Source organism: Elusimicrobiota bacterium (assembly GCA_041660185.1).
In the GTDB taxonomy this organism is placed as follows: domain Bacteria; phylum Elusimicrobiota; class Elusimicrobia; order 2-01-FULL-59-12; family 2-01-FULL-59-12; genus JBAZWU01.
In genome coordinates, this window is the sequence record JBAZWU010000005.1 from 1 (window position 1) to 115,343 (window position 115,343).

General features: G+C 55.7%; 116 protein-coding genes, 1 tRNA gene and 1 other RNA gene (1 of these 118 running past the window's edge). 95 read left to right on the plus strand and 23 right to left on the minus strand.

Annotation, left to right across the window (positions count from 1 at the left end; all coding sequences use genetic code 11):
- On the plus strand, nt 1-498 hold a 498-nt coding region (gene acnA / locus WC859_05140; GenBank protein ID MFA5975535.1), incomplete at its 5' end, for an aconitate hydratase.
- Nucleotides 499-617: 119 nt separating this feature from the next.
- On the opposite strand, the gene WC859_05145 is transcribed toward acnA, so the two are convergent.
- From WC859_05145 to WC859_05180, 8 genes are all read right to left on the minus strand, one after another.
- Nucleotides 618-1,868, minus strand: coding sequence for a hypothetical protein (locus WC859_05145; GenBank protein ID MFA5975536.1), 1,251 nt, complete (start codon nt 1,866-1,868; stop codon nt 618-620).
- Nucleotide 1,869: 1 nt separating this feature from the next.
- Nucleotides 1,870-2,328, minus strand: a complete 459-nt coding sequence (locus WC859_05150; GenBank protein ID MFA5975537.1) for a hypothetical protein — start codon at nt 2,326-2,328, stop codon at nt 1,870-1,872.
- A 4-nt stretch (nt 2,329-2,332) separates the two neighbouring features.
- Nucleotides 2,333-2,689: an aspartate 1-decarboxylase gene (gene panD, locus WC859_05155; protein MFA5975538.1), complete on the minus strand. Its 357-nt coding sequence runs from the start codon at nt 2,687-2,689 to the stop codon at nt 2,333-2,335.
- A gap of 78 nt (nt 2,690-2,767) precedes the next feature.
- Nucleotides 2,768-3,091, minus strand: a complete 324-nt coding sequence (locus WC859_05160; protein MFA5975539.1) for a 4Fe-4S binding protein — start codon at nt 3,089-3,091, stop codon at nt 2,768-2,770.
- Nucleotides 3,092-3,166: 75 nt separating this feature from the next.
- A complete protein-coding gene (locus WC859_05165; protein MFA5975540.1) occupies nt 3,167-3,910 on the minus strand; it encodes a succinate dehydrogenase/fumarate reductase iron-sulfur subunit in 744 nt (247 codons plus the stop codon).
- On the minus strand, nt 3,907-5,820 hold the full coding sequence (locus WC859_05170; GenBank protein ID MFA5975541.1) for a fumarate reductase/succinate dehydrogenase flavoprotein subunit: 1,914 nt from the start codon (nt 5,818-5,820) through the stop codon (nt 3,907-3,909). Before WC859_05170 ends, WC859_05165 begins: the two co-directional genes overlap by 4 nt.
- Entirely contained in the window at nt 5,817-6,485 is a 669-nt protein-coding gene (locus WC859_05175; GenBank protein ID MFA5975542.1) for a succinate dehydrogenase cytochrome b subunit, read from the minus strand. The genes WC859_05170 and WC859_05175 overlap by 4 nt, the downstream gene beginning before the upstream one ends.
- A gap of 20 nt (nt 6,486-6,505) precedes the next feature.
- Entirely contained in the window at nt 6,506-6,781 is a 276-nt protein-coding gene (locus WC859_05180) for a GIY-YIG nuclease family protein (protein MFA5975543.1), read from the minus strand.
- A 44-nt stretch (nt 6,782-6,825) separates the two neighbouring features.
- On the opposite strand from WC859_05180, the gene amrA reads away from it, so the two are divergent.
- Nucleotides 6,826-7,383 carry an AmmeMemoRadiSam system protein A gene (amrA, locus tag WC859_05185; protein ID MFA5975544.1) on the plus strand — a complete coding sequence of 186 codons (558 nt, stop codon included), beginning with the start codon at nt 6,826-6,828 and terminating at the stop codon, nt 7,381-7,383.
- An 880-nt stretch (nt 7,384-8,263) separates the two neighbouring features.
- On the opposite strand, the gene WC859_05190 is transcribed toward amrA, so the two are convergent.
- Nucleotides 8,264-10,117, minus strand: coding sequence for a T9SS type A sorting domain-containing protein (locus tag WC859_05190; GenBank protein MFA5975545.1), 1,854 nt, complete (start codon nt 10,115-10,117; stop codon nt 8,264-8,266).
- 87 nt (nt 10,118-10,204) lie between these two features.
- Between WC859_05190 and WC859_05195 the strand changes: the two genes are divergently transcribed.
- The 12 genes from WC859_05195 (at nt 10,205) to WC859_05250 (ending at nt 22,557) form a co-directional block, all read left to right on the plus strand.
- Nucleotides 10,205-11,578 (plus strand): NAD(P)/FAD-dependent oxidoreductase, encoded by a 1,374-nt coding sequence (locus WC859_05195; GenBank protein ID MFA5975546.1) that lies wholly within the window; start codon nt 10,205-10,207, stop codon nt 11,576-11,578.
- On the plus strand, nt 11,575-12,456 hold the full coding sequence (gene lipA / locus WC859_05200; GenBank protein MFA5975547.1) for a lipoyl synthase: 882 nt from the start codon (nt 11,575-11,577) through the stop codon (nt 12,454-12,456). Before WC859_05195 ends, lipA begins: the two co-directional genes overlap by 4 nt.
- Nucleotides 12,453-13,550, plus strand: coding sequence for a glycine cleavage system aminomethyltransferase GcvT (gcvT, locus tag WC859_05205; GenBank protein ID MFA5975548.1), 1,098 nt, complete (start codon nt 12,453-12,455; stop codon nt 13,548-13,550). Before lipA ends, gcvT begins: the two co-directional genes overlap by 4 nt.
- Before the next feature lie 20 nt (nt 13,551-13,570).
- Complete coding sequence (gcvH, locus tag WC859_05210) at nt 13,571-13,966, plus strand: glycine cleavage system protein GcvH (GenBank protein MFA5975549.1); 396 nt, start codon at nt 13,571-13,573, stop codon at nt 13,964-13,966.
- A gap of 115 nt (nt 13,967-14,081) precedes the next feature.
- On the plus strand, nt 14,082-15,416 hold the full coding sequence (gene gcvPA, locus WC859_05215; GenBank protein MFA5975550.1) for an aminomethyl-transferring glycine dehydrogenase subunit GcvPA: 1,335 nt from the start codon (nt 14,082-14,084) through the stop codon (nt 15,414-15,416).
- Nucleotides 15,416-16,018, plus strand: a complete 603-nt coding sequence (locus tag WC859_05220) for a zeta toxin family protein (protein MFA5975551.1) — start codon at nt 15,416-15,418, stop codon at nt 16,016-16,018. Before gcvPA ends, WC859_05220 begins: the two co-directional genes overlap by 1 nt.
- Complete coding sequence (locus tag WC859_05225; protein ID MFA5975552.1) at nt 16,015-16,173, plus strand: hypothetical protein; 159 nt, start codon at nt 16,015-16,017, stop codon at nt 16,171-16,173. Before WC859_05220 ends, WC859_05225 begins: the two co-directional genes overlap by 4 nt.
- A gap of 3 nt (nt 16,174-16,176) precedes the next feature.
- A complete protein-coding gene (gene gcvPB / locus WC859_05230) occupies nt 16,177-17,661 on the plus strand; it encodes an aminomethyl-transferring glycine dehydrogenase subunit GcvPB (protein ID MFA5975553.1) in 1,485 nt (494 codons plus the stop codon).
- 176 nt (nt 17,662-17,837) lie between these two features.
- Nucleotides 17,838-18,395, plus strand: a complete 558-nt coding sequence (locus WC859_05235) for a hypothetical protein (GenBank protein MFA5975554.1) — start codon at nt 17,838-17,840, stop codon at nt 18,393-18,395.
- The gene (locus tag WC859_05240) at nt 18,392-19,810 is read left to right on the plus strand and encodes a tetratricopeptide repeat protein (protein ID MFA5975555.1); all 1,419 of its coding nucleotides are present in this window, start codon (nt 18,392-18,394) and stop codon (nt 19,808-19,810) included. Before WC859_05235 ends, WC859_05240 begins: the two co-directional genes overlap by 4 nt.
- A 79-nt stretch (nt 19,811-19,889) precedes the next feature.
- Nucleotides 19,890-20,084 carry a hypothetical protein gene (locus WC859_05245; protein MFA5975556.1) on the plus strand — a complete coding sequence of 65 codons (195 nt, stop codon included), beginning with the start codon at nt 19,890-19,892 and terminating at the stop codon, nt 20,082-20,084.
- Nucleotides 20,071-22,557, plus strand: coding sequence for an alpha-amylase family glycosyl hydrolase (locus WC859_05250; GenBank protein ID MFA5975557.1), 2,487 nt, complete (start codon nt 20,071-20,073; stop codon nt 22,555-22,557). Before WC859_05245 ends, WC859_05250 begins: the two co-directional genes overlap by 14 nt.
- Here the strand turns inward: WC859_05250 and queG are convergent.
- The 5 genes from queG to WC859_05275 form a co-directional block, all read right to left on the minus strand.
- Nucleotides 22,502-23,623 carry a tRNA epoxyqueuosine(34) reductase QueG gene (queG, locus tag WC859_05255; protein MFA5975558.1) on the minus strand — a complete coding sequence of 374 codons (1,122 nt, stop codon included), beginning with the start codon at nt 23,621-23,623 and terminating at the stop codon, nt 22,502-22,504. The two genes, WC859_05250 and queG, sit on opposite strands and share 56 nt — an antisense overlap.
- Nucleotides 23,624-23,746: 123 nt before the next feature.
- Nucleotides 23,747-24,343 carry an MBL fold metallo-hydrolase gene (locus WC859_05260; protein ID MFA5975559.1) on the minus strand — a complete coding sequence of 199 codons (597 nt, stop codon included), beginning with the start codon at nt 24,341-24,343 and terminating at the stop codon, nt 23,747-23,749.
- A 120-nt stretch (nt 24,344-24,463) separates the two neighbouring features.
- A complete protein-coding gene (locus tag WC859_05265; protein ID MFA5975560.1) occupies nt 24,464-25,687 on the minus strand; it encodes a DUF1343 domain-containing protein in 1,224 nt (407 codons plus the stop codon).
- 213 nt (nt 25,688-25,900) lie between these two features.
- A complete protein-coding gene (locus WC859_05270; GenBank protein ID MFA5975561.1) occupies nt 25,901-26,692 on the minus strand; it encodes a hypothetical protein in 792 nt (263 codons plus the stop codon).
- A complete protein-coding gene (locus tag WC859_05275; protein ID MFA5975562.1) occupies nt 26,689-28,215 on the minus strand; it encodes a HEAT repeat domain-containing protein in 1,527 nt (508 codons plus the stop codon). The genes WC859_05270 and WC859_05275 overlap by 4 nt, the downstream gene beginning before the upstream one ends.
- A 34-nt stretch (nt 28,216-28,249) precedes the next feature.
- Between WC859_05275 and WC859_05280 the strand changes: the two genes are divergently transcribed.
- Genes WC859_05280 through WC859_05290 form a run of 3 tightly spaced genes read left to right on the plus strand, consistent with a single transcriptional unit; the run spans nt 28,250 to nt 31,380 of the window.
- A complete protein-coding gene (locus WC859_05280; protein MFA5975563.1) occupies nt 28,250-29,017 on the plus strand; it encodes a L,D-transpeptidase in 768 nt (255 codons plus the stop codon).
- Nucleotides 29,017-29,859 carry a hypothetical protein gene (locus WC859_05285; GenBank protein ID MFA5975564.1) on the plus strand — a complete coding sequence of 281 codons (843 nt, stop codon included), beginning with the start codon at nt 29,017-29,019 and terminating at the stop codon, nt 29,857-29,859. The genes WC859_05280 and WC859_05285 overlap by 1 nt, the downstream gene beginning before the upstream one ends.
- 18 nt (nt 29,860-29,877) lie before the next feature.
- The gene (locus WC859_05290; GenBank protein MFA5975565.1) at nt 29,878-31,380 is read left to right on the plus strand and encodes a sodium/solute symporter; all 1,503 of its coding nucleotides are present in this window, start codon (nt 29,878-29,880) and stop codon (nt 31,378-31,380) included.
- Here WC859_05290 and WC859_05295 read toward each other — a convergent pair.
- Nucleotides 31,358-31,819: a cyclic nucleotide-binding domain-containing protein gene (locus WC859_05295; protein ID MFA5975566.1), complete on the minus strand. Its 462-nt coding sequence runs from the start codon at nt 31,817-31,819 to the stop codon at nt 31,358-31,360. The two genes, WC859_05290 and WC859_05295, sit on opposite strands and share 23 nt — an antisense overlap.
- Nucleotides 31,809-32,723, minus strand: coding sequence for an N-acetylmuramic acid 6-phosphate etherase (gene murQ / locus WC859_05300; GenBank protein MFA5975567.1), 915 nt, complete (start codon nt 32,721-32,723; stop codon nt 31,809-31,811). Before murQ ends, WC859_05295 begins: the two co-directional genes overlap by 11 nt.
- 116 nt (nt 32,724-32,839) lie before the next feature.
- Between murQ and WC859_05305 the strand changes: the two genes are divergently transcribed.
- Nucleotides 32,840-33,340 (plus strand): transposase, encoded by a 501-nt coding sequence (locus WC859_05305; GenBank protein MFA5975568.1) that lies wholly within the window; start codon nt 32,840-32,842, stop codon nt 33,338-33,340.
- Nucleotides 33,341-33,522: 182 nt separating this feature from the next.
- Here the strand turns inward: WC859_05305 and WC859_05310 are convergent, their stop codons facing one another.
- Nucleotides 33,523-34,467, minus strand: coding sequence for an IS30 family transposase (locus WC859_05310; GenBank protein MFA5975569.1), 945 nt, complete (start codon nt 34,465-34,467; stop codon nt 33,523-33,525).
- A 142-nt stretch (nt 34,468-34,609) separates the two neighbouring features.
- Here WC859_05310 and WC859_05315 point away from each other — a divergent pair.
- The 13 genes from WC859_05315 to murG all read left to right on the plus strand — a co-directional run bounded on the left by WC859_05315 (nt 34,610) and on the right by murG (nt 47,511).
- Nucleotides 34,610-34,684: transfer RNA gene (locus WC859_05315), tRNA-Val, on the plus strand.
- Between the two features lie 7 nt (nt 34,685-34,691).
- Nucleotides 34,692-35,441: a C4-type zinc ribbon domain-containing protein gene (locus WC859_05320; protein ID MFA5975570.1), complete on the plus strand. Its 750-nt coding sequence runs from the start codon at nt 34,692-34,694 to the stop codon at nt 35,439-35,441.
- 186 nt (nt 35,442-35,627) lie between these two features.
- Nucleotides 35,628-36,167, plus strand: an RNA gene (rnpB, locus tag WC859_05325) — RNase P RNA component class A.
- A gap of 148 nt (nt 36,168-36,315) precedes the next feature.
- Nucleotides 36,316-36,750 carry a division/cell wall cluster transcriptional repressor MraZ gene (mraZ, locus tag WC859_05330; GenBank protein ID MFA5975571.1) on the plus strand — a complete coding sequence of 145 codons (435 nt, stop codon included), beginning with the start codon at nt 36,316-36,318 and terminating at the stop codon, nt 36,748-36,750.
- Between the two features lie 11 nt (nt 36,751-36,761).
- Nucleotides 36,762-37,721, plus strand: coding sequence for a 16S rRNA (cytosine(1402)-N(4))-methyltransferase RsmH (gene rsmH / locus WC859_05335; GenBank protein MFA5975572.1), 960 nt, complete (start codon nt 36,762-36,764; stop codon nt 37,719-37,721).
- A complete protein-coding gene (locus tag WC859_05340) occupies nt 37,718-38,005 on the plus strand; it encodes a hypothetical protein (GenBank protein ID MFA5975573.1) in 288 nt (95 codons plus the stop codon). Before rsmH ends, WC859_05340 begins: the two co-directional genes overlap by 4 nt.
- Entirely contained in the window at nt 38,002-39,732 is a 1,731-nt protein-coding gene (locus tag WC859_05345; GenBank protein ID MFA5975574.1) for a penicillin-binding protein 2, read from the plus strand. The genes WC859_05340 and WC859_05345 overlap by 4 nt, the downstream gene beginning before the upstream one ends.
- A gap of 1 nt (nt 39,733) precedes the next feature.
- Nucleotides 39,734-41,221 (plus strand): UDP-N-acetylmuramoyl-L-alanyl-D-glutamate--2,6-diaminopimelate ligase, encoded by a 1,488-nt coding sequence (locus WC859_05350; GenBank protein MFA5975575.1) that lies wholly within the window; start codon nt 39,734-39,736, stop codon nt 41,219-41,221.
- Nucleotides 41,218-42,648 (plus strand): UDP-N-acetylmuramoyl-tripeptide--D-alanyl-D-alanine ligase, encoded by a 1,431-nt coding sequence (gene murF, locus WC859_05355; protein ID MFA5975576.1) that lies wholly within the window; start codon nt 41,218-41,220, stop codon nt 42,646-42,648. The genes WC859_05350 and murF overlap by 4 nt, the downstream gene beginning before the upstream one ends.
- 60 nt (nt 42,649-42,708) lie before the next feature.
- Nucleotides 42,709-43,788, plus strand: a complete 1,080-nt coding sequence (gene mraY, locus WC859_05360) for a phospho-N-acetylmuramoyl-pentapeptide-transferase (protein MFA5975577.1) — start codon at nt 42,709-42,711, stop codon at nt 43,786-43,788.
- Nucleotides 43,789-43,794: 6 nt separating this feature from the next.
- Nucleotides 43,795-45,144 carry a UDP-N-acetylmuramoyl-L-alanine--D-glutamate ligase gene (gene murD, locus WC859_05365; protein MFA5975578.1) on the plus strand — a complete coding sequence of 450 codons (1,350 nt, stop codon included), beginning with the start codon at nt 43,795-43,797 and terminating at the stop codon, nt 45,142-45,144.
- Nucleotides 45,145-45,247: 103 nt separating this feature from the next.
- Nucleotides 45,248-46,384 (plus strand): putative lipid II flippase FtsW, encoded by a 1,137-nt coding sequence (gene ftsW / locus WC859_05370; GenBank protein MFA5975579.1) that lies wholly within the window; start codon nt 45,248-45,250, stop codon nt 46,382-46,384.
- Complete coding sequence (gene murG / locus WC859_05375; protein MFA5975580.1) at nt 46,381-47,511, plus strand: undecaprenyldiphospho-muramoylpentapeptide beta-N-acetylglucosaminyltransferase; 1,131 nt, start codon at nt 46,381-46,383, stop codon at nt 47,509-47,511. The genes ftsW and murG overlap by 4 nt, the downstream gene beginning before the upstream one ends.
- Here murG and WC859_05380 read toward each other — a convergent pair.
- Together WC859_05380 and WC859_05385 are read right to left on the minus strand one after the other, a co-directional pair.
- A complete protein-coding gene (locus WC859_05380; protein ID MFA5975581.1) occupies nt 47,500-49,266 on the minus strand; it encodes an ATP-binding protein in 1,767 nt (588 codons plus the stop codon). The two genes, murG and WC859_05380, sit on opposite strands and share 12 nt — an antisense overlap.
- Nucleotides 49,267-49,270: 4 nt before the next feature.
- On the minus strand, nt 49,271-49,501 hold the full coding sequence (locus WC859_05385) for a hypothetical protein (protein ID MFA5975582.1): 231 nt from the start codon (nt 49,499-49,501) through the stop codon (nt 49,271-49,273).
- Between the two features lie 165 nt (nt 49,502-49,666).
- Between WC859_05385 and WC859_05390 the strand changes: the two genes are divergently transcribed.
- The 6 genes from WC859_05390 (at nt 49,667) to WC859_05415 (ending at nt 55,628) form a co-directional block, all read left to right on the plus strand.
- Nucleotides 49,667-50,062 carry a response regulator gene (locus WC859_05390; protein ID MFA5975583.1) on the plus strand — a complete coding sequence of 132 codons (396 nt, stop codon included), beginning with the start codon at nt 49,667-49,669 and terminating at the stop codon, nt 50,060-50,062.
- A complete protein-coding gene (gene uvrB, locus WC859_05395; protein ID MFA5975584.1) occupies nt 50,049-52,052 on the plus strand; it encodes an excinuclease ABC subunit UvrB in 2,004 nt (667 codons plus the stop codon). Before WC859_05390 ends, uvrB begins: the two co-directional genes overlap by 14 nt.
- Nucleotides 52,053-52,180: 128 nt before the next feature.
- Entirely contained in the window at nt 52,181-53,629 is a 1,449-nt protein-coding gene (locus WC859_05400; protein ID MFA5975585.1) for an ATP-binding protein, read from the plus strand.
- A 9-nt stretch (nt 53,630-53,638) separates the two neighbouring features.
- Complete coding sequence (locus WC859_05405; GenBank protein ID MFA5975586.1) at nt 53,639-54,826, plus strand: FIST N-terminal domain-containing protein; 1,188 nt, start codon at nt 53,639-53,641, stop codon at nt 54,824-54,826.
- Nucleotides 54,827-54,828: 2 nt separating this feature from the next.
- The gene (locus WC859_05410) at nt 54,829-55,245 is read left to right on the plus strand and encodes a response regulator (GenBank protein ID MFA5975587.1); all 417 of its coding nucleotides are present in this window, start codon (nt 54,829-54,831) and stop codon (nt 55,243-55,245) included.
- Complete coding sequence (locus WC859_05415) at nt 55,245-55,628, plus strand: response regulator (GenBank protein MFA5975588.1); 384 nt, start codon at nt 55,245-55,247, stop codon at nt 55,626-55,628. Before WC859_05410 ends, WC859_05415 begins: the two co-directional genes overlap by 1 nt.
- Here the strand turns inward: WC859_05415 and WC859_05420 are convergent.
- Entirely contained in the window at nt 55,625-56,374 is a 750-nt protein-coding gene (locus WC859_05420; protein ID MFA5975589.1) for a response regulator transcription factor, read from the minus strand. The two genes, WC859_05415 and WC859_05420, sit on opposite strands and share 4 nt — an antisense overlap.
- A 232-nt stretch (nt 56,375-56,606) precedes the next feature.
- Here WC859_05420 and WC859_05425 point away from each other — a divergent pair, with 232 nt between their 5' ends.
- The 39 genes from WC859_05425 (at nt 56,607) to WC859_05615 (ending at nt 93,008) form a co-directional block, all read left to right on the plus strand.
- Complete coding sequence (locus WC859_05425) at nt 56,607-56,882, plus strand: hypothetical protein (GenBank protein ID MFA5975590.1); 276 nt, start codon at nt 56,607-56,609, stop codon at nt 56,880-56,882.
- A gap of 98 nt (nt 56,883-56,980) precedes the next feature.
- Entirely contained in the window at nt 56,981-57,853 is an 873-nt protein-coding gene (gene nadC / locus WC859_05430) for a carboxylating nicotinate-nucleotide diphosphorylase (GenBank protein MFA5975591.1), read from the plus strand.
- On the plus strand, nt 57,837-58,784 hold the full coding sequence (locus WC859_05435) for a biotin--[acetyl-CoA-carboxylase] ligase (GenBank protein ID MFA5975592.1): 948 nt from the start codon (nt 57,837-57,839) through the stop codon (nt 58,782-58,784). The genes nadC and WC859_05435 overlap by 17 nt, the downstream gene beginning before the upstream one ends.
- A gap of 190 nt (nt 58,785-58,974) precedes the next feature.
- Nucleotides 58,975-59,157 carry a hypothetical protein gene (locus tag WC859_05440; protein ID MFA5975593.1) on the plus strand — a complete coding sequence of 61 codons (183 nt, stop codon included), beginning with the start codon at nt 58,975-58,977 and terminating at the stop codon, nt 59,155-59,157.
- Nucleotides 59,117-59,878 (plus strand): ubiquinone/menaquinone biosynthesis methyltransferase, encoded by a 762-nt coding sequence (locus WC859_05445; GenBank protein MFA5975594.1) that lies wholly within the window; start codon nt 59,117-59,119, stop codon nt 59,876-59,878. The genes WC859_05440 and WC859_05445 overlap by 41 nt, the downstream gene beginning before the upstream one ends.
- Nucleotides 59,878-60,240: an NADH-quinone oxidoreductase subunit A gene (gene ndhC / locus WC859_05450; GenBank protein ID MFA5975595.1), complete on the plus strand. Its 363-nt coding sequence runs from the start codon at nt 59,878-59,880 to the stop codon at nt 60,238-60,240. The genes WC859_05445 and ndhC overlap by 1 nt, the downstream gene beginning before the upstream one ends.
- A gap of 66 nt (nt 60,241-60,306) precedes the next feature.
- Nucleotides 60,307-60,780: an NADH-quinone oxidoreductase subunit B family protein gene (locus WC859_05455; protein MFA5975596.1), complete on the plus strand. Its 474-nt coding sequence runs from the start codon at nt 60,307-60,309 to the stop codon at nt 60,778-60,780.
- Nucleotides 60,777-61,250: an NADH-quinone oxidoreductase subunit C gene (locus tag WC859_05460; GenBank protein MFA5975597.1), complete on the plus strand. Its 474-nt coding sequence runs from the start codon at nt 60,777-60,779 to the stop codon at nt 61,248-61,250. Before WC859_05455 ends, WC859_05460 begins: the two co-directional genes overlap by 4 nt.
- Before the next feature lie 6 nt (nt 61,251-61,256).
- On the plus strand, nt 61,257-62,405 hold the full coding sequence (locus WC859_05465; protein MFA5975598.1) for an NADH-quinone oxidoreductase subunit D: 1,149 nt from the start codon (nt 61,257-61,259) through the stop codon (nt 62,403-62,405).
- Nucleotides 62,405-63,481: an NADH-quinone oxidoreductase subunit NuoH gene (gene nuoH / locus WC859_05470; GenBank protein ID MFA5975599.1), complete on the plus strand. Its 1,077-nt coding sequence runs from the start codon at nt 62,405-62,407 to the stop codon at nt 63,479-63,481. The genes WC859_05465 and nuoH overlap by 1 nt, the downstream gene beginning before the upstream one ends.
- A gap of 9 nt (nt 63,482-63,490) precedes the next feature.
- Nucleotides 63,491-64,003, plus strand: a complete 513-nt coding sequence (locus tag WC859_05475) for an NADH-quinone oxidoreductase subunit J (protein MFA5975600.1) — start codon at nt 63,491-63,493, stop codon at nt 64,001-64,003.
- Entirely contained in the window at nt 64,000-64,305 is a 306-nt protein-coding gene (gene nuoK / locus WC859_05480; protein MFA5975601.1) for an NADH-quinone oxidoreductase subunit NuoK, read from the plus strand. Before WC859_05475 ends, nuoK begins: the two co-directional genes overlap by 4 nt.
- The gene (nuoL, locus tag WC859_05485; protein MFA5975602.1) at nt 64,298-66,226 is read left to right on the plus strand and encodes an NADH-quinone oxidoreductase subunit L; all 1,929 of its coding nucleotides are present in this window, start codon (nt 64,298-64,300) and stop codon (nt 66,224-66,226) included. Before nuoK ends, nuoL begins: the two co-directional genes overlap by 8 nt.
- A gap of 24 nt (nt 66,227-66,250) precedes the next feature.
- Nucleotides 66,251-67,723: an NADH-quinone oxidoreductase subunit M gene (locus tag WC859_05490; GenBank protein ID MFA5975603.1), complete on the plus strand. Its 1,473-nt coding sequence runs from the start codon at nt 66,251-66,253 to the stop codon at nt 67,721-67,723.
- Nucleotides 67,723-69,192, plus strand: a complete 1,470-nt coding sequence (locus WC859_05495; protein MFA5975604.1) for an NADH-quinone oxidoreductase subunit N — start codon at nt 67,723-67,725, stop codon at nt 69,190-69,192. Before WC859_05490 ends, WC859_05495 begins: the two co-directional genes overlap by 1 nt.
- The gene (locus tag WC859_05500) at nt 69,189-70,193 is read left to right on the plus strand and encodes a polyprenyl synthetase family protein (GenBank protein ID MFA5975605.1); all 1,005 of its coding nucleotides are present in this window, start codon (nt 69,189-69,191) and stop codon (nt 70,191-70,193) included. The genes WC859_05495 and WC859_05500 overlap by 4 nt, the downstream gene beginning before the upstream one ends.
- Before the next feature lie 95 nt (nt 70,194-70,288).
- Nucleotides 70,289-71,113, plus strand: a complete 825-nt coding sequence (gene rpsB / locus WC859_05505; GenBank protein MFA5975606.1) for a 30S ribosomal protein S2 — start codon at nt 70,289-70,291, stop codon at nt 71,111-71,113.
- 2 nt (nt 71,114-71,115) lie between these two features.
- On the plus strand, nt 71,116-71,736 hold the full coding sequence (tsf, locus tag WC859_05510; protein ID MFA5975607.1) for a translation elongation factor Ts: 621 nt from the start codon (nt 71,116-71,118) through the stop codon (nt 71,734-71,736).
- Entirely contained in the window at nt 71,733-72,449 is a 717-nt protein-coding gene (pyrH, locus tag WC859_05515) for a UMP kinase (protein MFA5975608.1), read from the plus strand. The genes tsf and pyrH overlap by 4 nt, the downstream gene beginning before the upstream one ends.
- A 9-nt stretch (nt 72,450-72,458) precedes the next feature.
- Complete coding sequence (gene frr, locus WC859_05520) at nt 72,459-73,019, plus strand: ribosome recycling factor (protein MFA5975609.1); 561 nt, start codon at nt 72,459-72,461, stop codon at nt 73,017-73,019.
- Between the two features lie 4 nt (nt 73,020-73,023).
- Nucleotides 73,024-73,797, plus strand: coding sequence for an isoprenyl transferase (locus WC859_05525; protein ID MFA5975610.1), 774 nt, complete (start codon nt 73,024-73,026; stop codon nt 73,795-73,797).
- Nucleotides 73,798-74,625, plus strand: coding sequence for a phosphatidate cytidylyltransferase (locus WC859_05530; protein MFA5975611.1), 828 nt, complete (start codon nt 73,798-73,800; stop codon nt 74,623-74,625).
- 11 nt (nt 74,626-74,636) lie between these two features.
- Nucleotides 74,637-75,845: a 1-deoxy-D-xylulose-5-phosphate reductoisomerase gene (locus WC859_05535; protein MFA5975612.1), complete on the plus strand. Its 1,209-nt coding sequence runs from the start codon at nt 74,637-74,639 to the stop codon at nt 75,843-75,845.
- On the plus strand, nt 75,842-76,912 hold the full coding sequence (locus WC859_05540) for a M50 family metallopeptidase (GenBank protein ID MFA5975613.1): 1,071 nt from the start codon (nt 75,842-75,844) through the stop codon (nt 76,910-76,912). Before WC859_05535 ends, WC859_05540 begins: the two co-directional genes overlap by 4 nt.
- A 5-nt stretch (nt 76,913-76,917) precedes the next feature.
- Nucleotides 76,918-78,636: a proline--tRNA ligase gene (locus tag WC859_05545; protein MFA5975614.1), complete on the plus strand. Its 1,719-nt coding sequence runs from the start codon at nt 76,918-76,920 to the stop codon at nt 78,634-78,636.
- A gap of 79 nt (nt 78,637-78,715) precedes the next feature.
- A complete protein-coding gene (rimP, locus tag WC859_05550; protein ID MFA5975615.1) occupies nt 78,716-79,192 on the plus strand; it encodes a ribosome maturation factor RimP in 477 nt (158 codons plus the stop codon).
- Between the two features lie 18 nt (nt 79,193-79,210).
- A complete protein-coding gene (gene nusA, locus WC859_05555; protein ID MFA5975616.1) occupies nt 79,211-80,560 on the plus strand; it encodes a transcription termination factor NusA in 1,350 nt (449 codons plus the stop codon).
- A gap of 100 nt (nt 80,561-80,660) precedes the next feature.
- Nucleotides 80,661-82,928 carry a translation initiation factor IF-2 gene (infB, locus tag WC859_05560; GenBank protein ID MFA5975617.1) on the plus strand — a complete coding sequence of 756 codons (2,268 nt, stop codon included), beginning with the start codon at nt 80,661-80,663 and terminating at the stop codon, nt 82,926-82,928.
- A 43-nt stretch (nt 82,929-82,971) separates the two neighbouring features.
- Nucleotides 82,972-83,349: a 30S ribosome-binding factor RbfA gene (gene rbfA, locus WC859_05565; protein ID MFA5975618.1), complete on the plus strand. Its 378-nt coding sequence runs from the start codon at nt 82,972-82,974 to the stop codon at nt 83,347-83,349.
- A 35-nt stretch (nt 83,350-83,384) separates the two neighbouring features.
- Nucleotides 83,385-84,107: a tRNA pseudouridine(55) synthase TruB gene (gene truB, locus WC859_05570; protein MFA5975619.1), complete on the plus strand. Its 723-nt coding sequence runs from the start codon at nt 83,385-83,387 to the stop codon at nt 84,105-84,107.
- Nucleotides 84,070-85,008 carry a riboflavin biosynthesis protein RibF gene (gene ribF, locus WC859_05575; GenBank protein ID MFA5975620.1) on the plus strand — a complete coding sequence of 313 codons (939 nt, stop codon included), beginning with the start codon at nt 84,070-84,072 and terminating at the stop codon, nt 85,006-85,008. Before truB ends, ribF begins: the two co-directional genes overlap by 38 nt.
- A gap of 41 nt (nt 85,009-85,049) precedes the next feature.
- Nucleotides 85,050-85,319: a 30S ribosomal protein S15 gene (gene rpsO, locus WC859_05580; protein ID MFA5975621.1), complete on the plus strand. Its 270-nt coding sequence runs from the start codon at nt 85,050-85,052 to the stop codon at nt 85,317-85,319.
- A gap of 125 nt (nt 85,320-85,444) precedes the next feature.
- A complete protein-coding gene (pnp, locus tag WC859_05585) occupies nt 85,445-87,649 on the plus strand; it encodes a polyribonucleotide nucleotidyltransferase (protein ID MFA5975622.1) in 2,205 nt (734 codons plus the stop codon).
- Entirely contained in the window at nt 87,649-88,167 is a 519-nt protein-coding gene (locus WC859_05590; GenBank protein MFA5975623.1) for an acetyl-CoA carboxylase biotin carboxyl carrier protein subunit, read from the plus strand. Before pnp ends, WC859_05590 begins: the two co-directional genes overlap by 1 nt.
- Entirely contained in the window at nt 88,167-90,416 is a 2,250-nt protein-coding gene (locus WC859_05595) for a DNA translocase FtsK 4TM domain-containing protein (GenBank protein ID MFA5975624.1), read from the plus strand. The genes WC859_05590 and WC859_05595 overlap by 1 nt, the downstream gene beginning before the upstream one ends.
- 30 nt (nt 90,417-90,446) lie before the next feature.
- The gene (locus WC859_05600) at nt 90,447-91,124 is read left to right on the plus strand and encodes an outer-membrane lipoprotein carrier protein LolA (GenBank protein ID MFA5975625.1); all 678 of its coding nucleotides are present in this window, start codon (nt 90,447-90,449) and stop codon (nt 91,122-91,124) included.
- The gene (locus WC859_05605) at nt 91,121-91,876 is read left to right on the plus strand and encodes a RodZ domain-containing protein (protein MFA5975626.1); all 756 of its coding nucleotides are present in this window, start codon (nt 91,121-91,123) and stop codon (nt 91,874-91,876) included. Before WC859_05600 ends, WC859_05605 begins: the two co-directional genes overlap by 4 nt.
- Nucleotides 91,873-92,505 (plus strand): CDP-diacylglycerol--glycerol-3-phosphate 3-phosphatidyltransferase, encoded by a 633-nt coding sequence (pgsA, locus tag WC859_05610; protein ID MFA5975627.1) that lies wholly within the window; start codon nt 91,873-91,875, stop codon nt 92,503-92,505. Before WC859_05605 ends, pgsA begins: the two co-directional genes overlap by 4 nt.
- Complete coding sequence (locus WC859_05615; GenBank protein MFA5975628.1) at nt 92,502-93,008, plus strand: phosphatidylglycerophosphatase A; 507 nt, start codon at nt 92,502-92,504, stop codon at nt 93,006-93,008. The genes pgsA and WC859_05615 overlap by 4 nt, the downstream gene beginning before the upstream one ends.
- 121 nt (nt 93,009-93,129) lie before the next feature.
- Here the strand turns inward: WC859_05615 and WC859_05620 are convergent, their stop codons facing one another.
- A complete protein-coding gene (locus tag WC859_05620) occupies nt 93,130-94,419 on the minus strand; it encodes a M23 family metallopeptidase (GenBank protein ID MFA5975629.1) in 1,290 nt (429 codons plus the stop codon).
- Nucleotides 94,420-94,578: 159 nt separating this feature from the next.
- Here WC859_05620 and WC859_05625 point away from each other — a divergent pair, with 159 nt between their 5' ends.
- The 9 genes from WC859_05625 to WC859_05665 all read left to right on the plus strand — a co-directional run bounded on the left by WC859_05625 (nt 94,579) and on the right by WC859_05665 (nt 102,693).
- Entirely contained in the window at nt 94,579-95,010 is a 432-nt protein-coding gene (locus tag WC859_05625) for a hypothetical protein (protein ID MFA5975630.1), read from the plus strand.
- A complete protein-coding gene (locus tag WC859_05630) occupies nt 95,007-96,149 on the plus strand; it encodes a hypothetical protein (protein MFA5975631.1) in 1,143 nt (380 codons plus the stop codon). Before WC859_05625 ends, WC859_05630 begins: the two co-directional genes overlap by 4 nt.
- Nucleotides 96,149-96,769, plus strand: a complete 621-nt coding sequence (locus WC859_05635) for a GNA1162 family protein (GenBank protein ID MFA5975632.1) — start codon at nt 96,149-96,151, stop codon at nt 96,767-96,769. The genes WC859_05630 and WC859_05635 overlap by 1 nt, the downstream gene beginning before the upstream one ends.
- A gap of 10 nt (nt 96,770-96,779) precedes the next feature.
- The gene (locus WC859_05640; protein MFA5975633.1) at nt 96,780-97,691 is read left to right on the plus strand and encodes a CsgG/HfaB family protein; all 912 of its coding nucleotides are present in this window, start codon (nt 96,780-96,782) and stop codon (nt 97,689-97,691) included.
- A gap of 73 nt (nt 97,692-97,764) precedes the next feature.
- Nucleotides 97,765-98,820 (plus strand): recombinase RecA, encoded by a 1,056-nt coding sequence (gene recA, locus WC859_05645; GenBank protein MFA5975634.1) that lies wholly within the window; start codon nt 97,765-97,767, stop codon nt 98,818-98,820.
- A gap of 13 nt (nt 98,821-98,833) precedes the next feature.
- Nucleotides 98,834-99,733, plus strand: a complete 900-nt coding sequence (gene xerD / locus WC859_05650; protein MFA5975635.1) for a site-specific tyrosine recombinase XerD — start codon at nt 98,834-98,836, stop codon at nt 99,731-99,733.
- A 2-nt stretch (nt 99,734-99,735) separates the two neighbouring features.
- Nucleotides 99,736-101,424, plus strand: coding sequence for a glycerol-3-phosphate dehydrogenase/oxidase (locus WC859_05655; GenBank protein MFA5975636.1), 1,689 nt, complete (start codon nt 99,736-99,738; stop codon nt 101,422-101,424).
- A gap of 12 nt (nt 101,425-101,436) precedes the next feature.
- Complete coding sequence (locus WC859_05660) at nt 101,437-102,237, plus strand: NAD-dependent deacylase (protein MFA5975637.1); 801 nt, start codon at nt 101,437-101,439, stop codon at nt 102,235-102,237.
- Between the two features lie 105 nt (nt 102,238-102,342).
- Nucleotides 102,343-102,693 (plus strand): four helix bundle protein, encoded by a 351-nt coding sequence (locus WC859_05665; protein ID MFA5975638.1) that lies wholly within the window; start codon nt 102,343-102,345, stop codon nt 102,691-102,693.
- A 73-nt stretch (nt 102,694-102,766) separates the two neighbouring features.
- Here WC859_05665 and WC859_05670 read toward each other — a convergent pair whose 3' ends face one another.
- Nucleotides 102,767-104,119, minus strand: a complete 1,353-nt coding sequence (locus WC859_05670; protein MFA5975639.1) for a thiolase family protein — start codon at nt 104,117-104,119, stop codon at nt 102,767-102,769.
- Nucleotides 104,120-104,396: 277 nt separating this feature from the next.
- Here WC859_05670 and WC859_05675 point away from each other — a divergent pair, with 277 nt between their 5' ends.
- From WC859_05675 to WC859_05710, 8 genes are all read left to right on the plus strand, one after another.
- Nucleotides 104,397-105,134: an RNA methyltransferase gene (locus tag WC859_05675; protein ID MFA5975640.1), complete on the plus strand. Its 738-nt coding sequence runs from the start codon at nt 104,397-104,399 to the stop codon at nt 105,132-105,134.
- Nucleotides 105,131-105,727, plus strand: coding sequence for a hypothetical protein (locus WC859_05680; GenBank protein MFA5975641.1), 597 nt, complete (start codon nt 105,131-105,133; stop codon nt 105,725-105,727). The genes WC859_05675 and WC859_05680 overlap by 4 nt, the downstream gene beginning before the upstream one ends.
- 14 nt (nt 105,728-105,741) lie before the next feature.
- Nucleotides 105,742-106,350 (plus strand): ribosome biogenesis GTP-binding protein YihA/YsxC, encoded by a 609-nt coding sequence (gene yihA / locus WC859_05685; protein MFA5975642.1) that lies wholly within the window; start codon nt 105,742-105,744, stop codon nt 106,348-106,350.
- Between the two features lie 66 nt (nt 106,351-106,416).
- Nucleotides 106,417-106,611 carry a hypothetical protein gene (locus WC859_05690; GenBank protein MFA5975643.1) on the plus strand — a complete coding sequence of 65 codons (195 nt, stop codon included), beginning with the start codon at nt 106,417-106,419 and terminating at the stop codon, nt 106,609-106,611.
- A gap of 100 nt (nt 106,612-106,711) precedes the next feature.
- On the plus strand, nt 106,712-107,305 hold the full coding sequence (locus WC859_05695) for a lysophospholipid acyltransferase family protein (protein ID MFA5975644.1): 594 nt from the start codon (nt 106,712-106,714) through the stop codon (nt 107,303-107,305).
- Complete coding sequence (locus tag WC859_05700) at nt 107,295-108,893, plus strand: SRPBCC family protein (protein MFA5975645.1); 1,599 nt, start codon at nt 107,295-107,297, stop codon at nt 108,891-108,893. Before WC859_05695 ends, WC859_05700 begins: the two co-directional genes overlap by 11 nt.
- Nucleotides 108,856-110,373, plus strand: a complete 1,518-nt coding sequence (locus WC859_05705; GenBank protein MFA5975646.1) for a radical SAM protein — start codon at nt 108,856-108,858, stop codon at nt 110,371-110,373. The genes WC859_05700 and WC859_05705 overlap by 38 nt, the downstream gene beginning before the upstream one ends.
- Nucleotides 110,374-110,450: 77 nt before the next feature.
- Nucleotides 110,451-111,080 (plus strand): lysophospholipid acyltransferase family protein, encoded by a 630-nt coding sequence (locus WC859_05710; protein MFA5975647.1) that lies wholly within the window; start codon nt 110,451-110,453, stop codon nt 111,078-111,080.
- Between the two features lie 12 nt (nt 111,081-111,092).
- Here the strand turns inward: WC859_05710 and WC859_05715 are convergent, their stop codons facing one another.
- On the minus strand, nt 111,093-111,752 hold the full coding sequence (locus WC859_05715; protein MFA5975648.1) for a LexA family transcriptional regulator: 660 nt from the start codon (nt 111,750-111,752) through the stop codon (nt 111,093-111,095).
- A 246-nt stretch (nt 111,753-111,998) separates the two neighbouring features.
- On the opposite strand from WC859_05715, the gene WC859_05720 reads away from it, so the two are divergent.
- Both WC859_05720 and WC859_05725 read left to right on the plus strand, forming a co-directional pair.
- Complete coding sequence (locus WC859_05720; protein ID MFA5975649.1) at nt 111,999-113,846, plus strand: DUF2723 domain-containing protein; 1,848 nt, start codon at nt 111,999-112,001, stop codon at nt 113,844-113,846.
- On the plus strand, nt 113,833-115,343 hold the 5' portion of the coding sequence (locus tag WC859_05725; GenBank protein MFA5975650.1) for a tetratricopeptide repeat protein. Its footprint extends 757 nt past the window's final position; the window shows 1,511 of its 2,268 coding nt (coding positions 1-1,511); its start codon is at nt 113,833-113,835; the stop codon falls past the right edge of the window. The genes WC859_05720 and WC859_05725 overlap by 14 nt, the downstream gene beginning before the upstream one ends.

Consider the following 115,343-nt stretch of genomic DNA (forward strand, 5'->3'; position numbering starts at 1 on the left):
CTCGCTCCGGGGACCGAAGACGGCGTGACCCTGCATCTTCCGGACAAAAGACCGATGTCGATCTACGATGCCTCTTCGCTGTATCGACAAGAAGGCATGCCCTTAATCGTGCTGGCTGGCAAAGACTATGGCTCCGGATCGTCCCGCGACTGGGCCGCGAAAGGACCCGCGCTTTTGGGCGTACGCGCCGTGCTGGCGGAAAGCTATGAGCGCATCCACCGCAGCAATCTGGTCGGCATGGGCGTTTTGCCGCTGCAGTTCAAACCGGGAGACAACCGGACCACGCTGGGATTAAGCGGCGAAGAGATCTACTCGGTGGAAGGAATAGCCGACGACCTGAAACCGAAAAAGGAAGTCCGGGTTACCGCGCGGGATGCCTCGGGCCATGGGAAGACGTTCCAGGTGATCGTCCGCATCGACACCCCCGACGAAATCGAATACTACCGCCACGGCGGCATTCTCCCTTACGTCCTAAGACAATTGTTGCAATCCCATTAGATTCAAATCAGACATCAGAAAACAGAGAGCAGAAATGTGGTAACCAGCCCTTTTTAAGAGCGGCCGAGTTTTCGAGGCCAACCGCATCTCTGTTTTCTGTTATCTGCTCTCTGATTTGCTTAAGGCATTTGGGTGCTGGTAGGTTCGGGCTTGGGGGAAACCGCCTCGATCGCTTCAACCGAACGGATAGAGCGCAGCGGAAATCCGACCGTATTTAAAAGTCCTTTTCCGGAAGGCGAGTAGAACCACGCTTTTTCATTGTCAGAGTCATAACTCTCCAACTTCCCGACAAAAACCCTGGTTTTCCGAAGTGTGACGCGCAGCGCCGCGCCCTTTTTCTGAGATTCAAAAAACCGGATCCGTTCGGATGATTTCATTTCTTTCCGGCTGGCTTGGACTTTTCCAAGAACAATCGTCATCCCATACCCTTCGATGCTCGATTGAAACACCACCGGCAGGGTGGACGGTTCTTTCACATAGATGAGCCCGTCAGCGGTCTGGCCGGGGGCAAAACTCGCCGGCCAGAGCGATTCCGCGGCCAGGTAATCGGCATTGGCTTCCAGATAGGCCGCATTCGAACTGGAGAGCCGGCCGGTTGTCCTGCCGGCCGGACAAGGTTCCTCTCTATATTCCCGTTTCCCCGGAATCTGCGCGTCAACGGATTGGTTCCGCTGCCGTTTCAAAAACAGGGAATGAGCGCCTTTATCCCCGTAGAAGTCACACATGACCTGCTGGGGAGAAAGAATCGGAAGAGGCGTAGTCCCTCCATCTTTGGCCGAAAAGAGTTCCGGCCCGATGACGATCGGATGGTCGGAGTTATTCGTTACCCGGACCCGGGCGAAAACAATCCCTTTGTCGATAATCCCCGAAGCGGTCACGGCAAAGGGTCCGTCAAAAACGGTTAAGGACTCGTTCCCCGCGGCGGTAATCCCCATTTTTCGAAAACCGGTCAAATCGCAAACCGCTCCCAGCCGCGGCCGCGTGGCGTTTAAACGAACCGCCACAGGCTGGGGGGTTCCACTGCTGGTGAGAATCTCAAGATTCAAATCGGCCGGAGAGCTGCCAATAAGATCGCTGACCGCGGAGGCATCGGCAGGGATCACCCCGTTGACGGCGTGGAGGCGCGTACCAACGGTTAAACCCGCCCGCTCCGCCGGCGAGCCTTTCAGCACACTCACCAGACGGCACTCCTTCGGAATCGTGACGGTTTCGGGTCTCGCGGGATTTAAACGACGGACCTGGTTTTGGCTGGAGGCGCAGCCGGCCAAACTAAACCCGAACACGCTTAGAAGCAGCCAACTTTCCCAACTCGTCATCCCCCGCGGTCTCTGGCGGGGGATCACGACATAGGAGGATAGAACGTTTCTCATATTAGTCAATCATGTAGTCTTCGAAGGGGATTTTCCTGGCCCGCAACTCCGCTTTCCAACGTTCTTTGGCGACCGGCATCTTCTCCCGCGCCATTTTCACCCATCGGGACTCCGGCGGCGAAAAAAGATCAGCGGTGGTCTGATACCAGATGTAAGCGTATTTGATGCTGGATTCTTTGAGGGCCTGATCATGATCGAATTGGGCGATCTCCAGCCGGTGTCCCACTTCGTCCGGGCTCAGCTTTCCGCGGCTCCGATCGTTTTCCAGGACGGCTTTTTCACGGGTCAATTGGGTATCGAGGAATTGCTGACGTTCTTCCGGATGGTCGGCCCAACGCCAATACTTTTCCCCTTCCAGGAAGGATTCCTTCGCGCGCCAGACCACATCAACATAGACCATGCCGTAAACCATCGCGACCAGAGCGATGATCCACAAGAAGCGTTCTTGCCAGCGTTTCACGTGTTTACCCTTTTGGGACCGGCCGATTTTTCTCGTTAACGAAAACCACCGTAGGGGTGAAGGAGGAAATTTTAGGCTCTTCCAAAAAAGCAGTACTTACGATGATCACTTTATCGCCAGCCATGCCCAGGCGCGCCGCCGCTCCATTGAGACAAATATCGCCTTTCCCCTTGGCTCCGGGAATCGCGTAGGTCTCAAAACGCTGGCCATTGTTCAGATTGTAGACCTGAACCATCTCGTAGGGAACGATATTGGCCAATTTGAGAAGGTCTGAATCCACGGTAATACTGCCTTCGTAACCCAGGTTGGCCTCGGTGACGGTGGCCCGGTGAATTTTTGATTTGCACATCCATCGCATCATCATAGTTTAAAGAAGAAACGCAGAAAATGAGACAAACGTGTCATTTCCTGCGTTTCGATAGAAATGGTTCGGCGAGACTTACGGTTGAGTGATTTTGATCGCAAGAGTCGGACACACGCTTTCGCACGCCGTGCAGAAAATACAATCCTTTTCGCGCGCCGGATCCGCTTTTTTGGCAGCCACCGCATTTCCCGGGGTGTCGAACCACTCAAACACATTGACCGGGCAGGCATCGATGCACGCGCCATCAGCGGTACACAAGTCAAAATCAACCGCCACCGCAGTCCCGTGAATACCGAGCTTGGCCGGCGCTTGAACCGGTCCCCAAACTTCGTGATCGGCATGTTTTTCCGCTGTTTTTATGCGGTTTTTTGTGAAATCTGGATCAATTCCTGTAGCCATCAAACATCCTCCTCTAAATAGCTTCTTATGATTAAAAGGTATCAAAAATCCAGACGAAGTGTCAAAAACAGGAGGTTACCTGGCCGCCTTTAAGTATTCCCGGTTCATCTGGGCGATGAAATCCACGGAAATCTCTTTAGGACAGACCGCCTGGCATTCATACATATTGGTGCAGTTGCCAAAACCTTCCGCATCCATCTGCCCGACCATATTAAGGACGCGCTCCCTAGCCTCGATCTGCCCCTGAGGAAGCGTGGCCAAGTGCGACACTTTGGCGGCCACAAAGAGCATGGCCGAGGCGTTCTTGCAGGCCGCCACGCAGGCGCCGCAACCGATACACTGGGCCGCGTCCATCGCCCGTTCCGCATCCTGCTTGCGGACAGGAATCGCGTTGGCATCCGGGCAGCCTCCCGTATTCACGGAAACAAATCCCCCCGCCGCGATCACGCGGTCAAAGGCGCTGCGGTCGCAGACCAGATCCTTGACCACCGGAAAGGCTTTGGCGCGCCAGGGCTCGAGCGTGAGCACGTCGCCATCTTTGAAATGGCGCATCGGCAACTGGCAGACCGCGCTCCCCGGCTGGTACTGCGCGCCGTGCGGCACCCCGTTGAGCACGAACGAGCACATCCCGCAGATCCCTTCCCGGCAGTCGGAATCAAAAGCAATCGGTTCGATGCCCTGCTGGGTCAGGGTTTCGTTCAATAAATCAATCATCTCCAGAAAGGACATCTCCGGCGAAACCTCTTTCGCTTCGAAGGTTTCAAAGCGGCCCTTCACCTGACCGTTCTTTTGCCGCCAGACTTTGAGAATCAAATTCATTTGTAGCTCCGCGCGGCTAACTGGACAGCATCAAACGTCAGGGGTTCCTTGTGAAGCACCGCCGGTTTCCCGTCACCGGCGTGTTCCCATGCCGCCACGTAGGAAAAGTTGGCGTCATCCCGTTTGGCCTCTCCCTCATCGGTCTGGCTTTCCTCGCGGAAATGACCGCCGCAGGATTCGCTCCGGTGAAGCGCGTCCTGGACCAGCAACTCCCCGAACTCCAGGAAATCCGCCACGCGTCCGGCTTTTTCCAGCGTCTGATTCAACTCCTCTTTTTCCCCCAGCACGTTGACGTTCCGCCAGAACTCCGCCCGGATCTCGGGAATACGGGCCAGAGCTTTCCGCAGCCCCGCCGCGTTGCGCGACATGCCGCAATTTTCCCACAGCAGCGTTCCCAACTCGCGATGAAAGGACTTGACCGTACGTTTTCCTTTGATCGAGAGGAATTTCTGAAGGCGATTCTGCACGTCTTTTTCCGCTTTCTTGAATTCGGGATGGTCCGTGGTGATTTTTGTCTGCCCGGCGCGCGCCAAAGCGTCGCTAAGGGTATAAGGAAGAATGAAATACCCGTCGGCAAGCCCCTGCATAAGAGCGCTGGCGCCCAGACGGTTGGCGCCGTGATCGGAAAAATTGGCTTCGCCGATGACGTAGAGCCCGGGGAGATTGCTCATCAGGTTGTAATCGACCCAGAGGCCGCCCATGGTGTAGTGCATCGCGGGGTAAATGCGCATCGGGAACTGGTAGGGGTCCTCGCCCGTAATGCGCTGGTACATGTCGAAAAGATTCCCGTAGCGTTCGCACACGCCGCTCTTACCCAACCGCTCGATGGCCTCGGTGAAATCCAGATAAACGCCCCGCCCGCCAGGACCGACACCGCGCCCCTCATCGCAGACCTGTTTGGCCGCGCGCGAAGCGATATCCCGCGGCGCCAGGTTGCCGTAGGTCGGGTATTTCCGTTCCAGGTAATAGTCGCGGTCGGCTTCCGGAATTTGATCAGGAGAACGCGGGTCGCCTTTGCGTTTCGGGACCCAGACGCGGCCGTCGTTGCGCAAGGACTCCGACATGAGCGTCAGCTTGGACTGGTGGTCCCCGGAGACGGGAATGCACGTCGGGTGGATCTGCGTGTAGCAGGGGTTAGCGAAGAAGGCTCCTTTTTTATAGGCACGGAAAATAGCGGTGGCGTTGCAGCCGATGGCGTTGGTCGAGAGGTAAAACGCGTTCCCGTAACCGCCGGTCGCCAGGACCACCGCATCGGCCGCGTGCGACTCGACGCGTCCGGTCAAAAGATTCCGGGTAACGATCCCACGAGTTTGCCCGTCCACCATAACCAGATCCAGCATTTCCGTTCGTGGAAACATCTGAACGGTCTTGAGACCGATCTGCCGCTCCAGCGCCTGATACGCGCCCAGGAGGAGCTGCTGCCCGGTTTGACCGCGTGCGTAAAAGGTTCGGGAGACGAGCGCCCCGCCGAAGGAACGGTTCTCGAGAAGGCCGCCGTACTCCCGGGCAAAGGGAACCCCCTGCGCTGCGCATTGATCGATGATCTGGTTGCTGATCTGGGCCAGGCGATAGACATTGGCTTCGCGGGAACGGAAATCGCCGCCTTTGATCGTGTCGTAAAATAGCCGCTGGATGCTGTCGCCGTCATTGGGATAGTTCTTGGCTGCGTTGATGCCGCCCTGTGCCGCGATCGAATGCGCTCGCCGCGGGCTGTCCTGAAAACAGAAACATTTCACCCCATACCCGAGTTCCGCCAGGGTGGCGGCCGCCGACGCTCCCGCAAGGCCTGAACCCACCACGATCATGCTGAAGCGGCGCTTGTTCGCGGGGTTCACGAGCTTCAGATCAAACTTGTGTTTGTCCCACTTCTCCGCCAGCGGCCCGGAAGGGATGTTCGCATTTAAGCTCATGGGAGAGGAACCCCCGGAGGCAGTTTCACGATTCCGGCCATCACCGCGATCGGGATCGACGCATAACCCGCGAAAATAAGCCAGGCGACCCGGCCGCCCCAGACCGACAACATCTCATGGAGTTTGGTGTCGTTCCAACCCATCGTCTGAAACAGACTCTGGATGGCATGGCTCAGGTGGAAGCACAGCAGGAACAGCCCAACGATATAAACGAGGAAGATCCCCGGCTGTTGGAAACTTAACACGACCATGGAATAGACATCCCGCTGGCCTTTCGCGTCCACGAGATGCGCGTACTGCGGATGAACTTTGAGAAAAGTGAAGTGCAGGAGATGGTAGACCAAAAAGGCCAGCACTACCCCGCCGGACCAGATCATGGTCCGGGAGGCCAGAGTGGCTTTGATGTAGTCCTTCCGGGCATAGCCGACCGGGCGGGAGAGCTGGTTTTCGACCGTCAGCCCGACCGACATCCAGAGGTGAAGGATCGCCATGCTGATTAACCCGAGGCGCGCCACCCATAACAGATCCCCCAGGCTTCGCAAAAAAACCGCGTAGTGGTTGAGCGCTTCCTGCCCGAGGAATATCTGCAGATTCCCGGCGAGATGCCCGACGATAAAACCCAACAGGATCATCCCGGAAAAAGCCATTAAAATCTTTTTCAACATAACGCGATTGTACTCCAAACTTACAATTTTTCGATTAATTTTTCCTTTTTTGCCCGTGGATACCGTTTGATCCGGGCTTCGCGGATGAGCGCTTCCGAGCGGGTAAACAACGCCTCGTGAAACACCAATTCAACCGGCCGGTGTGTCCGAGTATAGGCCGCCCCTTTGCCGGCATTGTGAGAACGGATGCGCGCCTCTACATCCTTGGCGATGCCGGTGTAAAGCGACCCATCCCCGCAACGCAGGATATAGACAGACCAATCCTTTTCGCCGGTGTTCTTGATTTTCCGAATCATCTGAAGATACTTAGGCTTCATTCCGATAGTACAATGGCGATTATATGCTTTCTTCTTCCTCCCGCCGACTCTTGTTGACTCTGGCCCGCCAGGGATTAAAAGATTATTTTGCCAAAGGCCGCCTGATTCTTCCTGATTGGAAAAGCCTTCCGGAAGAAATCCATCGGGAAGCCGGGGTTTTCGTCACGCTGAGACAACACGGGAAACTGCGAGGCTGCGTGGGAACCATCGAGTCCTGCACGACCCTGGCGCACGAGGTCATCTACACCGCCGTTTCATCCGCCACGCAGGACCATCGTTTTCCCCCGCTGGCTCCGGACGAGCTGGGCACCGTTGATCTTGAGATTTCAATTCTGACTCCCTTCCAGCGCGTTCAGAGCATTCAGGAAATCGTCCCAAAACGTCACGGTGTTCTGGTTAAGAAAGGAAAGCAGCGAGGCCTCTATCTACCTCAAGTGTGGGTGGAGTCGGGCTGGGACCGCGATACGTTTTTGCGGGAGCTCTGCCGCACCAAAGCCGGTCTTCCACCCGATGCCGTCCACGACCCTCAAACCGAGTGGTACATCTTCGAAGTCGAATCCTTCAGCGAAACATCCGCTTAATCCTCTTCAGCGCTGAACCTCCAAAGCCCACTCGCGCTTGAAAGCCTTGGGGGCCTAGCACCTCTGCGGCGCTGAATCCCCAAAGTCCACTCGCTCCTGCGCGGTTTCTTAACGCTCCTCGGACAGGTAGTCCCGCCTCCATCACGGACTGTCGGACGGGGCAAGTCAATCTGTCCTCCTCGCTAAAACCGCAAGTCGCTCGGTTGGCCTTTGGGGATCCATCGCCAATGCGCCAATCGGAGCTGGGGGCCGGTGCTCCGACGGACGACTTGCGGATTGAGCGACACGAGCGAACCGTTTTGGCGATGCCGACGGGGTGTGATGGAGGCTCGCCTGGTTCGGGAGTGGAGCGACGGTCGCCAGAAAGGTGGCGACCGGCAATCTGCGCCGGAGTCCGGAGGGGCATCGGCCCCCAGCTCCACGAAATTAAATATGGAAAGCCCATGACGCGCCGGGCGCCACGGGCATTTGATGTTGGAGAGAAAGGCGTTTAGGCGGCTTTTTTAGCCTTTGCGTTTTTCTTTTGTCGCTTCAGCCGCCGCTTCCGCCGCTGGCGAATCTGAAAACGTCGCTTCGCTTGTCCACTTTTTGCCATGCGCGTATTATAAACAATTTCCTTAAACAATTTCCTTGTCCGGTCACGCCGTTACACCTTGGTGTCAGTCACCGAAAACATTGGTCTAATTCAATGTGTTGGGTGTGTCGTTTATGTTGAGTTGCACATTTCTGCCCCGATTTGTGCAATCCATCCGGTACACTCTCTCTATTAGAATTTACAAAAACCGGGTCCATCTCGAATAATTCGAGCGAAACCTCTCTGCAGACAAGCTGAAATCATTGCCCTTGTGTGGTGACTGTCACCAAGGTGTCCGATAGTTATTTACTTGATAATCACCAGTTTGCCCTTGGTTTTCTGTCCCTGGTTGTTGGTGATCACGTAAAGGTAGATCCCACTGGCGACTTTGTCCCCGGAGTCGTTCTTCAGGTCCCAGGGCACCGAACCCGACGGCGCCTCGAGCGAACGAATGTGGTGGCCGCTCACCGTAAAGATCTTCACGATGCTGTTGAGTGTCATTTGGTCAAACGTGATGCCTGCGGCGGTGCGGTCGCTCCGCCAGGGATTGGGATAGACCCGCGCACTACTCAAGTTCACCCCCACGGGTGGAGGCGGAGGCTGAAGGCTGGAGGCGTTGCAGATTTCCGCGGGACAAGGATTCCCCAGAAATTCCCATATGTAGCTGGTTAAAGTGATGGGACCGCCGTAAAGTCCACTGCCATCCGCGCAAAAACCTCTTTTCCCGTCTACACCGTGAAGATTGTAACTGCTCATCAGTTCTTTGATCTTCTCTTCGTTAGGGAATGGCCACAGATCTTCATCCGTAAGGGTATTCCATCCTGGTTCTCCGTAAAGCGTGCCGGACACACCGATTTTCTTGAGAATAGTGGCCCCGCGATCAACACCGCCACTTCCCGTTCCATTTAAATTAGAGTTTTGCTCAACTCTTAAAAGATATTTCAATGCAGGAATGCCATTGCCGGGATTGCCATCGATGGGATCAATCGCATTATTGTTTTCGGAACAATGATTTTGCGATCCATTGACCGCACCACCGTCAAAATTAATGAGATTCCCAAACAGCGAATTATAATCGCTGCTGGTTACCTCACGAAGTCCTGCAGCGGCACAGTTATAAACAATCGAATTAGTGACAGTGCTGTTGTGCCAACCAACGCCATAGCCATAGGCCCCCCCATCGGAAGGAATATCCCCGATCGTGGTTCGATCAATCGTCAGCAAGTCACCGGGTTGGTCTTCTGACTGAACTCCCATTTTTAAATTCTTCCATACAACACAATTCCTCATGAGCCCGGTACTGCCGGCATCCCTTTTTTCCCATAAGCTTCCCTGGAAACCATTTTGAATGGCGATACAACCGTCATATGTAACGTCGTAGTATCCGTTCGCGCAGCCAAAGGCATACGAATAACTGTGCCAGCGCAACCCATCGACAACAATACAGTTTTGTGCCACAGAATTGTGGCTGGTGTAAAAGCTGATGCCGGCCTGGGGCCATTCGGTGCCGTGATAATCGTATCGGACCACGCATCTTCTTAACACGGTGTGCGGCGCAGACACCTCAAATTTATATCTCCCCCTGCCCCAGGCAAAACAATCTTCAAGCAGAACATAATCACAACTTGATGTATCGGAAGAAAAGCACATGGCATTCCCATCGGCCGCCTCATAGGAGGCGCAACGAATGAATTTTACGTGATCATAGTGATAAAGAAATACGTTCACTTCACTGCCATTTCTAAATATTAATCCAACAAATTGGGCATACGATTTTTGGGCGGAATTTGTACCGATCAGCCAAGGCGTTCTGGCCCCTTCGCCGTCAATGATTACACCGAAATCATGTTCTGCTCGAATCGTGGTGTAGTGCCCCGCAGAACCATTTGGTATGCCGGAATAATAGTAAAGGCAATTATTATCTCCGGTATATACCCCGTCTTTAATGATGAGTGTGTCGCCTCCCGACATTAAAGCAATGCCGGATTTAATGTATTTCTTGGGATTTGACTGGGACCCATTGCCTGAATCATTTGGTCCTGAGCCATCAACGTAGTAGGTCGCCGCAGAACCGTTCAAAATGGGGATTAAACTGACGGAAGAAATTAAAAGAAGTGTTTTGATTTTCGTAAAACGTCGGCGGGCGACCGGCTGATCCATACAATCCATGGGACCATTTTACTGCTTTTTCAATACCAGTGGTCATTTGGGCCGAGCATAGGCTGTTGTATAATCGACACAATCCCGGTGAATCCAAAATCCCTTATCGTTATCGGCGGCGGACCCGGCGGCATGGCCGCCGCGCTCGAAGCGGTCCGGCAGCAGATCCAGGTCACGCTGATCGAAAAACAGGAGATTGGCGGGACCTGTCTGAATCGCGGCTGTATCCCTTCCAAATTTTTCTTATCCAAAGCCAAGCGTTACGCCGAAACCGCCGCGCTCCCGACAAAGACCGACCGGATATCATTCGCCCCCTCCATGGTCGTGCTGCAACAGCGAAAAAACAGCATTCTCACCACCCTGCGGCAGCGCATGGAACAGTCGTTTCGCGGTCCTCTGGCCAAACGGATCATCGGCCGGGCGCAGTTGACTTCCCCGAACAGCGTCGACGTGGAACTTGCCGACGGGAAAAAGGAAACGCTGACGGCGGATGTTCTTCTGCTGGCCACAGGGACCATCCCTTTTAAACCAGCCATTTTTCCGAATCATCCGGCGATCTTCGACAGCACGAGCCTTCTTGAACTGGATCACATCCCCAGCCACCTGGTGGTCATCGGCGCCGGATATATCGGATGCGAACTGGCCTGCGCGTTTCAGGGCCTCGGCTCTAAAGTGACCCTGATCGAGAAAGAAAACCGATTGCTGCCCACCCAGGATGAAATGGCTCTGGCAGCCCCTGTCCTACAGGTGTCCATGGAAAAAAGAGGAATGACGGTCTGGCTGGAAACACAGGTTGAAGCCGTTCAGTCGCTGGATGATTGTCGGGTGAAGCTCCGGTGTTCCAACGGCCAGACGATCGAGACGGATGCAACGCTGCTCGCCATGGGTCGGCGGCCCGATTCCGCGGAACTCTTTCTGGACAGGGCGGGCGTTTCCCTCCAGAACGGCCGACTGCAGGTGAATGAACGAATGCAGACCGCTGTTCCAACCCTTTATGCGGTAGGGGATCTCGTCAGCCCTCTCCCGCTGGCCCACGTGGCCGCACGCGAAGCGGAAGTGGCTGTCGCCTCCATGTGCGGAGAGCCCAGGGCCATCGACTACACCCAGATCCCCCGCTGTGTTTACACCTGGCCGGAGGTTGCCGCGGTCGGGCTCACCGAGGCGCAAGCCGGCGCGGCGGGCTTTACCCCTCGCGTGGACCGGTATCATTTCGCGGCCAGCGCCAAAGCCATGATCGAGGAAGAAGCGGAGGGATTCTGGCTGCTGATTTCGGACCGTCCGACGCGCAAGATTCTCGGTGGGCAGATCGTCGGGCCCCATGCGACGGAACTGATCCATTTGCTATCGTTAAGTTTGAAGGCTGGATTCCGCATCGATGACGTTCTTGAAAGCGTTTTAGCCCACCCGTCTTTAAGTGAAGGCTTCCAGGAAGTCGCGCGCCGCGCCAGCATTACGAAATGATCACCGAAACGCATCCACTTCCCGCCGAGTATCGGCGACGTATTCCTGCAGGACCGGTTTTCAACCGGTTCCAGCAAGCCGCCCAAATCGAAAATCTGAATACCATCTGTGTCAGCGGGAAATGCCCCAATCGAGGCGAGTGTTTCTCCCGAGGGAGCCTGGCTTTTATGATTATGGGGAACACGTGCACGCGTCATTGCGGGTTCTGCGCCGTAAAAACGGGAGATCCCGACGGAATCGTGGACTGGAAAGAGCCGGAGCGCGTGGCACGGGCCGCGGCCACGCTAAAGCTGCGCCATGTCGTGGTGACCTCGGTCACCCGGGATGACCTGGCCGATGGCGGCGCGTCGGTTTTTGCCGAATGCATCCGGCAGATTCGTGAGCAGTCGCCGTCCTCGATCATCGAAGTATTGACACCGGACCTCAACGGTGATCCGGCGGCGATTGACGTTGTCCTGGCGGCCCGGCCCGATATTTTCAACCACAACGTGGAAACGGTTGAACGATTAACCCCGCTGACACGCTCCAAGGCTACCTACCCGCGCTCGCTCGAGGTTCTGCGCTACGCCAAGGCGCGGCGTCCGGCCCCCTCGATGAAGATCAAGTCCGGCCTGATGCTGGGGCTGGGCGAAACACACGACGAGGTGGACCAAGTCTTGCGAGACCTGCGCGAAGCGGGATGTCAGTATTTGACCCTGGGGCAGTATCTCCAACCGTCCCCCAAGCATTTAGGGATTCAGTCCTTTATCCCCCTGTCAGAATTCAACGACTGGAAGGAGCGCGCCCTCTATCTGGGTTTTGAACGTGTTGCATCAGGACCTTTGGTACGCAGTTCCTATTTTGCGGATGAACTGCATCAAGGGAAGGAAACATCATGACCCTCACGCTCCAACGCTCCCCGCTCCATGACCTGCACGTGGCCGCGGGCGCGCGGCTGATCGACTTCTACGGCTGGCATCTGCCGGTGCAGTACACCAGTATTATCGATGAGCATCAGACCGTCCGGCAGGCCGCCGGGCTTTTTGATATCTCCCATATGGGACAGCTCCTGGTCAGCGGCTCGAAAGCATTTGATTTTCTCCAGTCGCTGACCACGAGCGATATGCGCCGCACATGGGACAAAGGGATCGGCGTCTACGCCCACCTCTGCCGGCCGGAGGGCGGCGTTATCGACGACATCTTTGTCTACGGCCGAAAGTCCGCGCAGGAGTTTTTCGTAGTCGTCAACGGCGCCACCCATCAGAAAGACGTGGAGTGGTTCCGGCAGCACGCGACCGACGACGTCACGATCATCGATCTGGAAAACCGCGGCGGCCTGGCCATTCAGGGACCCAAAGCGCTCGACATCATCCGGCAGACGATCGCCGGCATCGCGGAACTGCCCCGCTTTGCCTTTCAGCGGATCAGCGGAGCAGGCCCCCAGGACTCCTTCTGGGGCTGCCGGACCGGGTACACCGGCGAGGAGGGCGCGGAGTTCTTCGGACCCGCAAGCACCATTTTCACGCTCTGGAAACAACTGATGGAAAATGGGGCCGATTCAGGGCTTAAGCCCTGCGGCCTGGGCGCCCGCGATACGCTGCGTCTGGAAATGGGCTATCCGCTTTATGGCCACGAGCTCAATGAGCAGCGCACCTCTCTCGAATCATCCATGGAGTGGGCCGTCAAATGGCCCAAGGGTGATTTTATCGGCCGTGCCGCTCTGGAAAAGCAGAAGCGCGACGGCCTGCGCGAGCAGTTGATCGCTTATGAACTTCTGGAGCGCGGTGTCCCGCGGCACGGCGCAAAAGTTTTTCGGGAGGGAACGCTGGGCGGCGAAACCACCAGCGGGACATTCTCCCCTTCGTTGCAAAAAGGCATCGGGCTTGTTTTTGCTCCGATCAGCTGGAATAATCCAGGCACCCGCCTGGAGGTTGAGATTCACCAGAAGCGAGTTCCGGCCCAGGTCGTGACGCTGCCGTTCTTTAAACGCTAATCATCGAAAAGGAGTTACTTGTGAGCACTACCACCCGTCGTTACACCAAGACCCATGAATGGATTCGCCCGGAAGGCAAACTGGCGTACGTCGGCATCTCTGATCACGCCCAGAAGGAAGTGACGGATGTCGTCTATGTGGAGATGGCCAAAACCGGAAAAACCTTAAAAGCCGGAGACGAAGCCACAACCCTGGAGTCGGTCAAAGCGGCTTTCAGCATTTACGCACCCGTATCCGGAACACTCGCGAAAGCCAACCCCTTGCTCGAAAAAGATCCCGGATTGATCAACCGCTCGCCTTTTGAGGAAGGCTGGATCTTCGCCATTGAGATGAGCAACCCGTCGGAATGTGACGCGCTCATGACCGAGGCGCAGTATCAGGCATTCTTAAAGAGCGCTGAAGTCGCACATCATTAAGCCCAGCAAGGTGTCATTCCCCGCGGCCACTGGCGGGGAATCCAGACATACCGTCGCACGCTAGGATAGATCCCCGGCCAGCAACCGCCGGGGATGACGAAAAAGAGGAGCTATCATGGACTTTATCCCCCATACGGAAGCAGAGCGCAAAGAAATGCTGGCGGCCATCGGCGTGGACAAGCTCGACGATTTGTACGCTCAGCTGCCTCTCTATAAAGGAGATCTGCAGATTCCTCCCGGACTTTCCGAAGGAGAAGTGCTGCGCCATTCGCATGAATTGGCCTCCAAAAACCAGGCCGCCGGAAAACTCCTATGCTTCCTGGGAGCGGGAGCCTATGAACACTTTTCCCCCTCCGCGATCTCGGCCCTCATGAGCCGCGGCGAATTTCTGACCGCTTACACGCCCTACCAGCCGGAAGTCAGCCAGGGCACGCTGCAAACGCTCTATGAGTTCCAGAGCGTGATCTGTGAAATCATGGCGATGGACGTCTGCAACGCGGGGCTCTACGAAGGAGCCAGCGCGCTGGCCGAAGCGGTCCTTCTGGCGCTGCGGGAAACCGGACGGCATGAGGTCCTGATCCCGCGCAATCTGCATCCGGACTATAAGGCGGTCGTCGCGACCTATACATCCGAAAGCAACGTCAAGCTGATCGAGATCCCCCATATCGACGGACGGCTGGACATGGCTTTTGTGCGCAAGCACCTCACGAGCCAGACCGCTGCTGTCGTTGTTCAGAATCCGAATTTTTTGGGCCTCTTGGAGCCTGCTCAGGAAATCGGTCCCTTGGCGGAAGCCGCGGGAGCGCTCTATATCGCCAGCGTTAATCCGCTCTCGCTGGGGCTTCTCACGCCTCCCGGCCACTACGGGGCCGATATCGCTGTGGCGGAAGGCCAGTCCCTCGGAATACCGGCCGGATACGGCGGACCGTTTTTAGGACTCTTCACCTGCAAGAACAAATGGCTGCGAAAGATGCCTGGACGGCTGGTGGGGCAGACCGTTGACGTCGACGGCAAGCGTGCCTTCGTGCTCACGCTTCAAGCGCGCGAGCAACACATCCGCCGCGAGAAAGCGACATCCAACGTCTGTACCACATCCGCCCTCGTCGGCTTTTGTGCCACGGTTTATCTCACGCTTCTCGGCAAACAGGGGTTCCGCGATGTGGCTTATCAAAATCTGACCAAATCCCATTACGCTTACCAACAACTGACGCAGATCCCTGGCGTGCGAGCAAGCTTCACCGCTCCGTTCTTCAATGAATTCGTCCTGCAGACCAAGATCCCGGCGGAGACGCTCCAGCAGGCGCTCCTGGCCCGTGGGATTGTCGGCGGGCTGCCGCTCAAGAAGTGGTATCCGGAGCTGGAGTTTTCTTCCCTCTGGTGCGTGACGGAAACCAAAACAAAAGACGACATCGACCAGCTGGCCAAAACGTTAAAGGAAGTGCTGGCCTGATGCCAATAAAATTGAACAAACATTTCCATCCGAACCTCTATGTCATCGCCGGGCCTAATGGGGCGGGCAAAACAACTTTTGCTAACCAATTCTTGCCCCACTACGCTCACTGCCCAGAGTTTGTGAACGCTGATATGATCGCAAAGGGTCTTTCCCCTTACTCGCCAACTGCCGCCGCCATGGAGGCGGGTCGACTGATGTTGGCGAGGATCAAAGACCTGTCGAGCCAGCGCAAGGATTTTGGATTTGAAACGACTCTCTCAGGGAAGACGTACCTGTCTCTTTTTAAAAGGCTGCGCACCCAGGGGTACCACATTCACTTGTTTTACCTATGGCTCCCCAATGTCGACACCGCCCTCCAACGAATTCGTTACCGGGTACAACAGGGAGGTCATCCCGTACCGGAATCGGATGTTCGGAGGCGCTTCAAGCGCAGCCTGGTAAATTTGTTTGGCTTCTATCACTCCTTGCTGGATAGCTGGTTTTTGCTCGATAATTCTGACGAAAAGCCCCATCTTATTGCTTTTGAAAAAGATGGCACAAAGAACGTATTAAAGAACGATGTATTTATTCGAATTCAGGAGGGCTTAAAAACATCATGAAAAAGATTCCTCTTCTCGCCCAAAAAGCTGAAAAAGCCTTGAAAACAGCGGTCGCGAAAGTTCTCAAGGAACACAAAAGAAACGGTGTGCCCATCGCGGTATGGAGGAACGGCAAGGTTGTCACGATCCCAGCCAGTCGGATTCGAGCGCGCTGAGTTATGGAACCAATCATTTTTGAGAAAACCACACCCGGCCGGCATGGATACACTTTCCCGGCGCTGGATGTTCCGTCCATTAACCCGTCGGATGTTCTTCCGAAGGAAGCGATCCGTCAAGCATCCGCACAACTCCCGGAAGTGAGCGAACTGGATGTGGTCCGTCACTACACGCGGCTTTCTCAACTGAACTTCAGCATTGATACGCAGTTCTACCCACTAGGCTCCTGCACGATGAAGTATAACCCCAAAGTCTGCGAACAGGTGGCGAATTTTACCGGATTTAAAGCCTTACACCCGCTTCAGCCGACCTCGACGGTGCAGGGCTTCCTGCAGGTGTATTACGAACTGGAACGGATGCTCTCCGAGATCTGCGGCATGGCGGAGTTTACGCTTCAGCCCTCCGCCGGAGCGCACGGCGAGCTCACCGGCCTGCTCGTGGCCAGGGCGTATCACAAATACAAAGGCAACGCACGAAAGACGGTCATTGTTCCCGACTCCGCTCACGGCACCAACCCCGCCTCCGCCATGATCGCCGGCTACCAGGTGGTCAACATCAAGTCAGGCCCCAAAGGCCGCGTCGATCTGGCCGCCCTGAAAGCCGCGCTGAATCAGGACACCGCGGTCTTTATGCTGACCAATCCCAACACGCTGGGGCTGGTGGAAACGCAGATTAAGGAAATCGCCCAGATGGTTCATAACGCCGGTGCGCTGCTCTATATGGATGGCGCCAACATGAACGCCCTCGCCGGGCTCACGCGGCCGGGTGATCTGGGTTTCGATATCATGCATCTCAACCTGCACAAGACGTTCTCCACGCCTCATGGAGGCGGCGGCCCGGGTTCAGGGCCGATCGGCGTCAGTCAGACGCTGACCCCGTTTCTTCCGGTCCCCCGCGTACGAAAAACAGGCCAAGGCTATACCATTGAAGAAATCTCGCCCTTATCCATCGGAAAGATGCGCGCGTTCCAGGGAAACTCGCTCGTGCTTCTGCGCGCGTATATTTATATCCGCTGTCTGGGCCGCGACGGGATCCGGGAGATGAGCAAAGGCGCGATCCTGAACGCCAATTACCTCCTGGCCAAACTCCGGAAGCGTTATCAGGCGGCGGTGGCGGAGGAGTCGTGCATGCATGAATGCCTTTTGACGCCGGCCAAGCAGCGGCCGCATGGCATCAAAACACTCGATATCGCTAAACGCCTGCTGGATTACGGCTTTCACGCCCCGACGATCTACTTCCCACTGATCGTCGATGAAGCCATCATGATCGAACCGACCGAAACCGAGTCCAAACAAACGCTCGACCTCTTTGTCGACGCGATGAACAAGATCGCGGATGAAGCGGAGCGCGAACCCGAAAAACTGAAAAATGCTCCCTTCACGACCCCGGTGCGGCGGCTGGACGAAGTGAAGGCCGCGCGCGAACCGAATCTGCGATGGAGGCCGTCTCCGGATCTGACGCCAACATTACCCATGCGGGTCAAATGATGCCGGTCCCGCCTTTTCAAACGTCATCCCCCGCGGTTACAGGCGGGGGATCCATCATCGCCCTCAAAGACAATGATGGACCCCGGCCTACGGATTGCCGGGGTGACAAATTTAGAAAGCGCTCGCCCCCCTTATGGCGCATTCTCACCACTCCCCCCATGCAGGGCCGTGACACCATGGCTTACGACGAACAAACTCTCGAACAGCTTCAGCAAGGGGCCGCACCGGCGGTTCGTTTCTATCAATGGTTGTCCCCGACCATCAGCTTCGGACGTCTTCAAAAACAAGAACACATTCGTGACCTGATCCCGCAGGGTTGGAAGGCGGTCCAACGGCCAACAGGCGGTGGAATCGTTTTTCACGACCAGGATCTCTGCGTCTCCCTCTGCTGGCGGGAGGGCGATGCGCCGCTTCCAACACGGCTCAAGGAGGTTTATCCCTGGATCCACGGCATCATTCGCGAGGCGCTGGCCCCGTTCAGCGACCTCCAAATGGCCCGATGCGACGATTGCCAAACCGCAGAAACTCCTTTTCAGTCACGTCAATGTTTTACGGAACCCGTCGTCTTTGATCTCCTGAGAAAAGGAAAGAAAGTTGTCGGCGGCGCGTTGTGCCGGCGCGGCGACGCTTTTTTGTACCAGGGATCCATCCAGGGCTATCCGGTCCATTCGATTTTGCCTGCGCTGACATCCGCCTTTACCCGATGTCTCGCTTCCCCCGGATCCCGTCCATGATGAGCTGGCGCTATCGGTTGGTCATCGTGGTTCTGGCCCTGACCGCGTTTTGGCCGGTTCTTCATCTGGGATTTCTCTGGGATGACCATGTGATGATCGAAACCAATCCATCGATGACGCACTGGTCGCTTTCGGTCCTACGCGAAGACTTTACAACCGACGCGTTCCGCGGCCAGGGCGACGCCTACTACCGTCCAGCTCAGATCCTGACGAACCGCGTGGATTATACGCTCTGGGGTTTACGTCCCTTCGGCTATCACCTGACAAACCTTCTGACCCACGCGCTAAACGCGCTGTTGGCCGCTGAACTCGTTGCCGCGTTTGGATTTTCCGCTCTGGTGGCGCTCTCAACGGGCTGCCTGCTCGCTGTCCATCCCATCGTTGTGGAACAGTTGATGATCGTGGCCGGCCGGGCTGAGTTGTTCGGTTTATGCTTCACGCTTCTGACGCTGCTCGTCCTGTTTAGAAAAGGCGTCCCTTCAGCGACGACAGCCTCTTTCCTCTTCTTTATGGGTCTCTTATATAAGGAAAGCGTCCTGGTTCTTCCCCTTCTGGCTGTCCTGTGCTTTGCGCTGCGCCGGGAGCGGGCGGAACGATACCTTCGGATTCTCTGGCTTTTGCCGGTTATTCCTGTTTATCTGTGGCTCAGGCACCATGCCGTTGGCCCTGTCGCCTTAGCCATCGATCCCCACTTGGCGTCGATTTTCTTTTTTAAAGCTTTCCCGCAGGTTCTTCTACGCTATCTGACGCTGCTTGGCTTTCCTTGGAATCTGCACTCGCACCGCATGATGCCTTCTCTAACCCACTGGTGGCCCGCGCTCTTCGTACTGCTCATCGGCTTGGCCGCCGGACTGATTTGGAAGCGGCGAAAAACCGGCCTTTTTTGTCTGGCCTGGTTTATCGTCTGTCTGTTGCCCAAGACACCGATCATGATGACTGGTAATTTCACGCTGGATCACTGGGTGTATCCCGGAGCCATCGGTGTCTTTCTACCTTTGTCGATTTTCTTCGCCGCTCAGTGGGACCGGCGGGACCAGCGGATTCACCGATGGATGGGTCTGCTGTTCTTCCCTCTTCTGATCGCGTGGGCGCTGATGTCCCGGTTGAACATTGAGCTGCGCGGAACCGATGAGAAGATGTACCGATGGGCGCTTCATTTCACGACCTCTCACCCGATCCAGCAAAACCTGGGCATTACCCTCCTTCAGCAGGGCCGCGCGCTGGAGGCCATCCCCTTTCTTGAAAATGTGCGCGCGGTCTACCCGGAAGACGCGCGCAATACCTTTATCCTGGCCAGGGCCTATTCCGAGGCCGGCTACCCGCAGGCGGCTTATTCGCTGCTCAAAATTCTCGCTCACCGCCAACCGCCGTACGAGCCCGCGCTTCGCATTTTATCGACGATCAAACAACCCTGATATTTTTTTGTTGACAGGTATAATATATTCCAATACAATCTCACCTGATGGAATCAGAAAGGGTCAATTAGATTCACTTATGTCCCATTTAAACATTTACGTATCACGCGACCGCGAAAAGTGGCTGCGGGAACAGCTGGAAGAAATCGCCAGGACGGAAAACCGCTCGTTGTCCTACATCGTAGAGGAAGCGCTCGTGCATTTTGTGCGGGATAGCGGAAGAAAGATCCCTCTGGATAAAAGAAAGGACCACCGAAGCCGTGTTACCCAATAAACGCGCTACAGGGTATCGTCTTTTAGCGGTTTCCTTTTTCTGGATTGTCCCCCTCCTTGTGCAAGCCGCCCCGGAACCGTTCGGACGTCAGGATTTCAGCCGCATTACGTTTTCGGGCCATTGCCATCAACAGCAGTGGTCGAGAACTCCGGATAATACTCTGAGTCTGGCGCTGTCGGCCACGCCGGACGGACCCTGTTCGGTCGAACTGTTTTTTAATGATGTATTGGATGTCACGAAGCGCTCCGCCCTGACGTTTGAAACGCGCGCTACGGTGGATCAGCAGCCGATCGCCGTCGGCATATCCGAGAACGAAGAAGACGCCGCCCGCATAAGCCAATACCTGGCCCCCCGCGATTGGCAATCCGACGGGTTGAGACTGGCGCACATCCAGGATGGGTGGTCCCCCACCAAGCTGGCCCGTTTGTCATTCAGCGTTTTTCCTCCCGCTCAAGGGAACAAGCCAGCGATCCTTTTCGTGCGGAATATCCGTTTTGTTCCCGGACCTTTTGCGTCACGCGGTGAAGCCGTTTCTTCAAAACCTGCTGCACCCCCCTCGCCCGCCTCCGAAGAACCGATCATCGTCCAGATGGACGAACCGGCGGTCGTCCGTGTGACCCCTGTCCCGACGGACAATCACCGGCTTTCCAGGCTCGTCACCCGTTTTTATCCCATTCACATAACCCGATCGGCCGCCATGGCCCTTTCCGCAGGCGCGGTCTGGGTGACTGGAGCTTTTTGGATTCTGTCGCGCCGGCGGCGGCTCCCGCTCCCCCACTTATCACCTCTCTATGAAATGAACTGCCGCACGTGGAAAAGCCAACGGGACACCGAGGGGGTTCTCCATATCGGAGGGTTTAACAAAATTACGCTGGCCGACTTAAAAGCGATCAAAACCGACGGATTCAGCAGCATCTGGTTCATGGGCATCTGGGAAATTGGCGCCAAAGTTCGTCACATTTCACGCCGCTATGGAAACGATTACGCCGGCTCCCCCTTCGCCATCAGCGACTACCGGGTCTCGGAGGAGTTGGGAACGGAGGAGGATTTCCTTCAGTTGATCGACCGGGCGCATGCCGCGGGACTGAAAGTCATTCTCGATTTTGTCCCGAATCACATGGGACTCGACAGCGTGTGGCTCAATGACCATCCCGAGTATTTTATTCACCAGACCTTGAGCACAGAGGAAGCCCAACTGCCGGACTCGGATCTGGAATGCCGCTATCCCGGTTACTTCGTCTACCGGACGCCTTTCTATCCGCAAGGGAACACCCGGGCCCCCCGAACGATTATGGTCGCCTATGGGAAAGATCCCTACTTTTACCCCTGGATTGATACCGCTCAACTGGATTACGCACAACCCAGCCTGCGCCGCCGGATGATCGATGTCCTCTCGCAATGGGCGAAAGTCGCCGACGGGGTCCGCTGCGACATGGCGATGCTGGTCCTGCGCGAGCAAATCAAGGTCCACCGGCACCCGGAGATGAACTGGGACACCTTCAACCGCCTGATGCCGGAAGAGTTCTGGACCGAGGCCATTCGCCGGGTCAAGCGGATTAACCCGTCCTTTGTCTTTATCGCTGAAACGTATTGGTCCATGGAAGGCCATCTGCAACATCTGGGCTTTGACTACACCTACAACAAACCGCTCTACGAAGCCATGTGTCATACGTTCCACTCCGGTCACGCCGAAGGCCTGTTGAATTTCTTGCGGGTCCTGGGAACTGACTTCCTGAAGAAAGGCGTGCATTTTCTCGAAAATCACGATGAAGAGCGGGCGATGAACATACTCGGCGAAGATCGCCAACGCGCGGCCGCCACCATGCTGAGCACGCTTCCCGGGATCGCACTCATTCATCAGGGACAGATGGAAGGCAAACGGGAACGCCTGCCGGTTCAACGCGTCGTTCCACTCCACCAGGAAGCCGTGAACACCAAACTTCAAAGTTTTTACTCGCGTCTTCTGGAAGTCACGTCCCTGCCGGTTTTCCGCAACGGGCGCCTGCACGTGCTCTACAGCAACAACCCGGCCTTCGTGACCTACACCCGGACCAATGATGAGATGCAGGCACTGGTCGTCATCAATTCATCGAACCGGTACCAGAAAGGAAGCGTGTTTCTGAATCCGGGGCTTAAGTTGAAAACCGGCGCTCCTTACAAGCTCTACGATCTTTTTTATGAATTAAAAACCTTGGACGTCCGCCGCCATCCCTCCATACAACCCAGCTACTGTTACCCGGCCGCCGCCCTGATCAATCAAGGACTTTACGTGGAACTGAATGCGCATGACGCGCACATTTTTCTCTTCGAACCCCGCACGTCCTACAAAGCCAAGGAAAAGTTCCATCAACTCCTGCGGGGTCTTAACCAGGAATGGCCGCTGCCGCGCGTCGCCAGACGTCTGCTGGGCCCGGCGCTCATCCGCTCGACGGATCAAGCCCTTCACGAGGCGACCTCTCCGGAGAACCGATAGCGCCAGATCGAACCCGCTTTGCCCGCCAACCCTGCGCCCCGCTTTCATCGGCGGGGCCTGCCTTTTTGAGCGCCCAGGCCGCGGTTTCGCGAATTACGGGGTGAGGATCCTTCGTGAGGTTCTGCAATTGCGGGATGAGGTCCGACCGCCGGAGATGAACAGCCGCCACACAAGCGTTTCTCAAAAGCCCATGCCGCCGGGCTCTCTTCAGGGACGTGCTCCCGAAGCGTTTTTCAAAGGCCTCATCATCCCGAATGTCCAGCAGGTCTTTTAAAGTCACCCTTTCAACACCACCAGTCTGAGAAAAATGCGTTTGTGTCGCTGCTTTTCGGCGGTTCTGCGGGCAAACCTCCTGACAGATATCACAACCGAAAATCCAGCCCTGCATCCGGGCCCGAAGCGCGGGCTCCAGAGATTCCTTCAATTCGATGGTCAGATAGGCGATACAGCGGCGGGCATCCAACACATGCGGTGAGGTAATCGCTTCGGTTGGACACGCGTCGATGCAACGCCTGCAGTTACCACACGATCGCGTATCCGGCGCATCCACGGGAAGATCTACGGTGGTCAGGACCACCGCCAGGAACACCCAGGATCCAAGACCTCGCGTAATGAGCGACGTATTTTTGCCGATAAAACCCAGCCCCGCCCGCTGAGCCAGCGCACGCTCCAGCAGCGGTCCGGTATCCACGCTGGTGCGGCACTCCGCCCCGGGGACCATCGCGCACACGTAACGCGCCAAACTGTCCAAGCGTTTCTGCATAATGGGGTGATAGTCCTTTCCCCACGCGTAACGGGAGATCTTTCCCTCCCGTGAGATGTCATTGCCCGAATAATAATCCATCGCCAGAACAATAACGCTTTTGGCCCCGGGTAAATGGTCTGACGGACGAGCCCGTCGGCGCGGATTACGCTCCAGATAGCGCATGGTTCCCGCCTTGCCCTCCGAGATCCAGCGTTCCAGATACGCGCCGGCATTCTCGAGAGATGCCGCGGAGGTCACTCCCATCCGGTCAAATCCAAGAGACCGGGCATAGGCCATGAGTTGGTCTTTAAGAGAAGACATGAACCTGAATCCCTCCTGAAAACATACCGTTCGTCATTCCCCGCGATCACTGGCGGGGAATCTATGGAGCTGTTTCAGCGATGATAGACCCCCGACAGAGACACTCGGGGGTGACGACCTCAATTAATGCCGGACCATCGTCAGGAAGTCATCGAGAGTTCGCGCCCGTAGAAAAGGGTTTTTGTTCTTTTCCTCACCGAGTGTCCGGCTGGGTACGGCACCGTAGTCATGGCCGGGATAAAGGAGGGTCGCCTCATCCATTTTTTTCAGCCGGGTGAGGCTTTCATACATATCGCGTGGATTTGAATCAGGAAGATCGCAACGCCCGATGGTCCCCACAAACAGCGTATCACCGGTCAAGAGAATCGGCTCATTTCCGTGGCGACGATCGATCCACCAGCACCGCGAATCCTTTGTGTGCCCCGGAGTCGGGATCGCTTGAATACGAATTTTCCCAACGATCACCTCCCGGGTGGTGTTCGCGACAACCGTGGCATGGGTCTGCACGACAAGTTCGTCCACCCCGTTCACGTGATCAAAATGCCCGTGTGTCAACAAGATGTAGGTAATCCGATAACCGTCCTGTTTGGCCTGCTGCAGAATAGCCGGAACATCCCATGCCGGATCCACGACAGCGGCTTCGTGCGTCTCCGGATCGCCGGCCAGGTAAACGAAATTTTCCATCGGTCCCAACAGGAGTTGTTTCAGGTAGAGAGACATAATCACCCTTCTGACAAGCCGTACCTTGTCGTCATTCCCCGCGGTCTCTGGCGGGGAATCTATCATTCAAACGAGATGATTGGATCCCCGGCCAGTGACTGCCGGGGATGACATACGGGTTTAATACAGCAAAAACGCTTTTCGGTCGGACAGAAATTGCTCGGCACTTTTATGGAAGACCTCCAGGATCTCCGCCGCCGGCCTGTTCTGCTGGTAGAGATGCTCGAAATCCTGTGATCCGGTCACCCGGGCGACTTCCAGCCATCGCAACTGAAAGTCTTTGGGAGACAATTCCCGCAGGAGGCACGCGATCTGGGCAAACAGGTCGACGGGCCGCACCTGCTGCGGATCGATCACGACGATGCGCACCCCGGAACACAAGCGACTTTCATAGAGATCCTTCTCTGGTGAGAAAATCGTCGGGAGAAATGTCACCCCCGGCAGCTTCAATTGATTCAGGCGCTCGGCCAGGAGTTTGCCGTTCATCCAGGGCGCCCCGATATGCTCAAAAGGCGTGTCCGTCCCGCGACCAACTGAAACGTTCGTCGCTTCAAACATGCCGATCCCGCTGTAGAGGAGCGCGGCAACGGGATTTTGAATATTGGGCGATGGAGGAATGAATGTCAACCCGGTTTCAGACCATGGTTCTTCCCGTTTCCAACCCGTGACCGGAATCACTTGAAGGTTGGCATTCAAATTAGCTGTTTTGTTATACCACCCGGCCAGCTCCCCCGCGGTAAAGCCATGGCGCACGGGAATACTGTAGTAAGCGGTGAAATGGCGGATGCGCGGATCCAGGACTTGTCCTTCGACGATGGCGCCTCCCAACGGGTTCGGGCGGTCCAGCACCATAAAGGTTATCCCGCGTTTGGCCACGGCCTCCATCGCCATTCCCATCGTGGCGAGATACGTGTAATAGCGAACCCCCACATCCTGCATATCGAAAATCAGAACATCCATCGCATTGAGCATCTCCGGAAGCGGACGCTGGGTCGCCCCATAAAGGCTGTAGACGGGAAGATGGATTTTCGGGTCAACGGTATCCCCGATCGGCTGGCCATGTTCGCTCGTGCCGCGAATCCCATGCTCAGGAGAGAACAGCGCAATCAATTTCACGCCGGGCACTTTGGCTAACAGGTCGGCGGTGCTTGGCCCCCGGGACGACACACCGGTCTGGTTGGTAATGAGCCCCACCTGCTTCCCCTTCAAAGGAGCAAATTGTTGATTTTTCAGATTATCGATACCGAAAAGGACGGGGGTTTTTTCAACCGGCGCCGCGGCAGCAGGAGAGGAACCCATCAGGAAGGTCAGAGAAGCGATAGTGATGACAACGATCGTGCGCACGAGTCTATTATAACCCGAAGCTTCGGTTCGTCCGAATTCTTCGAATGGATTTATCTCTGCCGTCATCCCCCGCGGACTCTGGCGGGGGATCCAGACATGGACGTAACGGCTGCTTGGACCCCCGACAGAGACACTCGGGGGTGACGATCACAAAGGCGCTCGGGGTGACGACGTAAGGTGACCTCGGGGGTGACGTCAACAAAATGTTTCCGGTTAGGTCGGCAGGCTTCGGAGCGTGAGCAGCCAGCGAAGCTCATGGTCCAGATCGGATAAGGATCGATAGCTCATCTCAGCCAGCGAACGGTTGGCCAACAAAATGTCCGCGCCTCGATTGCGCCAGGCGTCCGAAGCGCTTTGGGAGATGACCTGGAGAAGCTGCCTGAAATTCCCCATCGCGTGGTACTGTTTCCGATCGCCCAGGATGGAATAATCCAATTGCCGCCCATCCAGGCGATAGCGAGCGTCGGGCAAACGGGTTATCAAATCCAGATAGACATGCGTTTCCGAATGATGCTGCTTCGTCTCAACGGTTTGTTTTTTGGGACCGATGGATAGGGGAAGGCCTGTGGCCAGAAAAACTCCGGCGCTGGCCACGCGCTGCCCGATGCTGGGCCCCTCCTGGCGGGTCACGGTGGTTGTGGAATCCTCCTCGAACACGCACGCCCCGAGCAGCCAGAGGTCTTTCATCGGAATATCCAAGGCGTGGCCCCCGGCCGGCGTTACGGTGAGATGGTCTTTGGAAAGGACCAGCTGTGAAACAGAAACAGCAGACGGCGGCGAGACCACTTGAGAGGGATTGACCATCCGAACAACCACTCCCAGCGTAGTAAATTGATTTTCCCACTCAACAGCCACACCCTCATCGACAGCCTCTATGATGAGACCCCACTGCGTGCGGGCCTGTTGAGCCGCATCGGCCAACGGGATCCGGCGGATTTTTGAGAGGGCTTGAGCAACCTTGGAGAAATCGAGAGCGTGCGGGTCGGCCAGTAAGATGGCCTTCATGAAGCCTGCGGCCGGGAACGTCGATGAATCTTTTGAATCAGCTCCTTCGCCCGTTTGGACATGACAGGATCCGTTCCTTCCGCCAGCGGCTGAAGCGCGGGGAGCGCCTCCGGCCCGATGGTGAGGATGGCCTTGGCCGCTTCTTCGCTCAAAACGGTGTAAGGATCATTCAGCTCCTGAACCAGTCCGGGAAGGCCGGGTAATCCCAGTTCCCCCAGAGCTTGAATCGCCTTCTGCCGAAGCGCGGGGTTGGGATCCTTCAAAACAACGGCTAATTCCGCGGCCGCCGCACCCGGCGCTTCACGCATGGCGCCCAGGCTTTTGATCGCTGCCGCACGAATGTCCGGCTGCGGATCGCCTAAAGCCACCTTCAAGATGGCCAGTCCGGCATCCGACGACTTGGAAAGAAGGCCGGCGGCCTCGACCACCCGAAGACGGACAGCGGGGCTGGTATCTCGGATTGAATTCTCAAGGACCGGCATCGCTTCCTGGATGGGGATATCCGACTGACCCAAAAGAGCGATGATGTCCTGCCGTACGTTTTCATCCGTTTCATGCAGGGCCCGGATAAATCCGGGCATCGATTCCGGGCTGCCCTTTCCGATTTGAGCCAGGGCCCGGTCCGCTTTCGCCCGAACGACCGCTTCTTTATCGTTGCGTTCGATCATGACGAGCGGACCCAAAGCGGCTTTGGCTCCGGACGCGAGCTGCCCGAGCGCATCGATCGCCGCCGATCGCACCCCTTCATCCAGATCATCCAGAGCCGCCAGAAGAGCTGGGATCACAGTCGCCGGGAGCGGTTGGATTTGGCTGAGAGCCGTGGCCGCATCTGCCCGCAAAAACACGCTCTCGTCGCGCTTCAACTCCAGGAGAAGCGGGGAAACCGCCTCCGGCCCGCACTTTCCTAACGTGACAATCAGAATTTTTCGATGCGCTTCCGGTTCCCGGCGAAGCGCCTCCGAAAGGGCCGGCACCGCGTCAGCGCCCAGCTGGATTAACGTAATTTCCGCTGCCGTGCGGACGTCCGGCTGGGCATCTTTCAGCAAATCCACCAGAGTGGGGGCCGCTCGCTTGGCGTTTGGCCCCAAACGCCCCAGGATTTCAGCGGACCGCTGACGCACGAAGAAGTTCGAATCCCCCAACGCTTTCTGGAGCGGTTTGACCGCGCCAGGCCCTATCTTGATAAGGGCTTCGGAAACCATGGGATAAACAGCGGGGTCGTCATAGCGCAGGGCTTCGACGAGATCAAAAACCACGCCTTCCGCTGCCGGCCCCAGGCGGGAAAGCACCCCCGCGGCCTGGCGCGCGGAAACCGCATCCTTATTCAACGGCTGGGCCAAAGCCAGCGCCAGCTGTTTCCTTTCATCCAAAGACAACCGCTCGATCTCGCTCAGCGCCTGGTTTTCAGTATCGGAATTACCCGACAGCAACCGCTCACGCCATCCCGCCGCATTAAAGGAAGCCGCCAGAACGGACCCGCAAAAACCAATCAAAAATAAAGTTTGAACATGAAATCTTCTCATGGATTGCTATCATACAATTTCAGTGAGAGACCTCATGCGACTGGACTCCTCCAAAATCTGGACCCTTCTGGCCATTCTCTGGCTTCTGGCTTTCGGTTATGAAACCGTTCTCATCGCCCGGCAGATCGCGGCCTGGTGGAGCACGCACGAACGCGTTGAAAGGGTGACCCGGCTTCTCCAGGAGAATGCCGGCGAAGTCATCCGTCTGACCCGCGGCATTCGGGATCAATCCGATGAAATCACGTTTCTCCAGAAACTGATCGATGTCATCCCTCAGGAAAAAGGGTTCGTCCGCACGCAGCGGGCCATCGCCGATGAAGTCAACACCCTGCGCGTCAAAATCGGAAGGCGAATTCATGACGATCTTCATATCCTGGTCGACACCCGCGCCAACAAACTCTATGTCAAAAAGGGACTTGGACTGCTCTGGCAAGCGGACTGTTCCGTGGGTCGCGGCGGGTTTTTGAAGGATAAGGTCACCGGCCGGCGGTGGGAGTTTGTCACCCCGCGCGGACAGTTTGAGATCCTGGGTAAAATCGAAAAACCGATCTGGACCAAACCGGACTGGGCGTTTGTCGAAAACGGTGAAATCATCCCCCCTCCTGATGACCTCAAACGACAGGTCGAAGGGGAATTGGGCGCTTACGTTTTGAATCTGGGCGACGGGTATCTCATCCACGGAACGAAGAACGAGGCGTTACTCGGCCGATCCGTCTCTCACGGCTGCGTCCGCCTGGGAGCGGAAGACTTAAAACGGCTTTACGAAACCGTGCCGCGCGGCGTACGCGTTTACATCTACTAATGAATTTCAACCGCTTCTTTTATCGGCTCCAGGAACCCACCCGGTTTTGGCCTATTTTGCTTGTCGCTCTCCTGATTCTGGGAGGGTTGTCCGGCTTTCGTCAATGGTTGGACCGGCAGGTGGCGGCTGAACGGATGGCATTCGATGAACTCTCCCGCCAGGTGGAACCGCTCGCCCAAACGCTGGACAGGGACCGGTCGCTGTGGGAGCTGAAAATCCGGGACGTGGCGCAGCTGAAGGCCGGTTTTTCAGATCAGGCGCTCAACCGGAAAACGCTTTTTGAAACAGGGCTTTCTCTGCAGGAAGAACGCCGGCTTCTGGAGAAGCAATTGGAGATCATCACCACCTACCTGACCGTCGATCCGGCGCTGCAGCGCGTATTTCTGATGCAGGGAGAACAACCCCTGGAAAGCTATCCGATTGATTACCTCCCGCCGCGGGCTTTCCCTGTTGAAAACACGCTCGTTGCTCCGGCCACCGGCCAAACGGTTGCGGTCTCCAGCACCAGCGTCGTGTTACCGGCTTTTGTGCGGATTATTTCCAAAGAACGCTTCGCCAACCCCGAACGCGGGCATTCAGAGCAGGTCAACGGCCAACTTCAGTACAATCCGCCCCAGGTCGGAACGTCTATCCGGAGCAACGCGCTCGGACAGTACGTCATTTTTACCAACAGCAAACTGATTCTTCACGGTCCACCGCTCAATGAGCAGGACCACGAGAAATTTCCCCACATCTGCCTGGGCTTGAACCTGGATGCCGCACGCCGGCTCTACCAGCACAGTTTTATCGGCACAAAAATTCTTCTCAAATCCGCTATCGCGGCGAATACCCCACCCCATTAACATGCTACCGGACGGCCGATGGAACTGACGAATTGGTTTCTCGGACGGACGAATCTGACCTGGCCGGACGGGATCGTCCTCTTGGGCCTTCTGATTCTGTTGGTGGGCCTCAGTTATTGGGTCGGCGGAGGTCAGACGAATACCCAGGATTTCTTCCTGGCCCGCCGAAAAATCCCGGGGTGGGCCGCCTGCCTTTCCTTCGTCGCGACCGAAGTCAGCGCCGTCACAATCATTTCCGTTCCGGCAACAGCCTATATGGAAAACTGGGAATACGCCCAGTTCTTCATCGGCTCCTTTGCCGCACGCGCGGCTATCGCGTATTACTTTATCCCCGCCTTTTACCAGTTTAACTGTGTCACGATTTACGAATTTCTCAAGCATCGCTTCGGGCCGGCCACCCAATACACCGCCACCCTTTTCTTTTTTGTGACGCGGTTGCTCGGCTCCGGCGTCCGCCTGATGGCGGCCTCTCTGGCGGTCTCGGTGCTCCTGGGCTGGAAAATTATGCCGGCCATTCTACTTTTTACGCTGATCAGCGTGGTCTATATCATTTACGGAGGAATCCGATCCGTGGTCTGGACAGGGGTCCTGCAGGCGGGTGTTTTCATTCTGGCCGGCATCGCCGCGATTGTTTACTTATTGCTGCACATTTCCGGTGGATGGCACGGGGTCATGGCCATCGCCGGGGCGGCCGGCCATCTGCAGATCTTCAATTGGGGACCTTCTCCGGCTGACCCGCATTTCTGGAGCAAATTAATTTCTGATCCGAACATCATCTGGATCGCTGTCTTGAACGGATTCTTCGGCTCCATGGCGGCCTTCGGGACCGACCAGGAACTGATGCAGCGGCTCCTCACCGTTGAGACACGGCGGGAAAGCCAGAAGACCCTGATTCTGACTCCCTTCGTGTCATTCTTTGTGCTGTCCATTTACCTCGTTGTCGGCGCATGTCTCTATACGTTTTACGCGCAGAATCCGTCACTTCCACTTCCAGATAAATTGGATGCCATCCTGCCTCATTTTGTCGGCCATTCGATGCCGGCGGTCCTGCGCGGTCTGCTGCTCTCTGCGATCGTCATGGCCAGCATTGACTCCCCCCTGACCTCCTTGACCGCTTCTTTTGTGACCGACATCTACCGGCCGCTGGTTCATGCGTCAGCCGATGAGAGACACTACCTGCGGGTATCGCGAATCAGCGTGGCGCTCTTTGCGGTGCTTCTGGCCCTGATTGCCTACGCGTTTAGTTTTTTCCAGAAAATTCTCTGGCTGGCGTTCAAGATCGGCGGGATCACGTTTGGTTCACTGCTGGGGGTCTTTTTATTGGGTCTTCTCACCACACGACGGAGCAACCGGGCCAACGTCGTTGGCATGACTCTGATGGCGGTGATCAATATGGGACTGCTGACACTCTCAGAGAAAGGGATTTTTCCGCTCGGCTGGACATGGCTGGTTCTGATCGGAACCGCCGGAACCTTCCTGATCGGTTATATCCTGGGCCCTACGATGGAGAAGGAGACGTAGGCGGGGCGCCGCGCAGGGCGCGAACGATCTCCATGTTTTTTTGAACCTGAGTGGCCATGTCGGCGAATTGTTTGGCGACTTCGCTGAAATGGCTGCGATCGAGCAGGTACGTGGAGCAATCCGTTTCCGCCTTGATCATCGCCGATGCCGGCGACTCTTCAAACATGGAACGTTCTCCGAAAACAGTCGGAGCTTCCAGAAGGACCAACCGCTTCTTTTCATTCTGAATACGCTTCCAAACCCCGACGCTGCCTTTGGCCAGGATGTACAGCGTCTTATTAATCTCCTGGTCCATCATAATGACTTTTCCTTTAAGGAACTCCCGTGCGTCGAGTTTGGCGGCCAGCGACTGCAGAGATTCCAATGAACAACCCGCGAATAACGTCAGGTTCTTAAGAACCTCGATAGCGCGCAGCTGCTGTTCAGGCTTAAGACTCACTCAGGGCCTTTCCTAAAAATCCTTTTGTTTTGGCTAACCGCTGCAGCGCCTGAGGACGAGTTAAATGACCACGCGACATCAGGATGCCGACTTTGACCTGGCCGCGGGCCTCTTGAAAGAGTCGTTTGGCGCGCGCGTCAGAAACTCTCCCCAGAAGCTTCAAAAAACGAATGCCCCGCGCCACCAGCTTCTTCGATTTTGGCTGAAGATCCACCATGTAGTTCCGATAGACCTTTCCCAAACGAACCATGCAGGCGGTCGTCAAAATATTGAGCGTCATTTTACAGGCGGAACCGGCTTTCAACCGGGTGGAACCGGTCAACACTTCGGGGCCTGTATTCAGAAGGATGCGGATATCCGCTGCAGCATTCACCGAGTGTTTATTGCAGGTGACGAGAATGGTCCGCGCTTTCCTCTGCCGGGCGGTCTGCAGGGCGGAACGGACGAACGGGGTTACGCCGCTGGCCGCAATACCGACCACAACATCGCCTTTACGGACAGCTCGCCGGACAGCCGCTGCAGCAGCCGATTCCGAGTCTTCCGCGCCCTCTTTGGACCGGAACACAGCGGACCGACCACCCGCCATGATGGCCTGCACCAGATTTGGGGATGTATTAAACGTCGGAGGACACTCCGCGGCTTCGATCACACCCAGGCGGCCGCTCGTTCCGGCCCCAACCAAAAAAAGCCGGCCGCCGAAGCCGAGGCTTCGCACGATCAGATTCACGGCGCTCGCGATGTTTAGCCTGGCTTGCGACACCGCCTGAAGCACCTGCCGGTCTTCCCGGTTCATTAGTTCTACAATTCCAAGCGCGGAAAGCGCGTCTAGCTTTTTAGAACGCGGATTCACCGTCTCCGTCGAAATTTTGGCGTAATCAATTCGTTTGTTCACGGTTTTCAGCATACCAATTTCGCCAACGTCTGTCATCGGAAAGGCAGGCAATGAATATTTTGCATACCAAATCCATCCAACATGTAGGGGCGGGGCACCGACCCCGCCCGTCATTGGAGGAAAACAATATGTCAAACGTGTTCGTCCCCAACCGCCAATCCATCCGATTGCCGGGATACGATTACACGTCACAAGGCATTCATTACGTCACGATGTGCACACGGGATCATTTAAACCTGTTTGGAATCGTCAAGAACGAGGAGATGCAATTATCACCCGTGGGCGAAATGATCAATCTAGCCTGGCGCGGAATCACCATGTATGCCCCGCGTATCTCCCTGGATGAATTTGTTGTGATGCCCGATCATCTGCATGCGATTATCGTCATTGGACCGGATCTTGATGGCGGGTTAAATCATGATTTCGGGCAGGGACGGTGCCCTGCCCCTACCGCCGCGATTTCGTTGCCCTCGATTGTTCGACGATTCAAATCATGGACAACACATCAATATCGAAAAAACATATGGCAACGCAATTATTACGAACACATCGTCAGCGATGAGAACGATTTAAACCGCATTCGAGAATACATCAAGGACAACCCGAAGAATTGGGAAAAGGAAAAATAGAATTTTCTCCACGGCGACAAATAACTCACCTTCCCGCGCGGCCTGGCCCCAACCAAATTCACTCTGCCCCAACAAACCGCTTAATTTCCTCCGTTGTGACAGTCACCTTTCGGGCAAAAAGCGGCAGGGGGCGGAGGACGTCTCGGAAAGTGTCAAACCCCGGACTCCGGCGAATTCCACCATTAAGTGCAACAGAGGGCATTGAAGGCCTCCCCTGAGGTTCGGAATTTAAGACATTTTCTGGGACGATCATTGAGCCAATGTTCGATCTGTTGAAAACGCTCAGGCGTGATGGAATCGAGTTTTGTCCGTTTCGGGACAAACCGACGAATCAAGCCATTGGTGTTTTCGACGGTTCCCTTTTCCCAGCTGTGGTAAGGCTGACAGAAATACGAAGACATGGCGAAGTCATCATTGAGCACGGCGTGTTCAAAGTTTTCCAGGCCATTGTCGTAGGTAATGCTGAGCCGGAGGTGAGCGGGAACGCTCGTGAAAAGACCAGTGAGTGCGGCGCGAGAAGCTGGGGCGGTTCTATTGGGGATGACTCGCAGTTTGCTGTAGCGGGTTTGACGTTCGACCAGGACTTGGAGCGCGGGTTGCCCTGGACCCACGATCAGATCGGTCTCCCAATGACCGGCTTCGGAGCGGGTATTGGCGGCCTCCGGACGCTCGAGAAGGGGCACGCGTCCAGGGATGCTGCTATAGCGACGATAGGGACGGTAGCGCCTGGGCCAGCGTTTGGGATGGGCCCGGACGAGGCATCCGATGAGGTCGGGACGTTCGCTGTAGATCCACTGATAAATGGCTTCGTATCCGATGGAGGCCAGATCCTTGCGATGCTTGGTGATGCGACCGGCAATCAGTTCGGGAGACCAGCCTTTGTTGAGCATCTGCTCGACCTCATGGCGTAAGACATGGCTTTTCAGGCGCATGCGCTTGTGGCCGGTCCGCAGGCGAACTTGCGATTGATCGTGGGCATGCCCAGCGAAGTAACCTCTTATCGACCGGTTACGCTTGAGTTCGCGGGACAAGGTCCCGATGGAGCGGTTCAGACGACTGGCGATCTGTCGCAGAGTCAGGCCACGACTTCGATAGACAGCCAGATGATCTCGTTCTTTATCAGACATATGTGTGTAGGTCATACCTGCCCATTGTAGGCCAGGCCTTCATACCGTCACTGTGTTGCACTAGCATATGGAACTTCGGGGTAATTGAAACCTTGTCTGACGGAGGGCTCAGTTTGCTATTATATACGCGCTGAATATTTATGGGCTGTTAACTCAGCGGTAGAGTGCCATCCTCACACGATGGAAGCCGTGGGTTCGAATCCCTCACAGCCCACCATTTAATTATGAATGACTCTATTAAGCATCTCTTAGCGCTTCAACAACAGGATTTGGAACTGGACCGGCTGCGCGCCGAAGCCGCGGCGATTCCGGCAAAAGTTCTGGCCCTTCAAGCCGAGATCCAGTCCAACAAGACGGTTCTGGAAAACGCTAAGAAAGAAGTGATACAGCTCCAGTTGTCTCGCAAACAAAAGGAGTTGGATCTGGAGGCGCAGGAAAGCGCGATCCGAAAGCACTCCACGGATTTGAACGCCGTCAAGACCAATGACGCCTACCGGGCGCTTTTAGGGGAAATTGAGAAAGCGAAAACTGATAAATCCGCTCTCGAGGATTTGATTCTTCAGATTATGGATCAGACCGACCAGGCCCATCGGGCGTGGAAGGAAAAGGAAATTTCCGCGAAGACTGTTGAGACGGATTTGCAGCGCCAGATCAGCGAACTGGAAGCCAGACAAAAACAGCTTGCCGAACACGTTTCCGCTCAACAGACGGAGCGGGAGCAGGCGGGTGCGGCTCTGGCTAAGAAACTCGTGGAACCATATGAACGTCTGCGCAAAAACCGGGCGGGTGCAGCGGTTGTGCCGATTCTCAAGGAACAATGCTCGGGTTGTCATATGAAGGTTTCTCAAAATTTGATCAACGAAGTCCGTCGCGGCCAAAAGCTCATGAGCTGCGAACACTGTTCCCGCATCGTCTTTCTCGAAGAAGCCCCTGCGCCGACAGACAGCGAGCAGCAAGCCGCCAACAGCAAGTAAGGAACATCCAAATAGATTTTGTCGTTGCGCAAGCTTGCCGTTTACCGCTGGCGGCTCGCTCAGCATGGTTCTTTGAAAGTCGCATTTGGAGCGCCGCCCTGTTGGGGCAGATCAGAGAGCAGAGATCAGGAGGCAGAGAGAAAAGGAATCGGTTTTATTAATACAGGCTTCCTTGTTCTTTCTGCTATCTGTTTTCTGATTTCTGCTCTGCCCCTAACGGGGAGGAAAGTCCGAACTCCAATGGGCAGGGTGCCGGTCGGTGCTCTAACGAGCGAAGGCCGGACGTCTAAGACAGTTCGAATGCATGGGACTGTACTGGATGATGGAAAGTGCCACAGAAAATAAACCGCCTGGAGGGCAATTCCTTGGGGTTGTAGGGGCGGACCGCTGTCCGCCCATCCTTTGAATGTCATGAAATTCAATGGATCATGGGCGCACATCGGTGCGCCCCTACATATCCAACGGATTGTCCTTCAGGTAAGGGTGAAACGGTGAGGTAAGAGCTTACCGGTTGCCAGGTGACTGGCAACGCACGGCAAACCCCACTCGGAGCAAGATCGTCCGCCACATAACTGGGCGGACGCCCGCCCGATGTGTGGCGGGCGAACCGAGGGAGAGGCGGCCCGCCTCGATAAACCTCAGGAGCATCGCCAAGAGGAATGGCGCTCACCCTATCATCCTTTGGGTGGTGGGGGACAGAATTCGGTGTATAGAATGCGGCTTTCAGGAAGAGACCCTCTCCGGTTTTCCGGAGGGGGTTTTCTTTTATGAAAAATGTCTATTTACCGTCGATAAATAATAATTTTATTCTCTTGACAGGTTTTGACGAGAGGGGTATACTGGTGCACGGTGGAGCAAAGTGGAGGAAAGTAGAATGTCGCTTTTTCTGGGCCAGTACGAACACGGCGTGGATGACAAGAACCGGCTTTTTCTGCCGGCGCGTTTTCGCGGCAAAAATGCCGCTTCGACGTTTATCATGACGCAAGGACTGGAACGCTGCCTGTTTCTGTTTCCGCCGTCCGCCTGGGAGCGTCTGGCCGCCAAACTGGATCACCTGCCGCTGGCCAACAAAGTGGAAGAACGGGCCTTTAAGCGCACCCTCCTTTCCGCGGCTTGCGAAGCGAACGTGGACTCGCAGGGACGGATTCTGCTCCCGCAACTCTTGAAAGACTATGCCGGGATCAAACGCGACGCCGTCGTGATCGGGGTGCTGCATCACGTGGAGATCTGGGCGAAGGAGCGCTGGCAGTCGTATCGTCAGAAAGCCCGCCGGAGTTTTGAGAAGGCCGCACCCCATTTGGAGTTATGATAATAGCCACGATGACTGATTCGCCTGTTTCATCCACCCACCGGCGCTGGGGACATGTGCCGGTGTTAGCCGCCGAGGTCGTGAAGGCGTTTGATTTCGGGCGCCCGGCCCTTGTGATTGACGGGACGCTGGGCGCCGGCGGTCACACGGAAGCCTTACTCGAACGCTATCCCGACATGCGGATTGTCGGGATGGATTGGGACACACTGGCGCTTTCGACCGCAGAGGAACGGCTCAGCCGTTTCGGGGAACGTTTCCAGTCGATTCAATCCAATTTCGCCGACCTGCCGGCGCGGCTGCCGGTCCTTTCTCCGTCGGGAATCGACGGCCTTTTACTCGATCTGGGGCTTTCGTCGCTTCAGCTCGAGGATGCTCAGCGCGGATTCAGTTTCCTGCGGCCCGGCCCTTTAGATATGCGGATGTCCCGTGAGCTGACCCAAACCGCCTGGGATGTCTTGCGCCAGTCTTCCGAGGAAGAACTGGCCCGGCTCTTCCGGACCTATGGGGAGGAAAAGCAGTCGCGCCGGATCGCATCCCTCCTCAAAGCAGCGCTGTCCAAAGGCGCGTTGGAAAACGATGCCTGGAAAGTGGCCGAGTTTATCCGATCGAACGCCCCTGCGCGGGGCGGACGAATTGATCCTTCGACGCGCTGTTTTCAGGCCCTGCGAATCGCCGTGAACCATGAACTGGAAAATCTGAAGGACCTGTTAGGACAGATGGAAAATGTTCTGGTTCCGGGCGGCCGGGTGGCCGTTATTTCGTTTCATTCCCTCGAGGACCGGCTGGTGAAACGCGCTTTTCAACAAGCGGCCAAGGGATGCATTTGCCCGCCGCAGGTTCCGCAGTGCGTTTGCGGCAAAAAACCGTGGGCCAGGCTTATCCCCCGCAAGGCCATTCAATCGACCGCCGACGAAATCGCCGGGAATCCGCGCGCGCGGAGTGCCCGGCTGCGTCTTTTAGAAAAACGATGAGATCCAAACAAGCCAATCGCGAAATGATCTTTTGGATCAAGATCGGCTGCGCCATTTTTGTCGCGATGTTTTTGACCGTCTGGGAACATGTGGAAGCCAATGTCCTGGCGCGAAAAACCGTACTCCTGCACAATGAAGTGGACCGCATCACCTACGAGAATGGCAAATTGCAGAACCAGATCTTCCAATGGATGTCTCCGACCCATCTGGAGGCCCTGGCCCGCCAGAAATTTGGCATGATCCCGCTGGAAAGTAAACACGTCATTGGAATTCAAAAGCCATGAGGATCCGCCGGTTGTGGGTCGCAAGCGTTTTGTCACTGGCCGCCTTCGTCCTGATTGTGACCCGTTTGGGCTATTTGCAGCTGTACTGCCATGCCGCCCTTCTTCAAAGGGCGAATCGGGAACACGCGCGTCAGCACGTGGACGATCGTTTGCCGCGCGGCGCCATTCTGGATCGATCCGGCGTGGTGCTGGCGATGAGCATCCAGGGAGGCGCTTGTTACGCGGACCCCCGGCGGGTGATGCGGGCGGATGAAACCGCGCGTCTCCTCTCTCCCATACTCCACATCCCGTCCAATGTTCTCCTGGGAAAATTGACTCAGAAGCGCCGTTTCGTCTGGCTGGCGCGCCGGCTGGATCCGGAAACGGTTCAGCACCTGCAGAACCTGCATCGTCCGGGAATATCGGTGGCTCCCGAACAGAAACGCTTTTATCCCGAAGACACTCTGGCTTCGCAGACCATCGGAGTGGTAGGCGATGAGCAAGAAGGACTCTCGGGTGTGGAATTGGTGGTCAACGGCTGGCTCAGCGGCCGGTCCACACCCTTTTTGTTCAAGCAATGGACCCTCGCCAAGCGTCCGGCGCATCCGCTCGCCGATCCCAGCGACCTGACGCCGCGCTCGATCGTGCTGACGCTGGATCGCCAGCTGCAGACGATCGTCGAGCAGGAACTGGCGGTTCAAATGCAGCTCTCCCGTCCGAAGAGCGGGACGGTGATCATCGAAGACCCGCAAACCGGTGAGATTTTGGCCATGGCCACAGCGCCTTCCTTTAATCCAAACCAATGGGGCGTACCGGGGAGCGCACAGCAGGAGAGTCCGGAACTGTTGTCCAATCCTGCCGTTGAGAAAATTATTGAGCCGGGCTCCACCTTCAAAATCGTGACCGCGGCGGCCGCGCTCGAGGAGAGGAAAGTCGCTTTGCACGACAACTTCTTTTGCGAAAACGGTTCCTGGCAGATTCCAGGCCGCCTCATTCATGACCACGAAAAAGAGGGCTGGCTGACCTTTACAGAAGTCATCAGCCACTCCTCCAATATCGGCACAGCCAAGGTCGCGATGCGTCTCGGCCAGACGGATCTGTACCGGTACGCACGCGCTTTCGGCTTCGGGATGCCCAGCGGCTGCGGTTTGCCTGGAGATGGCGTCGGTATTTTGAGACAACCCTCCCAGTGGCGGCCCTCGAGCCTGGGAACCATTTCATTCGGCCAAGAGGTTGGCGTGACGCCGCTGCAGATGGTCAATGCCTACTGCGTCATCGCCAATGGCGGCACCCTGCTTGAGCCGCGTCTCTATAAAGGATTCGTCGACGATGATGGAACGTATCAGGAGTGGCAGGCGAATCAACCGGTCCGCCGGGTGATTTCAACCAAGACGGCCCAAACGATGCGCCAGATTCTCCAGGAAGTTGTCGCCAACGGCACCGGAAAAGCGGCCCAGGTGGCCGGTCTGCCCGTTGCTGGAAAGACCGGCACCGCTCAGAAAATCGATCCCCTGACCCGTCAGTATTCCTCCAGCCGGTATCTGGCTTCGTTCTGTGGTTTTGCTCCGGCCGAGCATCCCCGGATTGTGATTGGTGTTTTCCTCGATGAACCACAGAACGGTTACTGGGGGGGGTCGGAAGCGGCACCTCTCTTCTCCCGCATCATGAGGAATGCGGCCTCCACCCTCCATTTTCCGAACACTCACTCCGGTCCCCTCCTGATCTCTCGAACGATTATCCGGATGTAAGATGTCAAAAACCCTCTCCTCCATCATTGACCATTTGCCTGCCCGCGTGAGCGGGAAAACCGATATCCTGATCGACGACATTGTTTTTGATTCCCGCCAGGTGAAGCCGGGGTCTCTCTTTGTGGCCATCCGAGGGGCGCATGAAGACGGTAACCGTTTTATCCCGGCGGCGATCGCCGCCGGTGCCCGTGCCATTGTCAGCGATCAGGAACCCCTTTCCGCCGCCGTCCCATGGATCCGGGTGCCGGATGCGCTGGCCGCGCTGAGTCCCCTCTCGATTCGTTTCTGGGATGATCCCTCTCGCCGGCTGAAAATGGTCGGCATCACCGGGACCAACGGCAAAACCACGATCACGTATCTTTTGGAATCCGTCTTTCAGGCCGCCGGATGGAAAACCGGAGTCATGGGGACCATCAATTACCGCTTTGGAAAAGACCTGATCCCGGCGCCGAACACGACCCCGTTTGCCAGTGAGGTTCAGCGCTTCCTGGCTCGCATCGCCGAGGCCGGCGCGCAGGCGTGCGTCATGGAAGTTTCGTCGCATGCGCTTTCCATGGGCCGAGTTGAAGGGGTTGATTTTGACGTAGCTGTCTTCACAAACCTCACCCAGGATCATCTCGATTACCATCGAACCATGGAGGAGTATGGGTCAGCCAAAACCAGGCTGTTTGCCTCCCTGAATCCGCAATCGCCCAAATCGACACCCAAGCGCGCGGTCATCAATTTTGATGATCCTCAGGCCAGCCGCATGGCGGAGGCGTCCCGCGTTCCAATCTTGCGCTACCGCCTCAACGGGCCGGCGGATATTTTTGCCCAGCGCCTTTCATCCGACGCAAACGGGAGCCGCTTTGAGGTCCACAGTCCGAAGGGAACGTTTCAGGTGAAACTTCCGTTATTGGGAGAGTACAACGTCATGAATGCGCTGGCGACGGTGGGCGCGGCTTGTGCGCTCGATCTTCCGGCCCCGGCGATCCAGACGGGTCTTCAAAACGTGCCTGGTGTTCCGGGCCGGGTGGAGCGAATCCTGGCCGGACAACCGTTTACGGTTGTCGTGGATTATGCGCATACCGAAGATGCCCTGCGAAAAGTGATGGCCACCCTCAAACGCTTGAATCCCAAACGACTGATTACTGTTTTTGGCTGCGGGGGAGACCGTGACCGCACCAAGCGGCCTCTGATGGGGGAAGCGGCGGCCGAACTCAGCGATGAAGTGATCGTGACGTCGGATAATCCGCGCAGCGAAGACCCGGGTCGCATCGCGCTCGATGTGGAGGTGGGACTGCGCCGAAAGCCTTCGGCCCGGTATCAGATTATCCTTGACCGCGAAGAGGCGATTGCCCAGGCCATCCGTCTGGCACGGCCCGGAGACATCCTGCTGATCGCCGGAAAAGGCCATGAACATTATCAGATTATCGGAACACGCTCCATTCCGTTTGACGATCGCGAGGTCGTCCGACGAATCCTTTCGGGCGCTTCCCAGTCATCGTGACGCTCACCCTCCGTCAATTTCTCTCGGCCACAAGCGGGTCCCTGATCTCCGGAACGCCGGATCAGCCGGTAGGACCGGTTTCGATTGACAGCCGCACCCTACGCTCCGGCCAGACGTTTATTGCGCTGCAAGGTCCTCACTTTGACGGGCACGACTATCTGCGCACGGCCGCGGACCGGGGGGCTTCGCTTCTGGTCATTCAGACGCTGGATGCGCGGGCCGATTTCCGGCCGATGCATATTCCGGATCTGATTCAAGTCCCGGATACGCTCAAGGCACTCCAGCAGTGGGGACGTTTTGTCCGGCAACAAACACCGGCAACCGTCATCGGGGTGACCGGCAGCAACGGCAAAACCACGACCAAAGAGATGCTGGCCGCCATTCTCCGGCGCTCCGGCAAAACGCTGGCCACGCGCGGCAATCTCAACAACCATATCGGCCTGCCCCTCATGTTGACGGAGTTGGAGCCGGACCATCGTTTTGCGGTCATTGAAATGGGAACCTCAAGAAAGGGCGACATGGCGGTGCTGGTGGAGGCGGCTCTTCCGCGCGTCGGGCTGATCACCAATGTCGGCAAAGATCATCTGGCCTTTTTGGGGTCGCCGGAGGGCGTTCTGGCCGAGAATCGACTGCTCTATGACCGGCTGCCGGCAGACGGGATCCGTATTGTGAATTTGGATGACCCTCTCTTAAAACCCCTGGCCACGCAACTCCCTGGGAGAGTCATCACCTACGGCAAGGATTTGAACGCGCAGGTGCGCGCCGAAGCGGTCGTTCCGGGCACCCCGCTTCGCTTAACACTCGTGCTGGAAGGAGAACCTTACCCGGTCACGCTGCAGACCTCCGCAACGATTCAGGTTCTCAATGCGCTGGCCGCCGCGGCCACCGCGCATGCGTTGGGCATTCCTCCGGCGGATATCCTGACCGGATTGGCGTCGTTCAAAGCCGCTGCTATGCGCTTGCAGGTCCATGAACAACCCAACGGTAGCCTGTTGGTGAATGATGCTTACAACGCTAATCCTTCGTCGATGCGGGCGTCGATCGCCAGCTTTTGCGAAACCTATTCGGACCGCAAACGCTGGGTCGTGCTGGGCGACATGCGGGAACTCGGCGTCCTGGCCCGGCAGGAACATGAAGAGCTGGGACACTGGCTCGCGCTGCAGCCGCTGGAGCGGGTCTGGCTCTACGGGCGCGACACGCGGTTTATTGAATCCGCCTTACGATCCGCAGGAACGCGAATGGCGGTTGATCGCTTCCGGAAAAAACGTTATCTTATCGAAGCGCTTCAACGGTCGCTGGAACATGAGCGGCCGGCTGTTTTGTTCAAGGCTTCCCGTAGCATGCAACTGGAAAAGGTGATCGAGCCTTTATTATCCGATTCGGTGAAGCCATCACCCCCGAGTGTCTCTGTCGGGGGTCCATCATGATGTTAACGACTCATTAGATCCCCCGCCAGTGACTGCGGGGGATGACGACAAGGGGTCCTAATGCTTTATTACGTTTATCTTTTCAAATCATCCTTCTCGCCGCTCAACGTCTTCCAGTACATCACCTTCCGTTCAGCCGGAGCGTTTCTCACCGCGCTGGTCATTAATTTTCTGGTGGCCCCGGCGATTATCCGCTGGCTGCGCGCCCAACGGGGGCATCAGGTCCGTGCCGAGGTCCCGGCCCAGCATAAGGTGAAAACCGGTACCCCGGCCATGGGCGGAATCATCATTTATCTGTCGATGATCGGTTCCTGTTTGTTATGGGCCCGGCTGGATGACCGGTTTGTCCTGCTGCAGTTTGTCTGTTGCACCGTGCTCTTTTTGATCGGCTATACGGACGACTACCTGAAAAAGCTGGAAGGGCGCAAGGACGGCCTGAACCCGAGCGTCAAAATGTCCGCCCAGTTGCTCCTCGGGCTTTTTATAGCCGGTTATCTCTACATGAATCCGCCCAACCTCTCATTCCCCTCGCACTTGAGCGTGCCTTACTCGAAAGAATGGGTGATCAACCTGGGGATTCTGTATATCCCGTTGTGCATGATGGTCCTGGTCGGATCCTCCAATGCGGTGAACCTGGCCGATGGTCTGGACGGTCTGGCCTGCGGCACGCTTATTTTTTCCGCGCTCACCTATCTGGTTTTCGCTTATCTGGCCGGCAACGCGCGTTTTTCCGAGTACCTTCGGATCATGGCGGTTCCTGGCGCTGGCGAGTTGGCCGTTGTACTGGCGGCGATGGTCGGTGCCTGTTTGGGATTTCTCTGGTACAACGCTTACCCTGCCGAGATTTTTATGGGTGATACCGGGTCCTTATTTCTGGGCGGATCGATCGGTCTGACCGCGCTCTGCGTCAAACAGGAGCTGCTATTGGTCATTGTGGGCGGCATCTTTGTGGCCGAGGCTCTTTCCGTGTTAGCCCAGGTCTATTCCTTTCGCGTGCATAAACGCCGTATCTTCAAGATGGCTCCGTTGCATCACCACTTTGAACTGATCGGCTGGCCCGAAACAAAAGTCACGATCCGTTTCTGGATCATCGCCATCGTCCTCGGACTTGTGGCGCTATCCTCACTCAAACTACGGTAATCCGGTATGTCCACTGACTTCAAGAACCGCCGTGTCGGTGTGCTCGGCGCCGGCAAGTCAGGACTGGCGGCTGCGGCTCTCCTGAAACGCCTGGGGGCGGACGTGCTTCTCAGTGATCAGGGGAAGATAGCGGGCGAGATTCCCAACGGGATTGCCGTCGAAGAAGGGGGACACTCATCCCGCTTGCTCGAGACCGATCTCCTGATCCGAAGCCCCGGCGTCCCCGGTCATTTGCCCCTTCTTGAAAAAGCGTCTCAGCAGGGAATCCCCGTCTGGAGCGAGATGGAACTGGGTTACCGGCAGATCCTGCCTGCCGGCAGGCAGGCCCGATACCGTGAGCTGATCGCCATTACCGGCACCAACGGCAAGACTACCACCACCACACTCGTCGGAGAATTCTTCAAGGCCGCGCGGCGCCACACGCTTGTCGGTGGAAATATCGGAACACCCCTCTCCTCGCTTGCGCTGCGTTCGACCACTCAATCCGTCCTGGTCCTGGAAATTTCCAGTTACCAGTTGGAAAACATTGAGACGTTCCACCCGACGATCTCCGCCATTTTAAACATTACGCCAGATCATCTGGAACATCATGGAACCATGCGGGCATACGCCGCAGCCAAAGGAAGGATTTTTGAGAACCAGACTTCCGAGGATGTGTGCATTCTGAATGCCGATGATGCCTGGTGTCGGCGTTTGGCCCGGCGTTGCCGCGCCCGCGTGTTCCTCTTTAGCCGCCAACGGACCTTATCTCAAGGGATCTATTTGGATCAGGGCGCTCTGGTGCTTCGGTGGAAAGGCCGCTGCACGCGTTGGGAGTTTAAAACCCTTCTGCCAGGTCCCCACAATATTGAGAATATTCTGGCGGCGGTTGCGATGGCGGTTGCCGGTAACGTTCCCTTGTCTGTGATTCAACGGGTGCTGGCCCGGTTCCGGGGGGTTGAGCATCGCCTTGAACGGGTTAGGCACCTGGACGGGGTTCGCTACATTAACGACTCCAAGGGAACCAATGTGGATTCCACGCGCGTGGCGCTCGCCTCTTTTTCCGAACCGCTGGTGGTGATCATGGGGGGGCGAGGGAAAGGGTCCCCTTATACACCGTTAAAACCCTTATTGAAGAAACGGGCCAAAAGGATTCTTTTGATCGGCGAAGAGTCGACACGCATTCGTCGGGAGTTGGGACGAACCGTTCCCTGTGAAGCGTGTGGCGCCTTACCCCGGGCGGTCCGCCGGGCGCGCGTCCTCGCGGCGCCCGGGGATGTGGTTCTGCTCTCCCCGGCCTGCGCGTCCTTTGATCAGTACCGGAACTATGAAGAACGTGGGAAACACTTTAAGGCGCTTGTACGAAAACTGACGTGAGATCCCGGGCTGTCATCGCGAGGACGTCAGATTCCTGGCGACCGTGGCGATCTGTCAGCTGTTTGACAGATTGCTTCGCTCCGCTCGCAATGACATCTTTTTTATGAACCGCCGAAAAGCGAAAACGTTGCGCATTGATCGTCCGCTGCTTCTGGCCACGCTCCTTCTTCTGGGGGTCGGTCTGGTGATGGTTTTTTCGGCCAGTGCCAACATGTCGGAAACACGTTTCGGCTCGGCCTATCTCTTTGTCCGGAAACAACTCCTGTGGGACGCGCTGGGGGCCGGTGCGATGTTCCTCTGCATGCGGATCGATTACCACCGCTGGCAAAAATGGTGCTGGCCTCTTTTAGGAATCGCCATTCTGTCGCTGGGAGCGGTGCTGGCCGTCGGTCCGGTTGTGAAAGGCGCTCAACGGTGGATTCACATGGGTCCTGTGACCTTTCAACCGTCGGAAATAGCCAAGCTCGCGCTTCTGCTTTGGCTGGCCGACTATCTGGATCGACACAAAAGCCATCTGAAGAATTTCCGCAGGGGATTTTTACCGCCGATGATGGTCGTGGGAGCTGTCCTTGGACTGATTCTGAAAGAACCGGACCTGGGCACGCCGATCCTGTTGGGGGGGGTCTGTTTGATGATGCTCTTTCTGGCTGGCGCCCGGCTGACGCATCTCGGGGGCACGATCCTTGCCGGTACCGGGCCGCTGATCTATGAGTTGTTTTGCGTCGGGTACCGCTACCGCCGGCTTAAAGTGTTTACAAATCCCTGGGCCGATGCGAGCGGCGCTGGCTATCAGCTGACTCAATCGTTGATGGCCTTTGGTTCGGGAGGGCTTTTTGGCAAGGGGCTTGGTGCCTCCACACTGAAACTGCTCTACCTGCCGGATCCCCATACAGACTTTATTTTTCCCGTGATCGGTGAAGAACTGGGTTTTATCGGCGCGCTCACGCTGGTCCTTCTGTTTGTTTTCTGGGGCATTCGGGGATGGCAGGTCGCTCGACGGGCGCCGGATCTTTTTGGCCAGCTCTTTGCAGCCGGGGTCACCGGCTGGGTTCTTTTACAGGCCGTCATTAATATGAGCGTCTCCTGTGGGCTGATGCCGACCAAAGGACTGCCGCTCCCTTTTGTTTCATTCGGCGGTTCATCCCTTGTCATTACGATGATGGCGGTCGGAATCATGCTGAACATTTCTTCTCAAGGACATATGGAACGCCGTTCAGAAACGCGGAGGTCCCACCAATGAGCGAACCATCCTCCAATCGGCCGCTGGCGTTGTTTGTAGCGGGGGGCACCGGCGGGCATCTCTACCCGGGCATCGCCGTGGCGCGCGCTTTTCGCGAGGCTGCGCCGTCCTGGGACGTCCTTTTTGTCATTCGCCGGGGGGACCTGGGACGAGAAGCGCTGGAACGGGAAGGATTGGCTGTCAGGGAAATAACCGGTCAGGGGATGCCGCGTGCGGTGACGTGGCGTGCGCTCCTGTTTCCATTTCGTTTTTTTACCGGAGCCTGGGAAGCCTGGCGTTTGGTTCGAAAGCACAAGCCCCGCGCCGTTATCGGGATGGGCGGTTACCTTTCCTTCCCCGTCTTGCTCGCCGCGCACCTGCAGCATATCCCGACCTTTATCCACGAACAAAACGTTTTACCCGGTCTGGCGAACCGGATCCTGGCGCGATGGGTCAATGCGGCGGCGGTCAGCTTCCCTGACAGCCAGTCCCGGTTGACGTCCAAACAGGTTTGGGTAACCGGTTTGCCGGTGCGTCAGGAGATCGGGAAGGTCTCTTCATTGGACGGGAAAAAAGCCTTCGGCCTCGACCCGGAGAAGATCACGTTTCTGATTTTTGGCGGGAGTCAGGGAGCGCAACACCTGAACGAGATTTTGCTCGACGTCTGGGGGAAACTGTCGCCGGAAACGGACCGGTTTCAAGTGCTTCATATCACGGGCCCGAGCCATCAGGCCGCCATGGAAACCGCGTACCGTTCCCTTCCGGTTCAATCGGTTGTTCTGGGGTATTGCCACGATATGCCGTCGGCATATGCCGCCGCTGATCTTGTGATTTGCCGGGCCGGTGCCTCAACGATCGCGGAGCTCCTGGCTGCCGAGCGGCCTTCGATTCTAGTTCCGTTTCCTTTTGCGTCCAAAAACCATCAGCTCTTGAATGCCCGGGTCCTGGAAAAAGAGGGTTTGGCCGAGGTGATTGAAGAGAGAAAGCTGGATCCGGAAGTCCTCGCCAGCCATTTGCGTAAATTAACGGCCCATCCCGAAATCCTCCAAGCCTGGCAAACCCGTTTCACCTCCAGCCAACTGCCGGAGATGCCTAAAGAAGCAGCCCTCCGGTTTGTAACAAATATCAAAAAGACATTAGACGTGTGACTCAGAAACGGCCCGGATAGGGAATTTCACACAGAATTCGGTGTGTCCCGGAACGCTTTGCACCTCGATCGTGCCGGAATGTTTTTCGACAATCTCATGGATGAGGCTCAGCCCCAGACCGGTTCCCTGACCGACCGGTTTGGTCGTAAAGAACGGATCAAAGATCTTCGAAAGGATCTCCGGTGGGATTCCCCCGCCGGTATCGGTGACTTTCAGGCAGACCCAAGACAGGGGATTTTCTTGCAACAATTCGGTCTTGATGCTCAAGACGCCTCCCGTCGGCATGGCATCCAGGGCATTCGTCGCCAAATTGATAATGACTTGCTGGATTTGATTCGGATTCCCCAGGATATGCGGTAGTTCCGGCTGCAGGCTCTTTTGAATATCCGCATTGATGAGACGGGCTTTGGCCTGGATCAGGTGGATGGCGGCTTCAAGCATCTGGTTCAAATCCATCGGTTCCAGTTCCGTCTTGGAAACGCGTGAAAAGACCAGTAGGTCCCGGACCAGATTCCTGCAACGAACGGCTTCCCGTACAATAGATTTGACGGCAGTCTCCAACGGGTTTCCCGGCGGGATGCGGACCAACGCGCCCTCGGCGAATCCGAGAATAACCCCCAGCGGATTGTTGATTTCGTGGGCCACCCCCGCGGCCAACTGTCCGACGGCTGACATTTTTTCCGATTGCCGGACCATGGCCTCCATATATTTGCGCTCGCTCACGTCTTTTAAGAGCAGCACAAAAGCCGCGGGTTGCCGGTTTTTGTCCAGCACGACAGAGGCGGACACGTTCAGAAAATGATCTTGAAAACCAAATTCATGGTCGCGGAAATTGCCGAGAGGAATGATCGACTCCATTTGTTCCAGGGAAAAAAGGCCGTGGCTGGCCTGGACCAGCGGAAGTCCCGTCAGGGAACCGGGTGTTTGATTGAAAAGGGTTTCCGCGGAAGCATTGGCCACACGGATCACACCTTCCCGGTCGACGACGAGCAGCGCTTCAACCATGGTGCTGATAATCTGCTCAACAGCAAAGGAGGGCGTGACATCGACCAATCGATACCGGAGGATCGTATAAAAACACGTGATAAGGAAAATGAGTGGCGGCAGCCATCCGAGGGGATAAACCGGCACTCCAAAACCGGGCAGGAAGTCATAGGATCCGACGTAGGAGATTATAAACGCAATGAAGAGAATATGGAGGCGTCTTTTCTTCTTCTCTTGGATGGCCCGGTGTTGTTCCCTCCATAAAATCCCCAGACACAATGTGATGAGAAGACCAAAGTAGCTGACATAAATCCGCATCCATGGCCCGAATTTCGCGTAGTAACCCCAGGAATAATGGTTGGTACCCAAGACCAGCCAGGGCGTGCAAACCATGATCCAGGCGAGTGGGAGCGAAACCAGGCTGATCGTCACAATCCAGGGGCGGAAGTGATAATACTGTTGAGTGACAACGACCATGAACAGAAAGATGACAACCGGGATAAAGTTGACGAAGAACAGACACAGGAGCATCCAAAAGAGCGCAGATCCTGGATTGTTTGAAACGAGCATCCAGCTCGTGCCGAGTTGCCAGCCGCCAAAAACGATCGTAAGAAGGAAAAAACTTAAAGCAATGGGCGATAGACCTTCCCAGAACAGGGCAAAGAGACCCAACCCGACAATCAGACATCCCACCAGGAAATAGGGAACAGCCAGGTAGGAGAAGGTGTAGTTCGCCGAATCCGCGATAGCCGAAAGAAGTGGAATACCCATTGGCCTACGGTTCTCTCACGTTGGGAGTTTGGACCGGGGATTTCATGCAGAATTCGGTGTGCCCCGGAATACTCTGCACGTCGATGGTTCCCGAGTGGCTTTGGACGATCTTCTGAACCAGGCTGAGTCCTCTAATCAACGCATAAATATCCACATACAGAATGAAGCTTCCAACGATGACATTGGGAACAGCGTAGTAGCAGAAGGAATAATTGCCCATATCCCAAACGTGCATAAACCCCTTGATACAAACCTAGATGGAATTCGCTTCGTCGACAAGGAAATTCTTTGCATCCGGGGCTTCCCTGCTGCCATCGCCAGGTCGCCAGACGTCTGGCGGGTCGCTCGCAATGACATCTTTAGGAATCGCTCAAAAAAATTTCTTGTTATACTGTCATTTATGAATGCCACGATCTTAATTGCAGATGATGATCCCATCATCGTGAGCCTCCTGAAGGAATATCTGACAGGAGGAAAGTATCGAGTCCTTGAATCGTATGACGGGGCAACAGCATTGACTCTGGCACGAGAGCAGAAACCTCATCTGATCATCATGGATTTGAACATGCCGCTGCTCAATGGCCTGCAGGCCTTGGAGGCGATGCGGGCGCAACCGGAAACAAAAGAGATCCCGATTGTTTTCCTTTCCGGTAACAGTTCCCGTCAATTGTCCGCGACCCTGCGAAACGAGCAGGGGGTCGCTCTTCTGGAAAAACCCATTGATTTAAACCAGCTGGAGTTCCTCTTGAGCAAACTACTGGGGCCGTCATCTCCCGGCGCCCATGGCCGAGTTTAAACTCGCATCTCCTTTCCAGCCGTCGGGCGACCAACCGGCCGCCATCCAGGAACTGGTTGAAGGTCTGCGCGCCAGGACCCGGCACCAGGTGCTTTTGGGCGTGACCGGCAGCGGCAAGACGTTTACCGCGGCCAACGTGATCGCTCAAATTCAGAAACCCACTCTGGTTTTGTCGCCCAACAAGATCCTGGCGGCCCAGCTGTACGCCGAGTTTAAACAGTTTTTCCCCGAGAATGCCGTCGAGTATTTTGTTTCGTACTACGACTATTACCAGCCGGAAGCCTATGTCCCGTCCTCGGATACCTTTATTGAGAAGGATTCGGCCGTCAACGAACACATCGACCGGCTTCGTTTGAAGGCCACCAGCTCCCTGCTGGAACGTCCCGATGTGATCGTCGTGGCATCGGTGTCCTGCATTTACGGTCTAGGATCCCCTGAAAACTACAAATCCATGTGCGTGAGTCTCGAAAAGGGGCAACGCGTGAGCCGTGAGGCGCTCCTGCAGAGTCTGGTCGACATCCATTACGAGCGACATTCACTCGAATTTGCCCGCGGGAAATTCCGAGTCAAAGGGGACACAATCGAAATCTTTCCGGCTTATCTGGAAACCGCGGTGCGCGTTGACTTATGGGGGGATGAGATCGAGAAACTATCTGAAATTCATCCCTTGACCGGTAAAATCATCCGGCCCAAGGCGCGTACCTACATTTACCCGGCCCGTCACTTTGTGACCACGCGACCCGAACTGGAGGCCGCTGTCAAGGACATCGAGGCTGAGCTGGCGGAACAACTGGCGTTGTTTCGCGCGAAGGGGAAACTCCTGGAGGCCCAGCGTCTGGAACAGCGGACGCGCTTTGATATCGAAATGATGCTCGAGATGGGTTTCTGCAACGGGATCGAAAATTATTCCAGGCCCTTGTCCGGGCGCAAGGTTGGGGAGCGCCCGGCGTGCCTGATTGATTATTTTCCAAAAGACTTCCTGCTTATCGTCGACGAATCCCATGTCGCCATTCCCCAGATCAACGGCATGTATGAAGGAGACCGCTCCCGGAAGCAGACCCTGGTGGATTACGGTTTTCGCCTCCCGTGCGCGCTCGACAACCGCCCGCTGATGTTCACCGAGTTTGAAGCCTTGATCCCGCAGACGATTTATGTCTCTGCAACACCGGGGTCCTACGAATTGGTCAAAACCAGGGGCGCCATCGTGGAACAGGTGATCCGTCCGACCGGTTTGGTCGATCCGGCGGTTGACATCCGGCCTACAGAAGGCCAGATGGATGACCTCATCCGGGAGCTGGAGCAAGTCGCGGCCCGGAAGGAACGCGCACTCGTGACCACCCTCACCAAACGCATGGCCGAAGATCTGGCGGATTATTTGACGAGAAAACAGCTGAAGGTCCGCTACCTTCACTCGGAAATAGACGCCCTGCAGCGCATCGATATTCTCAACGATTTGCGCAAAGGCGCTTTTGACGCGCTCATCGGGATTAACCTCCTCCGAGAAGGGCTGGATCTTCCGGAAGTAACACTGGTCGCGGTCCTTGACGCTGACAAAGAGGGGTTTTTGCGCAGCCAGACCACGCTCATCCAGGTGTGCGGCCGGGCCGCACGCAACGTGAACGGGCGGGTGATTCTATACGCTTCACAAACAACCGGGTCGATGGCCCGAGCTATTGAAGAAATGGAACGTCGACGACAAAAACAGCTTGTCTACAACCGTGACCATCACATTACACCCAGAACCATAGTGAAATCGATCCAGGAACTGGAGGAATTTCAGAATTCCGCACGGGAAGCTCATATCACGAAGATTTTTGTCGATGAAGAAGACGCCATTCGTCATCCCGAGCGCCTGCCGGACCTCGTAAAAGAATTGGAGGCTCGCATGTTGGAGGCGGCAGACCAGCTTCAATTTGAATTAGCCGCCACTTTGCGTGACAAGTTGTTTGAAATACGTCAGATGGCTCTCAAATCAGGCCCCTCCAGGTAAATGGTCGATTCGTATTGATATAACAACCAGAAGTGAATTTCACTATTATTGCACATTTCTATTGAAATGACCCGTATTTGAGGATAAACTCTTATCAAATGGGTCGTAAAAATAAACAAAAATCAGCTATGCGTAAGCAACGGCACAAAGCCGACCCCTTAAAAACCGCTCATAAAGAAATTGATCGAACCGCGCGAACACTCCTGCGCACTGATCTTCAATTGCACCGGGCCAACGCCCGTTTTGATCAACAGATTTCGCAGCTCAACGCCCTCCGCTCCATCGGCTCCAGCCTTAACTCCACATTCGATCTGGAAATCATCTTGAATACGGTTTGTGAATCCATGATCAAGGACCTTGATTTTGAAAAGAGCGGTATCGTTTTTGTTGATAAAAACAGCAGCAAACCCAAACAGAGCGCCTATGCCGGATTTTCGGCCGCGGAATTTCGCATTTTGCTGGATCAATTTTACGGATTGCTGATGCCGGCCCTTCAACAGGAAGATATTTGTTTGGTAACGATCGATCAAACACCCTCTGACTGGACTCCGGTGATGACGAAACTGGGCGTTTCGTCGCTGGTGTTCATGCCGATGTGGATCAAATCCCGTCTGATCGGTTTTATTGTCGGCGCCCGGACGCATCTGACGGTGCGTCTGAGTGAATCCGAACGCCGGTTCTATGCGATGTATGCGACGCAAGCATCGATTGCGATGGAGCATGCCCGGCTCTACAAGGCCCTGGAACAGGCGAATCTGACCCTGGAAGAACGGGTGGTGGAGCGCACGAAGAATCTGATGGATGCCAATGAGCGTCTGAAGGAGCTGGACCAGGTCAAATCCAACTTTATCTCCCTGATTTCGCATGAGTTAAGGACGCCGCTCACCGCCATCAAAGGGTTTGTCGGAACGATGTATCAGTACGATCATGAGATTTCCGACGAGAAACGTCATGTGTATCTGCGTGTCCTGAATGAGGAAACCGACCGTCTGACCCGGCTCATTTGTGAAATGCTCGACATCTCGCGGATCGAATCCGGGCAGATCGAAACCCAGTGGAAGCTGGTTTTGGTCCCGGAGGTTGTTAAAGATATTTTCTATACGTTACGCATTAAAGCCGGCCCTGTGAAAATGGTCATGGATTTCCCGGAACCCTTCCCAGCCATCAAAGCAGACCTGGACAAACTCGAGCAGATCTTGCTGAACCTCCTGGATAACGCCATACGTTTTTCGCCGCGGGACGGAACCGTCACGGTGTCCGGTCATCCGACCGACACGGGAATCGTTATCGAAATACAGGACGCGGGTCCGGGGATCGCTTTTTCGGAACAGGAAAAGATCTTCGACAAATTCTTCCGTCTGGATAACGAAGTGAATCGAAAGTATCCCGGAACGGGACTGGGGCTGTCCATCTGCCGGGCGCTCGTCAATCTTCACGGTGGAAAGATCTGGGCCGAAAGCGAAGAAAACCTGGGCTGCCGTATCCTGTTTACCCTCCCGATCAATATGGACAAGAAAACGGCCCCGGCATTTTTATTGCCGAGTACCGCCATCCCGAACCAGAAATTCACCCCTTAATCCACTCCCATGTCTATTGAATTCGGCGTCGGCATCAGCTCTCTCGCAGAGGTTTTTGCGGCCGGACAGGAAGCCGCCAACCAGATGGTTTCACAACTGGGGACTCAGCTTCCGGATCTCATCCTCGTTTTCTCCTCGATCCGTTTTGCAAATCCCCGTCTGCTCAAAGGGATTCGCTCGGTCGCCGGCCACGCGCCGCTCATTGGGTGCACCGACGCAGGCGGTATTTCTGCCGGAGGGGTTCAGCGGCACGGTGTCACGGTCATCGGACTGGCGGCCAAAGGGGCTCAATTTTTCACCGGAGTTGGACGCAATCTTTCCCGTGACCCGGTGGCTGCCGGGGAACACCTGGCGCGTGATCTCTTCAAGCAGACGCTCGAAAAACCGGTTGCGCTGCTGACCTTCCCGGATGGCCTTGCCCCGGACGGTGCGGCTATCCTCATGGGTTTCCAGAAAGTTTTTGGACCGGATCTCCCGGTAGTCGGCGGAAATGCGGCCGATGACTTTTATTTTCAGAAGACGTTCCAGTATTTTGATAACGAAGTCCTTACAGACAGCGCACCTGCCGCCTTGTTCTGCGGGGATATTTTGGTGGGGGTCGGGGTTCGACACGGCTGGGCCCCTCTGGGGCGGCCTCGGCGGGTGACGCGCTCGGCCGGTCATGTCATCTATCAGTTGGACAAACGCCCTGCGGTGTCTATCTACGAGGATTACCTGGGCTTGAAACGCGAGTCCCTCGAAGAACCTTTAGCTCATACGGCCATTATTTACCCATTGGGAACCGCTGTGGCGGGCCGGGAGGAGTATCTCCTGCGCGAGGCGGTTCGCGTGGGCCATGACGGTTCACTGATCTGCACTGGGTCCCTCCCTGTGGGGTGCCAGGTACGATTGATGATTGGGGGATATGCGTCGGTCTTGGAGGCGGCCCAGCAGGCGACTCTGTCCGCGGTCGAAACGATTGGCCGCGAGCGACTCAAGGGCGCACTGACGTTTTGCAACGTGGCTCGGCAAAAGATGCTGGGAAGCGAATGCCAGGATGAAATCAGTATCATTCAAGACGCGATGGGCGGTGAGTGCGCCCGCCTGGGGGGATTTTATACCTATGGCGAGCTCGCCCCGTTGCCGTTGCATCGTGGCCGGCATAAATTTCAGAATACGTTTCACAACGAATCGGTTGTGGTCATGGCGCTGGGGTGAGGATGGAGGTAAAAGACAAAAGCCTTCCGGATTTGAACAACCCTGTCCTCTGGGTGGTCGAAGATGACATCTCAACCCAGCGGATGATCGCTGCGCATCTGAAACAACACGGATTCCGGCCGATCCTTTTTGATTCGGCAGAAAAAGCCTACGCGGCGTTGCGATCACAGACGTTGCCAGCGCTCATTATTTTGGATATGCTCTTACCCGGAATGAGCGGGGTCGATCTGATCCGGCTGATCAAGAAAGATAAGGCGTGGCAGCAAATCCCGGTGGTGGTCGTAACGGTGTTATCCCGTAACGACGCCCCGAGCGGTGCCGAAGAATCCAATTCGACCTATTGGGTCAATAAGCCGTTTGACGCAAACAATTTGATTCAGACGATCCAGAAGATTCTGGCTTCAGTGGGGTCCTCGTAATGGCACATAAGATTCTGGTGGTTGATGACGAAGTCAATATCCTGACGATCCTGAAGGACAGCCTGGAATTCAGCGGTTTCTTCGTCGTAACCGCACAGGACGGGATGGAAGCGCTCGACATGGTCGAGAAGGAAAATCCGGAACTGCTGGTGCTGGATGTTGGAATGCCGAAGCTCGATGGATGGGAAGTTTGCCGGCGACTGAAAGGCGATCCGAAAACGAAAGACATCCCGATCATTATTTTAACAGCGTATGCACAGTCGTCTGATCAGCGGAAAGGCCTGCAACTCGGGGCGGACAGCTTTATTGCCAAACCTTGCGATTTTACCTACCTCGTCGAGCAGATCAATGCCCTGCTCGCCAACAGAAAAGCAAAACCTTAAGCAGCGGAAGCGGTATCCGCCGGCGGTGGTGCGGCAGGCGGAGGGGGAATCGTTTCCTGCGAGAAAAGTCCCGGCACAAACTTATAGCCTTGACCCGGAACGGTCAAGATTTGTTCACAAGCCTTGGTTCCCAGTTTCTGCCGGAGATGCAAAATGTGAACATCCAGGGCGCGCGAATCCTGGCGTCCCCACAGCCTCTGCAGCAGATAGGTGCGCTTCACAACCTTCGGGCTGCGGCGTAAAAGGATGAACAAAAGCTCCATTTCCTTATAGGTCAAGTTGTCCATTGCCTGGCCGTTAATAATGACGCGATGATGGGCCAAATCAACCGTTGTGCTGCCGGCTGAAGCCACCATCCGCTCCGATCGGCTGACATGACGGCGGCGCAGGAGCGCTTTAATACGCGCCACGAGCTCGGGAAGCTGAAACGGTTTGACTAAATAGTCATCCGCACCGGTTTCAAAACCCTTCACAATATCATCCAGGCTGTCGAGAGCGGTGAGCATCAGAATCGAAACCGACTGAAAACGGGGATCCGCTCGCAGCTTCTTACAGCATTCCAGACCGTGAATATCCGGAAGCATCAGATCCAGCGTGATAACATCCGGCATCAAGGTGTCCAGCATCTGCAGCGCCTGTTTGCCGTTTTCCGCGCTGTGAACTTTAAATTTTTCCTTGGCCAGCGTGTATTCGACGAGGCTGCGAACTTCCGGGTCGTCTTCTACTATTAAAACTGTTGGATTCATTTCAACACTCCTCTCAACGCTATCGTCATTATTGAAATCCGGGCTGAGTATAACATGCGTTTTTTTGACGTGCAATAACTATTATTAACGCGAAAAAATAACAATATGCAGGGGTTTACAGAAATTCATTGCAGAATTTAATATGTCCCTACAATACAATGTGAATTTGTATATGCTATTTATCCATTGACAGCATATCTTTCGGGGTGTAAACATGCGTCAGAGGTAACGTATGGGACAACTTCATTCAAGCCCGAAAAATTCTAGCGGAATCAGGCGCTTCGGCAACGGATACGAATTTGATCCAGCCGCGACGGAAGTCTCTATTATTGATCGTTGCGGACGCTCCGTCTGGAAAAAGAGCAAAGGTGAAGCGCCGACACCTATCCGCTGGCAAGGCATGAACTCGGCAGGACAGGCGATCGCAACGGGTGACTACATCTGCAAGATCGTTTACCCGAACGAAAAAATCGCTTATCTGCCATTTGTTTTCATGAAGCGCGGATAAAAATCGCTTTTGTTTCGTCTATTTTGAACTCAGCTGCTGGGGGGAACCCCCGCTTCTGAGTTCTTTTTTTGAGCTTATTTTTGTTATTCTTGGTAAGCATGAATTGGAAAAACCGTGAAATTCTTAAACTCATTCAGCTGGGTCTGCATGAAGATGACGCCCGGAATGATGTTACGACCAACACCCTGATTGCGCCGGCCCGGAAGGTTCGAGCGGAAATCTGTGCGAAACAACACGGTGTTGTCGCGGGGTTGCCTCTGGCGCAGTTGTTTTTCCAGTCTCTTGATCCGAGCATCCGATTTTCAACCTCCCTTTCCGATGGCGCAACGATTCATCCCGGCAGCGTCATGGCGGTTGTTCAGGGCAACGCGCGCACCGTGCTTTCCGCGGAGCGTCCCGCGCTGAACGCGCTTCAGCATTTGTCAGGCATTGCGACGTTTACGGCTCAGCAAGTTAAACGCCTCGGGGCTTCCTCTAAAACAAAACTGTTTGATACGCGCAAAACGCTCCCGGGCTGGCGCCTTCTGGAAAAATATGCGGTTCGCTGCGGCGGGGGCATGAATCACCGGATGTCTCTGGGCGATGCCGTTCTGGTGAAAGACAACCATTTAAAGATTTGCCGGCTCTCCGGAGATGACGGAGGCAGCCGCTTGCTGGAGCTTCGCCAACAACGGCCCGACCTGCATATTCAAGTCGAGATCCAGACGACCCAGGACCTTCAGGAAGCCCTCGTGTTGAAACCTCACAAAGTGCTCCTGGATAACCTTTCAATCCCAAAACTGAAGACCATGATCCGTCGTTTGAGAGCGGCTATCCCGAATGTTGAGATTGAACTTTCCGGCGGGATCAAGCCCCGGCAGCTTCCAGCTCTGGCGAAACTCGGAGTTGAACGTATCTCCATGGGCTGTCTCACACATTCCGCGCCTTCCTTTAACTGCAGCCTCGACATTACGCATGTCTACCCGCGATAAGCTGCTCGCCGCTATCGCCAAACCGGTTGGAACACGATTATCCGGTGAAAAACTCGCTGCCCATCTTGGAATCAGCCGGACGATGGTCTGGAAACACATTCAAATCCTGCGGGAGGGAGGGCTCCCTATTAAAGGAAGCGCACGTTCGGACTATCGCATTAACGGTCCGATCGATCCCACACTGGCGCAGTTTGCGAAAACATCGCGGATTCAACCTCACTACTTCTTTTCGACCGCATCGACACAAACACTCGCCAAAGGCGGGGCGGCCGCTGGTCTGCCGGAAGGGAACATCTGGATCGCTGAAAGCCAAACGTCTGGACGAGGACGATTCAACCGGCTCTGGTCTTCCGGATACGGTGGTCTTTGGATTTCGTTGCTGCTCCGTCCTCCGGTCACACCGGTGCAAGTGCCCTCTTTAACCCAAATCGCCGCCATCACCCTCGCTCAAGTCATTCGCCGCCTCACCCGAATTGACGCCCGGTTAAAATGGCCCAATGATGTAGTCTGTCAAACACCGCAAGGATGGCGAAAACTGGCAGGGTTCCTGACCGAGATGTCTGCTGAAATGGACCGAACGCACTGGGTCATCATCGGGATGGGACTGAATGTGAACAATAGTCTGCCTGAAGAATTAAAGAAGATCGGGACCTCTCTCCATGGATTGACCGGCCGAGCGTTCCAGCGGGGGGCTATCCTGCGGGCCTTCCTTTCTCGTTTTCTGAATGCCTACCCCCGGTGGATGAAGGAGGGTTTTGAGCCTTTCCGGAAGGATTATTGGAAACTGTATCGGGATCCCGACGAAAGAGTCCGTCTTCAAACATCCGAAGGCCTGGTGCAGGGATTGGTCCGCGGCATTGACGCCTCTGGAGCCTTACTTCTACAATCCAAGAAAGGAATCAAACGCTATTTTGAAGGAGAACTGGCCTAACGTACTCTATGTCGTCATCCCCGAGCGCTTCTGTCGGGGATCCATCAGTCGTTGTCCTTTTGACGATAGATTCCCCGCCAGAAACCGCGGGGAATGACGGCAAAATGAAGCGGTTTGCTTGACAAGGAGTTAAGGGTAGGATAACATTCAACGTCATCAATTTAGCTAATCCAAGTGGAGGGAATACAACATGGCTGAGACAATGGTTGTTGTGAGCAAAGTGAAAAAAGTCGTGAAAGAAGCGGGTTTTCGGACCGGCGGAGATTACGTTGAAGCTCTCTCGAAAAGGGTCAGCGACATGGTTCAAGCCTCGATTGAGAAGGTGAAGGCTGATGGCACTAAAAAGACCCTTGGAGTTGAGGACCTTATCTAAAGCGAACCGCTCCTCCGCCCCTCTTGGCGGTTTTCCCCAGACCGTTCGTTCCATCGACACAATCCGAACAGTGTTTGACCGCATTGCTCCGGATTATGATCGATTCAATTCCTGGGCCAGTCTGGGACTTCATCATCAATGGCGTCGTGCTTTGGTGCGACGTATTCCACAGGGCGTCCGGGTTCTGGATGAGGCGACCGGAACGGGGGATCTAGCGCTGCTTGCCAGCGCGGCGGGTCATGAAGTGTTTGGCCTGGATATTTCCGAGGCGATGCTCACCAGGGCCCGTCAAAAGGATGAGGAACGCCGGATTCGATGGGTTTTAGGATCAGCGGATCGGTTGCCTTTCTCTGACCGTTCGTTTGGCTGTGTCACATCCGCTTTTGCTTTGCGGAACCTGCGAACGCAGCTGGACGCTGTCTTGCGCGAAAACGGTCGAGTACTCAAACCCGGAGGCAAGGTGCTCCATCTCGATTTTGGACGCCCCAAATCGCCTTGGTCACGATGGGGACACCGGTTGCACTTACGTTTCGGCATTCCGATGATCGGATGGTGGATCTGCCAGGATCGCTGGCCGAAAGAGTATCTGGAAACAACGATTCGTGAATTTTACGATCCGACGGAGATGGTCGACCAACTCAGCCGGGCGGGGTTTGTAGACGTGCGGTATACCCCCATCATGGGCGGGATTGTGCAGCTTTACGAAGGGATGAAACGTTGATGCTGTTTCAATACGGGTACGTGCTTCTTTTTGTCCTTTTCGGAGTGGGCTTCGGTATTCTCAGTCTGCTGGTCTTGAGCCCTCTGTTCCGATTCCGGAGCCACGATGAACGGCAGAAAATCGTCTACGAATGCGGCATGGAACCTATCGGGACACCGTATGTCCCGATGGATATCCGGTTTTATCTCTTTGCGCTTTTGTTTGTCATCTTTGACGTGGAATCCCTGTTCCTCTTCCCCTGGGCCGTGGTTTTCCGGGAAACTGGACTGATTGGCTTCATCGATATGGGTGTTTTTATTGCGGTTCTCTTTTTAGGCTTAGTCTATACATGGAAACGCGGCGCGTTGCGCTGGGGAGCCTGATCCTTGGGAATCTTGCTGGATAAAGGACCTCTTTATGTCGAACACCTTCCCGGGGGTTCGTTGTTGATGACCACCGCGGATACCTTTATCAATTGGGCCCGGAAATCCAGTCTCTGGCCGCTGACGTTCGGATTAGCCTGCTGTGCCATCGAAATGATGTCGTCGTACGCCAGCAAATACGATTTTGACCGCTTCGGAGTCATCCCGAGGCCCACCCCCCGTCAGGCGGACCTCCTCATTATCGCCGGCACCGTGACGAAGAAGATGGCGCCCCGCATTGAACTTCTCTACCATCAGATGCCAGAACCACGTTTTGTCATCTCCATGGGCTCCTGTTCAAACTCCGGCGGACCTTACTACGACGCTTACTCCGTCTGCAAAGGCGTCGACAAAATCATTCCAGTGGATGTGTATGTCCCCGGATGCCCGCCCCGGCCTGAAGCGCTCCAGCAGGCTGTTTTAATTCTTCAGAAGAAAATTCAAAGCTACAGCATGCTGGCGGCCGCTCATCAGAAGAAAAACACCGGGTCTGCGGCATGACCCCGGCAGAGATCCTCTCGGCACTTCAGGCCACGTTTCCGGACCTCCAGGAAATTCCAAAAACAAAAGATCGGGTTCGCGGGGATGAGCTTCAGCTCACGATCCCCTCCGGTCAACTCCTCGATATCTGCCGGATGGCCCGATTTGATCCGCCTCTTTCTTTCGATTTTCTTTCCTTTGTGACGTCCATCGATTGGAAAACGCACTTTGAAGTCGTGTATTACCTCGTTTCAACGATTCATCAACATAAACTGGTCCTGAGAGTTACCGTTAACGATCGAAACCATCCGGAAGTGCCGTCTGTATCCACTCTCTGGCCCACCGCGGATTGGCAGGAGCGTGAAGTTTTCGATTTGATGGGGATTCGTTTTTCCGGGCATTACAACCTGCGCAGGATTCTGCTTCCTGAAGAGTGGGAAGGGCATCCGTTACGGAAAGACTATGTCTCGAAACCGGACCGCTACGATTAATCTCCCATGACCAACGTTTCCTTACCGAAAATCGCCGCCGAAGTCTTTCCCCAGCAGCCGCCTGAGAAAGGGATGTTTATCAGCTTAGGCCCCCAACACCCGTCGACCCATGGGGTGCTGCGCGTCGCCATTACCGCCGATGGCGAAGTGATCACCAGCGCCCAGCCGGATATCGGGTACCTGCACCGCGCCACGGAAAAACTGGCGGAAAAGCGAACCTACCAGCAGATTATCGTTTTGACAGACCGCCTGGATTACCTGGCGGCGATGACCAATAACTGGGCGTATTGCCTGGCGGTTGAGAAGATGCTGAGCGCCCAGGTCCCGGAACGGGCCGAGTATCTCCGGATCATCGTTGGGGAACTTCAACGGATTGCGTCGCACTGCGTTTTCCTTGGGACTTATGCGATTGACCTCGGTGCCGTCACCCCTTTTCTGATCGCCTTTGGCCGCGAGCGCGAAAAAATTCTCGATCTTTTTGAAGAAATCTCCGGGGCACGGCTGACCTACAACTATATCCGAATCGGCGGGCTGATGGCGGATGCTCCTGACGGCTGGCTGGACAAGGTGCGTGCGTTTGCCCGGGAAATGCCCGGCCATATCGATGAATACGACACGCTTTTGACGAACAACCCGATCTTTGTTGATCGCACCAGGAATATCGGCAGCATGACGCCCGAAACAGCCATTGCCTGGGGTTTGACAGGACCTAATTTGAGAGCAACCGGTTGTAAAGCGGATGTGCGAAAAGACGATCCCTACGGCCTGTATTCAAAAATCAATTTTAATATTCCGGTCGGCAAACAAGGCGACTGCTTGGACCGTTACTGGGTCCGTATTCAGGAGATGCGCGAGAGTGTGAAAATCATCCTGCAGGCGCTTGACCAGATTCAACCGGGCGAGACAATGGCCAAGATCCCCAAGAATTTTCGCGTGCCATTGGGCGAAGGCTACGGGCACCTGGAAGCCCCGCGCGGCGATCTCGGATTCTATATTGTCAGCGATGGCACACCCAGCCCTTACCGGATGTTCATTCGATCCCCGTCGTTCAACAACTTACAGGCTCTCCAGCAGCTTTTGAAAGGTTGGAAGGTGGCGGATGTCATCTCGATCCTTGGCAGCGTGGATATTGTTTTGGGCGAGGTCGATCGCTGATGTTTGAAATCGGACCGGCTCTCAGCCGTTTCTGGCAAATCGCACAACAGGCCGGGACATCCCATGGGCTTGCGCCGATCGCCTCCCTGGTGCTGGTGATGGCGATTCAGGTCGGCCTCGCGATCCTGGGTGTTTTGCTCGTCCCGATTGTCCTGGTCTATGCGGAACGGAAAGTGTCCGCTTTTATGCAGGCCCGCCTGGGTCCCATGGAAGTGGGCCCCTTCGGTATCTTTCAGACCATCGCCGACGGCATCAAACTCTTTTTTAAGGAAGACATTATCCCCACTGGGGCTGATCGGTGGGTTCATATCTGGGCCCCGATCATCGCCTGTGCCCCGGCCTTTATCTGCTATGCGCCTGTGCCTTTCGGAAAGAATTTGCTCCTGGTGGATCTGGATATCGGGGTTCTCTTCATTTTTGCCATCTCCGGCGTTTCCGTGATCGGTATCCTGATGGGCGGGTGGGGATCCGGGAACAAATTTTCCATGCTGGGCGGAATCCGCGCCGCGGCCCAGGTGGTTTCTTATGAAGTCCCGCGCGTGCTGTCGGTTGTCCCAGTCCTGATGTTTTACAGTTCGCAGAGTTTGCGGCAGATCGCTCTGGCACAGCAGGACCGGTGGCTTTATGTCGTGCCGAAATGGTTTATCCTTTATCCCGTGATCGGCCAGGTGGCCTTTCTCATCTTTCTGATCTGTTCGGTGGCGGAAACCAACCGAACGCCGTTCGATATCGCGGAAGCGGAGTCCGAACTGGTGGCCGGATTCCACACCGAATTTTCAGGACTGAAGTTTGCGCTCTTCTTTCTCGCGGAATATGCCTACGTTTTTCTGGCCTCGGCCATGGCCACCGCCTTATTCCTGGGTGGGGGAGACGGATTCCTTTCGTCCAGCGGTTGGATCCCCTCCTGGTTCTGGTTCCTGGGCAAAACGTTTGCTATCGTCTTTGTCTTCCTCTGGTTCCGGTGGACGTATCCCCGGATGCGGGTGGACCAGCTGATGTCTTTTTGCTGGAAATTCTTACTGCCGTTGTCTTTTATCAATATTCTGTTGACAGGCTTATGGATCCTCTGGCGATAGGCATTTAGCATGAACTCTATTCCGGATGTCGTATTTTTTGTGTTTGCCGCTCTGGCGATCGGCTCAGCGCTGGTGGTTGTCATCGCGCGCAATGTGTTTCATAGCGCGCTGGCGCTGACGCTTTCCCTGGCAACGGTCGGTGGTTTTTTTGCACTCCTCGGAGCCGACTTCCTGGCCGCCGCCCAGATCCTGATCTACGTCGGCGGCATTATGATCATCATGTTGTTCGTGGTCATGCTGTCGCAGCGGCCGGCAGCTACGCTCGAGCGACAGACCAACCGGCAGGGATTCTGGGGAGCGGTGCTGGCGCTGGCCATGGCCAGCGCTCTCATCATCCATTTCGGTCTCGCTTACAAAACCGTTGTCCGCGCCTCGATCCTGACGCCCACCTCCCAGGCCATCGGCCGATTGCTGATGGGAGACATGGTGATTCCTTTTGAAGTGGTGTCGCTGGTCCTTCTGGCCGCGCTGGTCGGCGCCGTTTGCTTTGCGTCCGAACTCCCGGAGGGGTCCAAGCGATGACGCTTTATCATTTTTTAGTCGTCTCAGCGATCCTTTTCAGCATCGGCCTTTACGGCGTCCTGACGCGGCGAAACATCCTGGGCATCTTCATGTCGATTGAACTGATGTTCAATGCCGCCAATCTGAATCTGATCGCCTTCAACCATTATCTTTATCCTGGAAATGTCTGGGGCCAGGGCTTCGTGCTCTTCATTATCACGCTGGCGGCCGCCGAAGCGGTGGTCGGGTTGTCTCTCGTCCTGGCCATTTACCGGAACATCAAGAGTGTTTATACGGAAAACATGACGATCCTCCATGGTTGATTACGCCTATCTGATTCCGCTGCTGCCGCTGGCGGCGGCCATCCTGATTTTCTTTTTTGGCCGGTGGCTTCCTTTAAAAGGGGCCTGGCTGGGCATCGTCGCGGTGAGCGCGAGTCTCGTGCTTTCCATCGATCTCTTCATGCGCCTGCTGGAGGGTTCCCTGCGCGTACCGGTCGAAATGAGCCTGACGTGGTTTGACGCGAATTTCTACCACTTCGAGTGGGGCCTTCTGCTCGACGGGCCATCGCTGGTCATGCTGCTGGTGGTCACGATTGTCAGCCTGATGGTCCAGATTTATTCGCTCGGGTATATGCACGGCGCTCCTTACTTTAAACGGTTCTATGCGTACCTGTCCCTCTTCACCTTTTCCATGCTCGGGCTGGTACTCGCCAACAACTACCTTCAATTTTTCATCGGGTGGGAAATTATGGGAGCCTGTTCCTATTTCCTGATCGGTTTCGAATTCGAGCGGGAAGCCGCCGCCGCCGCAGGCAACAAGGCTTTTCTGACGACCCGTCTGGGAGACCTCGGCTTTTATGCCGGCTTATTAACAATTTTCTTCGTGTTGGGGACGTTCAACTTCGGACAGATCCAGAACCATCTGAACGACGGCAATGTCAGCCCGCATATGGCGTACATCATCGCGCTGCTCCTGTTCTGCGGGGCGGTCGGCAAGTCCGCGCAACTGCCGCTTCACGTATGGCTGCCGGATGCGATGGAAGGCCCCACCCCGGTATCGGCGCTGATTCATGCGGCCACCATGGTGGCCGCCGGGGTGTATCTGGTCGCGCGCGGCTACGGATTTTTCATGGTGGCACCGGAGGCGCTGACCGTTGTCGCCTGGGTGGGGGGACTCACCGCTGTTTTTGCAGCGACCATCGCGCTGACCGCTACGGACATCAAGAAAGTTCTGGCGTATTCGACGATCTCTCAACTGGGCTATATGATGATGGGGCTTGGCGTTGCCGGTTACGCCGCGGGACTTTTTCATTTGACGACGCACGCCGCATTCAAAGCGCTTCTCTTCCTGGGGGCCGGCTCCGTTATTCACGCGGTTCATACCAATGACCTGTGGAAGATGGGCAGTCTTTCCAAGCAGATGGCCACAACGTTTTTGACCTTTTCCATCGCGACCGCTGCGCTGGCCGGGATCCCTCCGTTTGCCGGATTCTTTTCGAAAGAGATGATCCTGACCATGGCCTATACGACCCATCATTATGCGCTCTTCTGGATCGCGTGTTTTACGGCCTTCTTAACCGCGCTCTATATGACCCGGTGCGTGGCTTTAACCTTTCTGGGAGAACCCAGGGAACGGGACCGTTTCGCGCATGCGCATGAGTCGCCCTGGAGCATGACGATCCCGCTGATCGCACTCGGGTTGCTGTCCTGTATGACCGGCTGGCTTCTGTACCGTCACGAGCTGATTTATCATCTGTTTGAATGGCCCCATGTGCCGGTTGTTGAAGCGTCTCATTTGGTCACCGCACTCGCACTGGGTTCCACTGGGCTGGGGATATTTCTGGGCATCCTTCTTTATCTGCGGGACTTGGAAGCACCCAAAACACTGGCTCGTGTTTTTCGCCCGGTTTATGAGTTGTTCGTCAATAAATGGTACGTGGATGAGCTGTATGGGGTGCTGTTGGTCCGGCCGGTCAATGCCCTGGCGAAGGCGCTGGACTGGTTTGACCTGGCTATCCTTGACCGCCTATTTGTCGACGGATTCGCTTGGATGACTCAGCTACTGTCCCGGCTTCAGGGCCGGTTCGACGATCAGGTGGTGGACGGCCTGGTGGATGGAACGGGCTGGTCGGTCAGCGCCATCGGCGCCACCGCACGGCTTCTCCAGAACGGGTTTGTTCAACAGTATCTATTTATTATTACGGTCGGATTTATTGCGTTAGTGCTGTTTTTTGTGAAGTAGAAAAACTTCGGGAGGATGCCAACGATGCACGTGCTTTCATGGATCACCTTTTTGCCTCTGCTGGGGGCCATCCTGGTGTTGTTCGCGCCACGGAACAACAAACTGGCGGTCCGTGTCCTGTCGAGTGTTTTTGCCGGGGCTTCCTTTATTGTTTCCGTATGGCTCTGGATCAATTTCAACGGCGGGACATCGGATCTGCAGTTCGTCGAGAAATGCCCATGGATCCCGACGTTTGGAATTCAATACTTTCTGGCGATCGACGGGCTGTCCCTGCCGCTGATCGTATTGACCACCTTCCTTTCGCTTTTAGCGATCATCGGCTCCTTCCATATCGAAGAGCGCATCAAAGATTATTTTTTCTTCCTGCTTCTGCTGGAAACCGCGATGCTCGGCGTCTTTGTCGCGCTCGATCTCTTCCTCTTCTATGTTTTCTGGGAATTGACGCTGGTCCCGATGTACTTCCTGATCGGCATCTGGGGAGGCCCGAAGAAAGAATACGCGGCGATTAAGTTTTTCCTGTTCACGCTCTTCGGCAGCGTTTTTATGCTGATCGCCTTTCTCGCGCTGTATTTCTGCACCCAGCCGCACACCTTTGACTTTACCCAGCTGCTGGCGCAAAACAGCACCCTATTGAAAAAGACCCAACTGTGGATATTCCTCGGGCTTTGGCTCGGGTTTGCCGTAAAAATCCCGATCTTTCCGTTTCATACCTGGCTGCCTCTGGCGCATGTGGAAGCTCCGACCGCTGTCTCCGTTCTACTGGCCGGCGTTCTTCTAAAGATGGGGACCTACGGCCTAATGCGGTTTTCATTCCCGCTGCTTCCGGTCGCCACCCAGTCGCTGGCCTACTGGATCGCGGTCATCGCGGCAGTCAACATCGTTTACGGCGCTCTGTGTTCGCTGGCCCAAACGGATATCAAGCGCATGATCGCCTATTCCTCCATTAATCACATGGGCTATGCGCTATTGGGAATGGCCGCCTTGAACCCGATCGGGTTCAGCGGCGCAACTTTTCAGATGGTCAGCCATGGCCTCATCACCGGCTGTCTGTTCTTTCTCGTCGGCGTGATTTACGACCGCACGCATACGCGCGACATCGATTCCTTCGGCGGGTTGGGCGCGAAGGTTCCTGTCTACACCGGTCTCATGACGTTTGCCTGTTTCGCGTCGCTGGGATTACCGCTGCTGGCCGGATTCGTGGGTGAGTTTCTCTGTTTTCTGGGATCCTTTCAGGTTCCGCAGTACCGCTACATCACGCTAATTTCCCTGAGCGGAGTTTTAGTGACCGCGGCTTTCTTCCTGATGATGATCAAAAAAGTCTTCTTGGGGCCCTTGAATCCCAAGTGGGACAAGTTGACCGACATGAATTCACGCGAGCTCCTGGCCACGGTGCCGCTGATTGTAATGATGACCGTCCTGGGCGTTTTGCCATCCCTGTTGTTGAATCCGATCGGCCCGACCCTGGCCCATCTGGTTGAGTTGCTGAAGCTGCCCTGATGATGAACACCCTTCACCTTCTGGCTCCAGTCCTCAGTCTCTGCAGCTTCAGTTTTCTGCTGCTGGCGGTCGATGCCGTCGCATCCGACCACTCGCCACGGATCCGCACCGTCGGATTCTGGCTCGCGATTCTGGGCCTTGGAGTCACCGCCTGGCTGCTGCCGTCCCCCGGAGCGGCTCCTCTTGTGTTTGGCCGCCAGATGCTGGTGTGGGACGGGCTGTCGTACTTCCTGAGCTGGATCGGAATTTTGACGGTCTTTTTTGTCGTGTTGCTCAGCCAGAGGTACAGGGATTTTGAAGACTCCCGAATGAACGCTTATTACAGCTTGCTTTTTCTGACCGTGGCGGGCCTCTACTTTATTTCGACATCCAATGACTTTTTGATGATCTTTATATCAATAGAACTCATCAGCGTGCCGTCCTTTATTCTCGCTGGGTATCTGCGCCATAAAGCGCGATCCAGCGAGGCGGCTATCAAATATTTCCTGATCGGGGCCTTCTCCTCCGCCATGATGGCGTACGGTATTTCCATCCTTTATGGACTCCTGGGCAGTACGTCCCTTCCCTTTCTGAGGGATCATCTTTCTCTCCTGCAAGATCGTCCCGCTCTCGCGTTGATTGCGGTCTTTCTGATTCTGATCAGCTTTGGCTTCAAAATCGCCCTGGTCCCTTTTCATATGTGGGTTCCGGATGTTTTTGAAGGAGCCCCGACGCCGATCGCGGCTTTTCTGTCGGTCGCTCCTAAAATCGCCGGAATCGCCATCGCGCTTCGTGTTTTCGGTCTGGAGATGGCGCACGCCAATCTGGGCGTTTCCAATGTGCTGGCGGTCCTGGCCGCGCTGACGATGACCGTGGCCAACGTGATCGGGCTTCGCCAGACCAACGTGGTGCGTCTGTTGGCGTATTCCTCTATTGCTCACATGGGTTACCTCCTGATGGGTCTGGTGGCTGGAAGTCCGCTGGGAATCAGCGGGGTCTTCCTGTACGGATGGATTTACCTGTTTATGAACCTGGGAGCCTTTGGGGTCGTAATCTGCCTGTCCAACGCGACCGGCTCCGACGAATTATCGTCCTATGCCGGTCTGGCGAAACGGTCGCCTGTGCTGGGTGCACTGATGGCTTTCTTCCTGATCAGCCTGGCCGGCATCCCGCCGACCGCCGGGTTTGTGGCCAAGTTTTATGTCTTCTGGGCGGCGTTTCAAGCCCGATGGTTCTGGCTGGTGGTGGTCGCAGGAGTCAACAGTGTGATCTCCGTCGGCTACTACTTTAAGATCCTGCATGCGATGTATTTCCAGGCGCCCGAAAACAAAGCCCCTGTTTCACTGGACCTGCCCATCCGTTTGACGCTGGCCGCCACGTCCTTCTTTACGCTTCTTCTGGGCCTGGCGCCGGAGTACTTCATGGTCAAAGCCCAGTGGCTCACGACCACCACCGTCAAAACCACGCCAGCGGAATCCATGAAACCGTGAGCAAACCTTCTCTGAATCGCCGGCAGGAACAGGCGCGGCTGGAGGACCTCTACCAGGGGATTTATCCCTATCTTCTTCAAACAGAGCGCGTGCTGCAGGACGTGGCCAGCCGGGGGCAGGGGATGATTCCCGAAATCATCCGCTACGTTGTTCAGGCGGGAGGAAAACGGCTCCGGCCCGCCCTGGTGGTGCTGAGCGCCCAGATGGGCGGGACCCAGAGCGAGGATGTGATCACCGTAGGAGCCGCCTGTGAATTGATCCATCTCTCCACGTTGGTCCATGATGACATGGTGGATCACGCGGTGCTTCGCCACGGAAAGCCAACCGCAGCGGTCCAATTTGGCGATGAGGTCGCGATTCTCTTGGGCGACTATCTGTATGTCGAAGGGTTCACCCTTCTCGCCTCCATCAACGATCCGGTCCTGCTCGATTTGTTCGCCCGCTCAACGCGCTCCATCTGTCACGGCGAAATCAATCAGGTGCGGCGGCGTTTTCAGCTCGATCTCTCTCTGTCCGAGTATCTGTCCTTTATCGATCACAAGACCGCGACGCTCATGAACGCCGCCATGAGAGGGGGGGCCCGCTTGGCGCGTCTGTCAACGGACCAGACAACGGCCCTGGGCCACTATGGCTGGAATATCGGTATGGCCTTTCAGATTATTGACGATACCCTGGATTTGATCGGGGAAGAGGAAGTGACCGGGAAGACCCTTCGCACGGACCTGACGAACGGCAAGCTGACCCTGCCGCTGATCTATTTGCGCGACCGTCTTTCCCCGGCCGATCGGGAGCAGTTCCTGAGTTACTTTAAGAATCCGGACACGGAGGCGGTGTCGCGGCTGATCGGCTGGCTGAAAGACTCCGGCGCGATTCGTGAAGGATTGCGGCAAGCCTCCGGTTTTGCCCACCAGGCTAAAAGTGCTTTGCAGAGTTTCCCGAATTCCTCTCCGAAAACCACGCTGCAGTCGATCGCCGATTATATCGTAACGCGAATCCGTTGACCCGTTTCTGAAAACCAAAACTTTTTGTGCGCGGCGGGGGTCGGTTTGATATAATCTCCGCACGTCAGCAATCAAGAAAGGAAAACGTAGGATTTATGGCCACAATTTCGATGAAAGCTCTTCTGGAAGCCGGTGTCCACTTCGGACACCAGACACGACGATGGAATCCCAAGATGGCCAAGTACATCTTTGGATCCCGCAGCAATATTCACATTATTGATCTGCAGAAAACCGCTAAAGAACTCAAGAAAGCCTACAAGTTTATCCGGGATCTTGCGGTCAATGGTCAACCGGTTTTGTTTGTCGGGACCAAGAAACAGGCCCAGGAGGCCATCTTGACCGAAGCGCAGCGCTGCGGCGCCTTTTTTGTCAGCGAGCGCTGGCTGGGCGGAACATTAACCAACTTCGACACCATTAAGAAATCCATTGGTCGTCTGACCGAGCTGGACAAGATGAAGACCGAAGGGATTTTCCGCGTCATGTCGAAAAAAGAAGTGTCCCGGCTGGAGAAAGAACGGGTCCGGCTGACGAAGACGCTGCAGGGCATCAAAGAGATGCACGAGATGCCCGGCTGTCTTTTCGTGATTGACCCAGTCCAGGAAAACACCGCCATTCTCGAAGCGCGCCGCATGGAAGTCCCGGTGGTCGCTGTCTGCGACACCAATTGCGATCCAGACCTGATTGACTACCCGATCCCCGGAAATGACGATGCGATCCGATCTGTCAAACTCTTCTGCACCCTGATTGCGGACGCCATTCTGGAAGGCAAAGCGGAAGCTGAAAAATCCGCCTCAGCCAGCACCGCCAGCGACGCGGGGCCCGAGCAGCCCGTCACGGAAGCGCCGATCACTCTCTCCGAACAGATCACTCCGGCGGCAGCGCCTGTCGACAAAGAGCCGATCTCGCCTAACTCGAACTAAGCATGTCTGGAACGAACGGAACTCCGATCGCGGCCTCTCAAATACAGGACCTGCGGGAACAAACCGGCGCCGGAATTATGGAATGCAAGAAAGCGCTGCAGGAAGCCAACGGCAATCTTGAAAAAGCCAAAGCCTGGTTGCGGGACCGCGGCGTCGCCCTGGCCGCCAAAAAAGCCGGACGCACCGCCCAGAAGGGGCTGATTGCCTCCTACATTCACGGCGGCGGATCCGTCGGCGTGCTGGTGGAATTGAGCTGTGAGACGGATTTTGTCGCCCGGACCGAAGACTTCCAGAACCTTTCAAGGGAAATCGCCATGCAGATCGCCGCCATGCGGCCGCGCTGGGTCTCCCGCGATCAGGTTCAAGCCGAAGCGGTGGCGGAAAAGCGAAAAGAATTTGAGCACGATGCATTGAAGGAGAACAAGCCGGCGGCTGTGGCGGCGAAAATCGCCGAGGGCAAACTGGACAAGTATCTGGCTGATTTTTGCCTGCTGGAACAGGGCTACATCCGGGAGCCTTCCGGAAAAGTTAAAGTAAAAGACCTCCTGACGGAAGCGGTCGCCAAACTGGGAGAAAATATCGTGATCCGACGCTTCGTCCGTTACGAAATTGGCGGAGAATGACCCGAAAATACAAACGTGTCCTTTTGAAAATATCCGGTGAGGCGTTTCGCGGCGCGGACCGCTACGGCATTGATGTGGATGCTGTTCGGACGATCGCTCGGGAAGTGGCCTCGGCTCTGAAAGGGCGCATCCAGATGGCGATTGTGGTCGGCGGTGGCAATATCTGGCGCGGCACCTCGGACCGAGCCCGTGGTATCGATCGCGTGACCGCCGATTATATGGGGATGATGGCGACCCTCATCAATGCCATGGCGCTTCAGGATGCGCTTGAAAAGATCAATATCCCGACCCGCGTGCAGAGCGCCATTGAAGTGGCAAAACTGTCGGAACCCTATATCCGCCGCCGCGCCATCCGTCACCTGGAAAAAGGCCGTGTGGTCATCTTCGCCGGAGGAACGGGCAATCCCTATTTTTCAACAGACACCACCGCGGCGTTGCGGGCGGTGGAGATTGATGCCAATGTGCTGCTCAAGGGCACGCAAGTCGACGGGGTCTATTCGGACGACCCTCGAACCAACCCCAAAGCCAAACTCCTGACCGAACTGACCGCCATGGAGGCCATCCGGAAACGGTTGCGGGTCATGGATACAACCGCTTTTTCGCTCTGTATGGAAAACCATCTACCGGTCACGGTCTTCAATGTTTACAAACCCGGCAATATCAGGCGCGTCGTCAACGGCGAAGCCGTTGGGACCCGAATCAACAGCCAATAGAACGACCTTATGCTCCCGCGATCGATTCTTCAGCCCGTGGAAAGTCAAATGCAAAAGACCATCGACAAGATGAAGTCGGATTTTTCCACGCTGCGCACCGGACGCGCCAGCACCGCGCTCCTGGAAAACATACGCGTCGAGTACTATGGGAGCCTGGTCCCATTGAACCAGGTCGGTGGAATCGGAACACCGGAGCCTCGCACACTGGAAATTCGTCCCTGGGACAAGACGGCGCTGCAGGCGATCGAGAAAGCGATCCAGAAATCCGACCTGGGGTTAACCCCTAATAACGACGGATCGATTATCCGTCTGCAGATTCCGGCCCTCACGGAAGAGCGGCGTAAGGACCTGATCAAAGTCGTTCGAAAGATGTCGGAAGAATACCGCATCGCCATTCGCAATGAACGGCGTGATGCCGTGGAACGGCTGAAGAAATCCGAGAAGGCGAAAGAAATCGCCGAAGATGACCGGGAAACCGGTGAACATGAAATTCAACGAATGACCGACTCTTTTATCAAAAAAGTGGATGACCAGTTGGCCGCCAAAGAAAACGACATTATGGAAGTGTAGCTTCATGTCCAATCTCCTTTCGGCACATTCCAAATGCGGTGCCGCCCATCTTCCCGAGACCAAACAGAGCGAAAAAGTGATAGCTCCAATCGATCAAACACGCTTGCCGCGCCATATCGCCATCATCATGGACGGCAACGGACGCTGGGCCCGTCAACGACACCTGCCCCGTATTTTCGGGCATCGCGCCGGTATTGCATCGGTCAGGGACATTGTCCGGGCCTGCGGCGAACTCGGTGTTGGCTTTTTAACGCTTTACGCGTTCTCTTCGGAAAACTGGACCCGCCCCAACACGGAAATATCCGCCCTGATGCGACTACTGGAGGAGTATCTGGAAAAAGAGCTGCCGGAACTCCAGAAGAACAATGTGTGTCTCCGGGCCATCGGCCGCCTGGAGGCCCTGCCGCAGGGCGCACAAAAACGTCTCGGCCACGTCATCCAAGCGACGTCTCGAAACACCGGACTGGTCTTGATGCTTGCGTTGAATTATGGCGGGCGACAGGAAATCGTCGACGCCGCCAATCGCGCGATCAGAGACCAGGTTAAAAGGCTCGACGAGAAAATTCTTTCCCACTACCTGTACGCGCCGGATTGCCCGGATCCGGACCTTCTCATCCGGACTTCCGGCGAAATGAGAATCTCAAATTTTCTCCTGTGGCAGTTGGCTTATGCCGAACTGTATATGACGAATACCCCCTGGCCGGAATTCCGCCGTCACCATCTCTTTCAGGCGATCACCGATTACCAGCAGCGTGAACGCCGTTTTGGCGGCCTCTAAATGCTTCTCCCCCGGTTCTTGACCGCTGTCATTGGAGTGCCGCTTCTGTTGGGATCGATCTATTTTGGCAGTCTGCCGTTTTTCTTTGTTGTACTGTGCATCGTTCTATTGGGGCTTCATGAGTTTTACTACCTGGCCCAGGAAACCGGTTATCCCTGTTATGAATGGGTGGGTCTTCTGTTCGGAGCTCTGTTGCTGGTATCGATCTATTTGAATGCGGTGGGGTTCGGCCAGGTCACGGAAAACCAGGGAACCGCTGCGCTCATCAGCTTGGCCCTGCTGGTTTTTGTCCTGCGAAGCCTGGCCCGCGGTCCGGCCGACACAACGCTTTCTGAATGGGGCATCACGTTTTTCGGACTTTTTTATGTCGCCTGGTCGTTCTCCCATCTCGTCCTTCTGCGCGACCTTCGCCCGAATGGCCAGGTTTTGACATTCTTTTTGTTTGTCCTCATCTGGGTGGAGGATATCGTGGCTTATGCGGTGGGCCTGCGGTGGGGGAAACACCCGATTGCGACCGCCATCAGTCCAAAGAAAACGTGGGAAGGCACTGTGGCTGGACTACTGGGAGCATTGGTGGTCGGAACCCTCTTTCAGCAACTCACGGATATCAAACAGGTGATCCACCTTCCCGGCATGCTACTCGTCTCCCTGATCACCGGCCTTCTGGCCTTTTTCTCAGACCTGGGGGAATCCATGATTAAACGCGGAGCGGGGGTAAAAGATTCTTCAACACTCTTACCCGGTCACGGGGGAATTCTCGATCGCTTTGATGCCTTCATTCTCGCGGCACCTGTTTTTTACTATTACTGGGCCTTCTTTAAACGCTGATGACTCTGTCCATGACTGAACGTCCCGCCAACCTCAGCCGAACGACCCGCCAGCGCTTGCCCGTCGAGCGACGCGTGGTTATTTTAGGATCGACCGGTTCGATTGGCGTCAATGCGCTGGGTGTCACGGAGCTCCTGAACGATCGTTGCCGCGTCGTCGGTCTGACTGCCCACAGCAACACGGAGCGCTTGCTGGAGCAAGTCAAGCGTTACCATCCGGAAGTGGTCGCGGTCTGGGAAGAATCCGCAGCCCGGGACATTCGCGCCAAAGGGATCCGCGTGAACGGGAAACCTCTGGCGGTGCTCAGCGGGTTGGATGGCCTGGTGCAGGTCGCGACGTGGCCTTCCGCCAATTTTGTGTTGTCTTCCGTTGTCGGAGCCATCGGGCTGCGTCCGCTTTTGGCGGCTTTGCGAATGGGCCGGACCGTGGCCCTCTCCAACAAAGAGGCTCTGGTCATGGCCGGTCCCCTGGTCATGGCGGAAGCTAAACGATGGAAAGCAACGCTGTTGCCCGTGGACAGCGAACACTCCGCTATCTTTCAGTGCCTGCAGGGTTCGCCGCACGGCGGCGTTAAACAACTCCTTCTGACGGCTTCCGGGGGGCCCTTCTACCGTTCGAAGAAATCTCTGGCCCGCATGTCCGTCGAGCAGGCGTTAGCCCATCCCACTTGGAAAATGGGGCGCAAGATCACGATTGACAGCGCCACACTCATGAATAAGGGGTTGGAAATGTTGGAAGCCAGCATCCTGTTTGATCTGCCGATTGATCAGGTGAATGTCGTGATTCATCCACAATCGATCGTTCATTCGCTGGTGGAATTTGTCGACGGCGCCATGCTGGCCCAGCTGTCCTGGCCCGATATGTGCCTGCCGATCCAGTATGCCATGACCTATCCCGAACGCCTGCCCGGCCGGCTGAAACCGCTGGATTTGGTGAAAGTCCGGAATCTGGAGTTTCTGCAACCGGATTTCCACCGGTTTCCCTGCCTGACGATTGCCCGGGACGCCGCACGCCAGGGCGGCACCTGGCCGACGGTGCTCAATGCCGCCGATGAAGTCGCTGTTTACGCCTTTCTCAACGGCCAGATCCATTTTGGGGCTATCCCGCGAATCGTTGAAAAGACATTGGCCAAACATCAAGGTTCTTCGCGTTTATCGCTGGAGACCGTCCTGGAGGCTGATCGCTGGGCCCGTCATGTTGCGAAGGAGTTTATTCGATGATTGAAACAATCGGCCGTATCGTGCTCGCCATACTATCCCTTGGGATTGTCGTCATCATCCACGAATGGGGGCATCTGATTGTCGCCCGTTTGATGGGGGTGCGCGTGGAGCGCTTTACGGTCGGTTTTGGCCCGGAACTATTTGGCTGGACCTCCAGGGGGATCCGATATTCGGTCTGCGCCATCCCTCTGGGCGGCATGGTTAAAATGGCTGGAGAGTCTTTGGATGAACAGACCCAAAACCCGGATGAATTTTTTGCGCAGCCCTGGTATCGCCGTATCGCGATCGCTCTGGCCGGACCATTGATGAATTATGTTCTGGCGTTTGCGCTTTTTGCTGTTATCGCCGGAGCCTGGGGAACCTTTCGTCCTTCCGATCAGCCCATTGTCGGAGACGTGGTGCCGGGCCTGCCGGCGGCGGAGTCCAAGCTGCAACGGGGAGATCGCATCCGGCAAATCGACGGGGAACCCATTGTATCCTGGGAACAAATGGCCCGTTTGATTCACAACAAACCGGACCAGGCGCTGAAACTGCGAATTGAACGTGCCACAAATTCTGCCCCCATTCAACTGTTAGAGATGACCCTTACGCCCAAGCGCGATCCCCAACACGGCCAGGGCCTGATCGGCATCATGCCGCAGATCGACAAGGTCAAACCGGGACTCCGTGGAAGTCTTTCCAGCGGCGCAAGGGATGTGACGCTCTGGACGATCCAGCCGATGAAATACATCGGACAAAAACTGGCGCGATGGGAAGGGCCCCGCGAGCTTTCCGGTCCGTTGGGTATTTTCCAGATGGTTTCCAGGACCACCCGCGAAGGATTATCGGATGTCCTTTACTTGATTGCGATCATTTCCACAGGTCTGGGGCTGTTCAATTTATTCCCGATTCCGATGCTGGATGGCGGCCATATCTTTCTTTACCTTATTGAGGGCATCGTGCGGCGTCCGTTGAGCCGGCGTTTCATGCAGATCGCGAACACCGTCGGACTCTCCGTGATTATTACGATTTTTCTCTACGCGTCTTATCAGGACGTGCTGCGCTGGCAGAGCGGATTCTGGAAATAAAACCCATGCGATTCAGCCGAGCTTTCATCCAGACCCTTCGGGAGACGCCGAGTGAGGCGGAAATCGTCTCGCACCAACTCATGCTGCGGGCCGGTCTCATCCGGAAACTGGCGGCCGGCATTTACGAATGGCTTCCGATGGGGCTTCGGATCCTCAAAAAGGTTGAACAGATTGTCCGTCAGGAGATGAATGCGGTGGGGGGGCTGGAGGTCTGGCTCCCTCAGCTGCAGCCCAGAGAGCTCTGGGAAGAAACCGGCCGCTGGGGGGTGTATGGCAAGGAGTTGATGCGGCTCAAGGACCGCAAAGATTCTGATTTCTGCCTGGCGCCCACCGCCGAAGAAGTGATTACGGATCTGGTCCGCCGGGAAGTGCGGTCCTACCGTGCCTTGCCGGTCATGCTGTATCAGTTCGGCGTGAAATACCGCGATGAGATCCGCCCGCGTTTTGGCGTCATGCGCGCCCGCGAGTTTCTCATGAAGGATGCTTACTCTTTTCACGCGGACGAGGCTGACGTCAACCGGTTCTATCTGGAGGTCGTCGAGGCCTATAAGAAGATTTTTACCCGATGCGGTCTGCGCTTCCGTCCGGTTGAAGCGGAATCCGGTGCGATCGGGGGGAGTTTCTCCCACGAATTTATGGTTCTGGCCGATACCGGGGAAGAAGGCATCGTCAGCTGCGCCTGCGGTTACGCCGCCAATGTAGAACGGGCCGAATTGCCGGTGGTCACCAAAGCCGTCGCCAACCCTCCAACCCCAAAACCCGAAGAAGTGCCCACGCCGAAGGCCTCCAGCGTGGAAGCGGTGGCTAAAATCCTTAAACGGCCGGCTGATCAGTTCATCAAGCTGCTGGTCCTGATGGCCGATGACAAACCGTTTGTGGTGCTGATGCGGGGGGATCATGAATTGAATGAAGCCAAACTGCAGCGGATTTTGAACGCGCAACGCATCGTGAAAGCCAACGAAGCGACGTACACCCAGACCACGGGAGCGCCGGTGGGCTTTGCCGGGCCGGTGGGTTTGAAAATCCCGGTCCTTGCGGATTATGCGGTCCGCTCGATCACCGACGGAGTGACCGGAGCGGGGAAGGCGGACACGCACATGATTCATGTGGTGCCTGACCGCGATTTTATGCCCCAACGCTACGCGGACCTGCGCAAGGCCGTGGGGGGAGATCCTTGTCCGCACTGCGGGAAGCCTCTTGAGTATCACCGCGGTATTGAAGTCGGTCATACTTTCAAGCTGGGAACGAAGTATTCTGCCAGCATGAAGGCGACGTATTTGGATCTACAGGGAAAAGCCCAGCCATTTGTGATGGGTTGTTATGGAATCGGGGTTTCTCGCGTGGTGGCGGCCTGTATTGAGCAATGTCACGATGCCAACGGACTTGTCTGGCCAGCGCCCTTAGCCCCCTGGGACCTCGAAATCATACCGCTCAATATGTCCAATGACTCGGTTAAGAAAACAGCCGAAAACCTTTACAATCAGGCGCTTTCACTCGGCGTCGACGCGCTGTTGGATGACCGGGATCTAACCGCCGGGGTCAAACTGAAAGACGCTGATTTAATTGGAATTCCTTTTCGGATCGTCGTCGGAGAGCGTAAAATGGCTGAGGGGAAGGTGGAGTTCCGCCGCCGTACAGAAAAAGCCTCCCAGGATGTCACGATCGAGGAGGCGCTAGCGCTTGTCCGCTCAGCCTGCCAGGCACCCCCGGATACGAAGGTTTAGTGGCGAAATCGCGGTAAATTTGATAGACTCACGTTCGTGAGAGTGGCTTGGGCCACTCTTTTTTTTCTTAACAAAACAAATGACCGCGGCGAAAAGCGTTATAGTGGAGCAAATTGAACAACTCAGCTTTCCAGTACTGCAGGAACACGGGGCTGAGCTGGTTGATCTTCAGTTTGTCCATGAGCATGGTCACTGGGTTTTACGCTTTTTTCTGGATAAGGAAAATGGTATCACGCTGGATGATTGCGCCCAGCTGAGCAATCACCTGGGCCGGATTCTCGATGCCACCGACGTCATCCAGCAGTCGTATTCGCTGGAAGTATCTTCCCCGGGACTGTACCGGCCCCTGCGGAAGGAAAGCGATTTTAAGCGGTATATCGGTCAGCGCGTGGATGCCCGGGTGTTTGCACCGTTGAATGGCCGCCGACACTTCCGCGGCATCATTGAATCCGCCGAGAATGACACCGTCATCGTGCGTGATTCAACCGGTGAAGTTATTTCGCTGCCGTTGGCCGGCCTGGCCAAAGCCAATTTGGATCCGGAGATTGAAATCTAATGCACCTCGGAGGTTGTTGTGGCTGAGAAGAATGAACTGATTCCTGTCTTGGAACAAATCGAACGGGACAAGGGTATTAAAAAAGACGATATTATCCACATGATTGAGCAGGCGTTGGTGTCTGCCTATAAGAAGCACTCCGGCAAGATGGTGAATCTGGAAGCCAAAATCAATCCGGAGACAGCCGAAGTGCAGGCCTTTTTAATCAAAAAAGTAGTCGCGCAAGTCGTGAATGACAATATCGAAATTGATCTGCCGAAAGCGCTCCAGTACAAGTCCGACGCGCAAGTGGACGAGGACATCCGGATCCCGGTCGTCACGGAAGATTTTTCGCGGATCGCGGCCCAGACAGCCAAGCAGGTCATTATCCAGAAAATCCGCGAGACGGAACGCCAGAGCCTGCTGGAAGAGTTCCAGACCAAAGAGGGCATTCTCGTTGGGGGAACGGTTCATCGTTTCGTCGATCATAATCTCATTATCGATCTGGGCAAGGCCGAGGGGATTCTCCCCGCGCGCGAACAGGTTCGCCGGGAACGTTTTTCCATCGGTGAACGTTTGAAAATCATGGTCCTCAAAGTGGAACGGGGCACCCGCGGCCCGAAGATTTTGCTCAGCCGTTCGCATCCCCTGCTGGTTCAACGTCTCTTCGAGCAGGAAGTGCCGGAAGTGTATGAGAAGATGGTGGAGATCGTTGAAGTGGTCCGTGAACCGGGGTTCCGGTCCAAAGTGGCGGTGAAGAGCAACAATCCCAAGATCGAACCGGTCGGCGCCTGCGTAGGCGTTAAAGGATCGCGCGTCCGGCCGATCATTGATGAGTTGCGCGGCGAACGGATCGACGTGATCGCTTATTCCAGCGACCCGGCCAAATATATTGCGCAGAGCCTGTCTCCGGCCAAAGTAGTCACCGTCAACATCGTTAATGAAGCCGGAAAACAAGCGGAGATCATTGTCACTGATGATCAGCTATCGCTCGCCATCGGCAAATCTGGACAGAATGCCCGCCTGGCGGCCCGCCTGACGGGCTGGCATATCGACATTAAGTCGGAAACCCAGCGGAAGGAAGCGGCCCAGGAGCGCGTGGCCGCCAGCGCGGAAGCGCTTTCTCATCTGGAAGGGGTCGGACCCAAAACGATCGAGATCCTTATTAAAGGCGGCTGGGGTAACCTGGAAAAACTGTCGCACGCCAAACCGGATGCTTTAACCGGGCTTCGAAGCATTGGGGACAAAACCGCCGTTAAAATTATTGAGTCGGCCAAAGAGGTCCTGGCCAAAAAAGAACAGGAACAGCCGAAAACTGAAACAACAGAAGGATCAACGGGTGAATCAACCAATAAACCGGCGGAACCGGATCAAGAAACTTCATCCTAATGGACCCTAAAACGGAAAAAAGCGAAAAACCCGGCACGCATAAAAAACCCCTTCACCGTCCGGTGAGGCGCCGGCCACTGAATCCGCGGCCCCGAAGCGGATGGTGCTCAAAACACTCAAACGCGTCGCCGCTACGCCGCCCCCGTCGCCGACGCTTCACAAGGTGTCGCGTGAATTAACGCGTCGAGTGATTCCCAAAGCACCACCGCCAAAACCCAAACCGGTTTCGCCTCCCGAACCGCCAAAACCGGTCGAAAAAGCACCCGTCCCGGCACCCGCGGCCACCCCGGTTCCCGCCGTTACTCCGACGCCAACGCCAGCGGCCCTGCGAAAAGAAACACCGGCACCGGTGAAAGTTTCTGCCCCAGACAAGACTCCTGCGGAAGCACCGGTGTCTCCAAAACCGATTGAGAAAAAGAAAGAACCAGCCAAAACCGAACCAACAGCAACTTACAAGATGCCGGCCCCGGGGCCGTTTAAGGCGACTCCGATTCGTCCTTCTTCACCCAAACATGCGGCACCGGCATCGTCGGGTACGTCATCCGGTGTTCCCGTAGACCCATCGACAGCCAAAAGTGCACCGGCAGACGCTCAGGCCCCTGCTCCGGTTCGCACCAAAGTCCGTATCCCTGAAGTGCTGACGGTGAAAGATTTAGCGGAATGTCTGGGCACCAAACCGATCGATGTCATTAAGAAAATGCTCAGTCTGGGAACCATGGTCACGATCAACCAGCAGATTGATTCGGATGTCGCGACGCTGGCCGCGGATGCACTCGGGTTCGACATTGAAATCATTCCGATCATGCAGGAACAGGTTGTTGAGGAAGAAAAGGAAGATCCCGCCAAACTCAAACCGCGTCCGCCAATCGTGACGATCATGGGGCATGTTGATCACGGGAAAACGAGCCTGCTGGACACGATTCGCCAGACCAGTGTGGCGGCCAAGGAAGCCGGAGGCATTACGCAACATATCGGGGCCTACCGTGTTCATACCGCCAAGGGAGACGTCGTGTTCCTCGATACCCCGGGTCATGAAGCGTTTACCGCCATGCGGGCCCGCGGCGCGCAAGCGACCGATATCGTGGTTCTGGTCGTTGCCGCAGACGACGGCGTCATGCCCCAGACACTCGAGGCCATTGATCATGCCCGCGCGGCCGGTGTACCGATCATGGTGGCGATCAATAAAATTGATCTTCCAACCGCCAATGTCGAACGCATTAAACGGGATTTATCACAGCATCAGCTCGTCTCCGAAGAATGGGGCGGCAAAACAATTTTCGTCGAAGTCTCGGCCAAGAAGGGCACGAACATCGATAAACTCCTTGAGATGCTCTCATTGGAAACGGAACTTCTGGAACTCAAAGCCGATCCGGACCGGTCCGCCGCCGGTGTGATCGTCGAGGCCCGTCTGGATCCCCGGCGCGGCGCGTTGGCCACTCTGCTCATCCAAAAAGGAACGCTCCACGCAGGAGATATTGTTGTGGCCGGTCTGGCGTTTGGACGCGTACGGGCCCTCTCGGATGACCGGGGCACCCGTCTGGAACAGGCGGGTCCTGCGACTCCCGTCGAAATTCTAGGACTGACCGGCATTCCGCAAGCCGGCGAACGATTTATCGTCATGGCCGATGAACGGGAGGCGCGCTCCCTGGTCGAACGGCGGCAACTGGTAATCAGCGAGCAGATCGCCAAGCAGCGCCATGTGACGCTGGAAACCCTCCACGAGCGCGTCGCCGACGGTAAGATGCGGGAACTCAAAATCATTATAAAGGCTGACGTTCAAGGCTCGGTGCAGGCGCTGCGGGACGCGCTGGACCGCATGTCCACAGACGAGATCCGGCTGAATGTCATTCATGCAGGCGTGGGCGGCATCAATGAAACCGATGTCACACTCGCCGATGCGAGCGATGCCGTGATTATCGGATTTAACGTGCGCGCCGACGCCAAATCCGAAGAAATCGCCCGCCGGGAAGATGTCGACATCCGGACCTACCGCATCATTTATGAAGCCATCGCGGATGTGCGCGCGGCCATGGAAGGATTGCTGGAACCCGAGAAGCAGGAAATCCGGATCGGCCGGGCCGAAATCCGGCAGGTCTTCAAGGTCTCCAAGGGCGGCACCATCGGCGGAAGCCTGGTCTCCGATGGACAGATCGTCCGGGGAGCCAAAGCGCGTCTCTTGCGCGACAATGTCGTTGTTCATGAGGGAACCATCGAATCCCTGAAGCGGTTTAAGGATGACGCGCGCGATGTTGATAAAGGATTTGAGTGCGGCATCGGGTTGGGCAATTTTCAGGACATTAAGCAGGGCGACGTGGTGGAATGCTACCGGGAGGAGACGCGGGCCCGCAAGCTGGAGGAGTCGAAATGAGCCCTTCGACGTTGCTCAGGGCCATGGTGAGCGGAGTCGAACCATGAGCCGCCGGCGGCAGGAACGTGTCACCGAGCTGATCCACCAGGAAGTCTCCAAGGCGATCCTGCACATCAAGGCCCCTGGGCTGGGATTCATTACCGTCGTGGCTGTCCGTTTGAGTCCGGACTTCAGTCAGGCGCGCGTCTATTATTCGGTTTTAGGCAGCGAAGACGAACGCCAGCGCACCCAGATAGCGCTCGATCGGGCCAAATCCTTCTTTCGCTCCGAGCTGCGCCGACTCGAAAGCCTCAAAAATCCACCCGAACTCGCCTTTATCCTGGACAACAGCGCTGAAGAAGCTCAAAAAATTCTGGGCGTGCTTTCCAATCTCGAAAAAGAGCGCGATCCCGCCCCTCCGAAACCCCATCCGGCTTCGTGACCATGACTCAGGCCTGCCCCGACGCGGCTCAGGTAATGGAGCCTGGCGACCGGCCCGTCGAAGGATTGCTGCTCATCGATAAGCCGTCCGGTCCGACTTCCTATGACTGCGTGCATCACGTCAAACGCATTTCCGGACAACCCCGCGTGGGACATTGCGGGACATTGGACCCGCTCGCGCAGGGTGTGTTGATTTTGCTTTTAGGCCGTGCCACCAAACAGCAGGACGCCTTTCTCGGGATGGAAAAACAGTACTGGTTCCGGGCTCAATTCGGGATTTTGACCGACACCGGAGATCGGGAGGGGAAACGTCTTCAAACGATGGGTGTTTTGCCTCTCGAATCGTGTCCTTTACAAACGGTCCTGACCGGTTTTGTCGGCGAGCACGGGCAGATCCCGCCGCGTTATTCGGCGCTCAAGTACAAAGGAAAACCCTATTACCATTGGGCCAGACGGGGAATGGATATCCCGCGAGTCCCTCGTCCGGTTCAAATTCATTCATTCGAACTCCTGAAATTGGACGGGGCTTTTTGGGAAGCCCGTGTCACCTGTTCGCGAGGGACTTACATCCGGACGCTGGTCGAAGAAGTGGCTCAGCGCTTGGGAACGATTGCGACACTGGAGGCACTCGTGCGCGAGCGGGTCGGGAACTACCGGCGCGAAGCGGCCTTGTCCTGGGACCGTTTGTTGACGCTGGATCGCGAGGGACTTCGAGGGTATTGTGAACCGAACATCCGTACTGACACTCGGAACATTTGACGGCATCCACCGCGGTCACCAAGCGATTGTCCGCAACGTCCGACGAAGGGCTAAACGCCTGGGTGCCCAAAGCATGGTTCTGGCCTTCGGCATACCTCCACGGCATGCCGATGAACCCTGGCGCATGCCGGTTCTCCTGACCACCCGGGAAGAAAAGCTTAATATCCTGAGCCAACTGGGAATCGACCACGTTCGGATCCTCACCTTTGATCGAAAGACGGCATCGACTCCTCCCGAACGATTTTTCCTGAACACGATTGTCCGGAAATGCGGAGCGCAGGAGATGATCGTCGGTCCCCGCGTGGCGTTTGGCAAAAATCGTGCGGGCCGGCTGGCGCAATTGAGGCAACTCGGTCGCCGGTATCAGGTGCGCATTCAGCTGGTCCGGAATATCAAAGGACCGAGCACAGATATCTCGTCGCGCCGCATTCGTGCGTTCCTGCGAAAAGGGGATCTGCACTCCGCCAATTTACTTCTGGGGTATCCTTACTCCGCGGTGGGTCGCGTCGTTCATGGGGACCACCGTGGCCATCACCTTGGGTTTCCAACCGCCAACCTGGCGGTCTCGGCTGACAAAATACTGCCTCCGGGGGTCTATTGGGTTAAAGTACTCCCGGGACATCAGGATGTCCCGCTCAGCTCGAAAGCGTTGATCCGGGGGATTGACGGGCTCTGTAATGTCGGGATCCATCCCACGTTTACACCGCTGTCTCATGAAATCCATTGTGAAGTCTTTCTGTTGGGTTATCACAAAATGCTTTATGGGAAAACCCTGCGGGTTGTTTTTTTACGGAAGATTCGCAAGGAAAAACGTTTTTCATCCGCAGAGGCTCTGGTCGCCCAGATTCAGCGCGATGTGGCCAAGACTCGCCGGTGGGCGCGTGTTTTCTTTACAAAATAGAGCCGTTTCGATATAATAACTCCGCTTTAAAAAATAAAAAAATGGCGCTAACAAAAGAACTCAAAAAGAACACGGTAGAGCGTTTTAAACAGCACACGACCGATACAGCTAGTCCCGCTGTTCAGATTGCTCTCATCACCGAACGCATTACTCAGTTGACCAACCATTTCAAGGCGCATGGCAAGGACTTCGGTTCCCGCCAGGGCCTTCTGAAACTGGTAGGCAGTCGCCGCAGACTATTGAATTACCTGCGCGTGACCGATCTTTCCAAATACAAGGAATTGATTGATCAACTGAATTTACGTCGGTAACGATATCCAACCCATCGCTTTGGAGTTGCCCAGGCCGACAGCCGGATTTTCTCCGGAAGTGCCTGGGTTAAACTCGTGAGTGATGGGTTTTTGTCGGCGCAAAGAATAACAGGAGGATCACACCCGTGGTGGATCAAGTCAAGAAGACAGACGTTGAAGTGGGCAGTCAAAAAATAAGCTTTGAGACAGGGGCCTTGGCTAAACAGGCCAATGGAGCCGTTCTGGTGACCAGCGGTGAAACCGTCGTGCTCGTGACGGCTGTTGCGTCGCCAAAACCAAGGGAAGGATCCGATTTTCTGCCGTTGACGGTCGACTACCGTGAACGGACCTATGCCGCAGGGCGCATCCCAGGCGGATTCTTTAAACGCGAAGGCAGAGCGCGTGACGGGGAAATTCTGACCTCGCGGCTGATCGATCGTTCGATTCGTCCGCTTTTCCCGGAAGGTTTTACGCATGACGTCCAGATCAGCGCGATTGTGCTGTCCAGCGACGGGGTCGTGAATCCGGACATTTTGTGCATGAACGGCGCCTCCGCCGCTCTGTATGCGTCGAACATCCCGTTTCAAGGGCCGATCGCCGCCGTCCGGATTGGACGCCTCAACGATCAGCTCGTGGTTAATCCTGCGATTCCCGACGAGTCGGAAAGTACGCTGGATCTGGTGGTCGCCGGTTCCAAAGAAGCCCTTTTAATGGTTGAAGGCGGAGCCAAAGAAGTCCCCGAGTCCGTCCTCTTAGACGCGCTGGCGCTGGCGATGAAGGAAATCCGCCGCCTCTGCGAAGCGCAGGAACAATTGATCCAAGGTTCCGCCAAACCCAAAATGGCCTGGAACACCGTGGCCATTTCGGATGACTTGAAGCAAGCCATTGATTCGATCGCCCGCCCGGGCCTGCGGGAAGCGGCTCAGACCCAGGATAAGGCGGCGCGCGATCAAAAAGTGGCGTCCGTCAAAGAAGCGGTTCAAGTTCAGTTGTCCGAAAAATATCCAAACTCTGAAGAGGCCATGGCCGTCACGGTTGAAAATATTCTCTATGAAGAAGTCCGCCATCTCATTTTGATCGACCGGCGCCGTTCAGACGGACGCGCGTTTGATCAAATCCGGCCTTTAACCTCCCGCGTCGGGGTGTTGCCGCGCACGCATGGCAGCGCACTCTTCACGCGCGGTCAGACCCAGGCGCTGGTGACCGTCACCCTCGGCACCCCGTCCGACATGCAGATCATGGACGAACTGGAGGGGGAATATAAGGAACACTTTCTTCTCCACTACAACTTTCCGGGTTTTTCAACCGGAGAACCGAAAGCGGATCGCGGCCCCGGACGCCGGGAGATCGGACATGGCGCTCTGGCCAAACGGTCGTTGTACCCCGTCCTGCCGAACGAAGAAGAATTCCCGTATACCATCCGCATTGTTTCGGACATCCTGGAATCCAACGGATCTAGCTCGATGGCCTCCGTTTGTGGAGGGCTTCTGGCCCTTTTTGACGCCGGTGTCCCGGTGAAAAAACCGGTGGCCGGCGTGGCCATGGGACTGGTCAAGGAAGGCGAGAGATACGCCATTCTGACGGATATCCAGGGCATGGAAGACCACCTCGGCGACATGGATTTCAAAGTGGCCGGGACTCCCGACGGCGTGACCGGCATCCAGATGGATATTAAAATTGCCGGTATTTCGATCGACATTCTCAAAGAAGCCCTGGAGCAGGCCCGCAAAGCAAGGCTTTTCATACTCGAGCATATGCGCAGCACGCTGGAAGCTCCCCGAACGGAACTTTCCGTCTATGCGCCGCGCATGGTGACCGTTCATATCCCGGTGGATAAGATCGGCGCCCTGATCGGCCCGGGCGGCAAGAACATTCGTCGCATCATCGAAGAAACCGGAGCCGAAGTTGAAGTCGAAGACGATGGTTCCGTTTTCATCTCATCGACCGATTCGGTCGCGGTGGAACGCGCGAAAGAGCAGGTCGTCTGCCTGACCGTGGAAGCAGAAGTCGGCAAGATTTACAAAGGCAAAGTCACCCGCATCATGGGCATCGGCGTCTTTGTGGAAATTCTGCCGGGTAAGGAAGGTCTTATCCGGATGAATCAGCTGGCCCCGACGTTCGTTGAAAAAGCCGAAGACGTCGTCAAAGAGGGCGAAGAGATCGAAGTGAAAGTTCTTGAAGTCGACCAGCAGGGCCGCATCAATCTGTCGCGCAAAGCGGTGACGCATCCCGGGTCGGAAGCTGAATCTCGACGAGACGGTCCCGGCGGCGGTTTCCGCGGCGGAGAACACCGCGGCGGTCCGCGCCGCAGCTTCGGCGCGCCAGGAGAACGGCCGCATCGTAGCCGATAATGACGGAAAAACAACCGAAAGAAGACGCCTCCGGAACACAGCTGCCGGTCGAAAAGACCGGAAACAAGGACGTTCAGCAACTTCAAGAGCTTTACGACTTGATGCAAAAAGAAGGTCTTGATTCCATCGAACTCAAGGACAACGAGACCCGCATCCGTTTAACGCGTCATGTGGAAGCGCCCTGGCAAGGCCATTTCATTCCTATCCCGCGAAACTCTTCGAACGAATCGCCGTCCGCTAACGGCTCTCCATCGTCTGCTCCAGCGGAAAACGATAACCTGGAAACCATCGCCTCACCTCTGGCCGGTGTTTTTTACCGAGCCTCCTCCCCGACCAGTGCTCCCTACGTCAAAGAGGGAGACATCGTTGAAAACGGACAAACGCTCTGCATCGTCGAAGCGATGAAAGTCATGAATGAAATAAAGGCTGAAAAACGCTGCCGCATCGCGCGTATCCCGGCTGAAAACTCCCGGCCGGTGACAGCGGGGCAGCCCTTGTTCATGGTGGAGCCCGCTTAATGGCCCTGCGCACGTGGCGCCACTTTAAAGCAAAGCTATCCAGCCGGAAAAGCAAATACAAAGAAGCGATTACCCCGGAGTTTGCCGGTTTTTGCCTGGCCGCGGTGGCCATTCTCGGGGTTTATTGTACCGTCCGGCCGCAGCACTCCGGTGTCCTGGGCGCCATGACGGCGCGCAGCGTTTCCCGGGGTGTCGGGCAGGCCGCGCTCCTGCTCTGGTTCTTTATCGGTTATCGCGCGTTTCGCTTGTTGTTCCGGCGCGAAGATCGCCATCCCTGGCGCTATGTGCTGGTGGACGCGGTCTTGCTGGCGGCTGTGTGTTTTTTCTTATCCGCGTTCGGCGAGCGTTTTCTCGATATAAATCCCGGCGGCTACCTTGGAAAAGCGTCCCATCTCTTTTTCTCTCATCTTCTTGGCAAAGGGGGTTCCTTTTTACTGTCTGCAGCCGTTCTTGGAGCCCTTCTCCTCTGGCGATGCGGACAGAAACCGGGAGTCGTGATGACCTGGATTGGCCAACGGTTACTTCATGACTGGCAGGAATGGCGACAAGCGGTAGGCCAGGCCAAGGAAAAGCCCGCCACGACCCTCCGCAAAGCGCTTCCGAAAGCCCTTCCGGGCTCAATGGAAAAACCAGTCGTCCGAGCACGTTCCGAAGCTCCAACCGTTGTCACCCCACCGGTCTTTAACGCCGCCGCGAAACCACCTCTGCGAAAACCAGTGCCGGCGATGGCCTCTGCGACAACAACAGCGAGCGCGACGTTGGAAGCCCCTGCCGAACCCTTTAAATTGCCTCCGGTGGAACTGCTCATTGCGGGCGACGGGTTCCATGTGATGGCCAAAGAAGAAGAACTTCTCGCCAGCGCTCAACATCTGGAAAAAACACTGGCTGATTTTGGTGTTCAGGGAAAAGTGGTTGAAATTCACCCCGGACCGATCATCACCCGCTTTGACTATACGCCGGCCCCTGGGATCAAGGTCCAGACCGTCGCCGGGCTGGCCAATGACATCGCCCTGGCCATGAAAGCGATGAGTGTCCGGATCGTCGCTCCCATCCCGGGCAAATCCGCGGTCGGGATTGAACTTCCAAACGCCAAACGCGCGGTGGTCCGGTTCCGAGAAGTGGTTGAATCCCCTGATTTTCAAAATCATCCGTCCAAGCTGGCCCTGGCCCTGGGGAAGGATGCCGAAGGCCACCCGATCGTTGCGGATCTGGCCAACATGCCTCACCTTTTGATCGCTGGGAGCACGGGATCAGGGAAATCGGTTTGTATCCATGGATTGATCCAATCGCTCATGTACCGGGCGACTCCGGATGAAGTGAAAATCCTGCTGATTGATCCCAAGCGACTGGAACTTCCACTCTATAACGGCATCCCTTACCTGTTCGATCCGAACCAGAATCCCGACACCGTCCGTGTCATTACCGATTCGAAAGAAGCCGCCAAGGCTCTGGAAGGCGTGATTAAAGTGATGGATCACCGCTTTAAAAAATTTGCCAGCGCCATGGCGCGCGACATCGGTCATTACAACGAGAAAGTCGTGGCCGAGGGGGGGACTCCGGAGTATTACCTGGTTGTCATCATCGACGAATTAGCGGATTTAATGGCGGTCGCCGCCAAAGAAGTCGAAACCTCCATTCAACGGCTGGCCCAGATGGCGCGGGCGGTCGGCATTCATCTGGTCCTAGCGACGCAGCGTCCGAGCGTCGATGTGATCACCGGCGTGATTAAAGCCAACCTGCCGGCGCGTATCGCCTTCCGGGTCGCCTCTCAGACGGATTCCCGCGTCATTCTGGACTGTTCCGGAGCCGAGAATCTCCTGGGGATGGGGGACATGCTCTTTTTGCCGCCGGGCGCTCCCAAACCGGAGCGGATTCAATGCGGTCTTGTCACCGCCAAAGAGGTCCAGGTCGTCTCCGATTATGCGCGCTCCAAAGGCAAGCCCAGTTATGAACGCCTTCTGTCTCCGATCGCCAGCAACCCGGACGGCTCTCCAGCGGATCCGGGGGCTCGCGAAGAACTGGATGATCTTCAGCAGGCATTGATGCTGGTGCTGGAACGACGGCGGGTTTCTCAAGATCTCCTGAAAGCCCATTTTGGATCCTCCGCGCGGGCCACGGATTTGCTAAGTTTATTAGAGATTAAAGGCTTCATTGCCAAGCCGGAAGGCACGAATCGGTGGACCATCTATTTTGATCGAATCGATGCCTATCTTGGTCAGCTTAAAAGCCAGTCCCCGGCAAACGGATAAACTCCACAGGGTTATTCAATGATTTCACGTATGTCTAAAATCACTCGCATTGTTTTGGGAGCCGGGTTTCTGGGGTGGTTGGGTTCGGGCATTCCCGGACACGCCGAAACTCAGCCGGGACTTTCGCAAAGCGAAGTGATTCGGAACATTCAATTGACCGCCGCGGCGGTCCGGTCGCTCGAGTGCCGTTTTACCGAACATATTCAGCGCCGGGGTTTCCCGACCGAGACGATTCAGGGCCGTCTGCGGTGCCTGCGCCCCAATAAACTGCGCATCGACCAGCGTGTGCCGGATCAACAACTGATCGTTTCGGATAACCGCACCCTTCGCATTTACACACCCGCCGCCGGACAACTGCTGACCGGCGACCGGGCGCGCTGGCTGGCGCAAAACGGTTTTCCCGATCCCCTGCTGAGTTTTGTCAGTGATTTTCCTGTGGAACGATGGACGGAACGCTATACGATCCTGTTCGGCGGCCATGACAAGGGGCTTTATCAGTTGATTTTCCGTCCCAAACGCGCGGACGATCAATCGCTCGAATTGTGGGTTTCCGATGAGACCTTTCTTCCTCGGCTGGGACATATGCCGTCCGATGACAACACGATTGACATCCTCTTTGACCATCTGCGGGTGAATCCTCCCATTCAAGAATCCATTTTTCATCCGGAAATTCCAAAAAATACGGTGATTGTCCCCATGCCCTCATGACCCCCGAAAACCCCATTCCTCCCGAAAAAAAGGTTTCCATCGGGGACACCCTCCGGCAGGGACGGCTCCGTCGAAATCTTTCCATTCCGGAATGCGCCAAACAGACCCGTATTTCGCATCAGTATCTCGAAGCGCTCGAAGAAGAACGTTGGGACGATCTTCCTTCGGAAAGCCATCGCTCCGGTTTTTTGCGGCTCTATTCGCAATTTCTGGGGGTCCCCTCCGAGGAGATCATCAGTCACTATCTGCGCCTTCACGGACAGGCTGCTACGCACTCCTATGGTCGACCCGGAAAGCCCGGTCCGTCTCTGACAAAACCCCCGGCGGCCGCGTCAGACTGGTATCCGGCCTCCTGGGCCCAGTGGAGCGGCGTATTCATCGTGTGCCTCATCGCCGCCTGGGGGATTTATCACGCTATCGGTTGGAGAATACCGGACCAACGGATTGTCCCGATGGTCCGACTCCGGCAACACGCGTCGGCCCGCTTGATACCCTTGTCAACGGTTTCAACCAACAAAATCCGCATCAACGCTCAGGCCGACAGCTGGCTGCGCGCCGTCTCCAGCGGCCGGCTTCTCTTCGAGGGGATTCTCCCGGCCGGCGCGACCAAAGAATGGGCGGGACCCGGCCCCTTTGAATTGAAAATCGGCGATGTGAAGGGACTGACGGTTTACTGGAACGATCAGCCCGTGGATATTCAGAGCACCGCCCGCGGACGCACCCTTGAGCTGCGTCTGCCGCCCACCAAATGACACTCGCGAACCGATTAACGCTCCTGCGCCTGGCGCTGCTCCCGGTGTTCATGACGTTTATGATCTGGGACAACGTGTGGACACGCCTTCTGGCGCTCCTGATTTTTATCGGCGCCAGCATCACCGACTGGTATGACGGGGCCCTGGCCCGGCGAACGAAAACCGTCACCGTCGTCGGCACCCTGCTGGACCCGCTGGTCGACAAGATGCTCATTGCCACCGCGCTCGTCGGTTTTGTCGAACTTCGCGAGATTCATGTCCCGGCCTGGATGGTGGTGATCATCATCGGCCGGGAATTCCTGATCACGGGTCTCCGGATGCTGGCCGCGTCCCGGGGCCGGGTGATGGCGGCTGAACAGGCCGGCAAAACGAAGATGGTCTCACAAATTACAGCGGTGATCACCATCCTGATTATCCTCGTCTTGAACTCCGCTTTTGATCACTGGCCGACCTGGATGTCCCGGATGCCTTTCGGCTGGCCGAAGATTCTCCGGATGGTCCTGGATCTCACCCCATTTGGGCTTGTCTTTATCGCGACGCTGATCACATTGCTTTCAGGAATCCTGTACATCCGCAAGAACCGAGGGCTGCTCAAAAAAGAATTCGCCATGCCAGAAGGGCGCGCTTGAAGCCGGTCCTCGCCTGGATCACCCGGTCGCTCGCCACTTGCGGATTTCTGACCTATCTCCCGGCTCACTGGAAATGGGGGGCTAAGAACTGGACCGGCGCCGGCTTCATCGGAACACTGGCCGGCCTCGCCACGTGTTCGGTACTTCAGACCTCTCCTTTTCGTTGCCTCCTCATACTGATCGGAGGGACGTGTCTGGCGATTGCGGTCAGCGATTATGCGGAAGAGCTTCTGGGAAATCCCGACGACTCGCGCATTGTGATCGATGAGTGGATCGGCTACTGGTTTGCCATCGCTTTTCTCCCGCAGGCGCTGCCGATGCGGATAGCGGCGTTTGTTCTTTTCCGCTTATTCGATGTCGTCAAACCCGGATGGATCCGGCGGGCCGGCGGCTGGCCTGGCGGATGGGGAATCGTCATGGACGATGTGTTTGCCGGAATCCTGGCGAATCTTCTCCTGCAGGTTTCGTACTACGTTTACATCAGTGGGGTCCGGAGCGGTTAAGTTAGCCTGAAATCTTGCCCTCACCCCACCCCTCTCCCTCAACAGGGAGAGGGGGATAATGCCCGTAGAGAATCTAATGCACCCTCCTCCTGCGGAGGGGGAGGGTGTGGGAGGGTACCGCTTAGTGAACCGTTGCCACAGAGGTCTTTAACACCTGGAGCGTGGTGCCAGGCTGGAGCTGGTTCAGGAGCGCGAGGGATTCCCGCTTGATCGATTCAAAATGCGCACGTTCCTGCGAAGGAATTTTCTTCCGTTTGCTTTTAGGGTTAAAACTTAAAAAGTTCACCAGCTTCCCGCCGTTTTCAAAACCAAAGTGCAGATGGGGACCGGTGGAAAGTCCCGTTGAACCGACGTAGCCGATCAACTGTCCCTGCGCGACATGCGTCCCGGACCGAATTCCTCGGGCATAACCCATGAGATGTCCATAGATGGAGACATAGCTCCCCGCGTGACGGATATGCAATTCGTTGCCCAATCCGCCATGATAGCCCTTTTCCATCACAACCCCTTCCGCGATGCTGATGACCGGTGTCCCGCGAGCCGCCGAGTAGTCAATCCCGTGATGGGGACGCCAGTAGCGCAGGATCGGATGGAACCTTCTATAGGTAAAACGGGATGAAATCCGCCGATAAGACAAAGGCGCCCGCAGAAACTCCCCGCGCAACGACTCTCCGGAGGAATCAAAATACTCGCCGGCCAGCGGAAACGCAATCAGATCGCCCTTGTCCTGGCTGTGATAATACGCGCATACGATATTTTCATCACGCGTTGCGTCATGGCCCGAACGACGCCGCCAGATCAACTTAAACTGATCGTTCTGGCGCGGTTCCGTCAGAAAATCCAGCCGCCAGCTGAACAACTCGGCAAAACGGTTAATCATCTCGCCGGGAACACCTTGTGCGGACATGGCCTTCCAAAGGGAATCCTTCGTTACTTGAATAGACCCGAAAACCCCGACAATTTTTTCGACCGTCGGGACTTTCATCAGAACCGCCGTGAAAACACCGGTCGATGAACAGTCTACGGTGAAGTACTCCAGCTTTTTCTTCTTACTGGGCCAGTACTGTAATTTGACAAAACGTCCCTCTGAATTACGAAAGATCTCGAAGCGGTCAGCCGGTTGACACTCGCGCGCTTTGAGAAGCGGCGTCAGCGATCGCTCGATCATCGATGTTTCTTGAGAAGAAAGTCCTGAAACCGTTAAGGCGTTGGCCAGTGTGCCTCCGGAACGAAGGGTACCGGAAGAAACCACCATGGATTCTTCGAATAGTTCAGGTTCAGGCAAAACAGACGCTTGCCGGTGCCGATAAAAAGCCAGGCTGGCGATGAGAACGACCAGCGTGCCCGTGACGATCCCCCAACCCGCAAGGGAAGAACGCCTCTGCACCGGATATTGAATCCATCGCTTCATAAAAACCAATAAGCCATTTGAATATATAATCAGAGACAGCTCAAGGGAATTCTCGGTTGATTGACTTGCGAAATTCGAATTGATAGACTTCAAACACCGGTTTTACTCGAAAAAACGTATCAAAATTAACGGGAGGCGTCCTTGAAAAGATTGATCGTAATGAGCGGTATTATTCTCTTGGGAACTCTGACTGGCTGCTCCGGCAAAAAGTCTTTTGTCAAAAATGGCGAGATCAAACAAACCATTGTGCAGGAGTCTGAGCAGAAACGCTATTTCGAAACCATCGGGATTGGAGCGGCGGACTCCACCCTCAAGAACACCACCCAGCGTCGCGCGACCTCCCGGGACGCCGCGATCGTTCAAGCGCAGTATGAAATGCTCTCGATCGTCAAAGGCGTCCAGCTCGAAGGCGGAATCACCGTCCAGAAAGCGATGGAAACAGACTCCAATATCGAAACCAATCTGAAGGAAATGATCAAAGGAGCCGAAATCATCAAATCCGAATGGACCAACGACGATGGCTGCGTGGTCACGCTGCGCCTGGACAAGCGAAAGCTTGAAACCAGCGCCAACCTCAAGGTGAAATCATGAGGTCCGTCCGCCCTCTAGCATTTCTGGCGGCCGCGTTCCTGTTTTTCGCCGGCACCGGTTGTTCGTCTTCGCGCATCAAGCAGACCAAAGGACTTGACGGTGAAGTGGTTGTCGCGGAAGGCATGGCGCCGTACCGGGCCGAAGCGCTGACCGAAACCAAGGCGGAAGCGCTGGCCGCTGCCCAGCGGGCGGCAGTGGAACAGGTGGTCGGTGTTTACGTGACCGGCAAAACCCGGGTGGATAAAGCGGCGCTCGTCGAACGCGAAATTCTGGCCAATACCAGCGGCTATATCAAACGCTACGAGATTCTGAGCGAGGGCCGCTCGGGCGAGTGGTACAGGACAAAAATCCGCGCCTTGGTCTCGACGCAACGGATTCATAAAAAACTGGAGTCCGAGGGCCTTCTGCACAAGGCCAGCATCGGTTACCCGCGTGTGGCCATCGCGCTGCAGGAATTCGTCGGCGAAAAAGCGAACGCCGACAAACCGGCTACCCAGGCGTTGACCGGCGTGCTGCTGAAGCAAGGCTACAAGGTCGTGGAGCTGTCGAAACCCATCCCGGTGAATGAAGACGCGGTCGAAGCCGCGAAATCCATCCCCCACACCTCGGCCGAACTGCTCATCGCGGGCATGGCCCGCGCCCAGTCGCTGGGATACGCCTCGAAGGATCTGGGAGGCATGGGGTCTTACCGCGCGTCCGTCAATTTCCGGGTGATCGAAACCGGGACCGGGGAAGTGCTCTCCACCGTTTCGAAGACCGCCAGCGGTGCCGAAGCCACACCGGAACTGGCTTCCGATAAATCATTGCAGGAAGCCGCCGAGCAGGCCGGAGCGGTTTTGGCGAATCTGCCGGAAGAACTGGATAAGCGCGCTCATGTCCTGATAACCATCGTCGGGATCACGTCCTTCGAAACGCTGGGCAAATTCCAGAAGGATCTTTCGTCGCAGCGCGGCGTCAAAGAAGAGTATTTGCGTTCATATACCCAGGCCGCAGGCACCGCCGTCATTGATGTATTGGCCGATCAACTCACCCCGCAGGAAGTGGCGGAGATGAGCGTTCGTCTCGGCGGCCCGACCTGGTCGGTCTATCAGGTCTCGGGACGTTCCGTCCAGATCTCGGCGTCTCAGGCCGGTCGGTAGTGAACGCCCGGTTGCCCCGCCATCGATTGGCGTGGGGAGCCGTTGGATTCCTGTGGCTGAGCGCTTGCGCTCCTTCCAGCGTCTATGTTTCGAACACGCTCGGGAACCTGCACAAAGTCGCGGTTCTGTTGGTCTCGAACGATACGAATGATCTGGATGGCCCCGGGCTGGTGAGGGGAATTCTGTTCCGGAAACTCTCCGAGCGCGGTTATGACCTCGTTCCCCTGAACGACATTGATGCCAAATTGAAGGAGCAGGGCTTTACGGACGGGGGACAGCTCCGCGCGGCAACCCCTCAACAGCTGGGACAGTGGATTGGCGCTGACACGCTCTTTTACATCACGCTGGAAGAATTCAATTACATCAATGTCGGATTTTACTGGCAGCGAAAAGTTAAAATCGCCGGCAAACTTGTGGAGGCCAAAACCGGAGAGCGTCTCTGGGAAGCCGAACGGAACTGGTCCACGCAAGCCGTCGTCACCAACAAAGAACAAGCCGAACGTCAGTTTGCTTTTCAATTAGCCGCGAAAGCGTTTGAAAAAATGACTCATCTGCCCCTGCAGGCAGAATCTCAGATGGCGGCCGAGCGATTGCTTTCAACGCTCCCGTATCGACACTAGGAGAAATGAAATGAAAAAGACGCTCAGTTTAATGCTGATTTTGGCGCTCTCTGGATGCGCGCCGACCACCACCGTCAAGCAGAAAGAAACCATGACCATTGAGAAACCGAAGGGGATGGTCGCTCTCAAACGTCGGATCGGCGTCGTCGATTTTGAAAATAAAACAAAGTACGGGGAAAACCGCCTGGGCACCTCCGCCTCGGATATTCTGATTACCGAGCTGGCTAAATCCGGCAAATTCATTGTGGTGGAACGGGACAAGCTTCATACGCTCATGGCCGAACAGAAGCTGGGGATGAGCGGTGTGGTGGACTCGAATACCGCCGCCAAGGTCGGAAAAATCCTGGGACTGAACGCGGTCGTCACAGGATCTATTTCCCAGTTCGGCGAAGAAACCGAGGGATCGGAATACCTGATTACCCAATCGAAGCGCCAGGTGGTAAAATGTACGGTCGACATCCGCGTGGTGGATGTTGAAACCGGCCAGATCCTGTATGCCGACTCCGGATCGGGGCTGGCCAAGAAGCACACCGGAGGCGTTCTGGGGCTTGGAACCCGCGCCGGGTACGATGAAACGCTGGAAGGCGAAGCGCTCCGAGCCGCGATCGTCAAGTTTGTCAACAACATCGTCTTACAAGTTGAAAAGAAACCCTGGAGCTGCCGTGTGGCCGATGTGGACGGACAGAATATTTATCTCAACGCGGGGCATGACTCCGGGGTTCCAACCGGTCAAATTCTGACGGTGTATCACGTGGGCCGCGCCATTAAGGACCCGACCTCGGGACTCGTGATCGGCAACACCGAAGAAAAGGTCGGCGAAGTGAAAGTTGTTCGCTATTTTGGAGATGACGGATCAGTTGCGGAGCTTTCGAGCGGTTCGGCCCCTTCGGCAGGGGATGTGGCCCGGCTTAAAGGCGAATAAAAGCGCCGCTCGACACTCTAAGCAACGGAGGGACCTCCACCGAGGAGGCCTTCATATCACTTAGGAGAACCATATGTCCAAAGATGACCGGATGAAAGCATTGGCGTTGGCGTTGTCCCAGATTGAAAAAGATTTTGGACGGGAAGCCATCATGAAAATGGGCGATAAACCACTTGAAAGCGTGGAGGTGATCCCGACCGGTGCGCTGTCGTTGGATATCGCGATCGGTGTGGGGGGAATTCCCCGCGGCCGCGTCACGGAAATCTACGGACCGGAGTCTTCCGGCAAAACCACGCTCTCCTTGCAGATCGTGGCCAATGCCCAGAGAGCGGGCGGCGTCGCAGCTTTCATTGACGCCGAGCACGCGATGGACCCGATCTATGCCAAAAAGCTTGGTGTTGACGTCGACAATCTCCTGATCTCGCAGCCGGATTCCGGTGAACAGGCGCTGGAAATCACCGAAACGCTCGTGCGCTCCGGCGCGGTGGATGTGATCGTCATCGACTCCGTGGCCGCACTCGTGCCGCGTTCCGAAATTGAAGGAGAAATGGGCGACCAGCAGATGGGCATGCAGGCACGCCTCATGTCGCAGGCGCTGCGCAAACTGACTTCCACTATCTCCAAATCGAAAACCAGCCTGATCTTTATCAACCAACTGCGCCAGAAGATCGGTGTGATGTTCGGTAACCCGGAAACAACTCCCGGCGGGCTGGCCCTGAAGTTTTACTCCTCCCTGCGGCTGGATATTCGGCGCATCGAATCCATCAAATCCGGCGACCAGGTCGTCGGCAACCGCGTGCGCGTCAAAGTCGTAAAAAACAAAGTGGCGCCGCCGTTCCGTCAGGCCGAGTTTGAAATGTACTACGGCGAAGGCGCCTCCCGCGAAGGTTGCCTGCTCGATGTCGGGGTGGAAGCCGGGGTCATCGAAAAAACAGGCTCCTGGTTTCTCTGGGGCGATGAGCGCATCGGCCAGGGACGCGATAACGCTCGTGCGTATCTGAAAGAACACCCCTCCGCCGCCGCAAAACTCGAAAAGATCCTGCGCGACAAGTACTTTGCCGCCGTCGCTCCGTCCACAACCACCCCCAAGGCCGAGGGGAAACCGGAACCGGCTGCTTCGAAACGGTAAAACAAGACTCCAGATGACTCCCGAGCCGCTGATCGCCGGAGCCGAACATCTGGAGTCTTTTTTGCGCCATCTTCGCGTGGAGCGCGGCGTTTCACCCCGCACGCTCGTCAACTATCAAGCGGATCTTAGGTCCTTCCTGCGCCACCTCACCCAGGCCGGGAAAGAGCCGCTTCACGTGACACGGAATGACCTGACCGATTATCTCTGGCAGCGAAAATCCAAAGGCGTGAAGGCCTCTTCGTTGGCGCGCTATATCGCCAGCCTGAGGGCCTTTTACCGCTTTCTGATTTCCGATGAACTGATACCCAAGGACCCCGCGGCCCTGCTGCAGACCCCCCGCAAACCGGAACACCTGCCGCGCTACCTCACGATCGACGAGGTCTCCCGCTTGATGACGTCCGTTCATGGGAGTGATCCGAAAGCCATTCGCCTTCGCGCGATGCTCGAGCTGATGTATGCGGCCGGCTTGCGTGTCAGCGAACTGGTCAACATGACATTGGATCAGATCGACCTCAGCGTCAGCTATGTGCGTGTCTTTGGAAAGGGGGGGAAAGAACGCATTGTTCCGATCGGCGAACGCGCGCGTCTGGCGGTCCAAGGGTATCTCGGCCACCGCCCGGAGACCCCGGCTTCCGTCAAAACCCTTTTTGTCTCCAACCACAAGCGCGCGATGAGCGCGGTGCAGTTCTGGCGGTTGATCCGCCAGGCGGCCCGGGCCGCCGGGATACTCCAGCCGGTCTCCCCGCACACGCTCCGCCATTCCTTTGCGTCGCATCTGGTTCAAAACGGCGCGGATTTGCGCGTGGTCCAGGAGATGCTGGGGCATGCCTCCATCGCCACCACCCAGATTTACACACACGTGAGCCAGGCGCATCTGCAGGAAGCGCATAAGAAATTTCACCCGCGAGGTTAAAGATGTCCTTTTCCTGGGTCGATCGACAGATGGCTTTCAACGCTCTCGCCGACAGCATGATCGACGTTCTGGTGCTCGGCGGAGGCGTGGTGGGCGCCAGCACAGCCGCCCATGCGGCGCAGATGGGCATGCGCACGACGCTCGTGGAGCGGGAAGATCTGGCGTTTGGCGCCAGCGGCAACTCCACCGGCCTGGCGCACGCAGGCTTGCGCTACCTGGCGCAGGGGAGCGTGGCCTACGTTTTTCATGAAAGCCGGGAACGGGACCGTCTGGAAGAAATCGCGCCGCATTGGGTCCGCCCGTTTCGCTTTTTCCTGCCGATTTACCGGGACGACCCGTTTCCCTTCTGGCAGGTGAGCCTCGGAACCTGGATTTACGATCTGATGGGGTGGTCGGATGCGATCCTCCGGGGCCGGCCGCTCCAGCGGCGGCATCGCGCTCTGAACGCGGAGGAGCTGTGCGAGCATGTTCCCGGCCTGGAACGGAACGGGCTCCAGGGCGGCGTGGAATATTTCGTCGATGCCAAGCTTCAAGATTCGCGATTTACCATGGGATGGGCGAAACTCGCGGCCGCCCATGGGGCGCGGATCATCACCTACGCCGATATTTCGGGTCTTGATCCAACCACGGAAAGCCTCCAGACACTGTTGTGCACGGATCGACTGAGCGGCAAAAGCGTCCAGTTCCGGACGCCGCTGGTCATTAATGCCACCGGCGCCTGGATTGATGAAACGCGAAAACCCATGGGGCTCACGCAAGACGTGACCATGCCCAGCAAAGGCATTCATCTGATCGTCGATCACATCACTTCGAACCCGATGATTTTCAACGCCAAGCCCAAAGGGCGGGTTTTCTTTGTCATTCCCATCGGAACGGATTCGTCGCTCGTGGGGACCACGGACCGGCTGGTCCAGGGACCGATCGATCCTGTGGCTCCGGACTCCCAGGAAGTGGATGAATTGATCCGCCTTTTGTTTCAATTCTTCCCGTACTTCAAGCAGGGGAGCAGTCTGAACGAATCCATTGAACTCTTCAGAAAAATCCATGTCCGTGACATCTTCTGGGGGATCCGGCCGCTGCTTCGGCAGTCAACGGATACGCTACATGCCTCCCGCGAACACCGCCTTCTCAAGGAAAACAAAACTTTTTGGTCCATTCCCGGTGTTAAATTGACCTCTGGCCGGTCCGTGGGTCTGGAGGTGGCGCAAGCCGCCTGGAAAGCGATCCATGCGAGAGAGGAAAAGTGTCCGAAATTGCCGTTCACCCCGTTGCCGGGCGGCGACATACCGGATTTCGACCGTTATGTTCAGGAAGCCCAGCGGCGCTTCAAGCTGGATGAGCCCTCGGACAATGTCAACATGATCGCTTATCTCATTTCAATGTACGGAACGGATTATTTGAAGGTCATCACGCTGGCCTATGAGGATCCCGCCAACCACGAGCGTCTGATCCCGGAGGAACCCTGGATCCCGGCGCAGGCGATCTATGCCGCTCAAGAGGAAATGGTCCTGTCGCTCAATGATTTCCTCTGGCGGCGGACCAAATGGGCGCATCTGCGCGAATTGCCGGATGCCGCGGTCCTGCGCATCGCCAAAGCCATGGCCGGCCCCATGAACTGGTCCACAGCAGAGATCGATTCCCAGATGACCCGATACTACCAGGAACGCCAGCGTCACCGGCTGATCGATTAAGACCGCTCCTGTATGACAACCCCAAACTCCTACAAAAAGGTTCAAACCCTCCTGGCCGGGGCGAAATCCATCGGCATCCTGACCGGAGCAGGCATCTCGGCGGAAAGCGGGTTAAAAACCTTCAGGGATTCGAAAGGGCTGTGGGAAGAACACCGGGTGGAAGACGTGGCGACGCCCGAAGGGTTTGCCGCGGATCCCGAGCGCGTCTGGCGATTTTATAACGCGCGGCGAAAAGCGGCCGATATCGCCGTCCCCAATCCCGCGCATCTGGCGCTGGCGCGCCTGGAAACGGAACGGAACTATCGCAAGAAAATGAAACCGGACGGCTCCAACGGAAACGGCAATGGGACCTCCCACCGGGCCCCGGCACCCGTGACGATTTTAACGCAGAATATCGACGGACTGCACCAGCAGGCCGGCAGCCTCAATGTGGTGGAACTTCATGGCAGTATCTGGAAAGTGCGCTGCACCGGCTGCGAAATCGTGTTGAGCGATTTTCCAATCGAGCTGCCGATCCTGCCCAAGTGCGAAGAATGCGGAAGCCTGCTGCGGCCGCACGTGGTCTGGTTCGGAGAAATGCTGGATCCGGAAGTGCTGGCCGAGGCGGAGGCGGCGGTCCTGGCATGCGATCTGTTTCTGATCATCGGCACGTCGTCGGTTGTTCAACCCGCCGCATCGTATCCTCTCCTCGCCGCAAAACGTGGTGTTCCCGTCATCGAAGTCAACAAAGAACAGACGCCGATCACGAAAATCGCCACATTTTCTCTGCAGGGATTGGCAGGGGAAATCCTGCCTAAAATCACTCCAACCTGATCCCGGCAGATCTGCCGGGACAACAGACCAAGCCAAAACAACAGAGCAAGCCGAAACAACGGTCAGGGACTGAATAAATTCGCCACAAAACCATCTAAAGGATAGATGAAAGCCGGAGACTTATGGATCGTTCAGGCAGCAGAACGGCTGATGCAACGGATTAGCCCGATCGTTATCCGATGGGATAACTACCATCGGCGGATCATCGGTGAACAGCTTGTCCGGGCATCCTCTTCTGTGGGGGCAAACCTGGTTGAAGGCTATGGGCGAGGGCATCGGCTGGACAGCGTTCGTTTCTATTACATTGCACGCGGGTCGCTGGAGGAAACACGGTATTGGCTGCACCAAGCACGCGATCAAGGTCTTCTGGATGGTCGGACCGCGGCAGAACTCTCTGGCTGTTATCAGCAATTAGAGAAAGCAATCAATTCGTTCATTCAGTCACATCAACGATAACGGTTTTGATGTGATCCGACGTTCAGGCTTGGTCTGTTGTTTTGGCTGATCCGTTGTTCTGGCAGATCTGACGTTAATTGTAACGCTTGAGGATCATCGCCCCGCCCAGCCCGCCCGCCGCACACGCCGCCGCCATCGCGTAACGGATGTTGGGCTTCTGCTTCATCTGGTAGAGCGCGTTCAGGACGATGCGGGTTCCGGTGGCCGCCAGAGGATGGCCGAGGGGAATGGAGCCTCCGTTGGGATTGAGCTTGCCTTCCTTCCACTTGCTTTCCCAATGATGGCCATATTTTTCCCGGCCCACTTTGAAGATCGATAAACAGGTCGCGGCAAACGCTTCATGCAGTTCAATATCATCCAGATCGTCAAAGCGGATGCCCGCGCGCTCCAGCGCTTCCGCTGCCGCAAACGCCGGCGCCACGCCCATATGCGCCGGGTTATTGCCGTAAAAATCCCAATCCACGACTTCCGCCAGAATCTCCAGCCCCAGGTCGCGCGCGCGCTTTTCGGAAGCCACGATCACCGCCGCGGCCCCGTCGGATCGCGCACAGGAGTTAAACAGCGTCACCGTGGCCTGCGACAGCTCGGGGAGATACGTCTTCCCGATGATATGTTCTTTGTAGAGCTCATAAAATTCCTTGATCGTGAAACCGGCGGCGTTAAAAATCAGCGGGGCTTTCGACAACATCCCGGGCTTGCGGACCAGGCTCTCGCGCAGGTAAGGATATTCGTCTTTCTCCAGAAGTGTTTTTCCGTCTTCCGTAACCGAAACCGTATGCGTCGCATAGAAACCGCCCTCTTCGGCCTCGAGCGCACGCCGGTAGGTTTCATACGCGTAGGCATCCTGCGACGCGCGGTCGATCGAATACATCTGAGCGCACACCTCGGCGGTGGCAGCCATATTAAGGTTCTTCACCGGATCGATGAGCCCCTCTTCGATGCAGTCCACCACGCCAATCCCTTCGTGTTCCAGGAGGCTCGCCCAGTTCGCTTTCACGGTTTCAAGAGACCGGAGTTCTTTCATGCTGCGGTCGCCCCGGATGGCATAAGGGAAATTGGACATCGACTCCGTGCCGCCGGCGATATAGAGCTCGCCCTCGCCCATCACGATATGACGCGCGGCCGAGGCGATCGCTTCCATTCCGGAAACACAGTTGGCCTGCAGGGTGACGGCATGGGCTTTCTCCGGAAGGTGAGAGAGCAGGACGGATATCCGGGCGATATTGGGCGCGTGACTGCCTTGCCCGACCCAGCCGGCCATCACGCCGTCCACGGCATGCGGATACAGCGTGGTCTTCTCCAGCAACCCATTGATCGCCATCATCAAAAGATGTTCGGGTGAAACGGTGGCCAGGCTCTTGGCGAAATGCCCGATGGGAGTTCGAATACCGCTGCAGAGGACCACTTTCGTCTCGCGGGGCTTCATCTAGATTTGTATAGCACTGCTCACTCAAAATTACAAGGTTCCAAACAACGAATGTAGAATGGATGGTAAGATTGTATGGACTAAAGGCGAAGCGTAAGAGGGAAAACTGTCTATGGCTCAATTTGATAAAGACATCGACTGGGCACGGTCAAAAGGCATGTCGCGGTGTCTGTGCGGGTGCCGGGAGAAGTCGCACCGGCCCTTAAGCCGCAAGTGCATCTGGTGCAAATGCCAGCAATTTAAACCGGCAGAAGTCGTGCGAGCTTCTTGGGGATAAATGACTAGGACTGTGCGTGTGGTGCTGGTGCGGCCGCGCAATCCGCTCAACATCGGCGCCTGTGCCCGCGCGATGGCGAACTTCGGCACTTCCGATCTCGTGGTGCTGGAACCGTTCGAACCGGTGTGGCAGGAAACGCGTTCGGCGCCGGAAGCCGAAGAAGTCGTCCGGCAGGCGAAAGCGGTTTCTTCGTGGGAAGAGGCGGTCAAAGACTGTTCCATCGTTATCGGAACGAGTTCACTCCATCAGCGCCCGATGGAGCATGCGGTGATGGAACTGCCCACGCTGAATCGGTATCTGAATTCTTTCCCAGCCTGTGAACGGGTCGCCGTTGTTTTCGGATCGGAACGCAGCGGCCTCAGTAATGAGGAACTGGCGCGCTGCCAGGCGATCTTTCGAATTCCGACGCAGCCCGGCACCCCCTCCATGAATCTCAGCCATGCCGTCGCGATTGTTCTCTATGAGATGCGGCGCCACGAATGCGAACCTCCGGTTTCGCCGCCGGTATCGTCCCTGGAGCGTGAACCCTTGATCGAAGTGATGGCCGCGATCGGCCAGGCCATCGACTATCCGGCCGGCTATGAACCGGCCGCGCGTCTGGGACGCATCCGGCACGCCCTGCACGGCGCTCATTTGCCGCCGGCCACGGTTCGATTTTTGCTCAGTTTCTGCCGGAAACTTCTGCGAAAGCCGGAAAAGACAGAGCCACAAGGTTCAACAAACGGGAGACAACTATGAGCATCAGTGACCGTGAGTACATGACGAGGCCGGAAGTGGATGACAGAGAGCGCCCCTCTAAACCAAGACTCTGGGTGCTGGTGGTCGCGATCGTTCTGGTTGCGCTATTTCTGCTTTCCGTGCTGCTGCCGTTATCCTTCGCCGCCTCAGTCGATGCCTCACTTTTTGACCGAGGCCGCACCCGTCTTTCGGTTGGCGCAGGATGGGGATCATTCAATGATAACGGTTATGGCATTATCGGGCTGGGGGCTGGCTATTACCTCTTCAATAATCTGGAAGCCGGGATGGATGGGGAAGTCTGGGTGGGTTCAAGACCTCAGATTTACGAGGTCAGCCCGCGATTGACCTATGTTCTTCCAGAAATGAACGGCTGGCGCCCCTACCTCGGGGGCTACTATCGGCGTTCGATGTACAGCCACGAATTCTCTCCCTTGAATTCCGCCGGCGGGCGAGCCGGTCTTCTCTTCCCGCTGGGAACAAACAGCACCTTCAACGCAGGTCTTGTCTACGAAGGTTATCTGAACTGCGATAAAGCGATCTACGACCACTGCTCGCAGGTCTATCCCGAACTAGGCATTGGATTCAGCCTCTAGCAGGTCATTGAATAATGAAATCCAATCTAAAGAACGCTCATTTTCTGCTTTCCGAAGCGGATCCCCGGCAGATCGAACCATCGCGTTCGGAAACCGCCTTCGTCGGACGGTCGAATTGCGGCAAGAGTTCCGTTCTCAATGCCCTCTGTCACCAGAAGAAAATCGCCCGGGTGTCTCAAACGCCTGGCCGTACGCGAACGATCAACGTCTATGAGACGGGTCATTTGACCTGGCTAGTCGACCTGCCTGGCTACGGCTTTGCCGTCGGCCCCATCGAATCGCGCCAGGCGTGGTCGGACATGATCGAAGGCTATTTGACGGGCCGCCCCTCGCTGCGCTGTGTCTTTCTCATCGTTGATGCAAAAGTCGGGGCGACGCCGCTCGACCAGAAGATGGCGCATTGGCTCAGAGTGCAGGCGCTGCCTTTTCGGGTCCTGGCTAACAAAGCGGACCAGGTGAGGGCTTCCCGGCAGTCCGCGCAGCGCCAGCAGATCGCCTCGGCCTTACATATCGACGCCCGGGAGATCGCCTGGATCAGCGCCCGAGAGGGTGACGGGATTCAGACGCTGCGTCAGGACGTGATCGCCTTGCTCGACCGGCCATCGGAAAAGGGGTCAGACTGATCTGTCAAACCCATAGGAGAAACAGGGTTGAGCTGTGGGACAGAGCAACTGCATAGGGAGGCAATCGTGAACACTAAAACGTATCTTCTGGTCACCGGTGTTATTTTCTCGGTCGTTGCACTGCTGCACGGATTTCGGGTTATGTTCCGCTGGGAGGTCTTCATCAGAGGCGAACCGGTATCGCAGGCGTTGAGCCTGGTGGGCTTTTTCGTTGCCGGCTTTCTGGCCATCGTCGCCTTCCGGCTCTACCGGAGGCTCTGAGTCACTGGTGACTGATAATCATGTCCCACCAAATGGGATAAAATTTGTCCTTGACTTTGAAAAGAACTGGGTAAATCCTTGAGTGAAAGGGATCAACCTAATGTGGTATTGGATATTTACCGGCGTTTTCTATGTCATCTTTAAGTGTTTCTTCTCTCTTACCGTCGAGGGATTAGAAAACATCCCACAGAAAAGCAACTTTATCATCATTTCTAATCACAATAGCTATCTGGATCCCGCGGTATTTATGGCCGCTGTCCGCAAAAGGATTTACTGCATCGCCATGCAGGAGATTTACCTGTTTACCTGGTTGAAATGGTTTCTCTTTGCCATGAAAACCATCCCCAGAGGCCACGCGACACAGAAAGCGTTGGATTTATTGATGCAGAACAAAAACATCGGCCTCTATCCGGAAGGAGGAATCGGCCGGGACGGCCAGTTGAAGGAATTCCGGAGCGGGGCAGTGCTTTTGGCCTACAAAACAGGTCGCCCGGTTGTGCCCTGCGCCATTTTCGGGACTTCCGAAGCGCTCCCTCCCGGCGCCATAATCCCCCGGCTACGAAAGTTGAAGATCAGAATCGGTAAACCTGTATTTTTCCAAAAGAAATTCGACGAAATTAATGACGACATCGAACTGCAAGAAGGCCTGTTTAAACTTAGGAATATCATCAAGGGGATGTTAAATGCCGGCTAATGATCTAATTGAAATACAGATATCCAAAGTAATTCCCGCGGAAAGATGGAGAGTCATTCGTCTCTTGGCTAAAGTCCAAGAGTTTCCTGCCTATATCCCCTGCGTCAAAGAGGCCACCGTCATCAGCAAGAAACACAATGTCAGGCTCATCAAATGGCGCGTGCAGGTTGACGACGTGCCATTAAGCTGGACAGAAGAGGACACGTTCACTCTTCGGGAAAACGCCATTTATTTTAAAGCCACTCAAGGGGATTTAGCAGAATTCCATGGAAAATGGACTCTTCAAGAACAACCGGGAGGGACTAAAGTAGACGTCTCTATCTATATGAACGTCGGGATTCCGGGAATCAAGGAATTTGCCGATGCCTACGTAACGAAATTAGTGACGAAGAATTTCGAGTCAATCCTATATGCATTTGAACAAAGGTTGATTTCAGAAAAATATGCCAGTTGCAAACGCGGTCGGAGCACGAACATCAACGGGTTTGGAATTATCGGCCATTTCTATAATTTCAGGCATTTTGAAAATTCTCTAAGAACATTGAATTCCGATTTTAAAATGCCATCCCTGGAATTCATGGGACAACTTTTCCATCACACTCCCTCTTTTAAAGCACTCGATATACGGGATTTTAGATCCAAGACAGGACAAACAGCAAACGGATGTATGGTCTTGGCCACATTCATCCCGGAGATGATCGAAAAAGATATCTGGACGGTATTTTCTAAAGTCGTAACGGCTTGTAAAGTGGCGGAAAAGAGCGGTATCGGGATTGTAACCTTAGGAGGCTTTACTTCAATTGTCGCGGAAAGGATCGGCCAGGATGTGGCCAAGGAGGTCGATATCCCGGTGACTACGGGAAACAGTTTTACCGCGGCCATGGCTATCGACGGCGTGCGTAAAGCGGCTGAGCTTCTGAATATTAACCTTGCTGAAGCAAAATTAGCCATTATCGGAGGAACGGGCGACATCGGAAGCGCCTGTGCCGGCGTTTTAGCAGACTATGTGATGCAGCTGACCATAACCGGCCGGACAAAAGCAAACTTAAATAAACTCAAAGCGGACTTAGCCAAAAGAAAAAAAGCCAGGATAGTCGCTACGACCGATAACGAATCAGCGGTAAAAGACGCGGATATAATCATTGCAACGGCAAGCGCTGCTACCGCCATCCTTCACATTGATTGGTTCAAACCCGGTTCTATCATTTGTGATGTCGCCTATCCCAAAAACATCTCTTACGCGCCTACACCGAGAGAAGACATCTTCATATTCTCGGGCGGCTTATCAAAATCTCCCACTGCGATCAACTACCCTATTGATGTTGGATTACCTTCAACCGATACTATTTACGGATGTTTCGCCGAATCAATAATTTTAGCTTTTGAAAAGCGCTATGAAAACTTCAGTTTTGGCAAATGGAACATTACTCCAGAAAGAATAGATGAAATAAGGCAGTTAGGCAAAAAACACGGTTTTGAGGTCGCGGATTTTTATCGGGGTCATAAGAAAATAGACGCGTCAATGATTGAGAAGATAAAGCAAGCAATCAATGAAAATAAAACTGATAGCACCGGCAAGAAAAGCTGAGTGGGGGGAGAGTTTCTGGGATGTCAGAACACTCTGCAAACTCACCGGCATTAAAGCCAGCATACCACCCCTAGCTCTACTAACGTTAGCGGCCTTAACACCTGCCGATATCGAAGTTGTATTGACAGACGAAAATATTGAGCCTATTGATTTTGATGAAAAGGTGGATTTAGTCGGCATCACTGGAATGACCAGTTTCATACCTCGCGCCTATGAAATTGCAGCCGAATTCAAAAAAAGAGCTATCCCGGTGGTCATGGGAGGAATTCATGCTTCCATGCTCCCCGAAGAGGCGATTCAACATTGCGATTCTGTCGTCATCGGTGAAGCCGAAGAGATATGGGAACACACCGTGAGAGATGCGCAAAAGATGAATTTACAGAAGTTTTATCGCGCGCCTCGATTTCCAGATTTGGCGAATTCTCCGATTCCCAGATGGGACTTATTAAAGAATGACAAGTATTTGCATTTCATTATTCAAACAGGTCGCGGCTGCCCTTATGATTGCGACTTCTGTTCAGTAAAAGTATTTAATGGCAGGCAATATCGACATAGGCGCATAGAAAGGGTTATAGAAGAAATTGAAACCTTACAAAAAATCGACAACAGGAAAATGATTTTCTTCTCGGATGACAATCTCTTGGCTGTCCCCAGCTATGCTGAACAGTTACTGGAAAAATTAATACCTTTGAAAATCAGATCATGGATGTGTCAATCTTCGGTAAATAGATTAAATAATGATGGCGTGTTAGACCTGATGCACAAAGCAGGTTGTCGTTCAGTTTTTGTGGGTTTTGAGTCTGTTTCCCAAAAGAGTCTGGAAGTAATGAACAAAGGCCAAGTGAATAAAGTTGCTGAGTATAAGGAAATTGTTCATAAGGTTCATTCGCATAGGATTAGTGTGTTTGGTTCGTTTATATTAGGTAGCGATGCAGATGAAGAAAGTATATTCGAAAAAACGGCAGAGTTTATTGATGAGACTAATATAGGATTCTCAATGATAAATATTCTTACGCCTCCCCCGGGAACTCGACTGTATCAGAATATGGAGAATGAAAAGAGAATCCTACATAAGGATTGGCAGAACTATAATGCTGAAAATGTCTGTATTAAGCCCCGTTTTATTTCGGCGGATACGCTTCAGGAAAAACGCGGAAATTTAGTCCGGCAAATTTATTCTTATGACCGCATGTATAAACGATTCAGTTGTCTTTGGAGTAAAGGCGTATTTACAAGAAAAAATAAAAGTCTCAGAGGTTTATTCACTAAACTGAGACTTCTCTTATCATTTAAAATCATATCTCAATTTCAAGGAGACCGTATGTTCTTTGCACTTAAATGCCTATGGAATCGCCATGTGCCAGCTCCTACCCTTACCTTTGCTGCATTAAGTTATCATGATTATGCGAAAAATATAACCCATCAAAATCATTCGCAAGCGATTGGCCTTCCCACTGTTACCCCGCCGTCTCGCAGTTAAGCCGACGCTAAAATTCAACCTTGACTTTAGGAAGAATTGGAGAAATCCTTAACCGAAAGGGATCAAACCATCTTTCAATGTGGTATTGGATATTTACTGGCATCTTCTATGTCATCTTTAAGTGTTTCTTCTCTCTTACCGTAGAGGGACTAGAAAACATCCCTGAAAATACCAACTTCATTATCATTTCCAATCACAATAGCTATCTGGATCCCGCGGTGTATATGGCCGCGGTGCGCAAAAGGATTTACTGCATCGCCATGGAGGATATCTATCTCTTTGCCTGGTTGAAATGGTTTCTGTTCGCCATGAAAACGATCCCCAGGGGCCACTCGACAGAGAAAGCGATGTCCTTGTTGATGCAAAACAAAAATATCGGCCTCTATCCGGAAGGGGAAATCAGCCGGGACGGTCAGTTGAAGGAATTTCGAAGCGGGGCGGTGATTCTGGCGTATAAAACAGGCCGGCCCGTCGTGCCTTGCGCCATCTTCGGGACCCTCGAATCGCTTCCCGCCGGCGCGATCATCCCCCGGCGGCGGAAACTCACGGTCAAAATCGGCAAACCAGTTTATTTATTCCCGACTAAAATAAGGGACTATATCGACGAAACCGACCTGCGCGAAGGCCTATCTAAACTCCGGACGATTATCAAGGGAATGTTAGATGCCGGCGTCCCTGGACAGACGGACCGTGGCCAGGCCAAATGAGTTGATTTGTAGTTATCCGTTGTAGTGACGTACAACCCGGATCACTTTTCCAATAATCTGGGTATTGTCGTCGACGGGGATGGCTTTGTACCGGGGGTTTTCCGGCGCCAGATGAATCACGCCGGGTTTTCGGATAAGACGTTTCACCGTGGCTTCTTCCTGATCCAGGCGCGCCACCACGATGTCTCCATTTTTGGCGGAAGCCTGCGGACGAACAATCACCAGATCGCCGTCCAGAATTCCGGCTCCAACCATGGAATCGCCTTTGACGCGCAAGGCAAAGAGCCCGCGTGCCTCGGCCGGAACCGGCGCCGCAATAGGGGCTGGGCCTGCCTGCCGGCTGGCAGGTCGGGCATCTACCGTCCGCGCCGATTCATGGAGAGATGACAGATAGCCTTCCACCTGTTCAAAAGCCAGCTGCGCCGGGCCCGCCGGCACGCGGCCGATAATGGGAATGCCTGCGGCTCGATGGGTCAGCTGAATTCCGCGTGACAAACGCGGTTTAAGCGCAAGATAACCGGCTTCCGAAAGCTGTTTGAGGTGATATTGAACGGTTCCGATCGCGGAAAACCGGCAGTGGTCCTGGATTTCCCTCAGAGTAGGGGGGATCTGGTTGGAGTCCAGATAGTGGCGGATGAATCCCAAAATCTTTTCCTGCACTTCGCTTAACATTTTCCTCCGTCATCCCCGCAGGCCGTAGGCGGGGATCCATCATCGATGTTTAGATCCCCCGCCAGAGACCGCGGGGGATGACGACCAAGCGAAAGATACCATACATCTGTATTAATGTCAAAGCGACCCAAGACAGGTATAATTCCCGACGATGCCCTTCGACTTCGCTCAGGGCTATAGTGAGTGGAGCCCTTCGGCAGGCTTAGGGTGCTGAGCGAAAGTCGAAGCACGTAGCGGAATCGAACTATGACACGTAACGGCTTTCTGGGCAGCGTTTTGTTTTTGTCGGGCTTTGCTTTCTATCTCTACGGCGCCGCCCCGAGCGTCTCGGTGGGGGACTCCGGAGAGTTCATTACCGCGGCGCATACGCTGGGCATTCCTCACCCGCCGGGATTTCCAACCTATACCGTTCTGGCCAGGAGTGTTTCTTCGCTGATCCCTTTCGGCAATCCCGCGTTTCGAACGAATTTATTTTCCGCTCTGTGCGGCGCGATCGCGGTCCTGCTGCTTTTTGCGATTGCGCGTGAAGCCGGGTTTGGCCTTCTGGCGTCTGGCACGGGCGCTCTCTTTTACTTATTCAGCCGTGCCCCTCTGGCCAACAGCCAGGTCAGCGAAGTTTTTGCGCTGCATGCTGTTTTTCTGGCCTCGCTATTCCTCACCGCCTTCCGGCGGCAATGGGCGCTGGCCCTTTTCCTGCTGGCGCTTGGATTTGGAAATCATCAAACGATTGTTTTTGCACTGCCTGGTTTTCTCTGGATCGTTTGGCTGGAGGGGAAAACCCCAACATCCTGGAAGGTGCTTCTTCCGACGTTGGGGATGGCGGCTCTTTTGGGAGGATCGGTCTACGCTTTTCTATACGGACGGGCCGCCTGCCACCCGTTCCTGAATATCGGTCAGGCGGAGTCGCTGGACAAATGGTGGCGCCTGGTGACCCGCGCGGATTATGGAACCCTGACACTGGCGCTGGGAACGGCCCCGGCGCGCACACTTGCCAATACCGTTCTTCATCTTCAGCGCTTCGGCGCCGGCTGGTTTCAGCAGGTCCGTTGGGTGGGAGCAGCCGCGGGTCTGCTTGGCATCTGGAGCTGGTGGCAACAGGACAAACAGCGCACGATGCTTGTGCTGACCTCTTTTCTTTTTCTGGGTCCCTTCTTTTTCTGGTTTGGGAACTTGCCTTTTGATGCACAGTCCAGAGGTTTACTCGAACGTTTTCAAATCGCGCCTACGCTCTGTTGGTGTCTGTTGGCGGCCGCCGGTTTTCAGTATCTATCCAACCGCTCGCAATGGGTCGCGGGAGCGTTGATGCTGCTGAGTCTGGGATGGATGATTCCTCTGGCCTGCGCCACATCCAATCGTCAGGAACTGCGCGCCTACGCCTATGGCCGCAACACGCTTCACTCGCTGCCTCCTGCGGCGGTCTTTCTGATGGACGGCGGGGATGATACCTTCTATACCACCGCGTACTTGACGCAGGTTGAACATCGCCGGACGGATATCCAGTTTCATGACCGCGGCGGCGTTGTGTTCCCTGGCCTTTACGGACCGGATTTTCGGCGCTTAGGCCCTCAGAAAGAAGCGCGCCGGCAGGCGATTGAGCAGACGCTGGCACAAGGGATGCGGCCGCTGTGCTACGCCACCATGAACCCGGACATACTGCAAGGCCGGCATCTCGAAGCGCGGGGATTGCTTTACGGTCTTTCAGGCGCATCCGCTCTGTGGGATTTGTATAACCTGCGGCAGATCGCACCGTGGACAGCCCCGTCAACTCAATGGGTGGAGGATTACCGGACACGCGCGTTGGCTCCCTATTACGCCTATCAGCGCGGCAGTCTTGAAGGAACGCGGGGGCGCTACGCCGAAGGGGTAGCATATTTCGAGTCCGCTCAAGCCGCCGGGCCGGATGTTCTCTGGCTCACGCCGAATCTTCTGTATACGCTGCACGTCTGGGCCTACAACGCTTACAAGAAAACGGATTATAAACAGGCCCGACGGATTTACGATGTGATCCTGCGATGGAACCCTAAAGATAACGTGGCCCTCTCTAATCAGCGCGCCGTCACGGCAGAGGAGGCGAGAACTCATGCCGGCCGTTAAGCGGCACGCTTTCTGGCTTGGAGCCGGAGCTTTCGCGCTCTATCTCTATTCAGCCGGGCCGGCGCTGGTTCCTTTCCGCGACGCCGGGGAGATGACGACCACCACCGCTACGTTGGGCATTCTGCATCCGACGGGTTATCCGGCGTACACCCTCCTGGGCCATCTGGCGACGCGTTTACCTCTTGGAAATCCCGGATATCGCTTGAATGTGCTTTCCGCTGTGACCATGGCCGCCACCTGGTCGCTCGTGAGCGTTCTTTTCGCTGCCTTCACAGGGTCTTTGCCGGCGACGGTTGCCAGCGTACTTCTGGGACTGCTGTCTTATCACTTCTGGGCGCACGCGCTGATCGCGGAGATGTATGCCCTGAATCTTCTATTCTTGAGCGCGGTTCTGGTTTCGCTCTGTTACAGGCAATGGCTTCTGGCGGCTTTTCTGGCCGGCGCCGGCCTGTCCAACCGGGCGGACTTGCTCCTGACTTTTCCTGCGATGCTGATGCTCGGGTGGAGCCGATTCAAAGATAATCCAGACGCTCTTCAACCATCCCCGTTGATTCTGCTGGCTGGGTTCCTCGGCGGGTTAATGCTTTACCTCTATCTGCCTCTGCGCGCGAGTCAACATCCGCTCCTCAACTGGAATGATCCTTCCACCCTTGAAAACCTGATGAGGACCCTTCTGCGGAGGGGTTATGCCGGGACGCTCGACCTGCTTTCAACGTCTTATCCGATGGGGGAGAACTTTTTACCCGAGCTACGGCTTTATACGGTCCACCTGTGGCGGGATTTTGCCTATGCCGGGTTGCCTCTGGCGCTTTATGGCTCTTTCAGGGCCTGGCGCAGGGACCGTTGGATCTGCGGAGCGCTGCTGACAGGATTTATCGTCACCGGGCCGCTATTTATTTTTCTGGGCAATTTGCCAATCAATCCGCACGCGGTGGCGATCATGGAGTCGGGTTATCTGATGCCGGACATTTTCTTTTTAGGATTTGTGGCGTTTGGTTTAGGGGGATTGGTACCCTCACCCCAGCCCTCCCGCCACGACGCGGGACTCGGGGCGCTACAGGAAATTGCGGAAGCCCCGTGGTCCCCCTCCGCAGGGGGAGGGAGTACCAGATTCATCCCCCTCTCCCTATTGAGGGAGAGGGTAGGGGTGAGGGTACTTGCGGAAGCCCCGCGTTGGCTATTAATTCTTATTTTAATCCCATTATTGGTTTGGCAGGGGTGGACCACTCTAAAGGATGTTAATAAACGCGATAACTATCTGGCAGTTGATTTTGCCCGGAACGTTTACCGGACGCTGCCGCCCGAAGCGATCGTGGTCGCGCGTTCGGATGTCCCGGCTTTTTCGCTCCTGTACGGACATTGGATTTATCCCAATGGCGCCGGCCGCTGGCCTCTGGCGCAGGGATTGATGGGCAGCCCCTGGTACCTTCGCATGATGAGGGATCAGGGCTCAGGGATAACGGTTCATCCGCTGAAGACGGCCTCGGATTGGGATCA

Coding starts and splice junctions, on each gene's coding strand:
- WC859_05670 (MFA5975639.1), bottom strand. CDS start 104,119: ATGAAGCCCCGCGAGACGAAAGTGGTCCTCTGCAGCGGTATTCGAACT.
- WC859_05415 (MFA5975588.1), top strand. CDS start 55,245: ATGGCACATAAGATTCTGGTGGTTGATGACGAAGTCAATATCCTGACG.
- WC859_05495 (MFA5975604.1), top strand. CDS start 67,723: ATGATGAACACCCTTCACCTTCTGGCTCCAGTCCTCAGTCTCTGCAGC.
- xerD (MFA5975635.1), top strand. CDS start 98,834: ATGACTCCCGAGCCGCTGATCGCCGGAGCCGAACATCTGGAGTCTTTT.
- WC859_05620 (MFA5975629.1), bottom strand. CDS start 94,419: ATGAAGCGATGGATTCAATATCCGGTGCAGAGGCGTTCTTCCCTTGCG.
- mraY (MFA5975577.1), top strand. CDS start 42,709: ATGCTTTATTACGTTTATCTTTTCAAATCATCCTTCTCGCCGCTCAAC.
- WC859_05170 (MFA5975541.1), bottom strand. CDS start 5,820: ATGAGCTTAAATGCGAACATCCCTTCCGGGCCGCTGGCGGAGAAGTGG.
- WC859_05625 (MFA5975630.1), top strand. CDS start 94,579: ATGAGCGGTATTATTCTCTTGGGAACTCTGACTGGCTGCTCCGGCAAA.
- WC859_05715 (MFA5975648.1), bottom strand. CDS start 111,752: ATGTTAAGCGAAGTGCAGGAAAAGATTTTGGGATTCATCCGCCACTAT.
- WC859_05240 (MFA5975555.1), top strand. CDS start 18,392: ATGATGAGCTGGCGCTATCGGTTGGTCATCGTGGTTCTGGCCCTGACC.
- nuoK (MFA5975601.1), top strand. CDS start 64,000: ATGACGCTTTATCATTTTTTAGTCGTCTCAGCGATCCTTTTCAGCATC.
- WC859_05640 (MFA5975633.1), top strand. CDS start 96,780: ATGAAAAAGACGCTCAGTTTAATGCTGATTTTGGCGCTCTCTGGATGC.
- yihA (MFA5975642.1), top strand. CDS start 105,742: ATGAAATCCAATCTAAAGAACGCTCATTTTCTGCTTTCCGAAGCGGAT.
- frr (MFA5975609.1), top strand. CDS start 72,459: ATGCTCCCGCGATCGATTCTTCAGCCCGTGGAAAGTCAAATGCAAAAG.
- WC859_05385 (MFA5975582.1), bottom strand. CDS start 49,501: ATGCACGTTTGGGATATGGGCAATTATTCCTTCTGCTACTACGCTGTT.
- pgsA (MFA5975627.1), top strand. CDS start 91,873: ATGACACTCGCGAACCGATTAACGCTCCTGCGCCTGGCGCTGCTCCCG.
- WC859_05680 (MFA5975641.1), top strand. CDS start 105,131: ATGAGCATCAGTGACCGTGAGTACATGACGAGGCCGGAAGTGGATGAC.
- WC859_05435 (MFA5975592.1), top strand. CDS start 57,837: ATGTCTACCCGCGATAAGCTGCTCGCCGCTATCGCCAAACCGGTTGGA.
- queG (MFA5975558.1), bottom strand. CDS start 23,623: ATGTCTTCTCTTAAAGACCAACTCATGGCCTATGCCCGGTCTCTTGGA.
- nuoL (MFA5975602.1), top strand. CDS start 64,298: ATGGTTGATTACGCCTATCTGATTCCGCTGCTGCCGCTGGCGGCGGCC.
- WC859_05675 (MFA5975640.1), top strand. CDS start 104,397: ATGACTAGGACTGTGCGTGTGGTGCTGGTGCGGCCGCGCAATCCGCTC.
- WC859_05280 (MFA5975563.1), top strand. CDS start 28,250: ATGCGACTGGACTCCTCCAAAATCTGGACCCTTCTGGCCATTCTCTGG.
- gcvT (MFA5975548.1), top strand. CDS start 12,453: ATGACCCTCACGCTCCAACGCTCCCCGCTCCATGACCTGCACGTGGCC.
- WC859_05165 (MFA5975540.1), bottom strand. CDS start 3,910: ATGAATTTGATTCTCAAAGTCTGGCGGCAAAAGAACGGTCAGGTGAAG.
- WC859_05175 (MFA5975542.1), bottom strand. CDS start 6,485: ATGTTGAAAAAGATTTTAATGGCTTTTTCCGGGATGATCCTGTTGGGT.
- uvrB (MFA5975584.1), top strand. CDS start 50,049: ATGGCCGAGTTTAAACTCGCATCTCCTTTCCAGCCGTCGGGCGACCAA.
- WC859_05225 (MFA5975552.1), top strand. CDS start 16,015: ATGAAAAAGATTCCTCTTCTCGCCCAAAAAGCTGAAAAAGCCTTGAAA.
- WC859_05345 (MFA5975574.1), top strand. CDS start 38,002: ATGAGGATCCGCCGGTTGTGGGTCGCAAGCGTTTTGTCACTGGCCGCC.
- murD (MFA5975578.1), top strand. CDS start 43,795: ATGTCCACTGACTTCAAGAACCGCCGTGTCGGTGTGCTCGGCGCCGGC.
- WC859_05660 (MFA5975637.1), top strand. CDS start 101,437: ATGACAACCCCAAACTCCTACAAAAAGGTTCAAACCCTCCTGGCCGGG.
- ftsW (MFA5975579.1), top strand. CDS start 45,248: ATGAACCGCCGAAAAGCGAAAACGTTGCGCATTGATCGTCCGCTGCTT.
- WC859_05530 (MFA5975611.1), top strand. CDS start 73,798: ATGCTTCTCCCCCGGTTCTTGACCGCTGTCATTGGAGTGCCGCTTCTG.
- WC859_05400 (MFA5975585.1), top strand. CDS start 52,181: ATGCGTAAGCAACGGCACAAAGCCGACCCCTTAAAAACCGCTCATAAA.
- WC859_05665 (MFA5975638.1), top strand. CDS start 102,343: ATGAAAGCCGGAGACTTATGGATCGTTCAGGCAGCAGAACGGCTGATG.
- WC859_05220 (MFA5975551.1), top strand. CDS start 15,416: ATGCCAATAAAATTGAACAAACATTTCCATCCGAACCTCTATGTCATC.
- WC859_05405 (MFA5975586.1), top strand. CDS start 53,639: ATGTCTATTGAATTCGGCGTCGGCATCAGCTCTCTCGCAGAGGTTTTT.
- WC859_05425 (MFA5975590.1), top strand. CDS start 56,607: ATGGGACAACTTCATTCAAGCCCGAAAAATTCTAGCGGAATCAGGCGC.
- WC859_05590 (MFA5975623.1), top strand. CDS start 87,649: ATGACGGAAAAACAACCGAAAGAAGACGCCTCCGGAACACAGCTGCCG.
- gcvPB (MFA5975553.1), top strand. CDS start 16,177: ATGGAACCAATCATTTTTGAGAAAACCACACCCGGCCGGCATGGATAC.
- WC859_05420 (MFA5975589.1), bottom strand. CDS start 56,374: ATGAATCCAACAGTTTTAATAGTAGAAGACGACCCGGAAGTTCGCAGC.
- WC859_05160 (MFA5975539.1), bottom strand. CDS start 3,091: ATGGCTACAGGAATTGATCCAGATTTCACAAAAAACCGCATAAAAACA.
- WC859_05655 (MFA5975636.1), top strand. CDS start 99,736: ATGTCCTTTTCCTGGGTCGATCGACAGATGGCTTTCAACGCTCTCGCC.
- WC859_05455 (MFA5975596.1), top strand. CDS start 60,307: ATGACCACCGCGGATACCTTTATCAATTGGGCCCGGAAATCCAGTCTC.
- WC859_05490 (MFA5975603.1), top strand. CDS start 66,251: ATGCACGTGCTTTCATGGATCACCTTTTTGCCTCTGCTGGGGGCCATC.
- lipA (MFA5975547.1), top strand. CDS start 11,575: ATGATCACCGAAACGCATCCACTTCCCGCCGAGTATCGGCGACGTATT.
- WC859_05270 (MFA5975561.1), bottom strand. CDS start 26,692: ATGAAGGCCATCTTACTGGCCGACCCGCACGCTCTCGATTTCTCCAAG.
- WC859_05535 (MFA5975612.1), top strand. CDS start 74,637: ATGACTGAACGTCCCGCCAACCTCAGCCGAACGACCCGCCAGCGCTTG.
- mraZ (MFA5975571.1), top strand. CDS start 36,316: ATGTCGCTTTTTCTGGGCCAGTACGAACACGGCGTGGATGACAAGAAC.
- WC859_05605 (MFA5975626.1), top strand. CDS start 91,121: ATGACCCCCGAAAACCCCATTCCTCCCGAAAAAAAGGTTTCCATCGGG.
- WC859_05235 (MFA5975554.1), top strand. CDS start 17,838: ATGGCTTACGACGAACAAACTCTCGAACAGCTTCAGCAAGGGGCCGCA.
- WC859_05410 (MFA5975587.1), top strand. CDS start 54,829: ATGGAGGTAAAAGACAAAAGCCTTCCGGATTTGAACAACCCTGTCCTC.
- rpsO (MFA5975621.1), top strand. CDS start 85,050: ATGGCGCTAACAAAAGAACTCAAAAAGAACACGGTAGAGCGTTTTAAA.
- WC859_05310 (MFA5975569.1), bottom strand. CDS start 34,467: ATGTCTGATAAAGAACGAGATCATCTGGCTGTCTATCGAAGTCGTGGC.
- WC859_05465 (MFA5975598.1), top strand. CDS start 61,257: ATGACCAACGTTTCCTTACCGAAAATCGCCGCCGAAGTCTTTCCCCAG.
- ndhC (MFA5975595.1), top strand. CDS start 59,878: ATGCTGTTTCAATACGGGTACGTGCTTCTTTTTGTCCTTTTCGGAGTG.
- WC859_05190 (MFA5975545.1), bottom strand. CDS start 10,117: ATGGATCAGCCGGTCGCCCGCCGACGTTTTACGAAAATCAAAACACTT.
- WC859_05305 (MFA5975568.1), top strand. CDS start 32,840: ATGTCAAACGTGTTCGTCCCCAACCGCCAATCCATCCGATTGCCGGGA.
- WC859_05545 (MFA5975614.1), top strand. CDS start 76,918: ATGCGATTCAGCCGAGCTTTCATCCAGACCCTTCGGGAGACGCCGAGT.
- WC859_05525 (MFA5975610.1), top strand. CDS start 73,024: ATGTCCAATCTCCTTTCGGCACATTCCAAATGCGGTGCCGCCCATCTT.
- rpsB (MFA5975606.1), top strand. CDS start 70,289: ATGGCCACAATTTCGATGAAAGCTCTTCTGGAAGCCGGTGTCCACTTC.
- WC859_05600 (MFA5975625.1), top strand. CDS start 90,447: ATGTCTAAAATCACTCGCATTGTTTTGGGAGCCGGGTTTCTGGGGTGG.
- WC859_05350 (MFA5975575.1), top strand. CDS start 39,734: ATGTCAAAAACCCTCTCCTCCATCATTGACCATTTGCCTGCCCGCGTG.
- WC859_05275 (MFA5975562.1), bottom strand. CDS start 28,215: ATGAGAAGATTTCATGTTCAAACTTTATTTTTGATTGGTTTTTGCGGG.
- WC859_05705 (MFA5975646.1), top strand. CDS start 108,856: ATGAAAATAAAACTGATAGCACCGGCAAGAAAAGCTGAGTGGGGGGAG.
- WC859_05630 (MFA5975631.1), top strand. CDS start 95,007: ATGAGGTCCGTCCGCCCTCTAGCATTTCTGGCGGCCGCGTTCCTGTTT.
- WC859_05260 (MFA5975559.1), bottom strand. CDS start 24,343: ATGTCTCTCTACCTGAAACAACTCCTGTTGGGACCGATGGAAAATTTC.
- nadC (MFA5975591.1), top strand. CDS start 56,981: ATGAATTGGAAAAACCGTGAAATTCTTAAACTCATTCAGCTGGGTCTG.
- WC859_05445 (MFA5975594.1), top strand. CDS start 59,117: ATGGCACTAAAAAGACCCTTGGAGTTGAGGACCTTATCTAAAGCGAAC.
- WC859_05460 (MFA5975597.1), top strand. CDS start 60,777: ATGACCCCGGCAGAGATCCTCTCGGCACTTCAGGCCACGTTTCCGGAC.
- WC859_05700 (MFA5975645.1), top strand. CDS start 107,295: ATGCCGGCTAATGATCTAATTGAAATACAGATATCCAAAGTAATTCCC.
- rimP (MFA5975615.1), top strand. CDS start 78,716: ATGACCGCGGCGAAAAGCGTTATAGTGGAGCAAATTGAACAACTCAGC.
- WC859_05180 (MFA5975543.1), bottom strand. CDS start 6,781: ATGATTCGGAAAATCAAGAACACCGGCGAAAAGGATTGGTCTGTCTAT.
- pyrH (MFA5975608.1), top strand. CDS start 71,733: ATGACCCGAAAATACAAACGTGTCCTTTTGAAAATATCCGGTGAGGCG.
- murG (MFA5975580.1), top strand. CDS start 46,381: ATGAGCGAACCATCCTCCAATCGGCCGCTGGCGTTGTTTGTAGCGGGG.
- WC859_05340 (MFA5975573.1), top strand. CDS start 37,718: ATGAGATCCAAACAAGCCAATCGCGAAATGATCTTTTGGATCAAGATC.
- WC859_05710 (MFA5975647.1), top strand. CDS start 110,451: ATGTGGTATTGGATATTTACTGGCATCTTCTATGTCATCTTTAAGTGT.
- WC859_05290 (MFA5975565.1), top strand. CDS start 29,878: ATGGAACTGACGAATTGGTTTCTCGGACGGACGAATCTGACCTGGCCG.
- nuoH (MFA5975599.1), top strand. CDS start 62,405: ATGTTTGAAATCGGACCGGCTCTCAGCCGTTTCTGGCAAATCGCACAA.
- murQ (MFA5975567.1), bottom strand. CDS start 32,723: ATGCTGAAAACCGTGAACAAACGAATTGATTACGCCAAAATTTCGACG.
- WC859_05320 (MFA5975570.1), top strand. CDS start 34,692: ATGAATGACTCTATTAAGCATCTCTTAGCGCTTCAACAACAGGATTTG.
- WC859_05390 (MFA5975583.1), top strand. CDS start 49,667: ATGAATGCCACGATCTTAATTGCAGATGATGATCCCATCATCGTGAGC.
- WC859_05145 (MFA5975536.1), bottom strand. CDS start 1,868: ATGAGAAACGTTCTATCCTCCTATGTCGTGATCCCCCGCCAGAGACCG.
- WC859_05245 (MFA5975556.1), top strand. CDS start 19,890: ATGTCCCATTTAAACATTTACGTATCACGCGACCGCGAAAAGTGGCTG.
- WC859_05475 (MFA5975600.1), top strand. CDS start 63,491: ATGAACTCTATTCCGGATGTCGTATTTTTTGTGTTTGCCGCTCTGGCG.
- amrA (MFA5975544.1), top strand. CDS start 6,826: ATGCTTTCTTCTTCCTCCCGCCGACTCTTGTTGACTCTGGCCCGCCAG.
- WC859_05595 (MFA5975624.1), top strand. CDS start 88,167: ATGGCCCTGCGCACGTGGCGCCACTTTAAAGCAAAGCTATCCAGCCGG.
- WC859_05695 (MFA5975644.1), top strand. CDS start 106,712: ATGTGGTATTGGATATTTACCGGCGTTTTCTATGTCATCTTTAAGTGT.
- WC859_05720 (MFA5975649.1), top strand. CDS start 111,999: ATGACACGTAACGGCTTTCTGGGCAGCGTTTTGTTTTTGTCGGGCTTT.
- rbfA (MFA5975618.1), top strand. CDS start 82,972: ATGAGCCGCCGGCGGCAGGAACGTGTCACCGAGCTGATCCACCAGGAA.
- WC859_05285 (MFA5975564.1), top strand. CDS start 29,017: ATGAATTTCAACCGCTTCTTTTATCGGCTCCAGGAACCCACCCGGTTT.
- WC859_05440 (MFA5975593.1), top strand. CDS start 58,975: ATGGCTGAGACAATGGTTGTTGTGAGCAAAGTGAAAAAAGTCGTGAAA.
- WC859_05540 (MFA5975613.1), top strand. CDS start 75,842: ATGATTGAAACAATCGGCCGTATCGTGCTCGCCATACTATCCCTTGGG.
- tsf (MFA5975607.1), top strand. CDS start 71,116: ATGTCTGGAACGAACGGAACTCCGATCGCGGCCTCTCAAATACAGGAC.
- recA (MFA5975634.1), top strand. CDS start 97,765: ATGTCCAAAGATGACCGGATGAAAGCATTGGCGTTGGCGTTGTCCCAG.
- rsmH (MFA5975572.1), top strand. CDS start 36,762: ATGACTGATTCGCCTGTTTCATCCACCCACCGGCGCTGGGGACATGTG.
- gcvPA (MFA5975550.1), top strand. CDS start 14,082: ATGGACTTTATCCCCCATACGGAAGCAGAGCGCAAAGAAATGCTGGCG.
- panD (MFA5975538.1), bottom strand. CDS start 2,689: ATGATGCGATGGATGTGCAAATCAAAAATTCACCGGGCCACCGTCACC.
- truB (MFA5975619.1), top strand. CDS start 83,385: ATGGAGCCTGGCGACCGGCCCGTCGAAGGATTGCTGCTCATCGATAAG.
- infB (MFA5975617.1), top strand. CDS start 80,661: ATGGTGCTCAAAACACTCAAACGCGTCGCCGCTACGCCGCCCCCGTCG.
- WC859_05380 (MFA5975581.1), bottom strand. CDS start 49,266: ATGGGTATTCCACTTCTTTCGGCTATCGCGGATTCGGCGAACTACACC.